This window comes from Treponema sp. B152, assembly GCF_024181665.1.
GTDB classification, from domain to species: Bacteria; Spirochaetota; Spirochaetia; order Treponematales; family Treponemataceae; genus Treponema_B; species Treponema_B denticola.
On sequence record NZ_CP058668.1, the window covers coordinates 2306608 to 2421950 of the forward strand.

The following is a 115343-nucleotide window of genomic DNA, read 5'->3' on the forward strand; positions in this document are numbered from 1 at the left end:
AATATTAATATTTTTTTATTCATAATATCTTCTATTATTTTTTATTCCCTGAAAACGATACTGTATTTGGCCCCTTTACCATCACCTTACCCGTTACCGTATTATCACTTGCTATCTTTCCTGTAATGGTAAACGGTGTTTCAGTCAATTTCGTTTTGCCGGAACCTGTAAAACTCCCATCAGCTTTTATACTACCGCTGCATTCCGATTTTGCGCTAGATAATATTTCAAACCATCCTGTAAAATTTCCTGAAGCACTGACTGTGAATTCCCAATATCTAACACCGGAATGATTTTCACCCTCACCGCCATAGGTTCCGGCATAAGCTATACCTGCTAACTTATTGTTCACACCTGAACATCCGCTCATCACCACCATTGCACCAATTATCAAAACTAATGCAACAGCCATTGAAACCGATCTTTTTTGTTTCATCTTAACCCTTCCTTCTTGAGATATAATTTTATAAATAGAATTATTTTTATGAGAAAAACAATGATGTAAAAAGTTATTTGTTAGAGATATTATAGTTAATAGAGAAAATGGGGGGGGGTAACCCAAGGCTAACATCTTCCTCTACTTTTTTAGTAAGCAAATTTGAGTTTTGAGAAAAATAAAGTTGAAAACAATCTAAAAATTGCTCAAGCATATATTTATATTAAGCCAAAACCTAGAATCTGTCAAGTCTAAGTAAAACGGGTTTCCTGTATCAATCACCTAAAATTTATTCCATATCATATACTAGTAAATTTATTAAAAATAATATAGACTTATAGGATAATTTAATGAAACAACAGCTTAAAAAAAATTATAACGGCCTCATTGACTATATCCTCATACTAAGCTTAATTTTAAGTATTTTTATATTTATAGCTATGCCTTTTTTTTATGTATTTAAAGAAAGCCTTGTTATAAACGGAAGCCTTAGCTTTGAGCTTTTTGAAGATGTGTTTAAAAATCATCTTAACCTTTTAAAAAATTCCTTATCGGTAGGATTTTATACGACGGTTTTAACGGCAATCGCAGGGATAACCACGGCCTTGTTTTCTTATCTGATGCCTAACAAAATAAAACGCCTGATTTTTTTAATTTTAGCTGTAACGATGATAAGCCCGCCCTTTGTAACAGCCCTCAGTTATATAAACCTCTTTGGAAGGAGGGGCCTTGTTTCTTATTATCTTTTAGGTATTTCAAAAAGTCCGTACGGAATTACCGGCATTGTGCTGATGCAGTCTTTAAGTAATTTTTCTTTAGCGGCTTTAATTTTAATTGGTTTTTTAAATAATTTGGATAGGTCTCAATTGGACAGTGCCCGCAATCTCGGAGCAAAGACGAACCGTCTGATTATCGATATAATTCTTCCTTTTCTTTTTCCTGCAATCAAATCGGTTATGCTCTTAACTTTTTTGCGAAGTTTGTCGGATTTCGGAACTCCCGCAATCATAGGAGGCTCTTTTAATGTGCTTGCAACAGAAAGCTATTTTGCGGTAATAGCTCAAGGCAACTTAGGTAAGGCTTCCGCAATAAATGTGCTTCTTTTAATTCCTGCAATTATTATTTTTATTCTTTATCAAAAAAGTTTTAAAAATATTTCCATCTCTTCACACGGTACGGCCTCCTCGGAGATTGAAATAAAAAGACAGGGAATTCTTTTTTATCTTATAAGCATAATTGCCGTTTTCTTTTTATTATGGATAAGCATTCAATATTCTTCTATTATATTGTCTGCATTTACAAAAATGAAAAAGGGAAAAATGATTTTCACCTTTGCAAATATTTTAGAAACAAGAGACCATATTACAAGCACGGTTATAAGGAGCATAGTCTACAGTCTTATCGCTGCAGGCGGAGGCAGCATAATCGGTTTGCTTATCGCTTATTATAAACAAATAAGAAAAATAAAGATAATGCAGGCCGTAGATTTTGCTGCGACTCTTCCCTATATAATTCCGGGAACTTTTTTCGGGCTCGGTTATTTATTGGCCTTTAATTCAAAACCATTAATGCTTACAGGAACGGCAGCAATAGTTGTTTTAAATATACTATTTAAACAGCTGCCATTTTCTACAAAGATAGGGAATGCGGCAATGGAAGAAATCAATATCGACACTTTAAATTCAATCAGAGATTTAGGCGGTAAAAGAATAAATGAAATCACCGATGCAGTTATTCCTTTAAGTAAAAATGCTTTGGGCGTTTCTTTTATCAACGGATTTACAACGACGATGACTACAATAGGTTCAATTATTTTCTTAGTATACCCGAGTCAAAAAGTTTTAACCCTTGTTATGTTCGATGTAATTCAAAGCGGTTATTATGAAATAGGTTCCGTAATTGCCTTGCTTATAATTATAATTTGTTTAATTGTAAATTTAATTTACTTTTTAGTTTTAAAGAAAAAATAATTTTTAAAAGGCCGGAGGTTTTATGTATTTGGAATTAACAAACCTAACAAAAACATATAAAGAAAAAAATGCGGTAAAAAATATAAGCTTTAACCTTGAAAAAGGAAAGCTCCTCTGTCTTTTAGGACCGTCCGGCTGCGGAAAAAGCACGGTATTAAAATCGATAGGAGGATTTTTAAAACCGGACAGCGGGAAAATAATTCTTGACAGCAAAGAAATTACAAATGATTCGCCTGAAAATAGAAATGTTTCTACCGTTTTTCAATCCTATGGACTTTTTCCTCACATGAATGTTTTATCGAATATTATTTACGGTTTAAAATTTAAAAAGATGCCTAAGGCTGAACGAGTTGAAGCCGGAATGAAGATGATAAAAACTATGGGCTTATCGGGTTATGAAAAAAAACATATAAGCGAACTTTCAGGCGGAGAACAGCAGAGAGTTGCTCTTGCACGCAGTTTGATTATAAGGCCCAAACTTCTTTTGTTGGACGAACCTTTAAGCAACTTGGATGCAAAACTTAGAATCAATATGCGTAAAGAAATAAAACAAATTCAAAAAGAATTTAATATCACTACAATTTTTGTTACCCATGATCAAAGTGAAGCATTTGAAATTGCCGACAAAATTATTTTGATGAATAATGGAGAAATTATTCAGGAAGGAACGGCCGAATCTCTTTATAATCAACCTGCAAACGAATTTGCTCTTGACTTTATCGGTGCAAACAATAAAATAGAAAATTCATATATAAGACCGGAAAAGATAAAAGTATTTAAATCTTTACCGGAAGAAGATACGGAAGATTTTGAAGAAGCCCAAATTAACAATATTATTTTTAAGGGTGAAATAATAGAACTATTTCTTAAAACTAAAGAAAAAGAATTAAAAGCTATTGTTTTAAACAATGACTGCAATTACAAAAAAGATGAAAGAGTTTACATCAAATACAATAGGGAGAGTTTAAATTGAAGATACTTCACTGCCTTGCACAATTACCGATGAAAACAGGAAGCGGGGTTTATTTTAGCACCCTCGTCGAAGGAATGATAAAAAAAGGATATGAAAACGCTGTTCTTTACGGCACACAGCTTCCCTTTGCCGAAAAAATTTTTAATGAATCTTTACCCGATAAATTACAGGGAAGCGTAAAAGAATATCCCATCAAATTTTTATCCGATTATGAGCAGGAAGAAAAAACTGTTTTTAATGCAGACATCCCTTTCCCGATTGCAGGCATGAGCGACATAATGCCCTATACCTCAACCGTCTATTCCGAAATGAACGATGAGATGTATCAAAAATGGATTTCGGTTTTTGAAAAAACTCTTCTCCGTGCAAAAGAAGAATTCAATCCCGATGTCATTATAAGTCATCATCTTTTTATTTTAACCTCTTTGGTAAAAAAAATATTTTCCGGCAAAAAAATAATAGGTATAAGTCACGGTACGGATATAAGGCAGATTAAAAAAAATCCTTGGATAAAAACACAATACATACAAAACTTGGACAAGCTCGATTTATATTTTACCGTAAGCCCTAAGGATATTGCCGAAGTGCAAACTATTTTTTCGGCAAACCTTGAAAAAATTAAATTGGCAGGAGGAGGCTTTAACCCGGATATTTTTAACGATAAGGATAGACATATCTTTGACGGAACATTCAGGCTTTGCTATGCAGGAAAGATATCCGATTCAAAGGGGGTATTTGAACTTTCAAAAACCCTTCCGCTTATTTTAAAAAAATATCCTAATACGGAATTGACTCTCATAGGAAATACAACCGAAGAACAAAAAAATATTCTTTTAAAAAATGCCGGCTTCAGCGAAAATTTAAAAATAGTAAATGCTTCATCTCAAATATGTATGTGCAAAATCTTAAAGCAAAACGATATTTTTATTTTGCCCTCATACTATGAAGCATTAGGCCTTGTCGCCGTTGAAGCCTTAGCCTGCGGCCTTTTTACAGTTACGACAGAAATTGAAGGACTTATAAACCTCCTCGGCGAAAAAATCAACACAAGCGGCATTATCGAATTTGTCAAACTTCCTCGCATTTACGATGTGGACAAGGCATACGAAGAAGATAAGCCGGCCTTTGTCGAAGCCCTTGCCGAAAAAATCATGCTTCAAATGGAAAGACTTAAATCCCAAAAAGATTTTTATTCCCCTGTCGCCGCAGAAATAAAAAAACATTCTTGGGACAGCATTATCGATAGGGTTGAAGAGGAGATTAAATGTACTTCATATTAATTTTTATTCTTAAAACCATCCAGACGGCAGCCTCAACAGGTATTTTGTATTTTTTTGGGTTCGCTATCGATAAATTTACAAACGATCCTTCTCCGGAAAAAATTAAACTCATTATATTCTATGCTCTGCTTGAAATCCTTTTTGTAGTCATTCATCACCTATGTCAACGAGGTGTATTTTTTATACGCAAGAAATTTGCCCTTCTTTATAGCCAAAATCTTTCAGACGCTATTTTTGACATTCCTCCTGAAGATTTTTTAGAACATGAAACGGATTATTATTTTACCGCATTTAAAGATCAAATACCTAAAATACAAACCTCATATTTACTTGGACGCATTAATATCGCTTCAAGTTTTGTAGGAATTTTGTTGACGGTCTTTGTTTTGGTATCATTCCATTTTAGTTTACCGATTATTATGCTCTCGTCTTTTATAATCGGTAAATTAGTTACAAAAATCATTGAGCCTCACATTGACAAAATCTCTTCTCAAGAAATTACTCTGCAAGAAGAATATAACGCCAAAACAAGCGAAAATCAAAGAGGGCTGCCTTTTTATATTCTAAACGGAAAAAGGAATCTGCTTTTTACCCGTCAAGTAAGCGCAAATAATAAATTCGAAAATCAAAGCTGCAAAATAGAAATTAAAAAAACGGGTTTTGAATGGATAATGATTTTAACTTCAATGTGTTTAGCGGTAGCCGGTTTAGCATTTGCAATTTTTTTGTTTACAAAAAACAAAATAACAATCGGTATGTTGAGCTCTACAATCTTATATATGAACATTTTCTCTCAAAAACTTGAAGAACTGCTTAATCTTTTTATTGAAGTCCGTTACGGGAAAACAAGTAAAGAAAAAATAGACGGAATTATAAAAAGTAAAAGAAATAAAATTTTATCGGCAGAGGAGTTTCAAACACTTAATTTGAGCGATGTTTCTTTTTCGTATAATACAAAAAACAGAGAGAGCATCCCCGTTTTAAAAAATATAAATTTACAAATCAACAAGGGCGATAAAATATTATTAACGGGAAAAAGCGGCAGTGGAAAGTCTACCTTGATAAAACTTATATTGAATTTACTAAAACCCGATACCGGTAAAGTATATTTTAACGATAAACTAATTTCAGATAACGAATATCCGCCGTTTTATTTTATTAATCAAAACTTTCATCTTTTTAAAACATCGATTGAGGATAATATTTTCTTTGGAGATAAAAAACAAAAAGAACCTTATGAATTTGCACGACTTGAAAAGTTTTACGATAACGATATAACCGCATTAGATACTGACGGAATGCAAATATCGGGAGGGGAAAAAGAACGCACCGCCTTAGCTCGTGTTTTTGCAGGTTCATATAAAAATATAATTATGGATGAAACTTTTGCAGGTCTTGACTTTGAAAATTATAAATTTATTCAAAACAAATTTTTGGATGATAAAGAGTTAACATATATTGAAATTTCTCATCGTGAAATTGACACTGCAAAATTTGATTATATATTTAATCTGGAGGGAGGAAAATTAAATGTTAAAACTGTTAAAGAAAAATAAATTTCTATTTGGTATAACCTTTGTACTTGTTGCAATAACAGCCTTTTTAAATACCTATTCATCAAAAATTTTACAAATTACTATTGATAAAACTATTGAAGGAAATGGAAAGATTGAATATGTTTTGCTATTTGCCGCATTCGGCTTTTTTGCAGCTCTGGTACTATTTATAGAAAACTTAGCCGAAACTAAACTGCGAAAAGATTGCAGATTGGCACTTAGAAACAATATCGCAAATTATATGGCTTTTGAAAATAGAATTGAACATTATCAGGACAAAACAAAATACTATGAACTTTTTATAAACTCTTGTGATTATTTTTCATCTGAAGCAATTTGTAATCTAATGGATGCTCTCTATAATATAAATGCAATTATATTCGGTCTTGTAACGATGTACTTTATTTTTCCGCCGTTTATTATTTTTTGTTTTGTTTCAATGGCTTTTTCATTTTTAATGTTTAAAAAAATTGATCCTAAACTTGATGAACTCTCAAATACATTTATAGAAAAAAGGTCGGGTTATTATAATTATATTCAAGATATTTTAACGGGACATTTTACGATTTTTATTAACCGCGCAAAAAAATATTTTGTGCAACGTACAAAAAAAGAATTTGAAAATTATGAAAACTACCGATATAAATATAGCGCAAACAGGGATCTGCTTTTGGATATCGTGAATTTCCCCAGCATTCTTATAACCGTTTTGATGATTATCTTTTTATTCTATTTTATTTTGAAAGGAAAAACAACGCTCGGCTCGCTTGCTGCTGTGCTGGGTTTAAATGCACTTATTTCAAGCAGCTTTGAAAATTTATTCTATAATGTCATTTCGATCCGTTCAGGTCTTTTAATTTTAGACAAAAAATATTTTGAAGTTAAAAATCATCTTTCAGAAACTAAAATAGCTACACAACCCCTTACTTCAATAGAGATAAAAAATCTTAATTTTTCTTATGGAGATAATCCTGTCTTTACCGATTTTAACATATCACTAAAAAACGGGTTTTACTATTTGCAGGCTGAAAGCGGAAAAGGAAAGTCTACTCTAATAAAACTTATTACAAAAGAATTACCTGCCCCTGATAATTCGATTTTTATTAACGGTAAAGATATCAATTCCTATACTGAAGATGAACTTATCGGTGAAATTTCATATATTCCGCAAGAAAATTTTATTATCAATGGATCTATCGAAGAAAACCTTTTTACTTCCGTTGAAGAAAAACAAAAAGAGCTCGACCTTGTCTGTGCATTTACCCTTGCAAATACTTTACATGAAAAAGGCAGCTTAGATGAAAAAAGTATTTCGGGCGGTGAAACCAGAAGGCTTAACCTTGCCCGAAACCTTGATTTATCAAAAAGCGTTATCATCTTGGATGAACCTTTTAAAAATGTCGAACGCGAAATTTACAAAAAAATAGAGCACAATCTTATGCAAATAACCGATAAAATTATTATTGCCGTTACACATGAAAAAATTGAAGATAAAAATGCAGCGGTGATAAGCATTTAAAATATTATAGTTTGATAGAGAGTTAAGGAAATAATGTTACTACTTATCTAATTTTCTTGTATAAACTCATATGTTTTAGGCTCTACAATACATCCTGCACAATATAGATAGCTTGTATTATCCTTTTTTAAAATTTCAAATACATTATTAATTTTCTTTATTGTTGCTATATTTTTTGACATATTAAGTAATGCTTCTGCAGCATACATACGTCCGGCAGGATTTTCACCTATTAATATATTTTCAAAAATTTTTACATCTTGTAATTCCAAAAGATGATTCATAGCTTCACGGCCATAAGGAATTTCATTTGTAATTCCAATATTATAACCATAAGCTATATCATTCTCAGAATAAAAGAGAGCAGCATAGTATTTCTGATAATCTTTGGGTAAGTTCAATTTATTCGGTTTTCCAACTAAAGTATTTTTATCATATAAATATTTTTTCTCAATATCATTATCAACAAACGTATAAGAATAAGAATTATCTATAGGATTGCGAATAAAAAAATTATTAAATTCTGCTTCAATATTTTTATCTTTTTTAAACAAAGCAGATAATCTTTCTTTTACAAAATTGTCAATCTTAATATTTATTTTATATCCTTCGTTTTTATATAAAAAATAATCAATGCGAAATCCTGTATCAGCTCCGTTTTTTGAAAACGAAGCTTTTGAAATATTAAAGCCTAAATTGACAGGTTTAATTTTTTCTTCTTTTAATAATTCCTTAATATCATTTTCTGTTAAAGATTTTTTTCGTATAAATTCAAAAACCTCGTCAAGAATTTGTTTATTTTTTTTATATCTGTTCCAATCATAATCTTTGGTAAAGGCCTTTTCTGCAGAACTCTCATCATAAAACAAAACTATTTTTTCCATTAGACCTTTATCAACTTCAAAAAATTGTTTTTTGTCCAGATGTTTTTTAAAATACTCGGCTCGTATTTCAGGTGTAATTTCTACTTGTAAAGATTTTTTAAAACTTGTAAAATCTTCGCTGAGTTTTTTACCGTAACTTCTAGCTTCGTCAGTATAATACAAATAACTATGTCCTCTATTATCATACTCGATAAAAGTGAATCGGCTATTGTTTCCGAATTTTTTATAAAACCGTTTATAATTATTTTCAAAAGAAACGGTATCATCATCAGAACTGTGAATAACCATTATTTTTGTATCGGAATTTTCGAATCCCTTTATGCAAGAATAATTTGCATATTTCCCGAATTTTATTTTTTCTATCAACGAAAAATATGGCATAAAAAAGTTAATCCATTTCCCGATAAAGTCTCCTCCATTATCTTTTATCATACCGATCGAAGAGTTAAAACCCGAAACTGTCACAACCGCCGCTATGTCCTTATGTAAATTTAAAACACTTCCAACAGAATAGCCGCCCCAACTGTGTCCGAAAAGCATAATCGGTAAATTTTTAAATTCTTCATTTTCTTTTACAAACCTGATTGCATAGTCAAGGTCGATAATCCCCTGAGGCAAGCCTCCGACTCCGCTTCCTTCACTTTCATCATTTCCTGTAGCATCATAAGAAAACACCAAATACCCGCTTCCTGCCAAATAATCTGCAACATCCATATAGGAGTTATGCCCGCCGCCCCCGAATCCGTGAGCTATTATTATAAGCCTCTTATAACCGCTGTCTTCTTTATAGTATTTATACGCAGTAAGTTTTTGTCCCTTATTTGAAGTAAAAAAATATTTTTTTAATTTCAATCCTTCAAATTCTTCTACCTGCCGCTTCATATAGGAAGAAGTTGTATATCTTAAACCGAAAGTATCACAATAGATAAAGTAAGCAATACCCATAGGCAAAATAAAAAGAACAAACACAACAGCTGTTATCCATAAAATCAATTTTCTTTTTATTTTCATAATAAAACCTTTTTTAAGCTATTAGTTTTACACCCATTTCTATAGCTATCTTTTTTAATTTCTTATCACAAGTCAGTAGTTTGGCATTATTTCTTCTTGCAGCAATGAGATAAAAAATATCATAAGCAGGGTGTTTGTATTTTACCGCTTCTGCGTATACCTCATTACATAAAGATCTCGTATCTACAAAATCATCTATTAAAGCTATACAATATTCAATTCCTTTTTCACATTTTATTAAATCCAAATTAGAAAAAACTCTATACTTCCAAAAAACATTTGTTATTTCAGAAGGGTAAATATCCGGAGCAAGTATTATATCCGCGTCCATACAAGAATTTTTAAAAACTTCTGCATTTTTCATGTTTAAAGCAATTTCAATTGCGGCACTGGCATCAAGAATTAAAATCAACGTTCTCTATCCTCACGCAGCAGTACTACAGGGTTCGGAAGTTGATCAGCTTCAATGTTAAGGTCTTCCATTTTTTTTAAAACAAGTTGTCTTTTACTTTTATTCCCTATCCTTTTATCAATACTATCTTGTAACATTAAAATCGTTTGTTGCCCTATAGTTCTATGCTCTTTTTGTGCAAGGAGATATATTTGTGAATAAATTTCATCTGGTAAATCATGTACTTGAAGTATAGGCATAATCCCTCCTGCTCTACATTATACCATATTTATATATATAGGGCAATCTATAAAAATATCAAATTCTATCAGCAAAATATTTCTTTTACCTTTTCTTTAAATTTATTTCCGCGGTCGAATTCATTTTTAAACATGCCGAAAGAGGCTGCACCCGGCGATAGAATTACGACATCGCCTTTTTCTGCATTTTCTTTTAACGAAAGCAAAAGAGAATCCAAGCTGTCAAAGGGGCCATTATATTCAATAGACTTTTCTTTAAGAAGAGGAATTAAAAGGTCTGTTCCCGTTCCTGCAAGAAGATATAGGCTTTTGGCAAGATTTGCTTTTTCGGCAAGCGGAATAAAATTTAAGTTTTTATTTGTTCCGCCGCAAATTAAGACGGGAGGCTTATCAAAGGCTTCTAAGGCGGCGGCAGATGCTTCGGGAATTGTAGCGGCCGTATCATTATAAAATTTTATTCCGTTTTTTTCATAAAAGAATTCCAATCGATGTTCAATCCCCGAATACTCGTCCATAAATTTACGGATAAATTCCGATTGCTCTTTGATGTTATTATCTTTTAAGATGTCGTTGCCTTTTAAATTTTCAGGCTTATGAATTTTTTGATAAAGCAGAAGAGCAAGACCTGCATTCAAGACATTTTGTTTAAGTTTAAGCCCGGGAACTTTTGCATCCTTTGAAAGTAAAAGCCTTTCTCCATCACTTAAATTGCAAAGGCCTTCTTGGTTCTTATTAAAAAAAACACCTCGATATTTTTTAGCCGGCTTTTTTTCACTGTACCAAAAAACATTTGCTCTTGTTTCTTCTGCAAAAATTTTCCCCCAGCCGTCATCAAAATTACAGATTAGATAATCCGCTTCATCCATATTTTCATAGATTATTTTTTTATCGGCAACATATTTTTCCATTGTGCCGTACCAGTTTAAGTGGTCGGGCATTATGGGCGTAATAATCGCAATCTTAGGCTTAAGCAGTTTTTTATTTTTCAAATCGGCAAGCTGCCAGCTGGAAAGCTCCAGAACCACAGGCGTATCGCAAGAGGTTTCTTCAAAAAAACTTAAAGGGCTTACCGTAATATTCCCGCCCAAAAAAGCATTGTATCCTAACTTTTTAAGCCCGTAATAAAGAGCGCTTACCGTAGAGGACTTGCCCTTGCTTCCCGTTACCGCCAAAATCGGAGCCTTTGAAAGAGAAAGAAAAACCGAAACATCCGACTCTATTTGTTTTGCGGCTTCTAAAAAAACATTTCCTTCAAGTTTTACGCCGGGATTTTTGATGACAAGATCGGCTTCTTTAAAATCCTCTATTCTATGTTCACCCAACACAAATCGAATATTCTTAAAAGCAGAAAGTTTTTCGATTGACGGCCTTAGCTCTTCCGAAGTTTTTAAATCCGTTACCGTAACCTCGGCTCCATATCGGGCAAAAAATTGAGCAGTTGCAAGCCCGCCCCCATTTAGACCAAGTCCCATAACGGTTACTTTTTCATTCTTTATATTTTCTAAGCTTATTTGCATATCATCATTATAACAAAAAATTTTAGGAAGTACCAGATGAGGGGGGGCAAAAAATATTCCCACTGATCCCTTGACTATATATGCAAAATAATGTATTTTTTAGGTTTATTGGAGATTATTTTATGATAAAAAAACACAAATTAATAGGATTTGCGGCTGTTGCAGCGTTTTTTTTGCTGCTATCTTGTAAAAACAATCTTTTAACAAAAACCGAAAAAGAGAAATCCGGTGAAATCCCCGTTAAAAACATTATTCTTTCACCGAATAAAAGCGAATTTTCTCTTGAAAAAAACACGGCACAGACCATAACCGTGAAAATCATACCTGAAAAGGCGACAAATAAAGCACTAATATATTCTTCAAAACATGGAGACATCGCTTCCATCGACAACACCGGTTTGATTACGGCAAAAAAAGAAGGGCGCACGATCATCACAATCGAGGCGTCAAACGGCGTAAAAAAAACGATAGACGTTATCGTAACACCGGAACCGATTCCCGTTACAAATATCGAATTTGAAGAAGAACCGCCAGCCTTTTTGTTCATCGGCGATGTCTATATATTCAAAGCAAAGGCAAAACCAGACGAAGCGACGAATAGAAAGCTCGAATACACCACGATGACATCAGATGTGATATCCGTTACCAATACGGAATTAGGTACGATGAAGGCAACAAAAGAAGGCAATGCAGCTATTACTATTCGTTCAGCCTCCACTCCCTCGGTAGCCAAAACGGTTACAATTGAAATTAAAAAGAAGCCGGAAATTAGATATGAAGGGAAAACAGCCGTTATGCCCGAAAGTGCTGCCGGTACATACACATTTGAAGTGCAAACGATAGGAGGCAAATTGGATTATGAACCGCGCTTTACATCAAGTACCTTGCCATGGGTTTCGGGATCGCCGGCAATCAGTTCACGCGAGAATCCGAATAAGGACGTAATTTCATTTACCTGCCTCAAAAATAAAACCGTATGGGACAGGCGTGCATATATAAAGTTTTGGGATAAAAAGACAAACTCCTATGTAAAAAATGCAGATGGCAAAACAGATTTGACCGTAAACATTATTCAAAAAAAGAATGAGAATCCCGTTGTGCATTACAAATGGGTCGACGGAATAGGAGCTCCTACTGAAGATCAAAAAGTAAGGATGAAAATAAAAAACAACGGTATTGAGACAGAGGAATATTTTACGGATTCGTTCGTGTTCAAATGGAAAGAAACTGCCAACACAAAATTTTACAATGTACGGAAATTAGACAAGTTGTATGTACAAGGGCAATTTCCAAGTAATTATTTCGTGATAAACGGTATAAGAAATGAACAAATACAAGGGAAAGATATTAGCCAATGCTGGGCAAAAACCGCTTCCAATATGCTGCACTGGTGGTTTGAACAAAATAAAGACTATATTGAGCAGTATAAGCAAAAAGCTGCCATTGAAGAGTGGAAACGGCCTTTATATAAGCATGATTATATCCGAGGCTTGCAGGATGAAGATGAAGGCAAAAAAAGCAATATAGCCAATATCTTTAGAGCATATTCCCATAACAATGCCCGAGGTGGTTACATAGAAGACGGGCTGACGTGGTACCTGTATAAAAGAGACGGTCAAAAAAATCTAGGTTCAATCTATCCCGGGCTATTCAATGATGTTTTCACGCATGATACAAGCCCTATTAATATTGAGCGATGTGAAACAAAAAAAGAATTTGAACAGCTTATGAATAAAGCCCTTGATAACAAACGGGCAATAGGAATTTTTTGGCAGGGTTCTAAAGGTAACAGGCCATACCAACATGCCGTAACGTGTTGGGGCGCAGCCTATGACGAAGATAATAATATTATCTGTCTCTATATTGCCGAATCAAACTTACCGGAAGCTGTCCTCTATCCATTCGGCGTTAGATACAAAGGCAATATATATGAAGAAGCTGAAAAAAACAGAACATATATGTTCAATTATGCGTTAAGCAAACCTGAAAACATCTATATTGATGGCCTTACCACCCTGGACAAGGGCGAAGCCCAGTGGAAAAAGTGGCTTGAGGCACATCAGTAAGCCGACAATAAAGGGCTTGGGGCCGGTCTTTTGTTTATAAGGTTGTTAGATACCCTCTATAACAAAAGACCGAACTGCCGGCCTAATTTTAGTCGACCAAGCCTATGGTAATACCAATTATCATTATATTGAAAAAATCAATAAATAAGGAGCCGACTATAGGAACGACAAAGAAGGCTATCTTTGAATAGCCGTATTTTTCGCATATAGAGCCCATATTAGCCATGGCGTTAGGGGTTGCGGCAAAACCGAAACCTATGTGTCCCGCTGTGATGACCGCAGCATCGTAATCTCCGCCCATAACCTTAAAGGTAACAAAGCGTGTATACAAATACAAAAGAACGATTTGAGCGCTTAAAATAATCATCAGAGGGATAGCCAAACTTACCAGCTGCCAAAGTTTTAGCGAAACAAGAGCTAAAGCCAAAAACATATTCAAAGAAATATTTCCGAGTGCATCAATTTCATCCATACTTACCTTGAATTTTTTTGAGGTATCTGCAATGTTTCTTATAATGGCGGCACAAATCATCGCCCCTATATAAATGGGGAATTTAAATTTGGGCGACAACGAATTAAGATGATTGGTAACAAAAAGACCAAAACCTGAGGCCAGAACTAAAAGCATAAATGACATTAAAAGCTTTTCACTGCTAAGATGCTTTTCAGAACTGGTTGTCGAGTTATCTACTTCACCTTTTGCCGAGGCTTCATGAATAACTTCTTCCTGAACCGTTACGACTTCTTGACCCTCTTCCCTGCCCTTTGTAGGATTAAAGAAGAGCCGCTTTATAAAGCTCGGATGAACCGCTTCTACTTTCTTAACAACTTTTTTTGTTTTTATTATGTTTCCCGATTCATCAATTCTTACGCTTTCATCGGCATTTGAAGGCTGTAAGCCGTATTTTTTTATCAGACGGTTTCCGACAGGACCGCCTAAGATGGAGCTTATCAAAGAGCCGAAGGTGGGAACGGCTACTGCGAGGGATAAGGCTCCCAGAGTGTTTTCCGGATCAACAATCGGTGCAAAGGAGGCCGCTGTACCGAACCCCCCTGTAAAGGATGTTGAACCCAGCATGACGGCGAGCATCGGACTAAAGTTTATAAGCCTTGCGGCTCCTTGAGCTACAACGTTTTGCAAAACAGCAAAAACGATAGCTACAGCCAAAAAGATAAAAACTTTTTTCCCGCCGTCTCTTAAAATCGAAAACCCTGCATTATAACCCACAGAGGTAAAAAACATCACCATCCAATAGGTTTGCAGGGTTGTGTCAAATTCGAAGTCGAGTACCCTTGTTACGTGAAGTGCTAACGAAATCAGCGCAAACAAAAAGCCGCCCACTATCGGGGCAGGTATACAATACTTTTGAAAAAACTCAAACTTCGCCTTAATGAATCGTCCGACAAGCAACCAAGCGATTGCAAAGCCGAGCGACTGGTACATATTCATATGAATTACCATAACTCCTCTCCTTTTGCGTGCGTCTAACGCAATTCGGGATGCAAGAGTGAGTATAGGCTTTTTATATGAAGATGTCAATCTATCGATACAAAATCTTTATCTTCGGCGGCTTTAGAAAAACCGATTGCTTTTCGGAATAAATAGTAGTATAATATGGTTTTATTAAAGGATAATATTTATGCTGAAAACCTTATCAAAAAGCCTTCGGGAATATAAACGGATGTCCGTGCTCGCAGTGCTGCTGACAATCACGGAGGTTGTATTTGAAATTATTATCCCTTCCTGTATGGCGTATTTAATCGATTTTGGAATTGAGCTCGGTGCAATGGGAACCGTGTTCAAGTACGGAGCTGCGCTGTTAATCTTTGCAATTATTCAATTGCTGACAGGTGTATTTTCGTCGATTACAGCGGCAAAGGCTTCGGCAGGATTTGCTGCAAACCTTAGGCAAGATATGTACTCTAATGTTCAAACATTTTCTTTTTCCAATATCGACAAATTTTCAACTTCTTCTATTATAACACGGCTTACAACCGATGTAACGAATGTTCTCAATTCTTATCAGATGCTTGTAAAGCTCGCTGTGCGCGCTCCCGGTATGATGATTTTTGCGATGATCGCATCGTTTAGAATCAGTCCTAAAATTTCCATGATATTCCTCTGCATGATTCCGCTTCTGGGACTCGGCATCTTTTTGATTATCAGCAAAGTGCATCCCATCTTTAGAGGGGTTTTTAAGACCTACGATAAGCTCAACAATGTTGTGCAGGAAAATGTGCGCGGAGTACGGGCGGTAAAGTCCTTTAACCGGCAGCAGTACGAAATTGAAAAGTTTGAAAAAATTTCGGAATCGATTTACCGAGGATTTTCAAAGGGGGAGAGGTATATCACTCTGATGATGCCGATGGCGCAGCTATGTATTTATACCTGTATGATTTTGATTTCATGGTTCGGCGCGAAGGAGATTGTTGCAAGCGGAAACAATGCGGCACAGGGCTTAACCACAGGATCGCTGATGGCTCTTTTTTCGTATGCAACACAGATTATGATGAGCTTGATGATGTTCTCCATGGTCTTTGTGATGATCACGATTTCCCGCTCATCTGCGGAGCGCATTGCCGAAATTTTAAATGAACGCTCTACCATTCAAAACCCTGAACATCCTGTGATGGAGGTAAAGGACGGAAGTATATGCTTTACCGATGCCGATTTTATGTATAGTGCCGATGCGGATAAAAAAGTTATTACCAATGCAAACATTTCAATCGATTCGGGAGAAACGGTTGGAATTATCGGAGGCACCGGTTCTTCCAAGACTTCTTTTGTGCAGCTCATTCCCCGATTGTACGATGTTACTTCCGGTTCGGTCAGCGTCGGCGGCGTAAATGTAAAAGACTATGATGTAAAAACTCTGCGGGATGCGGTTGCCATGGTTTTACAGAAAAACGAATTATTCTCAGGTACGGTGAAAGATAATTTGAAGTGGGGCAATGAACACGCAAGCGATGAAGAAATTGCCGAAGCCTGCCGCCTTGCTTGTGCTTCCGAATTTGTCGAAGCAATGCCGGATGCTTATGATTCCCATATTGAGCAGGGCGGAACAAATGTTTCGGGCGGACAAAAACAGAGGCTCTGTATTGCGCGGGCTCTTTTAAAAAGACCTAAGATTTTAATCCTCGATGATTCCACCAGTGCGGTGGACACCAAGACGGATGCTCTGATTCAAAAATCATTTAAAGAGTTCCTTCCGGAAACAACAAAGATTATTATTGCACAGCGGATTTCTTCCGTGCAGCATGCGGATAAAATTCTCGTATTCGATAAGGGTTCAATTACTGCGGTAGGCACGCATGACGAACTGCTGCAGACAAGCGCCATCTATAAAGAAGTCTTTGAAACTCAACAAAAAGGACATGAATAATATGAAACCTACTAGCACAGCAAAACCGGAAATGAAGCTTTCCATGCCGGCCGTCAAACGGCTTCTTTCCTACCTTAAACAATATAAAACCGTTCTTGCGGTTGTTACGGTCTGTATTTTATTAAGCGCAGGAGCAACCGCATCAGCAGCTTTGTTCCTGCAAGTATTGATTGACCGGTATATTATGCCGCTTCTTGCGCAAAGCACTCCGGCGTTTACCGGACTTTTACGGGCTCTCATCTTTATGGCGGCGATTTACGGCACCGGTGTTCTCTGTTCGTGGATTTATAACCGCTTGATGATTAAGGTTGCACAGCGGACTCTCAAGCAGATTCGAGATGAAATGTTCTCTAAGATGCAGCGCTTCCCTCTCCGGTATTTTGACACACATACTCACGGAGATATTATGAGCCGCTATACCAATGATACCGATACGCTACGGCAGATGATTACGCAGTCAATGCCGCAGCTGGTTTCTTCCATGTGTACGATTATCGCCGTGTTCTTTGCAATGCTGTATCAGAGCGTGTATCTTACGATTATCGTTGTCGCTTCTATCTTTTCTATTTTGAAGGTGATTAAGTTTGTCGCAAAAAAAAGCGGTTTTTATTTTGTACGGCAACAGGAAACGCTTGGGCAGCTGAACGGCTATATTGAAGAAATGATTAACGGACAAAAGGTAATTAAAGTGTTTTGCCGCGAAGAAGCGGTAAAAGCCGAGTTTCATGAAAAAAATGCCGCATGGCAGGAAAGCGCCTCAAAGGCAAACTCCTATGCGAATATCATCATGCCCTTTATGAATGCACTCGGCTATTTTCAATATGTGATTGTCGCCCTTGTCGGAGCGTGGTTCGCAATTGCAAAAATACCTAATCCGACTATCGCCGGTATCAATACGCTGACACTCGGTACTATCGCTTCGTTTTTAACATTGTCGAGGAATTTTACCAATCCTATTTCTCAGCTTTCCAATCAGCTCAATTCGGTTATCAATGCCGTTGCAGGGGCATCGCGGATTTTTGCTCTGATGGACGAAGAACCCGAAGAGGATGCCGGTACCGTTACTCTCGTAAATGCACGGGAAGAAGCAGGTACACTGACCGAAGCTGCGGAGCACACCGGGGTATGGGCTTGGAAGGAAATGCACGAGGACGGCAGCATTACATTAACAAGGCTTACCGGTAAGGTGATTTTTGAGCATGTCGATTTCGGTTACTCGCCCGATAAAAAAGTTTTAAAAGACATAAACCTCTTTGCAGAGCGGGGACAGAAGGTCGCATTTGTCGGGGCAACAGGTGCGGGCAAAACAACTATTACCAATTTGATCAACCGCTTTTATGATATTAACAAAGGAACTATCACCTATGACGGAATACCGATTACCCATATAAAGAAAGAAGACCTGCGGCGTTCTCTCGGTATCGTATTGCAAGAAGTAAATTTATTTACCGGCACCATTATGGAAAATATCCGTTTCGGCAACTTGGATGCTACCGACGAACAATGTATCGAAGCGGCGAAACTTGCCAATGCTCACAATTTTATTACAATGCTTCCACATGGTTATGACACGGTTATTGAAGGAAATAAAAACTCTCTTTCACAAGGGCAGAGGCAGCTATTGTCCATCGCCCGCGCCGCAGTCTCCGACCCGCCCGTCATGATTTTGGACGAAGCGACATCCTCAATCGACACCCGAACCGAAGCACTTATCCAAAAAGGTATGGATAGCCTGATGGAAGGCCGAACCGTTTTCGTCATCGCTCACCGTCTTTCCACTGTTATGAATTCCGACGTTATCATGGTCTTGGATCACGGTGAAATTATCGAGCGCGGCACACACGAAAGCCTCATCGCAAAGAAGGGAGTATACTACCGACTATACACGGGAGCTTTTGAACTCGAATGATCTTTTGAAAATATACGGCGCATCTGCGTTGTCGCTTAACAAAAAACAGTCCTCGACGTACAAAAAGTACGCCTGCGGGCGTTTTTTGTACGCTCCTAGCATCTGCATCGTCTATTTTCAAAAGGTTTACAGAAAAGGCGAGGCATCTACTGCGTCGTACGGCAAAAAAGTGTTCTCAACGTATCAAAGATACGCCTGCACTTTTAATTTGAACGTGGAAAAATATCAGTTTTAGCAAAACGGAGGATAAAATATGAAAAAAATCATGCTTTTATCGGCAGCTATTTTATTTATTGGAATAATCGCCGCGGCACAAACAAAGACGGCGCCCGCCTTTAAAGTCGAAGAACAAAGCTTTCAGAGAAACGGTATGAAAATATACGGAAAGCTTTTTCTTCCCGATAGTGTATCGCCAGTACCCTTAGTCATTCTTTCGCACGGATTCGGCGGAAACCATGGCGGTGTTAAAGGCTATGCAGCGGCTTTTGCGGAACATGGAATTGCTGCATACATTTTTGACTTTATCGGCGGCGGCAATCATATCAAAAGCGACGGAAAAATGACGGAAATGTCGGTGCTTACCGAGGCCGAAGATTTGACGGTCATTCTCGATAACTTAAAAGCCGACTCGCGTTTTAAGCCTGAACAAATCTTTTTATTCGGAGAAAGCCAAGGCGGATTTGTTTCAACTTATATTGCCGCACTGCGCCCCGCCGATGTAGCGGGCTTGGTTTTATTATATCCTGCTTTTGTGCTGCATGATTACGTTCGGCGGCGCACTCCCGATCCGGAGCGGATTCCCGACACAATGAAGCTGCTGGGAAAAACCATAGGGCGCATTTATAATAAGGATGTACTGTCATTTGATATTTATACGTTGATGCCCCGGTATTTAGGCAAAACGCTCATCATTCACGGAACAGCAGACTCGCTTGTACCGCTGTCATATTCGGAACGGGCGATTAAGACCTTCACCGACGCAAAGCTCATAAAGCTTGACGGAGCAAAGCACGTCTTTTACGGAGACATGATGCAGAAAGCAGCGGAAGATGCGGTAAAATTTGTACAGAGTATAATCGCCGAGAAAAGGTCTCAGGGTAGGTAAAAATTACCTTTTCAAATATAATATTTTATGTGAGAATTTATGAAAAAGATACTGCTATTAAATGCAAGCCCAAGAAAGAATTGGAATACTGCACAAATACTTAAATCGGCGATGAGAGGCGCTCAAACTGCCGGTGCGGAAGTTGAATATATCGATTTATATGATTTGAATTTTACGGGATGCAGAAGCTGCATGTTGTGCAAAAGAAAAGGAGTTGAAAGATGCCGATGTTATTGGAAAGATGACCTTTCTCCAATAATAGAAAAAGTTTTTTCGGCAGACGCACTCTTTATCGGAACTCCTATATATTTAGGAAGACCTACTAGTCACTATTTTGCATTTATGGAACGCTTGCATTTTTGTTCACTTTCTTATGATGACTATAGCAATTATTTCAAAGGAAAGGTTAATGTTGTGCTGTTTTTAACAATGAATGCGACAAAAGATTTTTACGATAAACTGTATAAGGAAAAATTTGGAAATTATGCAAATGAATTTAAATCATTGAATGGCAATGTTACCTTGTATCCATGTTATAATACACTGCAAGTAAGCGATTATTCAAAGTTCGATATGGCAAGTTTTAGTGAAGATAAAAAGAGAAAATCACGCGAAGAATGTTTTCCAATCGATTTGGAAAATGCCTTTCAGCTCGGTAAAAAATTAGGGGAATAAGTTTTTAAGCTATGATAAAAAAACTTATAAGTATGATCTTTATCGTTTTCTGTCTTATTACTGCCTGCGCACTCGATACGGACAGTGATAAAAATGAACAAGCCGCAAAAACAGATACCACAGGAGCTAAAACAATGAAAATAACCATTACAGCAAACGGCAAAACGCTGGCAGCTTCTTTGTATGATAATTCTTCCTCTCGTGCTCTGGTTGAATTGCTGCAAAAGGGTGCAATTACCATCGAAATGCATGACTACGGTAATTTCGAAAAAGTAGGCGATCTTCCGATAAGCCTTCCTCGCAACGACAAACAAACCAATACGGATGCGGGCGATCTGATTTTATATCAGGGAAAATCATTCGTTATTTACTATGACAAAAACTCATGGAACTTTACCCTACTCGGAAAACTGGAAGGCATAACCAAAGCCGAGTTAAAAAAGGTGCTAGGCACCGGAAATATTACTGTAATACTGGAAAATGCGGAATAGCTAAAGGGAACCTCAAAAAACGTAAGTTTTTTGAGGTTCCCTTACGATTGTACTTTCCACCAAATGGTTAATCTCATCAACTGCTCTCAATAAGTTTAAAAAAGTCTGTATATTCTCGCTTTCTTTCAGCTAAACATACACACCAAAATTGCACATTTACTTCCGGATCGGATAAGGGGACGGCAACTTTACCCTGCGGGACACCATCGTAAGCATTGGTAATATTGGTTCTAAATGACGGCAATTCGCTGGCGTACACAATTTCGCGGAGAGCGGAAAGCTCACTTTGTTCCAAAAATACTGCATCAGGAATTTTCCGTTTACAGACTGAATACCAAAATCCGATTTTATTGTGTATCAGTATTTTTTCTCCTCTAAGGTCTTTCAACTGCAATGTTTTTCGGTTTGCAAGCCGATGCGAAATCGGTAAGAGTACGAAAAGTTCTTCTCTAATAAACGGTTTACATATATACTTCGGAGTTCCGTCAGGCTTTATTTCTTCAATCGGATGGAGCAGAATAATCATATTATATGTTCCGTCATTAAGTCCGTGGATAAGATCTGCCTCTGTTTCCTTTAAATCGCTCAGTATCGTTTTATCGATAAAAAGTTTTGACACGGTCGGTGTCAATTTCCACATAGGCGCCGGAGCAATTGAACCTAAAGAAAAACTGCGCAATCTGCGGTCTGCTTCTCGGACGGCCTGAACCATATCATTATGAGCAGAAACCACAGCTTGAGCATACCGAGCTGCAAGCATTCCTGTCTCGGTAAGTTCGATGCGGTTTTTAGTACGGGCAAAAAGCGGCACACCAAGTTCTCTCTCCAAATTCTGCATTGAACGGCTTAATGCAGGCTGAGAGGTATGTATCATTTCCGCTGCTTTGGAAAGCGTTCCATATTCCGAAAAGGCAATAAGCTGCCGCAACTGATAAAGTTCCATATTGGTAGTATACCACAGTATGCGTTTATGATATAGCGCTTTGCAAAAGTTTTATTGTACAAATTTCCGGTTAGTTGTTATACTATAAACAGATATAATATTACAAGGAGTATGTATGGATTACACAACTTTATCAAACGGCGTAAAGATGCCGGTGTTGGGTTTCGGAGTGTATCAAATCGATGCAAAAGAAACGGAGCGCTGCGTACTCGATGCAATACGGGCAGGATACCGCTCTATCGATACGGCGCAATCGTACTTTAATGAAGAAGGTGTCGGTGCCGCGGTGAAAAAGTCGGGCGTTGCAAGGACAGACTTGTTTATTACGAGCAAGGTGTGGATTGAACACTACGGCTATGATGCCTGTCGGGCATCCGTCCTTAAATCGCTTGAAAAGATGCAGCTTGCCTATATCGATCTTATGCTGCTGCATCAACCTTTTAACGACTACTACGGTGCGTGGCGAGCATTGGAAGATTTATATGACGAAGGTAAAATAAGAGCAATCGGGGTGTCGAATTTTTATCCTGACCGTTTGGTGGATATAGCTTCGTTTTCCCGGATTCGTCCTATGGTGAATCAAGTAGAAACACATCCTCTTCATCAGCAAATTGAAGCGCATAAATGGATGGAGAAGTACAATATTGTTCATGAAGCATGGGCGCCGTTCGGTGAGGGGCGGGGCGGTCTTTTTGAAAATCCGGTACTGAAAGAAATAGGTGCAGTATATGGTAAGACGACTGCGCAGGTAATGTTGCGGTGGCTTTTGCAGCGGAATATTGTCGTACTTGCAAAATCGGCGCGGGTGGAACGTATGGCAGAAAATATTGCGGTATTCGATTTCCGTTTGAGCGATCAAGATATGCAACGAATAACCGCACTGGATAAGGCGGAAAGTTCATTCTTCTCCCACACTGACCCGAATATGGTAGAATGGTTTGTAAAGATGGTAGAAGAGCGTAAAAAGAATTAATTTATAGGAGGTGATGATAATGAATAGAACAAAGAAAACAGGTCATGCGCTTATTCTAAAATGTACCCTGTGCGGAGTGCTGTTATCGGCCGGGTTGTTACTATCATTAACAGGATGTGCAACAACAAATCACAACAATCTTGTGATTGCAAAGCAGGGGATGTTTTCCTCAGGCGGAATCGTGGTGCGTTCAGCAGGAGTGTTCAACCCTGAAAATCAATGGGAGGCAAGCGGATCTGGACAAACAACACATGCGGATCACGCAAATGTATTGTATCAAATTCCGGCGGTGGAAACAGAACTTCCGATGGTGTTCTTACACGGTTATGGACAGTCCCGTATGGGTTGGATGACAACACCGGACGGGCGTGAAGGCTGGAGCAATCTTTTTTTGAAAAAAGGACACAGTATTTTTTTAATTGATGAACCGCGCCGGGGTGAAGCGGGACAGAGTTCGGTCGGCGGAACCATCAGCACAAAGACATTGGATCAGAGGTGGTATACACAGTTTAGAATCGGTCGATGGGAAAACGGACGCTCTGTAGTCAATACAGGGTCTCAATTTCCGAACGATGATGCATCGGTGGATCAGTTTTTCCGGCAGATGACACCCGATACCGGTATGAAATCGGATATGGGGGCTGACTTTGATAACGAAATGGTTGCAAAAGCTGTAGCCGCAACGATTGACAGGGTCTTTGCAATGACAGATAAAAAATCAATTTTAGTAACACATTCCCAAGGTGGCGGACCGGGATGGACGGCAGCAAAATACACCGATCATATTGCTGCAATTGTCGCAGTTGAACCGGGTGGAGCACCAGGAACAGACAGCGAAGATTTTAAAGCAGTGCTTTCTAAAAAAATATCGGTAGCATTCTATTTCGGCGACTATATTGATAACGGTGATTCTAAGATTCAAGCGACCGGAATGTGGCAGATGATGCGTAGGATGTGCTATTCATTTGCGGAAAGCTATCGAGCACAAGGCGGAGACGCAACAGTTATCGACCTTCCGAAAGTAGGTATCACCGGTAATAGTCACTTTCTGTTCCAAGAATTGAATAACAAAGAAATTGCAGATCATGTTGAAACATGGTTGAAAACAAGGAATGTTAAATAAAAGCCGTACATTTTTATCGGAGGTTATAATGATGAAAAGATTTACTATAGCGATATTAGTTTTTGTACTTTGCACGGCAACTTTTGCAAAGAATGCTCCTAAGACACTCATTGCGTATTTTTCGTTCCCAATTACCGGCGGTAAAGAGGCGTTGGATGCAACCTCCGGCGCAAGCGTAGTACCCAACTCAAACGGTATGGGAAATGCCGAGTTTATTGCATTGACGATTGCAAAAGTAATAAATGCTGATGTGTTCAAAATCGATACAGGGGATCACTATCCGCACGATTACAACAAGATTTTCGACATAACAAATGCGGAGCAGCGCAAAAAAGTAAAACCGAAGCTTGTCTCACATGTTGCAGACATGAAAAAATACAATACAGTTATCATCTGCTGTCCCGTATGGTGGTACAAAATGCCGCTCGCCGTACAGGCTTTTCTTGACGAATACGATTTAAGCGGAAAGACAATTTATCTTTCAGTTACGCACGGAGGAAGCCGAAGCGGAGGCATTGAACGCGAAATCGCCGCTGCAGAACCTAAAGCAACTATTAGCAAAAATATGTTAATCTTGAACCGCAGTGAAATCGGACAAAGTGAAAAAAAGATTATAGATTGGGCAAAAGGTTTGGGTCTATAATGAAAAGCGCGGCTTGGATATTCTTCTGTATATTTTTCATAAATATCAAATGTTACTCGCAAACCTATGGTTATATAACGGCAGGTACGGAAATGCGGCGAGGCTATCTAGTCGACAATGTGTTGCACTCCGCACAATTCGGTGACATTCATTTTTCAAGTTATGTGCCGAAAGAATACGATGGAAGCAGGCCGTACGCTTTGTTTATAACACTGCCGGGATGGGGAGGCCTATACTTTCAAGGCATCGGCATAAACATTATTCAAGAAGATTTTGGTCTTACCGCACGTGAGTATAATAACGAGATGATTATCATCGCTCCCCAGCTGAATGACTGGGGAGAAACAAGTGCTAATCAAACAATTGCTTTAACAGAATATCTGCTCAGGTATTACACTATCGACCCAAAAAAGGTATATCTCGAAGGGTATTCCGGAGGAGGTGAAACCGGATCTATCATGATCGGCAAACGTCCTGAATTGTATGCGGCTTTTTTACATGTCAGTTCCAAATGGAGCGGAAAAATAGATACCATTGTAAATGCAAAAACGGCTATCTATATGGTTACAGGACGTAACGATAGCTATTACGGCTCCCAATCGGTGTCTGAAACTTATCGAAAGTTGTACGAGCTGTACCGCAAAAAAGGCTTGCAGAAAAAAGAAATTGATAGTGTTCTTGTACTGGACTTAAAAGAAAATGAATACTTTAGGCAACGCGGATATGCCGACCCCCACGCGGGTGGTGTAAGTTTTGCAAAGGATTCTGCCATTATGGGCTGGCTCTTTAAAAGAAATTAATTTTGCCCGTTGAAACGGTGCAAAATGTATACTTATTAAATAATTTATCGGAGGAAATCGATATGAAAATGACAAAGAAAATAACATCGTTTATTATCATTATGGTAGTATTTTTGGCAGCGGCTGCTCCCATTTTTGCAGCAGGGAACGATACGCAAAAGGCTAAAAAAATACTGGTGGTTTATTATTCGGCAACCGGAACAACCGAACGGTTGGCAAATATTATCGCAAAAGAAATGAAAGCGGATATGTTTGTATTAAAACCGAAACAGCCCTACACATCGGAAGACTTAAATTGGAACAACAAAAACAGCCGTGTTGTTAAGGAACACGAACTGGGTGTTGACAAAGTGTCCGTTGAGATTGAAACCACAAGAGTTCCGAAATTTGATGCCTACGACACCGTCTTTATCGGTTATCCGATTTGGTGGGGTGAAGCAGCATGGGTCGTGGATGAATTTATCAAGAAAAACGATTTTACAGGCAAAAATGTGATAGCTTTTTGCACTTCAATGTCTACAGGTACGGGAGAAAGCAGAAAGAGACTTGAAAAACTTGCGAAAACAGGTAATTGGGTAACAGGTGAACGGTTTCCGAGAAATTTTAAAGAAGCAAATGTGAAAAAGTGGCTAAAAGAGCTAGGTCTGTAATATAAGGGAGAGAACTTAATGAAGTATTTACTTTCAGCCTTGTGCTGCCTGTTCCTTTCGTTATCCTGTACGGCAGAAACAACAAAACAAGGGGTACATATGAAAACTGAAGATATTACCGCGCAAACTGCGATTGAACTTGTTATCGCCGACACCGATTTTTCCCCATGGGGAAGACTGATCTTCCCTGTAGATTCAGGATATTGGAACGGAAAGACACTCGGCAGTTTGAGCCTGACATGGTACAGTCATATCGATACCGCAAAAACGGTAGAGGTCGTACGCTATTTTAAAACACAAACTCTCCGAGGTGAGCCTGTCTTTTTCGATATCTATACTGAAGAAGAAAAGCGGCTCGATCCGAGGAAACGGAACACCGGCCTCTTTTTCTTCAGGGGTAAGAAAGGTGCAAAAAGCGCAATCTGTAGTGCCGGCGGAGGCGTTGCATATGTCGGAGCAATGCATGACAGTTTCCCGCATGCACTGGAACTTTCCAAACGCGGATACAATGCGTTTGCTCTCATCTACCGCTCCGGCTCGCAAGCTGCCTGCGAAGATTTAGCACGCGCTATTGCTTTTATGCATGAACACGCTGCGGAATTACAGCTTGATACAACAAACTATTCCTTGTGGGGAGGTTCGGCCGGGGCACGAATGGCAGCATGGCTCGGAAGTTTGGGAACGGAAAGATTTGGCGAAAAAGCGTACCCGTACCCCTCTGCCGTCATCATGCAGTATACGGGGCTTTCAGAAGTTTACGGTAATGAGCCGCCGACATACGCCTGTGTCGGAACGGCTGACAGAATCTCAAGTCCACAGGTGATGGAACACCGCATTCGGCACATTAAAGCGAATGGAACCGACGCAGAAATAGAAATCTTTGAAGGTTTGCCGCACGGCTTCGGCTTGGGAACGGGCACTGTTGCCGAGGGCTGGATTAACAATGCAATACGATTTTGGGAACGGAATATGTAGGAGAATATTATGAAAAAATCAATCTTTTTTATACTGTCGGTTTTTGCCTGTGTGCTATCTTGCACATCAGAGGAGACAAATATGAATACAATATTACAAAATTATACATTGACTGAAAGTGTTCCCAAAACCTATTTTTCTGCTGCAGAAAAAAAGGGAACAGTACAGTTGATTGAATATGCTACCCGTGATTATACTCAAGCTTCTCGCCAGGCAATCACCAAAAAAGCATATGTCTATCTTCCATATGGATATAACGCAAAAGACTCAACAGCAAGATATGACACACTTTTTTATATGCACGGATGGACAGGAGTAGCCGGTGAACTTTTTACGGTGGGAAAAGGTTTTATAAAAAATATGTTCGATGTTATGATTGAAAAAGGCGATATCCAGCCGCTGATCATTGTAGCTGCAACATTTGACAACGAAAATGCCTCGCAAGATTTTACCCGCAGTGTTGAAGAATTGAGCGTGTTCCATAACGATTTTCGCGATGCATTACTGCCTTTTATTGATTCTCACTTTAATACAAACGCATCACGGAATAGCCGGGCATTCAGTGGTTTTTCCCTGGGAGCTGTTACCACATAGTACGAATTTTGTTACAACAACGATCTTATCAAGTATTTTCTTCCATTAAGCGGCGACTGCTGGATTATGGGTACTTATGGCGGACGGTACCGGCCCAAGGAAACAACTGACTATCTTGAACAAATTGTGCGGGAAAAAAGATATACCGCTTCGGATTATGAAATCTATGCTGCAGTCGGTACACGCGATCCTATCTGGGATCAGGTAAACAACCAGCTGACCGAAATGTTGACCCGCCGCACATTCAGCGGCAGCAATGTACGCTACGCCGTCAAACAGGGAGGACGCCACGACTACGAAGCAATCGCCGAATACCTGTACAACGCACTACCCTTGTATTTTGGAAATTAGCTCATATGGAAAAAGGCTATACCATGTTCTTTATCGATTATATCACAATTATCGTACTGTTTGCAGCTTTTGCACATTACAGTGCAAAACTAATGGTAATAAAAAATAAAACATAAATTGCACATTCACTTCCCGATCCAACAAATGAACTGCGGCTTTATATCGAAAGTAAAGTATCACTCGTTTTCGCTGATATATACTTCCAACTCGACATCGTCTTCGGGGAGGTCGTCAACAAAGCCCGGATCCATGTGCATTAAAAAACGGTACTGACCGGTTGCATCCCGATATGTAACCGCTTCGCCGTCTTCGGACCCGTAATACTCGCGAAAGACGGAAAAGCCTTGTTTTTCCAACACGGCTTTCACACGCAAAAAGTTTCTCTCGCGCTTTTCGATATAAGTTTTAATTTCGTTGTTTCCGATTAAGTAGGCATCGACGAGTGTGCACCCTTCAACGGTGTTTGCTTGCCCGTCATCAAAGGCTTCAACCTCAATCGCAATAGCTTCGGCTTCGTCATCGGCAAACGAAAACTTCGATAATGGAATTTTTTTCTTTCCATAAGCTATTTCAACGAGGTCGCCTAAGGCTGCAACATGCAATTTGCCTAAAACGCCATACTCATCGTCGGAATACACTTCAAAGCCCGGAATTTTTTTCAAAAAAGCTTTTATGTTGGCTTCGGAATCAAAAGCTCCGATGAGGTGTTCCCTGCCGCTTTCCATCAATTTTAATAAAAACATTTTTTCTCCTACGCCGATAATTTAGAGCTTCTGCATCATACTTTTCTTTATCACTATGAGGAATGCTTTATGTCGATTATGCCTCATGTTTGTTGCAGCGCATCCAACCAAGCTAAATAGTCCCTTGCGCTCCGCTCTACCTCTTGCCGTGCAGCTTCGCTATATCCCGCGTTGCTGTCTATTGTATGGAAAGTGAACGGCGGGCGGTAGTCTGCATTGCAGTATTTCGCTGTCAGTTCAAACGGACGCAGTACTTCGGCAACGCTGCACCCGACAGCACCGTCCGCGCAGTAGTCTGCGGCCGGCGCACCGAGCGAGACGGCAAGCGCAATTTTTCTGCCCTTAAGCGCCTTGCCTTTCGAGCCATAAGCCCAGCCATGAGTCAGCACTTCATCTAACCACTGCTTCAGTAACGGCGGACAATTAAACCAGTATATGGGATATTGCCACACAAGTGAATCATGCGTTTCTATCAATTTTTGTTCAGCCGCTACATCAATCTTGCCTTGAGGATAGACAGCGTACAGTTCGTGAACAGTAAAGCTATCGCTATGTTGCCGCACTGCATCCGACCAGTGTTTATGAACGGTAGATTGAGAAATATTAGGGTGAGCAAGAATAATCAGGGTTTTCGGCATTGTAAATTCCTTGAATGAGTTATATCGAGAGTATACCATAAAAGATAAAAATGTTCTATACTGAGGGACAGGTAGTAAAATGAAACTTTTAATTTACGGTGCGGGCGTAATCGGCAGTTTGTATGCCGCTGCGTTCGCCGAAACGGGCTATGACACAACCGTGTACGCAAGAGGGAAAAAACTTGAAACATTGAAAACCCGCGGTTTGCTGTATGAAAAAAACGGCAAACAGTATAAAGCAAAGGTTAAAGTTATCGATGCATTGCAAAACGATGATATCTATGATTTTATCTTTTTGACGGTAAAAGAAAATCAAGTGCATACGGCGCTTGAAGAACTCCGGCCGAACGGCAGCCCGAACATCGTTACAATGGTCAATACGCTTGAACCTTACGCCGACTGGGAGAACCTGTACGGCGAAGGGCGTATTATCCCCGCGTTTCCGGGGGCGGGCGGCAGCTATGAAGACGGCGTGCTGAAAGCGGACTTTACGCCGCCTCTTATTCAGGCGACGACATTTGCCGAAATCGGCGGGAACACATCGGAGCGGCTGAAAAAACTCGCGGCTCTTTTTAAGACGGCGGGCATGCCGTACCGAATCGTAAAAGACATGCACGGCTGGCAGTTGTATCACTTGGCTCTGGTTGTTCCGATTGCCGATGCGTATTATAAAGCCGAAAATCCGGAAGATGTTTGGAAAGAAGCGGGCATTATGAACGATACGGCACGGCAAATAAAAAACAATTTTCAAAAATTGTACCGTTCGGGAGTAAAACTTTCGCCGCCGAAAATGCACCTTTTGAGACTGCTGCCGGCTCCGGTTCTGCAAGCCATTTTTACTCAGGTTTTTAAAAGCCGCTTCGGAAATTTATTTATGTACCGGCACTCGATGAAAGCTCCCGACGAAATGAGAGCCCAGCACTCGCAGTTGTATCAATACCTTGCCGGAATCCCGACGAACATAGTCAGCGTGGAATGAGACTCATCTGTATCGGCATCGGCAAAAATTTTGGCTGCGGAAATAGAAAAAGCCGCAACAACCGGCCAGCCATCGTAAAAAAAATCGGCTGAGATCCGTTTTTAAGTTATATTTTAGTATTCAATTATTTCAGGAAAAATTATTTTCCCTGAAATATTTATGCAAATTCTTAGAATATCTTTTGTTTTTTTTACTTGATAATTACGTGCCGCAATATATCCCGTCTTGGAATCTTTTATATCTTCCGTAACATCAAATATTAATAAATTTGACATCGCATATTTATACGGTTGATTTAAAACTTTATTTGTTGTTACGGGAGAATGTACAATATAGTAGTTTACGTCTTTAAAAGGAGATTCATTTTTAAAAAGCATATCAAAATTAGATACATACGGTGTAACCGTTGCTTTAAATTTAGTAAAACCGATAAAACTGTTTATTTTATAAATAACATATGTCTCTGCAACTTCAGAATATGTCTTTGCTTTGTAACCGACTGTTGATATATATATCTTTTCATCGGTAAGAGAAAACGAAGGATTTACATTAATTATTATTTGTTTCAGTTCATCGCTTTCGATTATCCGGTTTTTATTCAAATCACAAAAACCGTAGCAAAACAGTTTGTCGAACGATTTACTGTTATCTGTCTCCGCGAAACCTTTTATTTTGAGAGAAAAACTTGTACTTTCGGTATTTTCCTTTGGAAATAAATAATTATTTACTAAATCCGAATTAAAATACAAAATCTTCGGTTCCGTTTTATCCATAATTATCATATTTCCGACCGAAAAAGGAGTTTCATCTATTTCTTTTCCAATATATTGCCGGGGGTCTAATTTCTCTTTTGAAAGAATTATATGAATGCCTTTGATGGGTTCTTTTGCTTCTACAATAAAATTAAAGTTTTCTCCTACGGAATATTCATTTTCTGAAACCGAAAACTCCTCATCTAATTTCATTAAATACGAATTTTTAACATCGGCATTTTCAACACGCCCCAAGCTCATGCAAGAACATAATAAGGCGCAAAATACATTGAATAAAATTAACGACCTTTTCATTCTTTTTCTCCAATCGGCGGCCGCGTTTATTTACCGTATTTTCTTTCTATAGCGGAAAGGGTGTCGACCCGTTCCGTGTAAACGCCGCCTTCAAAGCGGGCATCGAGAAAGGCGTCGACAATCATTTTTGCTTCTTCGGGTCCGACGATGCATACGCCCATGGCGACCGCATTTATGTCGCTGTGTTCGACGGCGAGCTTTGCCGTACACGGTTCGCTGCACGCCGCAGCCCTCACTCCCGGAACCTTGTTTGCGGCAAGAGAAATGCCGACGCCCGATCCGCACACCATCACACCCTTTTCAACTTCGCGCGATTTAATCGCTTCGGCAACCTTTAAGCCGAATTCGGCATAGTTTGCCGGAACCTTCGAATCCGCCGCACCATAATCAACGCATTCGTATCCTTTATTGCGAACGTGTTCCATTAAAATATGTTTTAATGCGACTCCCGAATGATCGCTTCCAAATCCGATTTTCATATGCGCACTCCCTTTATATAAAAATATAGGGCACTTATAAAAAACTATTTTTTTAGCACCCATAATTATTTTAGTAGTTTTTTTATAAATTGTCTAGTGTAAAAGCCGGGTTACTTTCTCCGCCTTGCATAACAATCTTTTTGTGATAATTTTGCCTTATTTTTTTCTTTTTGCCATTGTTAAGGTTCGTGAATTCTTTTGTACAATCCCCTTGCCTAAACGTATGCATTTCAGTATTTTTTAAAAGGAGGTAATCCTATGGATGAAAAGAAACGCAAAGTTACCGTTGTGGGAGCAGGTGCGGTCGGTTCAACCTTTGCCTACGCATTGGCTCAAAGCGGTTATGCGGACGAAATAGCAATAACCGATATGAATAAAAATTTTGCCGAAGGACAAGCGCTCGACCTTGTACAGGGTCTGCCTTTTTTACCGCAAGTCGACATACACGCAGGCGATAAAGCCGATTATGCCGACAGCGACATCGTTGTGGTTACGGCGGGAGCAAAACAACAGAGCGGAGAAACGCGCATAGATTTGCTGAAACGCAATGCATCCATTATCACCGGCATTGCAAAGGACATCGCGGAAAGCGGCTGCAGCGGCGTTATGCTGATTGTGAGCAATCCCGTCGATATTTTAACGCGGGCGGCGCTCAAGGCTTCCGGATGGGAGCGCGGAAGAGTTATCGGTTCCGGTACCGTTTTAGACACTGCACGTTTCCGATACACTCTTAGCAAAGAGTGCGGTGTCGATGCGCGCAACATTCACGGTTATATTTTGGGAGAACACGGCGACAGCGAATTTGCGGCTTGGTCGATGACATCCGTTGCAGGACGGCGCATCGACGAATATTGTTCCGGAGGTGTGTGCAGCTCAGGCCTGCACTTCGATAAAGCAAAAATTCTGGAAGAAGTACGGAATTCCGCTTACCACATTATCGACTACAAAGGTTCTACTTATTTTGCCGTCGGCTTAGCCCTGACGAGAATAGCCGGTGCTATTTTGCGCAACGAGCACAGCATTTTGTCCGTTTCGATGACTCTGGACGGAGAGTTCGGACTTAAAGACGTATGCCTGAGCGTTCCCTGCATTGTCGGGCGCAGCGGTGCGGAACGGGTTATAGAAAGCGATCTTCCCGCTGATGAGCAGGCAGCGTTGGAAGCAAGCGCAAAACGGCTTAAAGAAGCTTTTACCGAGGTGAATTAACCCAAACTGCTTTTTACCGAGAATTTCGTTTATTACGATTACTCTGCATTTAAAGGTTTCGTTTGTCCTGCATTTAAAGCTGAACTGAACGCCCCGGACGAGTACCGCTTATACACTACCGCAACGGCAAACAAAAACGACAAAACATCGGAAAGCGGCTGCAGCAAATAAATTCCGGTCTTTCCGTATAGGGCGGACAGAATATATAAAAGAGGTAAGTAAAAAAAGCCTTGCCGTGAAATCGATATAAGGAGGGATGAAAAATAATGACCGATGTTCTGCATGAACATACTGCTCACGGCAAAAAAGCTTAAAAGCGGAAGCGAAAAACATTGCATTCTCAGTATCTTAATTCCGGCAAAAATTACCTCATTATCGCCAGACATAACTCCGATACATTTTTCGGCAAAGAGAAATAAGATTATTGAGGCGGCCGTTAAAAAAATTGTTCCGACGGAAACAGTAATAATAAAAGCTTTTTTTACTCTTGAGTATTGCTTGGCACCGTAATTCATTGCACAAATCGGTTGAAAGCCTTGTCCCCACCCGATCATAATCATATAAGCCAAAGCGGCAACTCTTGAACTTACCGTTAAAGCCGCTATCAAGCTTTCTCCGTATTGTGCCGCTTTAACATTAAGTAAAACCAATGCGGCGGAGGTAATTGCCTGGCGCGAAAAATTGGGCATACCGCCCGCAAGAATATGATACATACGCTCTTTGCTGTATTGAACTTTTTTTAGATTGAAAGAAATACTCTCGTGCCTTTTTGCTAAGAGCGTCAATACAATACACCCGATAATCTGACCGATAAGCGTTGCATATCCTGCGCCGATAAATCCCTGCTTAAAAACAAACATCAATACGGGATCAAGCACCATATTGCTTAGCATTCCCGAAAGAAGCCCGATCATTCCGTCGCGTACATTTCCGCAAAGACGCAGCTGATTATAAACCGTCAGTGAATATAAACTGAACGGAATGCTGATGATAATAATCTTTAAATACTGAACGGTAAAGCTGAGTACATCTTGAGATGCACTTCCTCCGATGAGTTTTGAAAGCGGTACAATAAAAATACTTGCTCCGATTGCGATCACAATACCGGTTATAATTGCAAGAACAATTCCTATCGAGGACATAATTTCCGCTTCCGCATAATCTTGTTCTCCGATTTTCTTTGACATTGCATTACCGCTGCCGTAGCCGAACCAAAAACCGATTGCTTGAATAATGCTGACAAAACTAAACACAATACCGATTGCCGCAATCATCGCTCTGTTATTTAAGCGGCCGACAAAAAAAGTATCGGTCAAATTATATATAACGTTGATCAACATTCCGATTATTGTCGGAATTGAAGTTTTAACTAACAGCGGAAAAATCGGTTTTGTTAAAATGTTAAACCGTCTCAACTCTTTTGAATCCATCTTAACAGCTCCGCACTTCGCCTTTGTTTCCGTCAACTTTTATAAAATCGCCGTCCTTAAATTTTGCGGTGGCAAAACCTACACCCAATACTGCCGGTATATTAAATTCCCGAGCGACAATCGCAGCATGACTTAACGCGGAACCGGTATCTGCAACGACAGCACTTGCAAGTTTAAAAAGCGGAGTCCATTCGGGATCGGTAAGGTGACAAACAAGTACATCGCCTTTTTGCATTTTATAAAATTCTTCAGGCTTGCAGATAATACGAACCTTTCCTACAACAGTCCCCGGACTTCCGCTTACTCCTTTCAGCACATCGCCTCTTGAATCAAACACAAGTAATTTTGATGCTTCCCAAACTTTTTCCGCAAGCGGAAATTTTTCATTTCGTCTTTTTATTTTTTCTTTATAGACATCGGTTAGTCGGCCGGCTTTAAGCACTTCCATTAATTCACGATGAAAAAGATTTACAATTCCGTGTTTATAATCTTCGCTGTTTAATAAAAGAATATTTATCCGTCTTACACACTGCCTGACATAATAAAAGACAGATTCCCACAAATATTGTGATTCTTCGCGGACAACATGCAAATATCGAAAGTTCCGTATATCTTTTTCTATACGAGGATATTTGTTTCCGTAAATACATTTTAATTGCTGTATTAAATCCGTATAGTTTCTATTCTCGTTATTATGAAAATTTTGATCGGATGTATCAGGGGTATTTAAAAGCGGTCGTATAATATTAACCAATCTATCAGGCTCTTCGATAAATGTTTTTGCTTCAATACAGTAGCAATTGTAATCCGACTTAAAACCGTTGCATTTTATAAAATCATCTGCGAGCCGTTTAAATGCAGGAAAATCGGCACATAGTGTTTTAAATTTTTCTCCGGATAGTACGGCTTCCGTTAAGCCGGCGTTTTTCTTTATCTCATCGGCTATGTGCGAAATATCGTTTGCAACGACGGCTGTTTTATTATTGAGCTCCCAATAAAAATCAAATGCGGAATAGTTTTTATCTACACGTTTAATTATTTTTGTGAATTTTTTACTCATAAAAAAAGACGGAAACAAGGCGTATTTAAATCTGTCATAAGCAAGCTGTTGAACGAGCTCATAACTTTGCTCCATGAATTTACTGCATTCCGCCAAACTCATATTTTGAAAGTCTAAAGTTTTAATACGCTCTATCTCTTTTTCATAATGTACCATAAATTTTTTACACATTTCAGAACAATAGTCGAAGTTTTTAAGCATGTGTATTATTTTAAAGATATGAACAATATTCAACGATAACCTTTTTTTGACATTAAAAATCGTTTGAATACCGTCGTCATCAATTGCAGGATTTGAATTAAAAACAAGACCGCCTTCTGCAAATATCCTTGCTTTTTGGTCGTTAATCGCCATCATATAATCAAAGTCCAGCGCACGGTATGCAAAGGGCATCTTTTCAAGCAGGAATGCCATATTTTCTTTTGTGCTTTTTGTTAATGGCTTGCTTTGAATATATTTTTGAATAAGTTTTTTATCATCATCGTTTTTTAAGGTTGTTATTGCGCGTGCCTGTAAAATATATATTTCGTTCTTTTGTATTGCCCATTCAATATCCATCGGCATACCGTAGTGCTTTTCTATTTTTAATCCGGCTTTTACAAGACCGGCAATCTCGGTATCATTCAATGCCCGCGCTATTCTTTTTGCTTCGCTTACCGCTTCTTCCTTTGTATTCTTATCGCCATAAACGATTTGCGTTTCTTTGCTCCCGATATTTATTTCAATAATATCACCTGATTTGTTTACAATATAATTATCCGCCGTTACGCGTCCGCTTACAACGCTCTCACCCAATCCGTAACTTGCATTGATTTGCATTTCATCTTTGTTTTGCGTTACCGGATTAAGCGTAAACAAAACACCGGCTTTTTCACTTTCTACCATTTCTTGAATGACAACTGCAATCGCAACAGTACTTTGATTATATCCCTGATTAAAACGATAACTTACCGCCCTGTCACCCCACAGTGAGGCGTAGCAATGATGTATGTAAATCAATACATCCTCTATGCCTTGCACATTTAAATAAGTTTCCTGCTGACCTGCAAAACTCGCATCGGGTAAATCTTCCGCCGTTGCCGATGAGCGCACCGCAACTCTCGCCGATTCTCCGAGTTCAGCATATTTCTCTCTTATCTCTTTTTCCAATTGAACGGGAAAATGTCCTGCTATAATTCTTTTCCGAAACTCTCCGGCTGCGGATAATAAAGCCTGTTCATCCGTTTGTTTTTCTACGAGAGTGCGTGAGATGATTTCGTCTATTTTGTTCTGTTTTAAAAATTCCCGATACGCCTCTGCGGTAATGACAAATCCTTTCGGCACATTTATTCCCGCAGCAGTCATCTCTCCAAGGTTAGCACCCTTGCCGCCGGCCCTTAATATGTCATCTTTATGTATTTGTGCAAAATCAAGTATCATTTTTGCTCCTCCATGCTTAAACTTTTCAAAACTATGCCGTTATTTTTCTATATACTTATTTACTATTCCGGATATAAATGTCATCAGCATTTCATTAAAATACTCTTTATCAAACTGATAATAATGAGAACATAATAAAAAACTTCCGCTAAACGCATTCAATAAGCCTTTTTTATCTGCCCTCTTAATCGAACCGTTTTGCTCCCAATATTCTATGAGCCTCGTTAAAAAGCCATCATACAGAATTTCAATTCTATGAACTTCATTCAGTTTTTTTGCTTCAAGTATTTTAAAAGCATCTTCATACATGGGCTGCTTTTGAATTTTTTCCATAAGATCAACCGAATATCGGTATATTATGTCAGTAAGAAATTCCGCCGGATCGGAGAGAGAATTTGAAAACTTCTTTTCAATATAATTTAATTTTTGGCTTGATCGATATGCAATGAGTTCCATAATCAAGGCCTCTTTATCTTTCCAAAAATTATAAAAACTCCCCTGCGCAATACCTGCCCGCTTCGTCAATTCAGCTATACTCAGCGCCTTCGTCCCCTTATCGTGAAATAGCTCCAGTGCCGCTTCCAATATCTTTTCTTTTATTTTGATTCTTTCTTGTTCGGTAAATGCTTTTGCCATCATCCGCTCCCCAGTCTTCATTTTATATTACAATGAATATTCTATCTTTTATTCATTGCCAGTATAGCAAAATATTTATTTTATGTCAATGAATATTTTATAATTTATTCATAGAATAATTGCAGCGGCTGATATTATCATAATAATTCTTTTCCTCCCCCTATTGACTTAAATTCAATATCAACTCGCTTTAAGAGGCTTGCTGAAAAATAAAAATCTTGATATAATTAATGTATTCTATATAATAGAAAAAAGGATTTGATAAAATGAAAGAAAAAGTTACATTACCCGCCACCCAAAAAACTAAGGACGGCGCTATTAGAAAAAAATCGACATCTATTACTGTACGCCTTTTACGGGCAATTACAATAACAATTATTTCAATCGTAGCCGTTATTTGTGCAGTTGTGGGCTTCCAACTATATAAAAAGAACATCGCCCAGTTCGATGAATTTACTGCACAGCAATTTTCCAATATTGAGAGGTCCATAAACCTTTTTATCCGGAACGGAAAAAATACCGTTACTATGCTTGCGGAAAACCCTACCGTTAAAAATGCCGACGAAACGCTGTATAACTATACGGGAGAAAGAAAAGACATTGTGTACACACATAACAGCAAAACGGAACAGGCTATTGTTTCCGAATTTAACCGTATAAAAGCGAATTATACGGACTTTACAGAAATATATATGGGCACAAAATGGGGCGGCTTCATAGGGCTGAAAGATGAACAAGTTTTGGAGGGGGTTGACCCGCGTGAACGGGGTTGGTACAAAAACGCCGCAGCCACAAACGGAAAACCTGTAATAACGGAAGCGTATACATCTATAGACGGCAACCTCGTCTTTACAATTGCACAAAGCGTAAAAAATGATACGGGAGAATTTATCGGGGTTATAGGTATAGATATAAACCTTGCGGACTTGACTTCGTTTATAGACAGCATCCGTATCGGTAACTCCGGCTATTGTATGCTTATGCAAAACGATGGGTTGATTTTAGCGGACCCAAAACATACAGACACCAATCTAAAAATATTAAAAGAAACAAGCATTTCTGCCTTTAACGAAATAGACAAAATGAAAGAGGGTTCGGCTTTTATTATGCTTGACGGAAAGAAATGGAAGGTTTCAGTATTTTCACTTTCCGGCCTTGATTGGAAAGTTGCTCTTTTTATTGAACAAAACGAAATACTTTCACTTTTTTATACCCTTTTAAAAAATATGATTCTTATCGGCCTTTTTATGTTCTTCCTGTATTTTACATTGGCCTTTATTTTTGCAGGCGCTCTTAAACGCTATTTTAAGCGGCTCGAAACCGTTTTCGGCAAAATTGCCGAAGGCGATCTTACCGACAGGATGGCTATAAAAAGTAATAACGAAATCGGACGTATTATGATAAACCTCAATACTGCAATCGAACACAGTCATACTATGATATGCCTTTTAAAAGATGAAGCCGATAAAATGAGCTCAATAGGGTCTCAGCTATCAAGCAGTATGGAAGAAACGGCAGCTGCAATTAAACAGATAGGCGAGAACGTTAAAGGCGTAAAAGGAAAAGCCATGTCTCAGGCTGCCGGCGTTACCGAAACCGTTGCAACGGTGGAACAAATCAACGGACGGCTTAGCAGGCTCGTTTCAAGTATCGAAATGCAGGCCGAAAGTATCAACGAATCTTCTGCAGTCATTACGCACATGGCAGAAAATACCGTTAAAATAGCTAAAACGCTTAATGAAAATAACGAGCTTATCAAAACAGTCTACGGACAAACCAAAGTAGGTAAAGACGGGGCAAGAACTGCAAATGATATTGTAAAGCAAATCGCCGAAAAATCGGCATCCCTTCTTGAAGCCAGCCAAATCATTCAAAATATTGCGAGTCAAACCAACCTTTTGGCAATGAATGCCGCAATAGAGGCAGCCCATGCAGGCGAATCAGGTAAGGGTTTTGCAGTTGTCGCCGGCGAGATTAGAAAACTTGCAGAAGGCTCTAATTTGCAAGGAAAGCAAATTGCTGCGGTTATAAAAGAGACAACGGAAATTATACGCAACATTACAGAGGCCGGTTCTCAAGCGGAAAAGACCTTTATCGATGTTTACAATTTGGTCAGTCAAATCTCCGAAAAAGAAGATTCTATTTTGGAAGTAATGAGCGAACAGGAAGAAAACGGAAGGCAGGTACTTGATGCTATTAAGAGAATAAACGGTGTAACAAGCGAAATTGACTCAGCCTCAGCTGAAATGCTTGAAGGCGGCACTCAAATAGAACAGGAAATGCACAAACTCGCCGAGATAACGCTCGAAACAACCGACAGTATGAATGAAATAGCTTCAGGAGCCGATCAAATTACTGCTGCCATTGCAGAAGTAAGCGATATTACGCAAAAAAATAAAGCAAGTATTGAAAATTTATCCAATGAGGTTTCTAAATTTAAAGTATAAGGAGAATCATAAAAAAACACTGGACTAAATGCGTTAAAATAAGTATATTAAAAACGGCTGAAATGTAAATCTAAAAAACGTCGTAAATAAATTTAAGGGAAACCTCGAAAAACTTTTCGTTTTTCGAGGTTTCCTATAACAAAGGAGTCTTAAAATGACAAAGAACGGCGGAATTTCCTATAAGGAAAATAATGAAAAAAATCAGATTGCAAAAACAGGTAAAAAGCGGTTTTCGTTGCGAAAAAAACTGGTTTTAATTTTCGGCTTTTTAATTGCGGCTGCGCTCACAATTGCAGCTCTAATTACGATAAGAAATGCACGTAAAGCCGTGCTTGAAAAAGTGGAAGCACATCTAACCGATAAAGCGACCGACATAGCGGAAGTCATCGATGGAAGAATATCTTCCGTTGTTCAATTTATCGAAGGTTTGGCCCGCATGCCGTTTTTACGCGACAATTCGATGACTTTAACCGAAAAAGCAGAACTTCTTATAAAAGAAGCCGAACGCAACAAAAAGATAGACTATTTCGGCATCTGTGATATGCAGGGCAACCGATATGATGGAACCGGGCACCGTACGTCCGTAAGAGACAGAGAATGGTTTAAATCCGCATCGCAGGGCAAAAACTTTATTACCGAGCCTGCAATTTCACACATAACAAACAATATGCAAATCATCTTTGCAGTTCCGATTTATGATGATAATAATGATATAATCGGTGTGCTTAATGCGGCCGTTCCGGCTAAGCTCCTCTCTGAGGAAATCGATGACATCGTAGTCGGTAAAACAGGTGAATGCTATATAATCGGCTTAAAGGGTACCACCATAGCACATAAAAATTTTGATGCGGTAACCAAACAAAGGAATATGATTGAAGAAGGTAAGAACAATAAAAACCTTGCTTCCCTGGCGGAATTTTTGCAGCATGCCCTTGATACCGATGATAGTGAGGTCGGCTACTATGAGTATGACGATATTTCAAATATCGCTTCATATGCGACGATCAAAATTACCGGATGGACGGTCATTATTAAAGCACCGGTTAACGAATTCATAAAAACGGTAGACGATTTAAGGATGAGTATAAGAATTTTAGGTATTATCATTTTGATTATTACACTTGCCGTCATATATGCCGTCGCACATTATATGCTCCAACCTATTAGAAAAACGGTTACGGCGTTAAAAGATATTGCACATGGAGAAGGAGACTTAACTGTTCGCCTTCCTGTTGCCGGAAATGATGAAATCACTGATTTATCCGAATACTTCAATCAAACAATTGAAAAAATAGGCGCCGCAATCAAAAATGTCGGTGAAAATTCGATTTCAATGGAAGCCATAGGAGAAGAACTTGCTTCCAATATGACTCAAACGGCAAGTGCTATAAATGAAATCAGTGCAAACATTGAAGGGGTTAAAAGCCAAACCCTTACGCAAGCTGCAAGCGTAACAGAAACTGCAGCTACAATTGAACAAATTGTACGCACTATAAAACAGCTGAATAACAGTATAGAAAATCAGGCAGCAAGCGTAGCCCGGTCTACAGCTTCAATCGAAGAAATGGTTGCAAACATCGCATCCATTACTCAAACACTTGAAAAAACCTATGATGTCGTAAAAAATCTTGCATCGGCAACTAAAGACGGAAAAGAAACGATTATAACCTCAAACAGCGTAACACAGAAAATTGCAGAAGAGTCCGGCTCGCTCATGGAAGCTTCAAGCGTTATTCAGCATATTGCAAGCCAAACCAATTTGCTTGCAATGAATGCCGCTATTGAAGCTGCCCACGCAGGCGAAGCAGGCAAAGGTTTTGCTGTCGTCGCCGATGAAATCAGAAAGCTCGCTGAAGACTCGGCAACTCAAGGCAAGACAATAACGTCTACGCTTAAAACCCTATCAAGCGAAATAGAATCTCTTTCGGTTTCTTCTAAAACCGTCGAAGACAAATTCAGCACGATTTTTAATTTATCCGAACAGGTAAAATCAATGAGTGACCGCCTTACCGAAGCGATGCACGAACAGGAGAACGGCAGCAAAGAAGTACTCGGAGCAATTAAAAATATCAATACGGTAACGGTAGAAGTGCAAGCCGGTTCCGAAGAGATGCTGAAAGGCGGTGAGGGGGTCGCAGAAGAAATGCTGAAACTTGATAATTTAACCCGTATGATAACCGACAGTATGAACGAGATGGCAGCAGGTGCCGTTCAGATAAACAATGCAGTTCAGGAAGTAAATGCAATAACTCAAAAAAATAAGACGAGTATTGAAAATCTGGCTGCTGAAGTCGGCAAGTTTAAGGTCTGATGAAAAAGAAATAGCATCTTTTTCCTATAAGATTATGGGCGGGGAATATCCAAAAATTGATTTCCGCGCCCCACTTGGGTACTTGCATTATAAGCCTCAATGTAGTATAATAAGTATGATTTTACATACTTATTATACTATTCTGGGAGGTATAAAATGCGAAGTAAAAAAGATGGAAAACTACATGCGTGGACTGCAAAAGTAGGTACTAAGGGACAAATTGTTATTCCAAAAGAAGCTAGAAAAATTTTTTCTATCGAAACGGGGGATGACCTCCTCATACTTGGAGATGAAAGAAGGGGGTTGGCGATTATGAAGGGTGATGCGGCAACAAAGATTTTGATGAGTATCCAAGGAGAACTGATAGATGAAAATTAAAATGCTGAAATTTATTGCTATCTTGTTTTGTGTTCTTATTGTTTTGGCTGTATTCTATGTACTCCGAAATTTAAACTACGATTATTCCGGGGAGAAGTTTGTAAAGAATAAGTCTTTGAGCTTAGGTCTGGAAGAAAAACAGTTTTATTTAAAGGATGGAAGCGTCATAAACTATGCAGAAGGTCCGAACAATGGGCCGGATATGGTATTGTTGCATGGGCAAATGGTGGACTGGAAAGATTACCGCACGGTCTTGCCTGAACTGGTAAAAAAGTTTCACGTCTTTGCACTTGATTATTACGGACATGGAAAATCAAGCAAAAATCCCGATTTATACAATATTGAGCGAATCGGATCCGATATCGCCTTGTTTATACAAGAAAAGGTGGGCTCAAGAGCTATTATTTCGGGACATTCATCCGGGGCATTGATTGTTGCTTATATTGCAGCAACATATCCGGAAAATGTAAAAGCAATTGTGCTGGAGGATGGACCGTTTTTTGCAACGGAAAAGGGACGTGCAGAAAATACATTCTCTTATAAAACGTTTCAAAATATCCACAACTATTTAACCGAAAAACCCAACATCACTTACTTTGAACACTACTTAAAGAATGACCCTATGCGTACATTGTTTAACCAGGCCGGAAAAGATAATTGGACTAAAATTGTGGCGGAACCTGCAATGAAACGATTTCGAAAGGATTTGACAAAAATACCGATTATATGGTACTATCCTCCGGAGTTGGGTGTGAATACCTTACTTCAACTGACAGCGAATTTACAAGATGGAACGGGGGATTATGATTTAAGGTTTGCGGATGCCTTCTATGATTTCAGTTTTTTTAACGGGATAAAACAGGAGGACATGTTGAAACAAATTAGTGTCCCAACTTGTATCCTTCATGTAAACCCACCAAAAAATACCGCCCCTTCTTATTATACGGAAGAAGGGATGCTGATTTCTGCAATGGATGAAAAAGATGCAAAACATGTTAAAGAATTAATTCGCGGCAGCATTTTAGTTGAGGGATTTGATTCTATGCATAATATTCATGAAGATAAGCCAAAGGAATTTTTGAAAAAAGTAGCGGAATTTTTAGATAAAATAGAAAAATAAAATGACCGGCTTATCAGACCTAAGAAGACAGAAAACAAATAAACAGAATATGTAAAGCTCTTGCATTATAAACGCTAAGCCTGTATAATCCTTGCTTGTTATGGGTAAGCTTGAAAATAAAAATAAATCTCTTGTAAAAAGCGGGTCAAAACTTTCTCTTTTGGTTTTAGGGTCAAGGATTTTAGGACTTGTCCGCCAGATGACTATGTCTCATTTTTTGGGGACGGGGCCATTGGCGGATGCCTTTGCCACAGCCTTTATGCTTCCCAATCTTTTTAGAAGGCTCTTTGCCGAAAACAGCATAACCGTTGCCTTTATTCCGACCTTTAATGCCTATCTGCAAAAGCACAAAGATTCGCAAGAATCCGAAAAGACAAAAAAAGAAATAAACGAATTTTTAAATTCTATTTTTACTCTTGTAAGCTTTTCTACTGCCATTGTAGTTACATTGGGCATAATACTTTCTCCGCTGATAGTAAAACTTTTTTTTAAAAACATTGCAGACTATGATTCTACCGTTTTTTTAACGCGGATAATGTTTCCGTATTTATTTTTAATTTCGGTTGCCGCCTTTTTTCAAGGCATCTTAAACGGAGTAAAGATTTTTACCCCCTCAGGCTTTACACCTATTTTATTCAACATATTCGTCATTTCTTTTACATACATTTTTGCAAAACCCTTCGGAGATCCTGCCGCCGCAATGTCTTACGGTGTTGTTGCAGGAGGCCTTGTGCAGGCGGTTTTTCAACTTCCCTTTGTTCTAAAGACGGGATTTAGTTTTAAGTTTACAAGCCTTGCAAAAACTTTTTCAAACCCCGGAACAAAAAAAGTCCTTGCCCTTATTGGGCCTACCATAATAGGAATGGCAGCCTATCAGATAAACGATTTGGTTTCTACCTCGCTTGCAACTTCGGCAGGTCTTGGAATAGCTTCGAGCTTACAATATTCTTTACGCTTACAAGAACTTTTATTAGGTATCTTTGCCGTTTCGGTAGGAACCGTAATTCTCCCCGAAATGTCGGCTCTTGCCTTGCGTAAAGATTGGGAGTCCTTTCAAAAGGTACTGTTACAAGCTATAAAGGTGATAGCTTTAATTACAATACCCGCAACCTTTTTCTCTCTTTTGTCGGGAGAAAATTTAATCATTCTCATTTACAAGAGCAATAAATTCGATTCCGCTTCGGTAAAATTAACATTGGGAATTTTTAACTTTCATATAATCGGACTTTTTGCAATCGCCGTAAACAGGATTATAGCTCCTGCCTTTTATGCACAAAGCGATTCAAAGTCCCCGACAATCGCAGGAATAATCTGCTTTGCAGTTAATATCCTCCTAGCCTTAATTTTGGTAGGCCCCATGGGAGGAAAGGGCATCGCTCTTGCTTTGACAATAGCTTCAGTTATAAACACAATCATTCTCTTAATATTTTTAAAAAGGAACAAGGCTCTGGATGTAAAAAACCTCATTTTCCCCGCTCTTTTATTTATTGCAAAAATATTCGTTTTTTCGATTGCAGCCTCAATTCCCCTTTATTTTTTAAAGGATAAGATTTATTCTCCATTTGCTTCATTCGGAAAACTTATAGGACAAGGAGTTCCGCTCTTTATTTCTTTTATTATTTTTGCAGGACTAGGTGCAGGCCTTTTACTTATAACTAAGGATAGAACAGCAAACATAATTTTAAACCGCTTAAAGGAAAAATAAAATGCAAATCATAAAACGAAACGGTGAAACTAAAAATTACGAACCGGAAAAAATTGAAGGAGCTATCCGCTCCGCTTTTAAAAGTGTGGAAAACTCTCCGCATACCGATTTAGATACAATCATTCCGCCCTTGGTAAAGGAAATAGAAGAAGACATCTTGGAGCTTACCAAAAACGGAAGCCTTGTTCAGGTTGAAACAATTCAGGACTTGGTAGAAAAAACTTTAATAGAACATAACTATTATGCAGAAGTAAAAAACTTTATACTCTACCGTGTCGGCCGCACAAAGAGGCGGGATTCCCGTCAAATGATAAGCCGCTTTTTTGATACAATAGAAATCCAGCCGATTCTTACCGAGATTCAAAACGACTTTGCTTCGGACGAGTACAGCCTAAACTTGCTTGCACATAAATTCCTTTCTTTTAGAAAAGAAAATATGAGCGAGTCCGAATCCCTCGCTATGCTTATTAAGGCCTCAGTAGAGCTTACCGCCCAAGATGCCCCGGACTGGGAATTTATTGCGGCTCGCCTTTTAATGCTTCAATTTAAATTAAAACTAAAAACCGAGCTTGAAAAAAGGCAGATTCATTCTTTTTATGAAAAAATCAAATACCTCGAAAACGAAGGTCTCTACGGAACATATATTTGCGAGGCCTATAGCCGTGATGAGTTGGAAGAGGCTGCTTCATTTATAAACGAAGAAAGAAACAAGCTTTTTACCTACAGCGCCCTCGACCTTCTTTTACGCCGCTATGTTATTCATACTCATTCAAACATTGTACTTGAATCGCCTCAGGAAATGTTTTTAGGTATCGCTCTTCACTTGGCAATGAAAGAAAAATCGAATCGGCTTGAATGGGTAAGGCGTTTTTACGATATGACAAGTACCTTAAAAGTTACGATGGCTACCCCCACCCTTTCAAATGCCCGAAAACCTTATCATCAGCTTTCTTCATGTTTTATAGACACGGTCCCCGATTCTCTTGACGGCATTTACCGCAGCATAGATAACTTTGCCAAGGTTTCCAAATTCGGAGGAGGTATGGGGCTCTACTTCGGAAAGGTCAGAGCAGTGGGTTCGCCCATACGCGGGTTTATGGGAGCGGCAGGCGGAATTATCCGCTGGATAAAACTTGCAAACGATACGGCTGTTGCCGTTGACCAACTTGGAGTAAGGCAGGGCTCGGTCGCCGTCTACCTCGATGTTTGGCACAAGGACATTCCCGAATTTTTACAGCTCCGCACCAATAACGGAGATGACAGAATGAAGGCCCACGATGTTTTTCCGGCAGTCTGCTATCCCGATCTTTTTTGGAAAACCGTCCGCGATGATATAAATTCTTCTTGGCACCTAATGTGTCCCCATGAAATTTTAAAAACCAAGGGTTATGCCCTCGAAGATTTTTACGGAGAAGAATGGGAAAAGAGGTATAAAGACTGCGTTGCCGATTCCCGCATCAATAAAAGAGAAATTCCTATAAAAGAGTTGGTTCGTTTAATCTTAAAATCGGCCGTCGAAACGGGTACCCCCTTTGCTTTTAACCGCGACCATGCAAACAAAACAAATCCTAACCCCCACAAGGGAATGATTTACTGCTCAAACCTATGTACCGAAATTTCTCAAAATATGAGCGAAATAAAACATAAAAGCATCGAAATAAAAACTGAAGACGGAGATACCCTTGTTGTAACAACTACTATCCCCGGAGACTTTGTAGTATGTAATCTGGCTTCCCTTGTTCTCGGAAACATAGATGTAAACAATGAAAAAGAAATTGACACAATCGTTTCTTCGGCAGTGCGTGCCTTGGACAATGTTATAGACTTGAATTTTTATCCTATTCCCTATGCACAAATTACCAATAGCCGATACAGGTCAATAGGCTTGGGAGCTTCGGGCTATCATCATGTCCTTGCAAAAAACGGCATTGCATGGGAAAGCGAAGAGCACCTTAACTTTGCAGATAAAGTTTTTGAAAGAATAAATTATGCAGCAATCAAAGCTTCTTCACAAATTGCAAAAGAAAAAGGCTCCTATTCTTACTTTGAAGGAAGCGATTGGCAGACAGGAGAGTATTTTAAAAAGCGGAATTATGTTGACGAAAAATGGAAGACTCTCGCAGAGGAAGTAAAATCAAACGGAATGAGGAATGCCTATCTTTTGGCTGTAGCACCTACAAGCTCAACCTCGATTATAGCAGGCACAACTGCCGGCGTAGATCCGATTATGAATAAGTATTTTTTAGAAGAGAAAAAAGGTTCATTAATGCCCAGGGTTGCACCCTCTCTTTCACCGGAAACCTATTGGCTTTATAAAAACGCTCATAATATTGAACAAGGCTGGAGTATAAGAGCCGCAGGCCTACGGCAGCGCCATATCGACCAAGCTCAATCCGTAAACCTTTACATTACAAACGAATTTACCTTCAGCAAGGTGCTTTCGCTCTATGTAAAGGCTTGGGAAGAAGGCCTTAAGTCAATCTATTATGTGCGAAGCCGCTCCCTCGAAGTCGAGGAATGCGAAAGCTGCAGCTCTTAATAAGGACTATGTTATCGAAGCTTCGTAAACGCCCTTGATTGTTTTTTCCAAGGTTGCATTAAACTCGGCATCGCTTTGACTTGCAAAAAGACCTTCGGCAAGAGCTCTGGAGAAACTTGCAATCATACCTCTGTTTTTAGCCAAGAGCTTATTTGCTTCATCTCTGGAATAACCGCCTGATAAGGCAACAACTCTAACTACCTGAGGATGTTTTGTAAATTCCTCATAAAGATTTTCTTTTGTCGGAATTGAGAGTTTAAACATTACAAGCAAGTCTTTCGGCAAGGTTTTAAGGTGTTCTTCCAATTCTTTTTTGAGGATTTCTTCACACTTGGCCTTGTCGGGAGATTTAATATCTACTTCAGGTTCAATAATAGGAACAAGACCGGCCTTTGCAATTTGAATACCCAATTCAAACTGCTGATCTACGACAGCCTTTATTCCTTTAGGATTTGCTTCTTTTATAACGGAGCGCATCTTTGTTCCAAAAATGTGTTTTTCTACAGCGTGCTTTAACATAGCGTCCAAATTGGGTATCGGCTTCATAAGCTGAACACCGTCCTTTAAGTCGGCAAGCCCCTTATCGACCTTTAAAAAGGGAAGAATCTTCTTTTTTTCCCATAAGAAGTCGGCTGTGGGCATTCCTTCAATTTCCCTTTCCATCGTTTGTTCAAATAAAATTGCACCCAAAATATTACTGGAATTAAAAGCCTTTCCGGTGATTATTCTTGTACGCATAGCATGAACAAGATCAAACATTTCTTTTTCATTGGAATATGCCGTTTCAGGAACTCCATAAGCTGCCAAAGCCTTAGGCGTACTTCCGCCGCTTTGATCCAATGCCGCAATAAAACCCTTGTCATTTTTCATTCTTTCAAGTTTTACTTTATCCATAATTTACCTCTCTAAAAATATTTACCGCAAGAAACCCTGCATACTTTTTTATTATAACATATAAACTTTACTTCACTCAAGGGCTTGATTTAATAAAAAACCGTTCAAAATATCGGAAGTCCATATATTTTGAACGGTTTTAACACATCTTTATATCAGCTTTAAAAGCCCATCCCATCCCGAATTAAAGAAAACGGCGATTTCTTCTACATATCCCATCGCCTGTTCTCTTGGCATGTCATGTACGACGGTTTCAAATACTGCGGTAAAATAGGCACTTGTAATCATGTGATGAAGTTCATGGCTGATGCTCCCTTTGATTTTTCCCTTTTCCCGCAAGAGCCGGTAATATGTTTCGGTGCGTGCCACATCAAGTTCTACCAGATCATGGATATAGTTTGCGTATTTCGTGCCTTCCGCGCCGCAAAGTACCAGCTTGAATTCGTCAAAACGGTCATATACGTAGTTTACAAAGTGCCGTAAATATTCTGTCGATAAATCTCGGCTTTCCGCCGTACGCTCTTGAGGAATCAATTCAAAGTGTGCCTCTTGGGCCGCCTTAAATTGCTCGACCAAGCCGTCTGCCGCTTCGGAAACAAGGGCTTCAAACAAAGCCGCCTTATCCGCGTAATACCGAAAAATTGCACCGGTCGTTAAGCCCGCCTTCTTTGCAATCGTGCGGACAGAGGCAGCGTTATAGCCTTTTTCCAAAAACTCACGCTTAGCCGTATCCAAAATCAATTGTTTGGTATCTTCACTTTTGCTCATAAGCGAACCGCCTTCCACTAAAAAATAGCAACGTTATTTTATTCAGTATACATAATTTCTTTTTGGCTGTCAAGGATTCGTTTTTTTTAATTCTCCATTGTTTCAGTGACGCTTTCTGTTTGTGCAAGAGTCTGTATCCGATTGATTGTGCTTGCTGTTTCAGTAATGTTGGAAGCAAGCTTGTTACCCATTTGCTGCATCATGGCGATGTTTGTATCGAATAGCTGTACAGAATCACCTATTTTGAGGATGGTGCTATTAAAATGAGTAGAAAGATAAGATAGTTCTTTTTTCCTTTTTATCGGCCTCACTATTGTAAGAGATAGTACAATAGTAATAAGGATTGACATTACAACCATCAAAACCCATAAAATTCTCATAGCATTTTTTAATGTCTGTATGCTGCCTGTTAATTCATGGACGGATGCTTTTGCAATATAGAATGCTTCAGCTCCCAGTATAAAACCTGCAATCAAAACCAATATACCGAAAAAAATAACAAGTTTATTCAAAATAGAAAAAAACGCCTCGCTTCGGTGATTTTTTAAGTTTACCATAATAGGCTCCCTGTCTTATTTAGAGTATTCTGATTACGATTTATAAATAGTATGCTTATAAAATATACAGTTAAGATATGATTTTGCAGAGTATCATATTTCTGATTTTTTTTCAAGCGGTTAGGATAAAAAAATAAAATTTTATCAATAATACATGATTGCTAATACATGATTGCTTCAGGTAAAAAGCCTATGGTTATAATCTCTGAAAAAGGTATTTGCCTAAAATACGGAAGCAAAGCTAATCCCAAACAAGCCGCTGAGCTTGTAAATAAGAGACTTAACTTTTGATTTTATTCGTGCGGAGAGTTTAATACCCCGACGCTTGCGTCTGGGTATGTTGATTTTTACTTCTGTGGGGAATCCTGAATGACGCTCCTAGTACTACATCAAAAATATTAAGAAAATAAATATTTCTTGTGTTAAAAAATACATCGGGGATAATGATAAATTTATTGCTTACTGCAAAATAAAGCCCGCAGACTTCTGTAAAAAATTTTGACAGGCTAAATTGGGTAATAATTTGAGGCATAATCATCATAACGCCTCCAAAGCCTCCTGCAAGCGTCATTTCCAAATCGTTTTTTAAAGCAAAGGTGTAACCGGCTAAGAAACCGAAATTCCATAGAGGTCCTGTAGGAGGTTCTATTTTCTTTTTTGCGTTATCATACAGGAAGGGAAAATTCAGCTCATTTGTAATTAAAAAAGAGAATCCGGATTTAAATAAAAACTGTGTATCAAATTTTAAGCTAGGACCGAAAAAGACTGTATAATCGGCTTTATTTGAGGGGGAAAGATCTACACCTATGCCCATACCCCCTGCAGCAGCAAAGACAAAGCGGTCAAAGCCCCATTTTGTTTCATTAAGACTTGTTTTTTCTTGAACGAAATATTCTTCCTTACACGGATCTTCTTCTGAAAAAAGTAAAAAAGGCTTTATAAAATATATAACCAATATTAATATAAAATATTTTTTTCTTTTCATGTATTGGATTGTGTCATATTATATATATAAATTCAAGATATAAATAAAATCCGGTTTTATGTTTTTTTTCAATAATCTATTTGAAGTAAGAATTTATCTTCATTTATTTACTAAATTTCGCTTTTTTTGTATTATATAGTTCTTAGGTCATAGACCTAATAGGGAGACTCTATGAGACTTATTATAAAAAACAATTATGAAGATTGTTCAAAATGGACTGCCGATTATATCTGCAATAAAATTATCGAATTTAAACCTACAAAAGAAAAGCCCTTTGTTCTAGGGCTGCCGACGGGTTCTACTCCCTTAGGGGTTTATAAGGAACTTATAAAAAAGTACAAAGAAGGTCTTTTATCTTTTAAGCATGTAGTTACCTTTAATATGGATGAATATGTAGGCTTGGAAGCTTCTCATCCTCAAAGCTATCATTATTTTATGATGGAGAATTTTTTTAATCACATCGACATTGAGCCTAAAAATATTCACATTTTGGATGGAATGGCCAAAGATAAAAAAAAGGAATGCGAGGACTATGAAAAAGCTATCCGCTCTTACGGAAAAATTCATTTGTTTTTAGGCGGAATAGGGGCAGACGGACACATAGCTTTTAATGAGCCCTACTCTTCGTTGACTTCCCGCACAAGAGAAAAAACCTTAACGCGGGATACCATCATAATGAATTCACGATTTTTTGAGGGAAATGAAGACCTTGTTCCAAAGACAGCCTTGACTGTAGGCATCGGCACGATTATGGATGCCGAAGAAGTTCTTATAATGGCAACCGGACATGCTAAGGCTGAAGCAGTTCATCAAGCTGTCGAAGGAGGGGTAAGCCATGTTTGGACTGTAAGCGCTTTACAACTTCATCCTAAATCCATTATAATCTGCGATGATGCTGCAACAGATGAACTTAAAGTAAAAACCGTAAAATATTTTTTGGATATAGAAAAAGGAAAATAGAAACTAATGTATCAAGAAAACAAACACAGGCTTCAAACTATTTCATTCTTCGTATTACTTGCAGGAATGTTGATTCTTGTGGGTAAATTATTTTTGCCCTATGCAAGCGTTTTATTATGGTCGGCAGTAATTTATGTTTTGGTAAGGCCCTTATATAATAAGATACTATCTAGGATGAATAAAGAGAAAAAAACTTTCCCGATAAAGAAAAGATTGCTTGCAGGCAGTTTTGCAATAATAACGGTTCTTGTTGTGGCCGGTGTTTTGTTTTTTGTGGTGATAAAAATATTCGGTCAAGGGAAAATTCTTGTTCAAAATATTCAGAGCTTTTTAGAAAACATAAATAATTCTGAATCGGGCTTTTCAAAAACCGATATAGCCGCAATTGTAAACCGCTTATCTATGGGGACGGTGGATATTTCCAATCTTGATTTGCAAAAAGAATTTTTAAACCTTTTATCTTCTTCTTCTGATAAAATATTGCGGTATGCAACAAGCCTTGTAAAAAATGCCGGTTCGTTTTTTTTGTCTCTTGTTTTCTTTGCCTTTGCCCTTTACTTTTTTTATGTAGACGGAGCTTATCTTTTCAGTTTGTTAAAACATGCCATTCCTATAGATAATGAAACATCAAATAAACTTTTTTCTAAAATAGGCGAAATTACAACCAATCTTTTTAAGGGACTTTTTTTGGTTTCGTTTTATCAAGGTCTTGCATCTTTTATAGTTTATCTTATATTCGGTGTGCAAAGCGCACTCTTACTTGCAATTCTGACCTTTTTTAGCACATTTTTACCCCTTGTCGGCTGCGGTTTAATTTGGTTTCCTGTAGGAGTCGGGCTATGCTTTACGGACGGCCTTGCAAAGGGTCTTATCTTTTTGGTTGTTGCAGGTTCGATAATCAGTTTTATGGATAACTTTCTACGCCCATTCTTTTTAAAAGACAGAATAAAGATACATCCTCTTTTAATCTTTTTTTCAATGCTGGGCGGAGTCAGTATGTTTTCATTTGATGGCATTATTTTGGGGCCGATGATTGTAATCTTATTCTTTACCATTTTAGATATGGCTTTGGATATAGAAGAAAAAAAAGAAAATGATGAAGACAGTTTTGAGCATTTAATATAAGGAGAAAATTTATGATAACGGAAAAAACTATTTTGCCTCATAAGGCCTTGTTTAATGAAAACGGAGATATAGAAACTCATAAACGTAAGATGATTGGCGGAAACACCACTAACCTAAACGATTTTAACAATATGAAGTATTCATGGGCCAGTGATTGGTACCGTCAGGCTATGAATAATTTTTGGATACCCGAAGAAATAAATATGACTACCGACGTACAGGACTACCGAAAATTATCGGCTCCCGAAAAGACGGCCTACGATAAAATTCTTTCTTTTTTAATTTTCTTGGACAGTATTCAAACTGCAAATCTTCCCAATGTCGGCCAATATGTAACGGCTAATGAGGTAAACTTATGCCTTACCATTCAAGCCTTTCAAGAAGCAGTTCACTCGCAAAGCTACAGTTATATGCTAGACACAATTTGTTCTCCCGAAGAACGAACTGAAATCTTATACCAATGGAAAGATGATGAACATCTTTTACGCAGAAATAAATTTATCGGCGATTTATACAACGAATTTCAAAGCGATAAGAGTGCTCTTGCCTTTTTAAAGGTCTGCGTTGCAAACTATATTTTGGAAGGTGTCTATTTTTATTCCGGTTTTATGTTCTTTTATAATTTGGGGAGAAACAATAAGATGCCCGGTTCGGTGCAGGAAATCCGTTATATCAACCGAGATGAAAATACGCATCTCTGGCTTTTCCGCTCGATGATACAGGAACTTCAAAAAGAAGAGCCGCAACTATTTACTCCGCAAAATGTAGAACTTTTTAGAGGAATGATAAGGGAAGGCTGTGAACAAGAAATAGCTTGGGGAAATTATGTTATAGGAAACGATATTCCCGGGCTTAACAGTCAGATGATAACCGACTATATTCAATATTTGGGAAACCTCAGATGCGAAAACCTCGGCTTTGCACCCATTTATGACGGGCACAAGGAAGAACCCCAATCTATGAGCTGGGTCAGCCAGTACAGCAATGCGAACCTGATTAAGACCGACTTCTTTGAAGCCAAGTCCACCGCCTACGCAAAATCATCGGCGATGGTAGATGACTTATAAATTAAAATAAGGTTTGAACCTTTTGCTTTTTTGCGACGATATTAATGTGAGGTCTTTTTTATGGAGGGAAAAATGTTTTTTGTTTCACTTGTTACTGTTATTATTACAGTATCTACTTTTGCGCTTGTTGCCCGCATCCTTATTGCATATTGGATTTATAAAGATGCACAAGAAAGAGATGACGAACCACTGATTTGGGTTTTAATTGTATTTTTTCTATCGGCTGTGCTTGGGCTTGTTCTTTATCTTGTAGCGGCCCGAAAAAGCAAGAGGATAAAATGCACCTCATGCGGATTTATTCAAGCTGCCGGAATACCGTTTTGCGGCAGCTGCGGTAAACAGATGCCTCATCTTTCGGATGCTGTAAATAAAAGAAACAAAGCAAATCTATGGCCTCTTATTGCTGCCGCCGTTTTAACTCTTTTGAATTTGATCTTTTCGATTATCTTATCTATTTATATTTTTAAATCGACCATAGACGGTGAAATCGAAAATTTCTTTCCTAATACAAATATAGCCATTATGCAGACCCAAACTAATTTTAATAATCTATGGAAGGCTAAATTTAAATATAAAACTTCCGAGAATATCACTACCTTTACAATAAAGGAAGGTAAAAACTTAAAATGTTTATGGAATATAGATTCAGGTAATATTTCGGTAGAAATAAGTTTAGGCGATAAGTTAATCACATTTTTTGATAATAATAAAGACGGAAATATATTAAATACCGAAATTGATATGTCCGATTATGCAGGTGAAAGAATTGACCTCAAAATCAAATGCAGCAAAGCATCCGGTTCTTTTGAATTTAATGCGCGCTAGATTGATATTAAAAATATAATTTAATAACAGTAAAAGCTTCTCCCGCTTGCAAAATATAAATCTCACAAGACAGCCGAAATCAACAACCCCGACGCAAGCATCGGGGTACAGAGCTCAATGTTTCGCACTGTATGTTCTCATAAGGTGGTTGCAGTCGGCTTTAATACCCTTCGTTACGACGCAAGCGTCGGGTATTAAACCCTCTGCACGAATAAAGGCAACCTTGTGAGATGGAAACAACTTATGCACTCAATGGTTTATTTTTAGTGCTTAAATCTTTTTTAAAAAGTTTAATCACTATAAATGCAGATAAAACTGTAACCAGCGTGTCTACTATCGGGCTTGAAATCCAAATTCCACGTGTTCCAAAAAATACGGGGAGAATTAATACGGCCGGAATATAAAGTAAAAATTGACGGGCAATTACCAGCAGACCTGCGTACTTCGCTTTACCCAAAGCTTGAAAGAGGGTTAAATTGATAATCATAATAGCCGACAAAGGAAATAAAGAAATAGCAAGCATTGCATTCGTTCTTCCTAAAGATACAAGCTCCTTATTTTTCAAAAATAGCCCCAAAACCTGTTCAGGCATCATTAAAAATGCCAGCCAAAATATCAGTGATAAAAATAATCCGAAGCCGTAAAAAAGAAAGGTTCCTTTTTTTACCCTGTCGAGTTTTTGTGCTCCGAAATTGGTTCCTGCAAAGGGCTGATAGCCCTGACTTATTCCCCAAAGAGGAATAAAGGATAACATTAGATATCTAAAAAAAGCACCCATTAAAATTACCTGATCTTCTCCGCCGTATCTTTTTAATGTAGAATACATAACTGCCTGCTGTAAAAGAGCAAAGACTTGCATCAACATTGCAGAAAAACCTATTGAAAGGGTTTCTTTTACGATACTTTTTTGAAGATTAAAGTGTTTGAATTTAACGTTTTTGCTGAAGAATGCGAAGTAACAAAAATTACAAATTGCAAGAACCACTTGAGATATTACGGTTGCTATAGCGGCGCCTTCAAGTCCCTTTTTTAAAACAATTACAAAGACTGCATCCAAAATAATATTTAATACGGCACTTATACCCATCAAAAGCATAGCAAGACCCATTCGGCCTTCTCCTCTCATAACCATATTGGCTGCTTGACCGAAGTTTACAAAGACTGAACCAATATATACAATCCGCAGATAGCTTACTCCCAATCGGAGCATTTCTCCTTCCGCTCCTATAAGAATCAAAAGTTGAGGCGCAAAAATTAATCCGATTGTCATAGTTCCCAATGAAAAAAGAAGCGTCAACAAAAGGACGTTTCCCATAATGGAATCAACGGTTTCTTGGTCGCTTCTTCCTACCGCCCGTGAAAGAACCGAAGCGGATCCTATACCGACTAAAACGGCAATGCCGTTATTTATCAGTGTAAATGTATAGGCTAAACTGACTGCTCCTAAAGCTACGCTGCTTACATATCTTCCTACGAATATTGCATCCACAAAGCTGTATAAGCTGATTACAAACATTCCGATAATGCCCGGAATGCTGAGCTCAAGCATCAACTTGAACATATTACCTGAAATCAAATGTTCTCTTTTATCCGTCATAAGAACCTCCATAACTGACGAAGTCGTCAGTTATATTATATAAAAAGAGAAAATAAAGTCAATAGCGGCTAACTAATTTTTTTATTCGATTGTAAAGCTTTTTTTTACACAAGAATAGAGAAAGTCGTGGAGCTCTCTTTTTCCCTCATCAAAAACAGTTTTGTCTTCAAAGAGTTCATAGATTATAAGGATTCCGTTAAAAAGACGGGAGTAGAGCCGTCCTGTTTTGTTTGTTTTATACTTTATTTTTTTACCTTCAAAAGTCCCTTCTTTAAACAAATGTTCCAGATTTTCGTTTATAAACTTATGAGCTTGATTTTCAAGTTTCCAAAAAAGAGTCTCATATTCTTTGTCATATAGAATTTCGGCAAGAAACATTAGATAAAGCCGTTTTTCGGGAACATTATCAAATAGTTTTGCTTCTAAGGCTTGGGTTACAATTTCGTAAGGGTCATCAATTTTTTTTGCAGAACTAAAGATTTCTTCGTTGCGTCTATATCGAAAATAGTTTCCTTCCTGCATTATGGCAAACATTATAGCCTTCGTACCTTTAAAGTACTGATAAACCCCTCCTTTTGAAAGGCTTGTAGCGGCAACAATATCTTCCATCGTAGTATTATGAAAGCCCTTTTTTAAAAACACCTTTTTTGCAGCTTCTATTATCTCATACGTCCGTTCTTCTTTTGTTTTCCGTTTAAATTTAGCCATATCTATATTATAAAGAAAAATCAAAAAAAAGGAAAGCCTATTATAAATGAATATTCTATATTTTATACATGATGAAAATCAAGAGGAACCTCAAAAACTGAAATTTTTCGAGGTTCCATTAAGCATTGTGTTTGCTCGTCATCTTAAATTACACAACTCTCAAACGAATGTAAACCAGATAAAGCCAGAATAGTGTTTGAGATCCATCTTAAATTACACAACTCTCAAACTTTCATCAACACTTTTACTTTCTCAATTCTGTTTGAGATCCATCTTAAATTACACAACTCTCAAACGTGCTTTAACCATTTAGGCAAGATGATATAGTTTGAGATCCATCTTAAATTACACAACTCTCAAACACTGTTCAATCATAAGACCTCCCAAGAAGCGTTTGAGATCCATCTTAAATTACACAACTCTCAAACCAGATGTCTTGCCACTTCATTTAACTCGTTGTTTGAGATCCATCTTAAATTACACAACTCTCAAACAGCTTAATTCTCCTGTGTTGATGTCTACTAGTTTGAGATCCATCTTAAATTACACAACTCTCAAACTAAACGGCGTGTCAACGCTTGTTCGTATCAGTTTGAGATCCATCTTAAATTACACAACTCTCAAACCACCAAACAAACATTAACCAACGGAAAAGGAGTTTGAGATCCATCTTAAATTACACAACTCTCAAACACATGGATAAATTACAAATGTATTCCGTTTGTTTGAGATCCATCTTAAATTACACAACTCTCAAACACATGTTTGGTCAAATGCAAAATCAGCTTAGTTTGAGATCCATCTTAAATTACACAACTCTCAAACACATGTTTGGTCAAATGCAAAATCAGCTTAGTTTGAGATCCATCTTAAATTACACAACTCTCAAACGGGATACTAAGGGTGATAAGGCTTCGCCTTGTTTGAGATCCATCTTAAATTACACAACTCTCAAACGAACCTTCTAAACTTTTTGAAAAAAATATCGTTTGAGATCCATCTTAAATTACACAACTCTCAAACGTTTGCTTCAACGGCGATGTCTGCTGTCAAGTTTGAGATCCATCTTAAATTACACAACTCTCAAACGCCGCCTTTTCTGCAACATTACCAAGCCAGGTTTGAGATCCATCTTAAATTACACAACTCTCAAACAAAAACATGAATAAAACTTTTTCCGGTAATGTTTGAGATCCATCTTAAATTACACAACTCTCAAACATTTTTTTCTCGTAAGCAAACTTTAAAGGCGTTTGAGATCCATCTTAAATTACACAACTCTCAAACAAAACCACTTGATTCATTGCCAGGTTCATAGGTTTGAGATCCATCTTAAATTACACAACTCTCAAACACTGCGGTGCGCTTTTCTTTTTTGACAATCGTTTGAGATCCATCTTAAATTACACAACTCTCAAACAAAGCGGCTCTCGGCTCGACAACTCTAGCGGTTTGAGATCCATCTTAAATTACACAACTCTCAAACGATGGTATGAATGTATGGTATTCTAAAATCGTTTGAGATCCATCTTAAATTACACAACTCTCAAACGTGGGCAGTTTGGTCGCCCACACTTTCATTGTTTGAGATCCATCTTAAATTACACAACTCTCAAACGTTTGGTCATGGCATTACTTACAATTCGTCGTTTGAGATCCATCTTAAATTACACAACTCTCAAACCGCTGCCAGTGATAGTCGGCAGGGCTGTCGGTTTGAGATCCATCTTAAATTACACAACTCTCAAACTTACCATTCTGTTTAATACATAAATCCTGTGTTTGAGATCCATCTTAAATTACACAACTCTCAAACACAGTATTTAGAGTTAAATACTCGCTCTGCGTTTGAGATCCATCTTAAATTACACAACTCTCAAACGTTCGAGCTGCGATGTGTTTGCTGAAAATAGTTTGAGATCCATCTTAAATTACACAACTCTCAAACAAAAGGAGCAAGCTTTAGTATAACGGAAGAGTTTGAGATCCATCTTAAATTACACAACTCTCAAACATATCGTCAACAATCTGCACCAAACCGGCAGTTTGAGATCCATCTTAAATTACACAACTCTCAAACCCTCAAGCTTATTTATTAAAGAGTTCTAAAGTTTGAGATCCATCTTAAATTACACAACTCTCAAACTTAAAAGAATTATAAAGTTACAGTACTTAGTTTGAGATCCATCTTAAATTACACAACTCTCAAACTCAAAACGTCCTTGATAACCAAAGACTATAGTTTGAGATCCATCTTAAATTACACAACTCTCAAACCTATTGATACTGCTGTATCTTCTAAATGGGGTTTGAGATCCATCTTAAATTACACAACTCTCAAACAACATTAAGATTATTAATATCATTATTAAGGTTTGAGATCCATCTTAAATTACACAACTCTCAAACCTCAAAACTATTCTTCTGAGTTTATAAAGCGTTTGAGATCCATCTTAAATTACACAACTCTCAAACTTTTGCGGAGTTAAGTATTGCATTGGCGTAGTTTGAGATCCATCTTAAATTACACAACTCTCAAACAACCTCACACCGAACAAAATCTTTTCCAAGGTTTGAGATCCATCTTAAATTACACAACTCTCAAACAAATTATATTTAGCAACATATCCAAAAGATGTTTGAGATCCATCTTAAATTACACAACTCTCAAACATAAAGAAATAATAACAAACACGGCATTTAGTTTGAGATCCATCTTAAATTACACAACTCTCAAACATCCATTATCAAGTTTAAGACCATTTAGTTGTTTGAGATCCATCTTAAATTACACAACTCTCAAACTAGGCAAATAACCTTGCTCATCCATAAGCGGTTTGAGATCCATCTTAAATTACACAACTCTCAAACCTAAGGTCGATAGCGCTTTACTTGTTCACCGTTTGAGATCCATCTTAAATTACACAACTCTCAAACGGTGTTAGATTTCCTTATAGGAATTACACTGTTTGAGATCCATCTTAAATTACACAACTCTCAAACCAGAATGACGTTGATAATTTAAACGTTAAAGTTTGAGATCCATCTTAAATTACACAACTCTCAAACAGAGCCTCTCGAAGTAAGTCAGTTCTAACAGTTTGAGATCCATCTTAAATTACACAACTCTCAAACACGACGTGTTGTTGATTTGCAAAAAGCTGGGTTTGAGATCCATCTTAAATTACACAACTCTCAAACGTCAGATATGGTGTAGGTGAGAGTCTATCACACTAGAGATAGCGGTGGTCTAAGATGGTTACTTTTTAATACTAACATGCGAATCGTTTATTGTCAATATATCTCGCAGAGGTCTTTATCAATAATATATGATTTTTCACAATCTTCTTTTGTAGATGTGTATGCCCCCTCGATTAAAAATAGATTTGTTTTTATATAGCGGGCAAATTTGTATAACTCGGATAAGTCTTTGAAATTTAAGAACTGTTTTAGGTTTATAAAAATAAAGCATTTTATTTGATTTAATTCCACAGAAGCGCTTATATAATCTATAATTTTTTCAAGTAAATTTGTATATTCTGTTTCAAAAGAGATATTAACAGCTTTAAATATGCTGATCAAATCCAGTTCTTCACTCCGTTTTAGAGGTATATCCAAAGAAAGAAGTACATCGTCTATATGTTTTAATATCGCACTTTTTATGGTGCATGTTTTTAGGTAATTATATTCATCGGAAATACTTTGTTTTAAGATCGAATAAATTTTATTTAGATTTTGTTTATTATTTATATCGAGATTTATAGGATTTAGTATCAGCTCACATGTTTTTGGAATGGAAAGCTCTTTATCATCTTCTGATAATATGAATTTGCCCTCATTACCTGAATATTGACTAAAAAACTCCGATACAATTTCGGTAAAAAAAGTTTTATTTTCTATAGTTAAAACATTAACTTTATTTTCTGAAAATATTATTTGATTTTTAATGTCAGGATGTACCAGTTTCATAGAACAACAAGCCTTTCATCGGTATTTAAGTATTCTGTTTTAGATTCTCCAATAATAATTTCCATCTTTGCATATTGTTTTTCGGTAACGGTTAATATTTCAACCAAGCCTTCGGGAGGTTTATTCTTCTCTATACTTTTTACAATAGAGTCTCTATTTGTAAGATTTAAAACCAATTTTGAATAAACCGACTTTTGCTGCATAATAAAGCCTGATTTAATTAGATACTTCCTAAAAACCGAATAATTATGCCTGTTTTCAGGTGTTATTACGGGTAAATCAAAAAAAACGATAACTCTCATAAATCTATAACTCATTTCGGTAAAATTTAATTTGTGAAATATCCTTTTCATTTAGAGCATCAAAAATACTGTGTACAAAAATTTCGATGGCTTTATTTATATAATGCTCTTTATTGTTTATAAATACCTTTTTATTTATAACACTAACTATTTTTAGCTTTTCTTCATGTTCAAATTTTTGAGGATTAAGTTTAAAAACTTCTGCATCAACAATGGGCCTAAAAGGTTCCATAAGGTCTGATCCGAGGTTAAAAGGATTAAACATATTGTCATGAAAAATTCCAAGTTGTGTAATATAACCGTTTGCTGTTATTTCACGATTGAATGCAGAAAGTAAGATGCTATATCCGTAATTTAAAGCGGCATTTATAGGAATATCCAAACTTCTGGAAAATCCTGCTCCAAATAACGCTGCAAAATATGCTTTTGCAGCATGGGCTTCCTTATTTGTTTTATCGTTAATATCTATATCTGTAATATACTCAGCTAGTAAATCTGCTTGCGGAAGATTCAGTTTTTCTAAGAGGTATTTTTGCTGTCTTATTTTTTCTGTTACGACCTCAGTCCATACAAGCTGTTTGATATTCTTATCCCATTTTATTTGAAGCCTGATTTTTTCGCTGGTATCGTGGCTGCCGTAATATCCTATCAATTCAGAAGCCGGATTTCGTTTTTCGTCACAAAAAATTACCTTAACCTTTTGTTTTATAAGCTCATTTAATAAGGCTGCGGTTATAGATACCGCTGTCGTTTCAATGATTAAAACTGAAATTTCTTCGATAAAAACTTTTTGAGTTTTTTCACCCCGAACTACTAGATGATTTAAGTGTAAATCCAGCTTTGCCCTATTTGAAATAACAACGGTTCTCCAACTCATACCTTTAACAAATCAATCCTTTTTTCAAAAATACCTGTTATTGATTGGTAAATTAAAATACAGTTATCAAGACTAGATATTTTATTTCCTATCTTTGCAACTCCTGAATATTTGCTTCCGCCTATATGTTGTAAGTCTGATACATTTCTAGTGGCAGAAAACAGTTTTAAAATCTCTAAAATAACTTCAAACTGATTTTCGATTATTAAAGATTTAAACTTTTCTTTTCCTTTGACTAAGATATCAATAGTTGCAGAGTTAGGTCTTTTTTTATAAATAGTATCCTTATGTTTTGTTAAAAGCATATCATAGATTTCCAAATTCTTCTTTTGAAGAAGGTCATAAAACTCCTTTTCTCCTATTTCATCATTTTTTGTCTTTTTGCATAAATTTTCTTTGATATAAGATCTAAAGGATAAGTCTTCATAAGGAGAAATTGTTTTTCCTATCTTTTCTCTTTGACTTCTTATTTCACTGAATCTTATAATTTTTTTAAAATAAAGAACTTCATCATTTGAACAGCAAAACTGAACAGCCGGACGCAGTAAGAAAGAATCATTGGTTTTCCCTGTTATATGACAAGGGAAACCGTTAATTTTTAAGAGGGAGTTGATTTTTATTTTAGGAACCAAAATCTTAAATTCTTTTTTTCCTAGCAGATCTGTTAAGTAACTCTTTAATACATCTTGATCTTTTTGAATATCTTTTACCAAATATAGAGGGATGGTTTCTAAGCTCCGTATTTTATTCCCTTTTTCTTCGTATTCTATAAGAGTATAATATGCAGCAGAGACTTTATTATAGCCCCCATATTTTGAAATATTAGAAAAAGGACCTTCTTTTTTTAGAGGATGCTGGCCCAATCCTTTTTTCATAATGGTTTGATCAAAAAGGCCTCCTTTTTTGCAAGCGGCTTGGCGTGTATAAATAGGGGTATTTCTTTTAAGCATATCCTTCACAGTGATAATTGTTTTTCCTTTTTCCCATGCCGTAATATTATTTCTTTTTACATCATAATCAAAAACTTTATAATAATTGTAAGTATCGGCAATCTTTGGATTATCCCGTTTCTCCTTTATAAAGTTCCAAAGATTATTTGTAAATTTTGTATTATATACATTTCCGACAACAATATTTAAATATGCATCATGAGCATGATGAAAATCGTTTATTTCTCTGCATTTTACAATATCGAATTTATTTCTAAACATTGATACGGTTTCAGCTTTAGAATAAACAATCTTAGTTTCGGGAAACATTTTTTCTAATACTCTTGCGGCTACTTTTGTCGCCTGTCTTGTTTCTACAAGCTGTCTGGCAATGAATTTTGCCGTTTCGTCATCCGAGATTGGAGTGGCCCTTGTTAACCTATTGAATTTTTCAAGGCTTATAAAGTTATTTCTTTGTAAAAAATTCCAAAAGCCCCTTTGCTTTGATTGAATTTCAGCCTTCAAGGGATATTTATCTTCCTTATTTTTATTGCAGCTGCTGCATACTAAAACCCGATTACTTATACTGTCATCTTTAATCTTGGATTGGGGATAAATATGATCTATATCATAGTTGCTTGTATCAAATACATGACCTATTTCAATCGGTTTACCGCAATACATGCACTTTCCAAGCTGCGTGTAATAAAGATAAAGTTTGTCGCTTCGAAGCCTTAAATTATCTTCATTTTCTATTTTACCTGAAAGGTCTTTTATCTCGGAACTAAAAGCATCCGCATCATTTTTACAGTTATTGTATAAGTCCTGTAAAATTTTTAATCTTGTCTTAGTCCTCACAGGATCAAGCTCTGCTCCCTTTGCCATTTCGATAAATATTTTTTTAGGAGGGGCTTGGGTAATATGCGATATTTCTTTTACAAGTTTTAAAGTCTGCCACAACATTTTTTTTACCGATGGTGATAAAAACAAAGGCTTAACCAAACCGTCATATGAAAATTGTTTTTCAACATCTTCAAATCCCGAATTTATCTTTTTAATATTTTCAGTAAATTTAAATTCACTGCTAAGCAACTCCATTAAATTATTTTGAGTTTCCCGCATTGCAGTTATTATATTTACCGGTTCGCTAAAACCCGGCATTTCTGATGTGACGGTTTCAAGGAATTTGCGTGATAATCGGCCCCAACCTGAAAATTTAAGATTTAGAATTTTTTTGATCTGTTCATCAGAACAATATTTTCCATATTCGGCTTTTATTTTTGTTTTAAGTATTGTTTTGCCTTCTCCTTCATCATAGATAGTAGCCCATCGTATAATTTCTTCAAGCATATTCTTTGTAGAAATTTCATCTACTTGCTTTCCGAATATGTTTTTAAGTTCTATATATGATTTTAACGAAGATGTACATTCTTTATCGATACCTAGAATAATTACTTCATCAGTTTTATTGCAAATACCTTCGTGTTTGATAAAAGTTGAAATCTGTTTTTGTGTGATTTTTTTATATTTTTTAAATAACTCTTCGTATATTTTTTGTTTTAGTTTAGTATCGCAGATATTTTTTCCATCAATGATAATCTGTAAATTATTGATTTCATTTAAAACGGTATACTCGGAATATAAAAGAGAGTTTTTGGGTAAAACAGATTCTCCTATTAAATATGTGCAAAAATTGGTTCTGCTTGTAATAAATTCTTCAGCTGTTTTTTCTTTATCGATATGATCAAAAAAGTTCCACGGAGTAGTTTTACCGGAAGGCGACTTTTCTTTTTTTACTACCCAGCATCTATCGGGAAAAGATTTTTTATGGTTATCGTTTATAGGCCCAATATAATAAGGAATCTTAAATGTTAAAAGCATTATAATCTTTTCACTGTGAGATAAACCTTTTTCATCTTTTTGTTTTAAAAAGGAAAAATGTTTTTCTGCGTTTGATAATATTTTTTCCAGCTCCATCTTGCGTAATTGATAAGGAATCTCCGCATTGCTTTTAGATATCTGTTTAGGTAAAAAAGTCCCTGTTTCAATTTCGGTCAATATATCATTTACTTCCTTTATCTCGGATTTTGCTGAAAGGATAGTTTTTAAAAATTTGTAAAAATCTTCTTGATTTACAGAATTGTTTATAATTAGTTTTTTACTCTTGGTTTTACATACGCCTACATATCCGGAGTAATTGTTGTTATTTTTTTCGTTTTTATTGTATCCGAATACTTTTTTATAATCTTTTGGGAAATGCTTTTTTATAACATTTTTTAATTTAGTCAAATCGGTTTTATGCTTTTCATATATTTTTACCTTTGCAAAAGAAAGATACTGTTCATCGCCTATTACCTTGGAAAGAACCGAGCAGTTATATACAGCCTTTGCTTTTAATAAAAGCTCAAAAGAATCTCCTAGAATGGAAGCAAGATCATCACTCAAAGCATCAAAATCATCTTTCGAAAAAGATATACTATTTTTCTCCGCATCCTTTAAATCCGGATTATCATAAAGATCGGCAAAGTTTATTTTGTTGCCTGATATTAAATTAGTAATAGCTTTTTTTTGTTTGTCGGAGGGCTTCAGTCCTAGCATCTTATTAAGACGGCTTTGTTTTTCGGAATTTTTTAAAGAGCTATCCTTTAAAATCTCTTTTACTTTTTGACTGTCGGCATCAATATCGACTTCCATATCTTCGCGCAGATATTCAAAAAGAGCTTGTATAGAAGTATCAAACTGATTTTCTGAATCGAAATCGCCCTCGAATAAAAAATGACCTCTTTTTTTTATAATATTATGACAGGCTAAGTATAATAGCCTTGGATCCGGCTTTACCTTGTTTTCAATCCAAGCCTTTATCAGATGGTTTATGGTAGGATAGGCTTTATGGTAGGTCTTATCGGTAAAATCTTTATCATTAAAAAGAGTGTTTTCCTGTAATATAGTCTTGTCTTCTGCATAGAGGGGGCTTTCTTTCATTCTTTGGAAAAAGCCCTCATCTATTTTTGCAATTTCTTGGGAAAAAAGCTCTTGAAGCAGCTTTATTCTTTTTTTTCTTCTCTCAATACGGCGCCTAGCACCTCTGTGAAGCCTTCTCACTTCCGCAGTTTCCGCCGTCTCAAAACACCTCATTCCCCAAAGGTCTTTACGATTAGCCTTTAAGAGTTTATAGTCAGTATCAGTAACTGCCCAACCAACCGATCCGGTTCCTACATCCAATCCGAGAAAATAATCCTTAATTTCCTTTTTCATACCTTGACCATTCCTTTAAAAAGTATTATAATAATGGCATACACAATTTAAGATCCATCTTAAATTACACAACGAGTTCAAATAAGAATTTATCAAAATCGTCCCTTTTGGGACCGCTCATTGTGGAGCATCAAGGCTTAACATGGTTAAGCCTTTTTTTTGTTAATTACTCAAAATTATAACTTATTTTTTTCTACCTGTCCACAATTTATATTGAATTATTTGAGTTATCTACTGCTCTCTATAACTTTTCACAAAATGCTTGCCTAATTTGCCGTTTTAGGGTATAATATCATCCATATATGACGCGCGGATCAAAAGGTTCTGACAGTAAAAAAAAGCTCGCCTCCCCTGAAGACATTTTAAAACAGGTCTTCGGATATGACGAATTTAGGCCCTTCCAAAAAGAAATTATAGACAGCCTTCTCCAAAAAAAAGATGTCCTTGCGGTAATGCCCACAGGAGGCGGAAAATCTTTATGCTATCAGGTTCCGGCCCTCATTTTTGAAGGGGTAACTATAGTAGTTTCTCCCCTTATCTCTCTTATGCATGACCAAATTTGCGGTTTGGAAACTATCGGTGTTGAAGCGGTTACCTTAAACAGCTCCTTGGATTGGGAAAAATATGCCGATAATATACGCCGTATTAAAAACGGAGAAGTAAAAATTCTTTATGTTGCTCCTGAAACGCTGGCCAGTGACCGATGTAAAGAGCTGCTATCTTCAATAAAAGTGGATTGTCTTACAATAGATGAAGCTCACTGCATTTCAGAGTGGGGTCATGATTTTAGGCCGGAGTACAGGCAGTTGGCTGAAATACGCAAACTCTTAAAAGAATCGGCTTGCCTTGCCATAACGGCAACAGCAACCGAAAAGGTTCGCTCAGATATAAAGAAAATACTAAAGCTCAAAACGCCAAAGGAGTTTGTTGCCGGTTTTAACCGCAAAAACATTTTTTTGGAAGTTAAAGAAAAGCAAAAGCCTTTTGAACAGGCTTCGGACTTTCTAAAAGAACATAAGGGCGAAAGCGGAATTATTTACTGTTTTTCCCGCAAACAGGCAGATACCTTGGCCGTTCAATTATCGGTTTTAGGCTATAATGCAAAACCCTACCATGCGGGACTATCCGATGAGCTTAGACAAAAAACTCAAAACGATTTTATCAATGACGATATAGAAATAATTGTAGCAACCGTGGCCTTCGGGATGGGAATAAATAAGCCCAACGTAAGATTCGTTATTCATTTTGATTTACCCAAGAGTATTGAACAATACTATCAGGAAATAGGCAGAGCAGGCCGAGATGGAAATCCGGCTCATGCTCTTTTACTTTTTTCGGCTGCCGATATTTTTAAGCTTAAATTCTTGATGCAGGATAAATCTCCCGATGAGGTAAAAAAAGCCGAAGCAATGCTTTCCGCCATAAGTAATTATGCTCAAGCCAATAGCTGCCGCCGACGGGCGATTTTAAAATATTTCGGAGAAAATATTTCCGAAGGAAAATTAAAAGAAATACAGGGCGATGCTCCGTGCTGCGATTTTTGTTCCAGAGAAAAAATAGAAAAAACCGATTTGACTGTTCCTGTGCAGAAATTTTTATCCTGCGTTGTCAGAACCGGATGCCGATTTGGAGCAAGCTATATAATCGATGTTCTTTTAGGCTCAAAGCAAAAACGAATACTTGAAAACAAGCATAATGATCTTTCCGTCTGGGGTATAGGTACGGAATTCAATAGGGAAGGATGGTTTAATCTTGTCCGTATTCTATTAGCGGAAGACTATCTTGTAAAAGATGAGGATTACTCGGTATTATCGCTTACCCAAAAAGCAAAAGAAGAGCTCCAAGCCCGAACAAGTATCATGCTTCCTTTTAATTATGAAAAAGACAATTCCGTTAAAAAAGAAGTAAAAGAAAAATCAAAACCTCAAACATCTGAAAATACTTTAGATGCTTGCAGTAAGGCAATAGTGGATGCACTAAAACAAAAGCGCAGGGAGCTTGCCGATGAGGCAAGGGTTCCGGCCTATATTATTTTTTCGGATAAGACCATCTTTGATTTGGGCTTAAAAAAACCTGCAACAACTACCGATTTAGATAATATCTTTGGAATAGGAAAAGCAAAGAAAGACAAATACGGGGATATTATTTTAAAGACAATCTCATCTGCCCGTAAAAATAAATAAGCAATAAAAAAGGGATTTCAATATTTTTGAAACCCCTTTTTATTTTATTTCTTTAGCGGAACAAGAGGAATCCGTTCAAGCTCAGCACTTTTTCCGTACGCCTTCTTCACTGCAAGAGCAGCAGCATCAAAATTATCAATCCTTTTTATTTCACTAATATCATAAAACGGCATTGAACATTTAATGGTAAAATCTCCAAGGTATACAAATTTCACATCTTCCGGTATCGTTAGCTCTGATTGGATTGGTAAGGTCAATTGTGCACAATATGCGTTACCAAAGAAATAAACTAATTTATACAAGTTAATAATTCGCTTATTTGATTGTAAGGTAATTTTCTTCATAACAAAATCGGTTTTTTGCGGATCTTCATCACATTTAGCCGACAAAAAATATTTATGAACGAGATAATTTACATATATTTGATCGGTAGCAACACTTCCATCATCAAAATCAAAATTGCCGAATTTTATATTGCGATAGTTTGAAAAAAAAGCACTATCAGGAGTTGGTAAAACTTTTAAACTAAAAACCAAAACAACCTCTCCTTTTGAAGGCAGTTTTTTTTTCTCTTCATCAGCGAATACAAATCCTGTGACTATAAATAATAATAAACACAAGATTTTAAATAATTTATTTTTTTTCATTTTCCAACTCCTTTATTCTTGCTTCAATAAGCGGTAACCATGCTGTATGTTGTAGCAACTTTTTTATTTTTAAAAGACATTTTAATTCGTACTGAGCACTATCTTTACGTGCCAAAGGTACAATCATTCCTGCCTTTCCTTCCGTAACAAAATCATAAGCACCGATAAACATTAAGCCTTTTTTATGTGTTACAAATGCTATTTTACCTTCCGCACCTAACTGAGGCGAAAAAGTAGTTATTACATTAAAATTTACATTACGTAAAGACGCTAACTGAAAAGCCAGGTCGGTTTTAAACGGTGGAAAACAAAAGATACTTCCATCTGAATAGGCCCCCGGGAATACAAAAGGTGTTGTATAAATAGGTTCTTTTGAGGGATCGGATTGAATGTACAATTGTTCTGTTGGTATTTTTAAATATCCAAACGCAAGGCAATCTTTTTCGGGATCACCCATTGTTTTAAGATTGACCTTTTTCCCATTAATACTGGCATGACCTGTTTCAGATAATTTTTTAAATCCGCTTAACATAGTACATGAAGCAGCCAAACATACAGTCAAAATTAAGATTGTAAGGAGGTAAAATTTTTTAAGTAGTTTTTGCATAAAAATTTCTTCCTATTGACCAAAATCAAAATTTAGTCAATAATATTATTCAGTTATGAATATTCTAATTGATAAATTTAAAGAAGTCTTAATGTCGGTTTTACCCATCGTCATTTTGACTACTATCTTGAATTTTGCATTTATTCATATCGATTACAGTGTCTTTATTAGATTTTTAATCGGGAGTGTATGCATAATATTAGGGCTGGCTTTCTTTCTGTTTGGAATCGAAATGAGTGTTACAAAAATCGGTTTGCAAATGGGAAAAGAAATCACAAAAAGGAATAATATTCTGATTTTGATTTTAGGAGGTTTTGCCCTTGGTTTTTTAATTTCAATTGCAGAACCCGATTTACAGATTTTGGCAAGTCAGGTAAATACAGTAACAAAAAGTGGAATTCCGGCATTAAGGCTCATAGTAGTTGTTTCTATCGGTGTTGCAGCCTTTGTGGTTTTCGGTATTTTGAGAACCGTATTTAATATTTCTCAAAAAATCATTTTTGCTCTTTCTTACGGCGTAATATTTTTGCTCTCTCTTTTTTCGTCTTCCGAATTTATTTCGATATCCTTTGATTCTTCGGGAACAACTACGGGAGCAATAACCGTACCCTTTATTTTGGCCTTAGCGGCCGGTGTTTCCGAGATGAAAAAAGACTCGGCCGCATCCGAAAGAGACGCATTCGGACTTGTCGGTATGGCATCGGCAGGTGCAATCGTCGCAGTTCTGGCTTTGAGTGTATTCGGGAAAACAAAGGAAATATCCGCCGACGATTTTGTCTTCAATTTGGATATACACTCACAAATCTTCTATCCCTTTGCGAAACATTTTTTGCCGGTACTTTATGAGTGCCTTTTGTCCCTTTTACCCTTAACGTTAATATTTTTAATTACAAATTTTGTAAGTATAAAGTTGAGGGCCAAGGATTTAATTCCCATTATTAAAGGGCTTATAATTACATTGATAGGTTTATTTCTATTTATGTGGGGAGCAAAATCCGGCTTCTTGGATGTAGGAATAGCTATGGGAAGCCGCTTAGGAGAAATAGGCACGCGGTCCTTAATTCTTTTTATCGGAGCTCTGATAGGCATTGTTTCTATTTTGGCTGAACCGGCCGTTTATGTTTTAACTGTACAAATAGAAAACGTAACTAGCGGCCATATTCCGCGTAAGATAGTTTTGACCTTTTTATGTATAGGCGTCAGCTTTGCAGTAATGCTTTCGTTATTAAGAATTATAGAACCGTCCTTTCAGTTATGGCATATGCTTCTACCCGGATATATAGTTTCTCTTTTATTATCAATCATTGTTCCGGATCTTTTTGTAAGTATAGCCTTTGATGCCGGAGGTGTTGCTTCAGGCCCCATGACAGCGACCTTTGTTTTATCCCTTGCTCAGGGCCTTGCTAATTCCACTCCGACAGCAAATGTATTGATAGACGGATTCGGTATTATAGCTGCCGTCGCATTGGCTCCTATTATTTCGTTACAAATTTTAGGATTAATATTTAAGATTAAAAGCGCAGGAGAACAAAAATGAAAGATTTTTCCCTTCTGATTATTTTAGTACCTTTTGGGCGTGCACGTAAAATCGTAAGATACGCTAAAGATAAGGGCCTTACCGGAGCTACAATAATGATTGCCTTCGGTACGGTAAAAAGTAAAGTTCTTGATTTTTTGGGTATTCAAGAAACAAGAAAAGAGTTGATTTTAACGGCCGGACATGGAGATTTTTTAGACGGTCTTATGGATGAGCTAAATAAAAAGTTCAATCTTACTCGTAAAAATTTCGGCATAGCATTCCGTATGCCTTTAAGTTTTATTAATATTAAAAATACCCTGGATGATGAAAAGCCCGTATTTAAACGGGAGGAGGTAAAAACTATGAAGTCTGCAATATTTACTGTTGTTAATAGAGGAAAAGCAAGTGAAGTCGTTGATGCTTCTTTAGAAGCAGGAGCAAGAGGGGGAACAATAATCCATGCAAGAGGATCGGGGCTTAACCAAACAAAGCTTATCTTTGACATGGAGATTGAACCCGAAAAAGAAATCGTTTTAACCATCGTTGATGACGATCAACTTGAAAATGTTGTTGAAGCAATCAGAAAAAAATCCGATGTAGAAAAAGAAGGGCATGGAATTCTTTTTGTTATTCCTGTAAGCAAGGCTTACGGTATAAAATAGGTGTTTATAAAATGAACGAACCTCCTCCGCAATGGTTTTATGTTTTACTTTTAATTATTCTACTTTTTTTATCGATGATGTTTTCATCGGGAGAAACAGCCTTTTTATCCGTAAATAAATTGAAAATAAAATATTTACGCGAAAAGAAAAATAAAAAGGCCGCAAGAGTTGAAAAAATTTTAAAAGATAAACAAAAGTTTTTAACAACTTCTTTAATTGGAAACAGTCTGGTAAATATTTTAATATCGGTACTATTAACAGCTTTAATGGTAGAGCTTGTGGGGGCTAAGGGATTAAGCATTGCAGTCACGGCTACAACTATTGCAATTTTAATTTTCGGAGAGATACTTCCTAAATCGGTTGCTTTAGTTTTTTCCGAACCGATAGCCTTAAAATTTTCAGGCTTTATTTTGTTTTTAATTAAAGTACTTGCACCTCTTGAATGGCTCTTTTCGGGTTTTACAAAATTCTTTTTAAAATTTTTAGGTGTGAAAAATCTGCAATCGAATGAGGCCTTAACCGATGCAGACTTAAAAGATTTCTTTGATGTGAGTCAAGAGCATGGAGATCTTCGCTCGGAAGAAAAAGCCGTCCTCGAAAAAATATTAAGCTACGGCGATATAACCGTAAAAAATATTATGACGCCAAGACCGGATATAATAGGCCTTACAGCTGATGTAAACCCTGAAGAAATTATAGAGCTTTCCCATTCTTCAAGATTTTCAAGATTTCCGGTTTATGAAGAAGACATAGATGAAATTATCGGTATTTTTTATATTAAAGATTTTTTGTTTTCGGAAGCGGCTGCAAAAGATTTCTTACAAGAATCAAAAGAAAAATTCGATATAAAAAAATATTTACGTAAGCCTGTTCTTGTTTTTGAAAATACCGAGCTTTCAAAGTTACAGGAAATATTTAGAAAAGAAAAACAGAACATGGTTGTGATTATCGACGAGTACGGCGGAACTTTAGGTATTGCAACTCTTGAAGATTTAAATGAAGAAATATTCGGGAACATAGCCGATGAATACGATACGGATGATGCCGCAGCAGAGGATCCAAATCTTGATAATATAAATGATGAAGCAACTCAAAATCTTAGTCAAACCATTTTAGGCAGCATGAGGCTGAGCGATTTAAATGAGAATCTAGGAACTTCATTTTCTTCCGAGTATTATGACACAATAGGCGGCCTTATTATGGAAAAATGCGGAGAGGTTCCGCAAATAGGTTCCACCATAAAAATAGAAAACTATAATTTCACGGTTATGAAAACCGAGGGAAACAGAATAAGCGAACTGCAAGTAAATATTGCGGGAGATGAAGAATGAAATTTGAATTAGCTTTAATGATAATAGAATTTATAGCTCTTCTTTTTTGCGCATTTTTCTTTTCTGCAACCGAAACGGCAATTACTGCAATTACAAGAACCGAATATAAGGCAATAAAAAAAAGCCGGACAAAAAAAAGCCGAAGACTTGCTTTTCTTATTGAAAGGAAAGACGAGATTGTAAGTGCAACTCTTATAGGTACCAATTTTGTAAACACCCTTTCTTCGGCTTTGATAACAGCCTTTGTGATAGATATGTATGGCCAGCAGCATATTCCGGCAGCTACTGCGATTACAACGGTTCTTATAATTATCTTTGCTGAAATTTTACCCAAGGCTGTAGCTGCTTATAATGCCGTAGAAATTACAAAAACATTTTTAGTACCTCTGTCGGTTGTAAGGTTTCTTTTAAAACCGTTTATTTTTATTTTTTCCCTCATGTCTAATTTTATTATTAAACTTGTTTCAAAAAAACAAAACAATCAAAACTCCGAACTTTCCGAAGATTATTTGGAAACTCTTATAAATATAAGTTTGGCAGACGGGACTTTTCAAACGGGCGAGCATGAATTAATTAAAAGAGCTGTAAGGCTCCATGAATTAAAGCTGCAAAGCATAATGACAAAAAAGGAGGACATTGTCAGCCTCGATATAAATTCATCACTCGAAAATATGGTAAGCATTTTTCGTAAAACTATGTTTTCCCGTCTTCCCGTTTACAAGGGTGAAAAAGATAAAATAATAGGAAGCGTGCATTATAAGGATATTTTATTTTATAGAAGCCATAATACGGAAATGGATATAAATAAAATTATAAGACGGGCTCTGTTTATTCCGAAAACAGCAAATATTTTTTCGGCTATAAAAACGATGAGCAAAAATAAAAGAAATATGGCCTTTGTTATAGATGAATACGGTTCCACTGCGGGACTTATCACAATTGATGATATAAGCACGGCTATCTTCGGTTCCATTCAAGATGAGTATTCTAAAACAAAAACCAATCCATTAAGCGGAATGAAAATTGTTGACGGTACGCATATTTTGATTCCAGGGGCTGTCCCTATAATTCAGCTTAATAGTATTTTAAATACCGATTTTCATTCGGATTATAATGATACTATAGGAGGCCTCATTCTTGAAACGGCAGAATATCTTCCCAAGGAAGGAGAACTAATTACTATAGGAGAAGTCGAGTTTAAAGTAGAAAAGGTTGAAACAAGTAAAATTATTTCTCTTATTGCAGATGTGTCTAAACTTACGGCTGGGGCACAATTCCCAAAAGCTTTTCAATAATATCGTCAGCGGTTAAGTTATCGGCTGCAGCTTCATAAGAAAGTTTAAGTCTATGCCTAAGAGCCGCATATGAGACGGCTTTTACATCTTCAGGAATCACATAATCTCTTCCGTTAAATAGAGCCTTTATCTTTGCACATTTTTGAATAGCTATTCCGGCTCTTGGAGATGCCCCGTAAAGAATGTAGCTTAGGTAGTTCCCGTGAATATAGTCATCCTGCTTTACATTTTTTACAGGCCGTGTTGCTGCAATTATTGAAACTATATAGCTTGTAATTTCGGGGGAACACTTGACTTGTTCTACAGCATTGCGGAGAGTTTCTAAGTTTTCCGGCGTCAAAACGGCTTCGGCCGGACTGCTATTTGAGCTTTGACCTAGGTTTTGTCCCATGTTTTGACTCGGCCTTAAGCTTGAAAATTTATTCACTATATTTATTTCTTCTTCAATTGAAGGATAGGGAACGAATAACTTTAACAAAAAGCGGTCAAGTTCGGCTTCGGGCAGGGGATAGGTACCTTCCTGCTCGATAGGGTTTTGTGTTGCGAGTACAAAAAAAGGCGCTGGTAAAGAAAAAGAATTTTCTCCGATTGTAACCTGTCCTTCGGCCATGGCCTCCAAAAGTGCAGACTGAACCTTTGCAGGAGCTCTGTTTATTTCATCGGCCAAAACGATATTTGCAAAAACAGGCCCCCTCCTTACGGAAAACTTACCGATACTTTGCTGATAAATCAGGGTTCCTATCAAATCGGCAGGAAGAAGGTCCGGCGTAAATTGAATACGCTTAAAACTTACATTGGACAGCTCTGCAAAGGTTTTTACTATGAGAGTTTTTGCAAGGCCAGGCACACCTTCAAGGAGCACATGGCCGCCTGCGATATACGCAGTTAAAATTCCTTCTATGAGTTCTTGCTGGCCCACAATCCGTTCTGCCATCTTTGCTTTAAAATTTTCTACTATCGTTTTATAGCTTGTATCGATCATAGTATCATTTTACGCCTTATGTTAAAATTTTGCAAGAGGTTGAAAGAATTGAGCCTTTTTAAGTTTCCGTATAATACTTAGCCTGCAAGCTATAAAGCTCCTTGTACTTGCCTTCTTGGTTTATAAGAGTGTCATGGTTCCCGTCTTGGACAATCCGTGCATTGTCGAATACAAGAGTCCTATCCGAAAATTTTGTAACCGCCATTCTATGCGAAATATAAAGAGAACACTTATCCGCAAAAAAAGAATCGAACTGCTCATAGATTTTATTTTCGGCTTTTGGGTCGAGAGCGGCTGTCGGTTCGTCTAAAATAACTATCGGAGCGTTTTTATATGCGGCTCTGGCTATTGCAATTTTTTGGCCTTCTCCTCCTGATGGAGTAAAACCTGCATCGTCAAAATCACGGTATACCAAGGTTTCCAAGCCCTTATCCAATTTATCGGTAACTTCTTTTAAGCCCGATGCCGAAACGATATTTTCCAGACGCTTTTTGTCTTCTTCGGTTTTATCATTCCCGAAGGTAATATTTTCTTTTATGCTAAAAGAAAAAAGTTTAAAATCTTGGAAGACGGCGGCAAACCAAGTTTGATAATAGTTATAGTCTATTTCTTTTATGTCGATACCGTTAATCAAAATTTTTCCTTCGGTAGGCTCGTATAGGCGCATTAAAAGTTTTACAAAGGTTGATTTACCTGCACCGTTTTCTCCTATTATGGCTATACGCTCTTTGGAATTAAATTTAACGTTTACATTTTGTAAGGCAAACTTTTCGCTTGTGCCGTACTTAAAAGAGATGTTTTGAAATTCAATGTCAAAGTTTTCAGGTAAAATAGGCTTTCCGCCTTTTGTATTTTCCATAGACGGCATATTAATGTATTCTTTAAAAGCTTCAAAATAAGTGTTGAACTGCGAAAGCTGAACTACGGTTTTTATAATTTCGGATAGTATTGAAGCGAACGAACTTACTGCTGCAAGATACATTGTAAAATTTCCTACCGAAAGAGTAGAGTCTAATGTTTGCTTAATTACAAAAAAATAGCTTATGATTAATTGAACGGCAAAGGTAAAAGAATTAAAGGCGCCGCTTATAAAACGGGTATTGGCTATGTTATTATAAAATTTTCCGAGCACTTTAATTTGCTGATTGTATTTTTCTAAAAACCACGGAGCTAAATTATAAGTACGGATTTCTTTTCCGTATTGAAAATCTTCCATTTTTTTAGAATAGTAGCCGATACGCCTTTCCTGCACGGATTGTTCCATGCGGTATTTTATCCCATGTTTATTTGTTTTTGCAAAGACCAAAGAATTAAGAGCGACAATTATAATGACTGCAAGTACAAGCCATGGGCTTAAAATTGCGATAACGGAGATAAGACCTGCAAAAGTGAGCAGTTTACCGAATAAACCGACGGAGTCTTCTAAGATTACGGCAAATCCGTAACCGCCTGAATATGCATATTGATCCGCCTTTTGTTTTAAGTTTAAGAATTCGGGAGTTTCAAGCCGTTCATAATCTATCTGCATTAATTTTTTTCCTATATCGGCTTGGAATCGCTGAAAGGAGATGCTTTTTAAAATAATTGTAGAGCGGTTTAAAACTGCAGTTATAAGACTTATTGCAAATAAGGTTCCGGCATATATGAGTAAAAACCTAACAGCTTCTTCTTTATTTTGTGTTGTAAACAAAGCATCGATAATGAACTTAGGCAGCACCACCGCCATTACAGTTTTTACGGCATTTAAAATTTCTTTTAATAAAATGACAACAGGAAAACGTTTGTCAAGCCGCCAACACATAGCAAAATAATACGAAGCACCCTTAAACATCAACACCCTCTTTTCTAAAAAATAATATATATAATATAATATTATATATGGTATAATATTGTCAAGATATATGTTCTCAAAATTAGACGGAGTTTATCGGTTGTAAACTTAAGATTTTTTAGAGGTTCCTAAAATTTTAAAAAATCCTTTTTTTGCCTGCTTAGCAGATTCTTCCTTTTGAGGCGGTATAAAGTTGTTGATAAATTTAGTTAAAGCACCATGCTTAGATGTATCAATTAAAAAATATGTTATATCGCCTAGTGTTGAAAAGACAGGTATTAAAAGATTGTCCCCTTGTTCTACAGGAAGATGACTTATTGATGCTTCCTTAAAGGCTTCTCTGATATTTACTTGAGGTATAAGGTCCGAAATATTTAAATCTTTATTATAATTTTTTTCCATTTTGATTTTTTGAGAGGCATCTATAATTTCTCCGTTAAGGTTGACTACAACAATAGGTATATCTATCATACTAATCAAGCTTCTCATCAATCCGTTAAGACTCGCGATTTTTAAACTTTTTTGTGCTGTAATTGTGCTTGAAGCTTCAAGGGCTTCTTGTAAAGCAAACCCTGCCGGACCCAGCTTTTTTATTTTTTCTTGAGATAAAATTCCTCCTGCTCTTATAGTTTCCATTAAAGTAAAAAAATCTTTTTTCTTTTTTATTGCGCCTATTATAATATTGATAGTTATGATCAGTTGCAAACCTGAAAATATAAAGCCTAAAAACAAAACAAATTCGGAATCTCCTTTGAGAGGGATTCTCATACCAACGCTATATGCCCAAAAAGCTGTTATTATCATAAAAAGAAATGAGATTACTAAACTTATAAACAATAGTTTTTTTTCAATAAAAATCATATTTGCCCCGTTACATATTTCTAAATTCTTCAAGTTTTATATTTGAGCCTATCAAAAAAAGTTTATCGCCCTCTCTCAACTCAAAATCATCTTCCGGATAGTGCATAACCTCCTGTTTGACAGGATTACCGACAGAATCTATATCCAAAGCCATTCTAACAAGAGCAATCAAAGTAATATTGAATTTTTCTTTTAGAGCAACGGAACCGACTGTTTTTCCTATAAAAAATTTCGGCACAATGATTTCTCTTATCGAAAAATCTTTTGTAACTGCAATTGAGTCCATTACATCGGGAGAAATAAGCCGCCTCGCAATTCTTGTTGCTGCCGATATTTCAATATTTAAAACTTCGTTTGCTCCTACCCTTCGTAGAACTGTTGCGTGGAGAGGTGAAACGGCACGCGCTAAAACATAGGGAATATCTCTTTGCTTTAAAAGAGTAGTTGTTAAAACGCTTGCTTCTATATTATTGCCGATGGCGACTATGGCGACTTCTACATCATCCAAAGGGGCTTTTAAAAGAGCTTCTTCATTTGTAGTTTCTACAAGCATTGCTGCCGGAACGATTTTTTTTATTCTTTCGACGGCTTGAATATCATGATCGAAGGCAACCACTGAAGCACCTCCGTCTACAAGAACTTCACAAATTCTTGAACCGAATTCTCCCAAACCTATGACTGCAAAGTTTTTATTTGTTTCCATATATTTTCCTCCCATTATCCTATTGCTATATTTCCATAAGGATATTCTATATCATCATTTTTTTGTTTTTTACCGGCCGCAGTTAAAAAAGTTAAGGGGCCTACTCTTCCGATAAACATTAAGATTATTATTACTATTTTACCGGCCGGTGAAAGCGCTGCCGTTATTCCTGTAGAAAGCCCCACGGTTGCAAAGGCCGAAACGGTTTCAAACAACAATGCTAAAAAAGGAAGGCTTTCGGTAATTGTTAATAAAAAAATTCCAACTGAAATTGCCGCAAGCCCAAAACCGAAAATTAAAAAAGCTTTTTTTATTTGTTCTTCAGGCACCGAAACATTTTTGATTACAACCGTTTTTTGATTTTTTAAAAAAGATTTAAAAAAAGCAAAGACTACTGCAATTGTATTCAGCTTTATTCCTCCGGCTGTACTTCCTGCAGCTCCTCCCATGAACATTATGAATATCATAAAAAGCAAGGTTGCATTTGTCAAATTAAGGAAGGAAACCGTAGAAAATCCTGCGGTACGCAATGTTATAGCTTGAAATAAACTTGCAAGGTATTGAGTTCCCAAAGACATCTCTTTCATAGTATTGCAATGCTCAAGTAAATAAAAAAGAGCAAAAGAAATAAAAAGAATAAAAACCGTAAGGCTTAAAATCATTTTTGTATTTACCGAAATTAAATAATCTGTCTTTTTTTTCTTTAAAAATGTATTTTTTATATCTGTCCTAACCTTAGCTAAAACATCATAAATAACTGCAAAACTTATTCCGCCTAAAATTATGGTAAAGCCTATTGTTAAACTGATAATAATATCGGAGGTAAAAGATTCCAAGTTGTTTGAAAAAAGAGCAAAGCCCGCATTACAGAATGCGGATATTGCATGAAATAATGCAAAGCCTAGGGTTTTAAGATTGAAGCCTAAAATGCGTGAAAACCCTATAAATAAAAATACAGCACTTAGGGCCTCTATAAAGAATGTAGATAAAACAATTACTCTTAATGTTTTAAAAAGGTTTGACATGTCATCTTCACTGACCATGTAAGAAATTGTGAGCTTTTCACTGACCGTCATTTTTTTTCGGAAGGCAAGCATTCCGAAAAATGAAAAAACCATTATGCCTAGTCCTCCGACTTGAATTAAAACAATCAGAATAAATTTTCCGACTATGGTAAGTTCGGAAGAAACATCTATAACACTTAAACCTGTAACGCATACGGCAGAAGCAGACGTAAAAAGTGCCGTTAAAAAATTTAAGGGAGAGCCTTTTGCAGATGCTGCAGGAAGCATAAGTAAAAAACTGCCGATGATTATTACCATAAAAAAAGAAATAATCAAAGTACGGGCAGGGTTTGAAATGATTTTCGCAGTTAATCCGGCTCTTTTGCTTATCAATCTAATTATTTTTCCGAACAAAAATATGTTTTTAAAAATATCAAAAACAATACTTAGCTCTTCAGAAATATTTTTAAAACCTATTTGTATTTTAAAGATAATAAATACCGATGCAAATATTACTATCGCTAAAAAGTTTGGAAGATTATTTTGAAAATATTTTCGTATATACTTTTCCTGCTTGACGGCAAAAAAAGTTTCTGCAAGAACAGCAATAAGAATAATAATGTCTATTGTATGGATAATAATTCCGGGTGTATTTTCGGTATAAAATTGCTGTAAAAATAAAAGTATAAGGCTTAAAGCGAAAGCCATAACGACAAAATAATCTCGCTTTCTCATTTTGCTGTTCCTTACACCTGTCTTCCGCTTTTAAGTTTTTCGTTAAAACGTTCAAGCTCTTTTCCTTTTAAGCCGCTGTCTTTTCCGGCTATCAAATTACGTATAGCTTCAAGTTCTTCTGCCGAAAAGTTTACGCCGTTTTTTTCATGCCGCTCAAAAGAAGCACAGGCAAGGGGGGTTACGGTTTTACAAATCTCGAACATCACTTCGGCATAGTCTCTGATTTCTTTTTGTGCATGAGCATCCATACGCAGCCGCAAAAAATGAAAAAGATTATGCAAGTCTATTTGCCAATACCATTCGGTATAAGTGGAAAGGGGGAGGTTTATTCTGGCAAGCTCTCTTGCAATATTTTTATCAAGTAATTTAGAATAGCCTTCATAAATTTCTTCTTGTTGTTTTTGTAAAGAAGTTATAACTTCATTTTGAAGTTCTTGAGGAACTGCCTCATTCATTCTGCCCTGCTTATTGTCGCTGCTTTGCAAAGCGATATCCTTTCCGGCGGGTACATAAAACTCGGCCTTTAAGATAGAATACCGTCCCGAAATTTCGTTTAAGCGGGCAGTCCTATGCCTGATCCACTGACGGGCTACAAAAATGGGCAGCTTTACGTGAAAGGTAAAAACCACTTGCTCAAAGGGAGATGTATGCTTGTTCCGCAAAAGATAATCTATTAAAGCAGCATCTTCACGGACGGTTTTAGTACCTTCCCCATAAGAAACACGGGCTGACTGCACTATGCGGGCATCGGTTCCCATGTAGTCTACCAATCTGATAAAGCCCTTATCAAGAACCTTAAATTCCTTATCCAAAATTTTCTCCGCTTCCGGAGTTATACAATGTGCCATAGGAGAATAATAGCATAAATTATAAAAATTGGCTAGAGATTAATTGTTTAGTTTTTTATTATATCCCAACAGTTCCTATAAATATTTGCGTTTATTTTTACATATTTTACCTTGTTTTGATGATATACTCTAAATTCAGGAAACTTTACGCCTTTTATATTTGGCGAGCTTTTTTGCATAAAAAAGATTGCGTCATTAAAAAGTTTAAACCAGCTGATTGTTTCATCATGTTCAAAAACTTTTTCGGATTTTCTTGTATTCCCATCATGGCGGAATAATGCGTTTTTTTGTGTATAAAAAACATTGCCGTCAAGATCAGTATTAAATTCTCCATCCAAACAGACTACATAAATTGTAAAATCATCTAATGACATGGAAACGACGGCTGTTTTTAATCCATCACTCAATGAAATTCTGGTTTTATAATATATACTATTATATTTTTTTGAATATGCGATGTGAACAGGTCTAGCATACGGATAAGGGTATTCCGCCGTTGAATTAGATATAAAAATATAATTGCCGCCATCTTCTTTACCGTAATCATAAGGATAATCTTTATATAGATCCTTACCGGATATTTCAAACTTATAAAGCTTTGTTTCATATAACAATATTTTATTATCCGAATCAAATTCGTATTTATATAAATTACCTCCGTCAAAAAAAAGAATATCACGGCCTCCTATATTTACCGCAACAGTATCTCTATGTTCTAATGGAAGTATTTTAATTATTTTTTTGTTTACAACATCAAGATAGCAGATACACCTATCCCCTGATATCACAACAAGACCATCATCAGTAATAGTGATCGAACCTGCGGATAAAGTCATTTCTTTACCGCCTTCATTAAATTTTCCGGCTTCAATAAATTGTTGGATAACATCTGTATCTACGTCTCCTCCATTAAACCTTACATCATACCATTTTCCATTTTTGGATACTTCAAACCATTCATTTTGTGTAGATGCAAATATATATTCCGATTTATCAAAATCATAAATATACTCGCTTGGAACTTCTTGCTGATTTTGGGCGTTAAAATGTAATTTTATTCCTGATTTAAAAAACAGCCAGTGAATCAAAATTCCTACAGGAAGAATTATCATTACTAATACAATAATATAAAGTATAATTATAACTTGTTTTTGTTTCATAGCTTACTCCCAATACTCAATCTCTCGATATGTGGTAGAAAATAAAACTCCATCAGAAAAAAACTTTTCTTCAATCCAGTTATCGTACTCATCATATTGTAAAATTTCAACTGTTCCCCCCAATGAGGTCGTATATTTTCTTATTTTACCAGAGTTGTCGTACTCACTAATTATCTCATATTCTAATTTATCATTATCATATTTTTTAAATTTTTTTATCATAGCATTTTCATAAATAAATTCATATTTATCAAAAGATCTTTCATGATAATAAATTTTAATTTCTTTATATTTGCCGTCTTCATTGAAGATAAGTTCCATATCATCGAATGTATATTTATTTTCTTTTTCATTGTATAATATCTTTTTATCTTTACGTTTTTTTTCATATTCATTTACAAACTGCCTTACTTCACTATCCGTATTTTCCATCTTATAAACATCTTTGCTAATAAAATTTTTATCATTATAATAATAAGTGTATACTTCATCATGAGAATATGAGTCTGTCGGAATGCAGCCTAATTTATATACATATTTTACTACCTGACCGTTTTTATTAAATAAAGCAAAACTCTTTAAGGTCTTTTGATTTTCAGGTAAATAAGCTTGACAGGGCATATCATATTGCATAACCAAGTCGGATAAATATGATATATATTCGTTAGTCCAACTTTCAAAAATATGTATCTGTTTGCATTTTTTTCATGGTTTCAGGCAATACATAATAATTGCTGTTAATATTAGTATATTTCAACTTTCTTATGTTTATCTCATAGATAAACGGATTATAAGATTTTAAATCGAGCTCAATAGCCTCATCACTCTTTTTAGCTGGACCTTCTTGTATTACATTTATAGGCTGAAGTTTTTCTTCCTTACTACAAGAAATACTCAAAGTTAGAATAACTAATAAAATAATTAAATTAATAAAAACAGCGCATTTTAATTTCATATTTTCTCCATAATATTTTTATAATATGATCAAACCCCCTGAATAATTCTGGATACTACGCCTAAGAAAAAGATCGGTTTAAAGTCTTGATTAAACCCGGCTTGGAATGTAAAAGGAACGTTATCAAATAATGTATAGCCTGCGCCTAAACCGCACTCGGCAATAAGGTTTATTTTTTTTACTTCGTTAGAGCCGAAGCCGGCATCTGCAAAGGCTGAAATAAAAAATCCGTTTGAATTAACAACCGTCCGGGCTGCGTACCATCTAATTTCAGTCCCCCAAATATGCATCGAAGAATATTTTTGAACATCTTTAAACGAAAAGCGCCGCGTCATAGCTTCTTGAGATTTTTCTATTTGGTAATCGGCGGCAGCATTTATATTTTTAGAATTTATCCTACCGGTATTATAAAAAGTGTAGACAAAGCCTACGTCAACATAATACAGTTTAAAGGTTACCGGCAAATCGAATTTAAGTCTGTAATTAACAAAACGGCTTTCCGGAATCCAATCGGTAAAAAAAGAAAAAGAAGTTGTTGCTTTAAGATAACCCAAATCTGCAAGATAAACATCGAACCTGATTCCCTGCGATATTTCGGTAATTGTTTTCGGCAGCAATTCCTTTTGTGAACCGGTAAATTTTATTTCATTAACAAGTCTTCTTCCCACACGGGCAGGGAGAGAAATTTTCAGTCTGTTTATAACAAAGATAAAATTATTTCTTGCATAAACAATTTGGTCGGAAACTTTTTTATGCATTGTAAACGGAACAAAATCATAAAAAGCGTTTATATCCCACTTAAAAAAATCTTTTTGAATAAACATTCCTATGGAAGAACTTATAGCGGGGCCGTTGTCTGCCGAAAAGAAGATTCCCGTATTCGGGAAAACACTGAAATTATCTTGCCTGTAAAGCCATCCGAATTTTACCGAAAGAGGAAATCCGAAATAATGCGGACGAATATTAAATTTGGAAATGTTTAAAGATTCTTCTTCATCAGTTTTTTTTAGTTCCTCTTTATTTTGAGAAAAGCCTGCCGTCATCATAAAACAAAAAAACAAACATAAAATCTTTTTCATTTTTTCTCCGTCTTTTAAACTATTAATCATAATCCGCCTAAGATTCCTTTTTTATAATTTTCATAAAGCAACGAAACAATCTGATGATTGGAAAAAAGATTTTTTGCTTTGTAAAAATATTCCCACCCTTTTTTTGTATCATATATTTTCATATAGAATATGGAATACCAAATAAATGCATTGAATTTATCAACTTCATTTAATTCTTCAATATATTTTTCCGTTGCTTTAATTTGAGAATTAAAATTAGATGTGGTTTCATCGGCTGAAGAAATCTGCCAGCATGACAGCTTTACAAAAGCAGCCTTATTGGTTTTATCTTTTAAAAGGGTCATCCTGTATAAAACCGGAAGAGCTAATTTTGTGCTAAAACGGTTTGTTTCAGGTAGCTTGAGTTTTGTATATAAGTAGTCTGCATATTTTAAATACACCTCACCTTCCAAATCGGATAGCTTTAAAAATCTTTTTAAATCCTTATCTATCTTTTTTGTTTCCTCACCTTGATGATTCATACTGCCGTAATTATAAATGGTAGAAATAATCTCGGCATGTTTAAGATATAAAATTAAGAGCTCGTTTTGTTTTTTTATATCCCTGTTTTTTTTATTCTCTAAAAGAATTTTTTCCAGAGAATCTGTGAGCGACTTTATTCCATCTATTAAGATTTTCGATTCTTCGTCGCCGATGGCGGCGGTTCTATAATACTCGGTAAAAATAGAATCACACTCACCTAAGCTAAAGATTTTTATCTTATCCGAATCTGATGATTTTACAGGTATTTCTTGGGCAAAACAAAAAAATGAAAGGTTGATAAAAAGAAAAATTCCCGCTATTAATTTACATGTCTTGGTTTGAAAAGAATATTTTTCCATTTTTATAGAGTATATTTTTTTTAATAAAAAGGGAAGTGCTGTTATCATGTTCTTTGCCATAAAGATTCTCAAAAACACCTAAAATCCTTCTTAGTTGAAAAAAACCCGGTTTTTTGCTATGATGATACCTTAAATTGTATTTTTAGGAGACAAACATGCAGGAAAACCAAGAACAAAAAAAGCGTCCGGGTTGTTTTACGGCGTTTTTTCGTGGAATAAATATTTTACGTTTGATAATAATAAACATCATTTTCTTTTTTTTCTTCTTTTCCTTTTTGGGGGTTATGGGCAGCATACCCTCTAACACAAAAACAGTAGAGCGTGTACCGAGTGAGGCTGTGCTAATGATAAATCCTTCCGGGATTCTTACAGAAAAGGAATCGGATATTTTTTCCGCAGGCATTCCCGCAATCGGGAAAAAATCGGCAGTCCTCGTTTCAGACCTTGTAAAGGCGATAAAAAATGCGGCCTTCGATAGACGGATAACAAGCCTTTATTTGGACTTCTCGGAATTGGGAGGCCTCTCGTCGGGACACTTAAGTGAACTGGGAGACGCTTTAAAAGTCTTTAAAAATTCCGGTAAGAAAATATATGCCTATGCTGTAGGATATTCCATTCCTTCTTACTTTTTAGCTTCCTATGCAGACCGTATAGGAATTGATCCGCTGGGAGAAGTCTCCTTTGCGGGCTTTGCCTCCCGTCCGGTCTTTTTTAAAGGTTTGGAAGAAAAATTCGGCATCAAGTGGAATGTGATACAGGCCGGAACCTACAAGGGTATGGCAGAAACTTATTCGCGGGATAGCCTTTCTCAAAATGTAAGAACAAACTTAAAATCCATGTTCGATGATTTATGGAATAAGTACACTTCGGATATTGCAGCAAACAGAAATATGCCGCCCGAAAAAATTAGGGCTTTCGCCGAAAACAATAATGCTCTTATAAAAAAATATGAAGGAAACGGAGCGAAGGCCGCTTTAGAAGAAGGCTTTGTTACCGATATTGCCTCAGTCGATGAATTTGCTGCAAACATAGGCTTTGCCGATAGTAAAACATTTTCGGTAACCGTAAACACAATAGGCTATGATTCATATAATGCAAACTTTGCAGAAATGCCCTCTCAAAATTCGATAGGCGTTATTCATATAAACGGAGCAATCTCTTCTACCGGTACAGGGCGTATAGATGACTCTGCCGTAAGTTACAAGATTGTAGATCTTTTTGATATTGCTCAAGGAGATCCGACTGTAAAAGCTATCGTTGTAAGAGTAAATTCAGGCGGAGGAGAGGTCTTTGCTTCGGAAGAAATAAGACGCGCAATAGACAGAGCTAAAGCCTCAGGTTTACCTGTTGTAGTTTCCATGGGGTCCGTTGCCGCCTCGGGAGCTTATTGGATTTCTTCTTCTGCAGATTATATTTTTGCAAGCCCCTACACAATTACCGGCTCAATCGGTGTATTGGCTACAGCTCCATCTTTTAAAGAAGCCGTTAAAAAATATCTGGGTATAACAAGCGATTTGGTTTATTCGGGACAAAAGCCTTCATATTCCGTTTTAGAAGAACCTTCTCCTGAAGAAAAAGAGGTAAGGCAGATGGAAGTTATGCACATATATAAGACCTTTATCGAAACCGTTGCAAGGGGAAGAAACCTTCCGGAAAAAACCGTTGAAGAATTAGCCGGCGGACGTGTCTATTCAGGTGAACAGGCCTTAAATTTAAAATTGGTTGATGCTTTAGGCTCTTTAGACGAGGCGGTAAAATATGCTGCAGAGCTTGCAAACATAAGCGGACAATATTCCGTAAAGGAAATAAAAAAGCCCCTGCCTTTTACGGAAGCTTTGATAAAAAGTATTTTAGAAGATCTTGATGCTTCGACACTTTCGCAGATGAACTTTGCAGACATCAAGGCTTTCACTGACTTTTTAAATTTAAAATCAAAAAAAGGCATCTATGTTTACAGCCCCGAATACCTTATTTGGGAAAACTAAACTTGCGGTAATGAAAAAGTTTTTATGGAGGAAGAGATATGGCTATAAATTGCGGAATTGTGGGTTTACCCAATGTAGGAAAATCGACTATATTTTCGGCTCTTACAAGTGCGCCGGCTGAGGCTGCTAATTATCCGTTTTGTACAATAAACCCCAATGTAGGAATTGTAAGTTTACCCGATGCCCGTTTAAAAAAACTGGCTGAACATTTTAATCCCAAAAAGGTAATTCCTGCAACCGTAGAATTTGTGGATATTGCAGGTCTTGTAAAAGGAGCTTCAAAGGGAGAGGGTTTAGGGAATCAGTTTTTGTCCCATATCAGAGAAGTCGGCGTTATTGCCCACGTTGTGCGCTGTTTTGATAATGATGATATTGTCCATGTTTCAGGGAAAATAGATCCGGCTTCCGATATTGAAACGATAAATATCGAGCTCGCTCTTGCCGATCTTGCAAGTTTGGATAAAAGAGCTGAGCGTGCCGAAAAGGCGAGCCGCATGGGTAAGGAAGCTCAAAAAGAAGCTGCTGTCGTAATGCGGGCTATCGAAAAAATTCGTCCTCTTCTGCAGGAAGGAAAGGGAGCACGCCTTGCCGACTTGACCGATGACGAAAGAGCCGCAATCTACGACACCCATCTAATTACAATGAAGCCTCAAATGTATGTTTGCAATGTAGATGAAACAGGTGCCCAAGACAGCAATCCCTATATAGCGGCGGTTAAAAAGATTGCAGAATCCGAGGGGGCAGATACCGTTGTAATTTGCGGAAAGTTTGAAGCCGAATTAGCCGACCTAGAAAGTGAAGAAGAACGCCTAAGCTTTTTAGCAGAGGTAGGCTTGGAAGAATCGGGCCTTTCACAGCTTGCGAGGGCAGCCTATCACTTAATCGGGCTTAGAACCTTTTTTACGGCCGGAGAAGATGAGTGCCGCGCATGGACAATCCATGCCGGGGATACGGCTCCAAAGGCTGCCGGAGTTATACATACCGACTTTGAAAAGGGTTTTATAAAGGCGGAAGTATACAGCTTTGATGACTTTGTAAAATACGGAAGTGAACAAAAGATAAAGGAAGCAGGGCGTTACCGTCAAGAAGGAAAAGCCTATGTAGTAAATGACGGTGATATTATGTTCTTTAAATTTAATGTTTAAATTTTAGATATTTTTGAATAAAAATACTTGACATTTTTATCCGTTTTAAGTATACTCAAGCCACACACAAACGATACACACTGTTTTTCACTAGACTCGCTCATTATCCTCCTTTTGAGTGAGTCTTCTTTTTTTTCTCCATTTTATTTTTTTACATAAGTTTATGTTTGTATAGTTTACCCTTACTCTGCGGTTAGGTCAAAAACCGCATCCAAATCAAGTCTATCGGTCTTTATTTGAGAAAATAAAATATTTTGGTCAAGCTTTGCATCAAAGGGAGAGTTTTTAAAAAACTTAAAAAATAATGAGCTGTGATTTTTGGTGTCTTGGTCTATTTCTACAAAGAGCTTGTAGGTTCCGGCTATGTTCCGTTTTGCAAAAATATACAACCGCTCTCCGTTTTTTTGGCCCGCTGCCGCAGCCTTTGATTCTGCTGCCATAAAAAAACTTTTATCGGCCGTTATGCCGGACACAGCAAAGGAGCCGAATTCTTCCAACATATTTTTTCCGTTAAAATTAAAATTCTTTATTAAAACGTTTTTTTTATTTTTGGAGTCTACTGTTTGAATGGGGAATCCTTGCAAATCTTCCTTTGAAAGTTCCTCAATAATTTTATTTAGAACATCAAAGCCCTGATCGTCATTTTCGATGAGGGTGCTCATCAACCGTTTTGCAAAAGCACCGCCTTGGCTTGAGTTTAAGCGTTCTATCATTTCGGCAGGGCTTATTTTTTTTCTTGTTACGATTTTTTCAGTCTTAGGCTGATTGGTTGTTTTTAAAAATTCCGGGGCAGCCGGAACCTGAGGGAGCACAGGGTTTATTGTATTCGGTTTAGGGATTTCAGGCATACCGGGGATAGGAGGAACGGGCGGAATAGGAATCGGATTAGAGTTTTGTCCAATCGTAGGCAGGGACATAAAGATAGAAAATATCACTGCAATTATAAAGGGACTGATCGGCATATTGGCAAGCCGGCTTTCGACGGTTTCAAGCCGAGCCTGAAGGCTTAAAATGGTTTTTTCCAAACGCCGTTTTTCTTTTTCTAAGGTGCGCCGCGGATCTTCTTCTTTCTTTTTAGAAATCGTGCCCCGGACTGTTGCAGGGCTTGTCTTATTTAAAAACATTTCTTCTGCCTCAGCCCTTTTTTCCGCATTGCCTATATTGGCCACAAACTTCATCGCCTCATACCCGATGGCAGGGTTTACATTGTAGGCACTGATTTTTTCAATAGCAGTTGCGGATGCCCTAGGAAGACAGAGCACCCTATCGACATAATCCTCATATCTTACGCCGGCTTTTTTACAAAGGGGCCGAGCTTTTCCAAGCAGGCGGCCTAGCTCTTTCATAAGTTTACCATCTTCTACCATTATAACTTGTCTGATTTCATCGGTTAATTCTAAAAGTTCGGGCGACTCCTCAAGAGTGATTTTATAAAAGCCTTTTTTTTCGGCCTCAGCCAAAAGGCTGTGAAAGAGTGTCCAAAACTTGGGGCTGTGTACCCGTGTTGAATAAAAACCGCCCTCTTTTTCACACTGCTTGTGATGAGTATATTCATGTACAGCCGTGTAAATAAGCTCATTATCATTTGCAAAATTCTTATTATGAAGAATAATTTCGTGCGTGTCCGGCTTATAAAGCCCGTTTACCTTTTTGCTGCTTTTTCCCGTAAAAACAACAGAAAACTCAAGCTCCGTATCCGCCGTCTCAAGCAAAATTTCTTTAACTCTATCCTGATTCATAGTTGCATTATATACTATTTGAGACAAATTTTCAAAGAGATGAGATTTATCAAGATATACATAAATTTGGAAATGCTTATTTCTTAAAAATATCGCTATGTGTTCCCGTATCAACAAGAGTCATAACTAAATTGTTTTCTTCTTTTAAATATAATAATAACCAATCAGGTTGTATGTGACACTCCCAAATACCTTTAAACTGTCCTGAAAGTTGGTGATTTTTATGTTTTACCCCAAGCGGCGTATCTGTCCTTAATTTTTCTATGATACCTTCAAGAAGATTAATATTCAAACCTCTTTTCTTTGCCAATTTGACACTTGCTTTAAACTGAGATGTTTTCTTTAATTGATATATCATACTTCACAATCCGCAAGCAATTCTTTTGCAGTTTTATACTGTTTAACCGAAGCATCACAACTGATTTGTCTTGCTTCTTTTATCGCGGCTAAAACAGATGGTGAAAATTCTTTTTGTGGAGGCAGAATTTCAAAAGGAATTTTTTGCTGATTTATAGCTTGCTTTAAAAATAATCGAATTGCAGTTGTTGTATCAATACCTAATGCATTAAAAAGATCATCAGCTTCTTTTTTTATTTGACTATCAACTCGCGTTTGTAATACTGCAGTGGACATTAGTATCTCTCCTAACATGAGATTTATACTATAAATATAGTATATTTATAGTACATTTGCAAGTATTTATGCTTAAAATTTTAAGTGAACAACCAATGTTCTGTGCAATTTATCGGCGAAATACATATATATTCGAGTTAGGAATTTTAATCCCTCACAATGTTTTAATGCTCCATCAAAAAATCCATCGACATCTATAAGCTTTGTATTAGTAATATTTGCAAATTCCTTTGGGTTATCGACACTAAAATACATCTTAGCATTAACATTACCGGTCTTTTGAACATATTTATTAGCTAATTTTAATCCGGTAGAATTTGTTGCGTCAAATACCAATTCTCCTTTAAGAATTAAAGACTTCATTTTTTTTATCATCTCTATAATTTTACCTTCATCGAAGTACTGATATACTCCCGAAACAACAATCATAGTCGGCAATGAAGTATCTATTTCTTTTACCCAATCAAGAGTAAACATATCCCCCGAGAGCAGTTTTTCATTACCTGCATTTCCTAGTACTTTTTTTCTGGTATCTATAACGTTAGGTAAGTCTATTTGATAAAAGTTAGATTTAACATTATTAATACGATTATAGGCAGTTTCCAAGCCGGCTCCTAAAAACACTACATTGCTTTGAACATTTTCTTCAAGAAATTTTATTATCTTTTTATCGATTGTTTGTTGTCTGCAAACACTGGCCATATAAAAATATTCGGTAGTATTCTTCTCTATGTTATCCGTCGGTATATATTGTTTTAATGACAATGCTTTTTCATCATAGAAAAATTTAGGGAATTTTTCGGATGCATATATTCTTGCTGCAAGCGGGATATATAATGTATCTTCTACACCATCAAGTAAATTTTTTGTACTCATACCATAATTCTCCTTATATAAAAAATAACCGCAGGAAAGATATATACTTCCCTGCGGCATGAGTAAAAGCTGTTTAAGCTTCTTTGCTTAGCATATAGTAAAGACTCTTTACGAGTGTTCCTGTGGCGTTTTCTTTTAGGTAGCCGAATTTTTCGGTAATGTAGGCAGTTCCGGCAATATCAATATGAATCCACGGGATATCTTCTTTTGCAAGGAAGGAACCGACAAAGAGACCGGCCGTCATCATTCCGCCTAATTTTCCGCCTGAATTTTTTAGATCTGCTACTTTCGATTCGTTCATTTTTTTATAATACTCGATAGTGGGCATTCTCCAGACAAGTTCGCCGGCTCTTTCATTTGCCTTGACAAGTTCTGAAAAGAACTCATCATTGTTTGTAACTGCGCCGCTGACCTGTTCTCCAAGAGCCGATACACAAGCGCCGGTGAGGGTTGCAAGGTCAATCAGCTTTGTAGCTCCCAAATTATTGGTAGCGTAATAAACGGCATCGGCTAAGGTTAATCTACCCTCGGCATCGGTGTTAATGATTTCGATGGTTTTACCGCTCATTGAACCGATAATATCGCCGTTTCTGTAGCCGTCTCCCGAAATCATGTTTTCGCAAGAAGCAACAACAGCGACAACGTTTACCTTTGCTTTGAGGTCGGCCAGTGCATACATTGCTCCGATGACCGTACCTGAGCCACCCATATCCGTGAACATATCAACCATGCTTGTAGCAGGTTTAATGGCGTATCCGCCGCTGTCATAGGTTAAGCCCTTACCTACAAGAGCGATTTTTTCATTGGAGCCGGGATTATTGTAGTATTCCATAACGATGAGTTTGGGTTCCTTGGTGCTTGCTCTGGCTACGTTGAGGAAGGCTTCCATTTTGAGGGCTTCAATTTCTTTTTTGCCGTGGACTGTAACCTTGACACCCTTAGCTTCAAGTTTTTCTTTGGCAATTTTAGCCAGAGTTTCAGGATAGATTACATTTGCCGGCTGGTTTACCAAGTCTCTGGTTAAGAAAACCGCTTCCATGAGCTTGACGGCTTCGTTTATACCTTTTTCGGCTCTGTCTTCCTTGCCTTTTTCGGGATTATAATTGACCGTAATTTCGGTTTGTTCTTTACGATCGCTTTTAAACTTATCATATTTGTAGGTGGCATGGAGCATACCTTCTGCAATAGCCTCAGCCGTCTTATAATTACATAGATTGTTAAGCTTAGGAATATTGAGCTCGACTTCTTCTACCTTGTTCTTTAAAAGCTCACTTGCTGCCTTAAAAAAGGTTTTTCTTAAAACTTCCAAGTCAATTTTTTCTTCTTTACCCAGACCGATAAAAAGCTGGGCTTTAAGATTGGAGTCGAGAGTATAATAAACCTCTTCCGCCTTTCCGGAAAATAATTCTTTTTCCTTCAAATGATTAAGATAGCTGCCTTCTAGTTTGTCTTCAAAAACCAACTGGGCAGCTAGACCGCCTTTTTTTGCAATATTAAATTTCATAGTTCCTCCGAAATTGTATTAAAGTTATGTTTACTTTACAATTAGAGTATACATCTTTTATTGATTAACGGCAAGGTACAACAGGGATACTAAATGCACTATACAATATTTATTATAAACCATTCTTATTATCTTGTCTAAGACTTTTTTTTATGTTACACTTGTGAAAGACGTTGAAGGTCTTAGGAGTTTTTTATGATGAACAAAATAATTGAATGTGTTCCCAACTTTAGTAACGGCCGCGATCCTGAAGTTTTGGAAAAGATTATAGCCCCCTTCCGCGGAAAAGAAAATGTAAAACTGCTTGATTACGAATCCGACAAGGATCATAACCGCTCTGTTGTAACCGTAATCGGTGAACCCGAAGAACTTAAAAAAACCGTAGTAGAAGCTATCGGAATAGCCGCTAGTCTCATTGACTTACGCAAGCATGAGGGAGCCCACCCCAGAATGGGAGCTACCGATGTTGTCCCCTTTATTCCGATTAAAAATTCCACAATGGAAGAATGTATCGAATTATCCAAAGAGGTTGGAAAACTTATCTGGGAGCAGCACAAGATACCCGTATTTTTATACGAAAAATCGGCATCTTCCCCTGCACGTGAAAACCTTTCCAATATCCGAAAAGGACAATTTGAAGGCATGGCTGAAAAGGTAAAGCAGCCCGAATGGAAACCCGACTTCGGCGGAACGGAAATTCATCCTTCTGCAGGTGTTACGGCTGTAGGCTGCCGAATGCCCCTCGTTGCCTTTAACGTGAACTTGGCCACAAACGATCTTTCAATCGCAGACAAGATTGCAAAAAAAGTTAGGTACATAGGCGGAGGCTTGCGCTTTGTAAAAGCAATGGGCGTAGATCTTACAGAGCGCGGGATTGTTCAAGTTTCAATGAACATGACCGACTACACAAAAACTTCTCTTTATCAATCTTATGAAATGGTAAAAATGGAAGCAAAACGCTACGGCGTAAATGTCGTCGGTACCGAAATTGTCGGCCTTACCCCGATGGCCGCCTTAATGGATGTTGCTTCTTATTATCTTCAAATCGAAAACTTTGAATTCAGCCAAATAATTGAAGCAAGATTACTCGAATAGATTTGATATAAGAATCTTTAAAAAACAGATTATCGGGAGTGCTCGGTAATCTGTTTTTTTATTTTATGCTGCTTTATTCTTGCGGCTAGTGGCGCTTTTCCGGTTTGCCAGATATTTGAATTTTCTCCATTCCTTGACCAAGCCCCTTTTTTATGCTAAAATGCCTCGAATTTAGGAGTATAATGCGTGGAAGAGATACAAACTAAGGAAGGCGGAGCCGTAATTCCGATTCCTATCGAAAATGAAGTAAAAAGAGCCTACATAGATTATTCAATGTCAGTTATCGTAAGCCGAGCCCTGCCCGATGTAAGGGACGGTCTAAAGCCCGTTCACAGGCGTATCCTTTATTCGATGGAAGAAAAGGGCTTACGCAGTTCAGGCCCTACCCGAAAGTGTGCTAAGATTGTTGGTGATGTATTAGGAAGTTACCACCCGCACGGCGACGCTTCGGTCTATGATGCCCTCGTCCGCCTTGGACAGGACTTCTCTCTCCGCTATCCGGTTATTTATCCCCAAGGAAACTTCGGAACCATAGGAGGCGACCCGCCCGCAGCTTACCGATACACGGAAGCTAAGATGGCCAAAATCGCCGAAACCATGGTCGAGGACATAAAAAAAGAAACAGTCGATTTTATTCCGAACTTTGACGATTCTACAAAGGAGCCGACTGTTCTTCCGGCTAAATTCCCCTTCTTGCTTGCAAACGGTTCAAGCGGAATTGCTGTCGGTATGGCAACCAATATGCCGCCCCATAACTTACGCGAAATAGCCGATGCGGTTTCAGCCTACATAGATAATCCCGAAATCGAAATAGACGAGCTTTGTAAATATATGAAGGGCCCCGACTTCCCGACAGGCGGAGTTATCTACGGACGAAAGGGAATAAAACAAGCCTTTAAGACAGGCCGCGGGAAAATCTTGGTGCGCGGTAAATTTACAATCGAGGTCGATAAAAAAGGAAAAGAAACAATAGTCTTTACCGAAGTACCCTATCAGGTAAACACGACCACCCTTGTATCCCGTATCGGGGAACTGGCCCGCGAAAAAATTATAGACGGAATCGCAAACGTAAACGATGAAACTTCGGATAGAACAGGCTTGCGAGTTGTTATAGAGCTAAAGAGGGGGGCTATTACAAAGGTTGTTTTAAACCAGCTTTTTGCAAAGACTGCCCTTCAATCTTCTTTCGGAGTTATAAACCTCGCTCTTGTAAACGGAAGACCTGAAACCCTCAACTTAAAACTTCTTGTAAAATACTTTGTTGAGCACAGAGTCGATGTCGTTACCCGCAGAACAAAATTCGATTTGCGTAAGGCGGAAGAAAGAGCTCATATCTTGGAAGCCCTCATCGTCGCCATCGACAATATAGATGAAGTTATCAAAATAATAAGGGCATCCCGCGATACGCAAACGGCAAAAAACAACTTGATGGAAAGGTTTGGCTTTGATGATGTTCAAGCTCAGGCCATAGTCGATATGCAGCTAAAGCGTTTAACCAGCTTGGAAATTGAAGACCTCCGAAAAGAGTTACAGGAATTACAGGTTCTAATCGCTCACTTAAAGGACCTCCTTGCCCATCCCGAAAAGATTTTAGCCTTAATAAAGGAAGAAACTAACGAGATAGCCGAAAAGTTCGGAGATGAACGCAAAACCGATATAGTAGCCGATGAGGTTGAAGAGCTGAATATCGAAGACCTTATCAAAAAAGAAGAGATGGTTATTTTAATTTCTCACCTCGGATATATTAAGCGTATTCCTGCCACAGCCTATAAGAGCCAAAATAGAGGCGGCAAGGGTTCCAATTCCGTAAACCTTGCCGAAGATGACTTTTTGGATCAGATTTTTACGGCCTCAACCCATGACTATATTATGTTTATCACAAATGCGGGAAAGGCTTACTGGTTAAAGGTGCATGAAATACAGGAAGCAAGCAGAACAAGCCGCGGCTCTCACATAAAATCCCTTCTTTCCGTTTCTTCCGATGAAGAAATTACGGCCGTTGTTTCCTTAAAAGAATTCGACGATAAGACCTATCTTTTGATGGCAACAGCAGGCGGTGTTGTAAAAAAAGTAACAACCGATAATTTTGCAAATGCAAAAACCCGCGGAATCATAGCGATAAAACTCGATGAGGGCGATAAACTTGTAAGTGCAATTCTTACAGGCGGCAAGGACGAAATCATGCTGATTACCCGCCGAGGTCAGGCCCTCCGCACAAGCGAAGAGGACATCCGCTCTCAAGGGCGTTCGTCGCGAGGTGTTACCGGAATAAAGCTTTCTTCCGAGGATGAGCTTACAGGCGCACTCCGAGTAACGGAAAATCAAAAAATGCTTGTTATGACCGAAAACGGCTACGGTAAGCGCGTGGAGTTTTCCGAATTTTCAGCTCATGGAAGGGGAACCGGAGGACAGCGTATCTATACCCTCTCTGAAAAAACGGGAGAGGTTGTAGGGCTTCTTACCGTCTTTGATGACGATGAAGTTGTCTGCATAACGGGCCAAGGAAAAACAATCCGCATAAGCGTAGACTCTGTCGGCACTATGGGAAGGTCTGCACAGGGTGTAAGAATATTAGATATTGAAAGCCCCGATATGCTTATAGGGCTTGATGTTGTTGCCCGCGATGAAGAATAGGTAAAGTTTATGAAAAAATTTGCGATTATGGGATTGGGTACCTTCGGGGTACGAATGCTGGATGAGCTTATAAAAATCGGGGCTGAGGTTATAATCATTGAGCAAAATAAAGACCTTATTGAAATGTATAAATCTAAAGCTTCTTCTGCAATTGTACTTGAAGAAATAAGCGAGCTTTCAGTACGCAAAATTCTTCCCTCCAAGGTGGATACGGTAATCGTAGACTTCGGCCGCAAGGTAGAGCTTTCAGTAATCAGCACGACCATCTTAAAAAATTTAGGCATTGCAAACATTGTTGTACGAGCCCAATCCGATGAACACGGAAGACTTTTAAAAACCGTCGGAGCCACCAGAATAATTTATCCCGACAGTGAAGCAGCCAAAAGAACAACCCCTATTTTAGCTGCCGACCTCCTTCTTAAATTTATGCCTATTTCAAAAAACCTTGCCCTTGCCGAAGTCGGAATAGAAGCAAGATATGTCGGTAAAAGCCTCGCCGAATCCAATATCCGAAAAGATATGAGCGTAAACATCATAGCCCGCCGAAAAAAAGAAAGCGAAGACTTTATCTTTATGGATGACCCTGAGTATAAATTTGAAGATGATGATGTTCTTTTAGTTGTTGCCTCTGAAGAACACATCTATAATTTTTCCGGCGGTAAGATAAGCCTAAAAAATAATTTAAAAAAAGATGGAGATATAAAACCGTCAATCTTTAAAAATCTTTTTTCTTCAAAAAAAGTATAATTGATAATTGGGAGATTGCCGATTTAAAAGCCTAAAGGAGAGTGTGCTATTATGGAGAATCTATCCTGCTCAAAGTGTGTTTGTGATGAAACCGGTCTTCAATTAAAACCTAAAAAAATATCAAAAAATTTATGGAAGCTGGCTTATCCTACGATGATTTCTGCAGGCTTGCAAAACTTTTATGACATTGTCGATATGGTTTGGGTAGGACAGATATCTAAGACGGCTCTTTCAGGTGTTACCCTCTTTTCTTCCATATACATGCTTTTTACCATTTTAAATGAAGTCGCAGGGGCCAGTTCCGTGTCGATGATTTCGCAAAACTACGGCCGAGGCGATATGGAAAAGACTCAGCGTATTGCCGAACAAACTATCAGCTTTAAGGTTGTGCTTGCAGTAATATCGGGCTCCCTTTTGGCTCTTTTTTTAAAACCGATTTTATGGTTTTTTCTTCCGGATCAAGAAGTTTTAAATTCCGCTTTGGAATACGGATGGCTGAGAATCTTTTTTATTCCTGTAATGTTTTCTTCATATTCGGTAAATACGATTTTTAGATGTACCGGAGATGCAAAAACTCCCTTGCATATTATGATAATATCAACCATCATAAACTTGGTTTTAGATCCTGTTTTTATGTTCGATATAATTCCCGGAACAAATATCCCGGGCTTAGGTATGGGTGTTTTTGGTGCAGCCCTTGCAACGGTAACAGCCCGAACTATAAGTTTCTTATACGGATTTTTGATTCTCTTAAGCGGAAGGCGCAAAGTAAAAATAAGCTTTAGAGGTCTTTTTAAACTCGACAAAAAAATAGATACCGACCTTTTACTCATAGGTCTTCCTTCAGGAATTAACTCACTTGTCCGCAGCTTTGCTCAAGTAACGATTATGAAATTCGTAACAGTTTACGGTGCCGATGCAGTTGCTCTTGCAGGTGTCGGCGGAAAGCTTTCACAGTTTGCCTTTATGCCTATTTTCGGTTTCAATATGGGAGGTGCAACTTTGGTGGGGCAAAGCCTTGGCCGAGATAATGTTAAGGAAGCAAAGCTTACTTCTAAGATAAATGCTTTTATGTCAGCCTCTGTAGTAGGAATTTTTGCAGTCATAATTATGGGAACGCCTCAAACTTTTTTGCGGTTTTTCTTCCCAAATGATCCGTCGATGCTTTTGCAGGGTAGTTTAATGCTGCGAATATTTTATCCGTCCTTTATAATTTTATCTATGGGATTGGGACTCGCTGTGGTTTTTTCAGGTTCAGGTCATACAAGGCCCATACTTTACTCTACCTTGGGTTCTCGCTGGTTTGTACAAATCCCGTTTTTATTTTTAGTTGTAAATATTTTACATCTTCCCTTATTTGCCGTTTGGACCTCTTATATTTTTTCGGAGGCAGCCGAATTTATGGTTATTCTATATCACTACCGCAAAGGGGCCTGGTGTAATAAGAGGGTTTAAAATTTGCTGAGTTATCGTCACGGCTTTCATGCGGGAAATCAGGCCGATGTTTTTAAGCACTCGGCTCTCTTTTCTTTTTTAAAACTCTACACCCAAAAGCAAAAACCATTTACGGCCTTTGATTTAAATGCAGGAAGTGCTTCCTATAATCTTTTAAGCGAATGGAGTTTAAAGACCGGCGAAGCGGAAGAGGGGATAATCCGCTTTTTAGATTTATATAAAAAAGAAAAACTGCCTCTTCCGATACCTGAAGGCTTTAAAGCCTATTTGGATTTTTGCCTAAAAAACTATGATGAAAATTCCTCTTATGCCGGCTCTCCAGAAATCATCCGTTCATTTTTACAAAAAGAATCCAATTTGATTTTATGCGATCTACATTCTGCCGAAGCTGAAAAATTAAAAGAACTGTATAAGCGTGTAGAAAATGTTCATGTGCATAAACGAGATTGCTATGAGGCTGTCAGAGCACTTACACCTCCTCTTCCTATCCGGGGCTTTGCCTTGTTTGATCCCAGCTACGAAGTCGATTCTGATTATACAGCGATTGCAGAGTCTGTCGAAAAGGTCTGTAAAAAATGGCCTATAGGCATCTTTATAATTTGGTACCCTATATTGAATCACAAAACCGAAGAGTGCCGAAATTTAAAAGACCGAATCAGCAAGGCCATGAACAATAAAGTATTAAACATTGAAGTCAAGCATTTTTCAAACAAGATAGACTCTGAAAATGAATACGGCTTACAAGGCTCAGGCCTTTTAATCACAAATCCGCCATGGGGTTTGGAAGAAAAACTGAAAGAAATTTGTGAGTATGTTGAGAAAGTAAGTGCCGGGTTAGATTGAAGAACCATAAGGTTTAGGTTTTTGCCTATGATTATGTGAAAATTCATAGTGAAATAAAAAAGTATTTACTATAGGCATAAAGGTATCATTATGGTATAATGATACCTTTAGGAGGTGTTTATACCGCAAATAGTACCAATTCGCGACTTAAAAAATACGAGTGCGATTTCAAATCTTTGTCATAAAACAAATGAGCCGATTTTTATAACAAAAAATGGCTATGGTGATATGGTTATTATGAGTATGGAAACATATGAAGGAAATGCTTTTTTTAATAATCTTTATGGTAATTTGGAAGAAGCAGAAATGGATTTACAAAACGGCAGGGTTTCCGGTATTGATGAGGCTATAGAGGAAATAAAAAGTCGATATGATTTATAATGTTCAAATCACTGATAAGGCAAGATGATAATAAAAAAATAGTTACTATAATGCATATATTTTATGCAAAACGTGATTATGGAAAATTATTATAACCGTTAATGCATACAGTTACACAATAATTACTGCACATAAGCAAAAGATTCTATGACAATAAAAGAATTTGAGAATAAATATTGGTATATGAGTGAACTCAAAGCACTAGCAAAGTCGCTTGAAATTCCTTTTGATTCAAGAACACGAAAGGATCAGCTTGAAGACATGATTATTCAATTTTTGGAAATCGGAACGGTAAATAAAAAGAATAGTTTTCGGATTAAAAACCGGAATATAGACATATTGAATAATCATAGTTATGTTAAAAATTTTAGAAACAAAAAAGAAACATGGGAATTCATCAATAGTGAAATGGATAAACGAGTTCTGGGATTAAAACCGAAATCAGGCGCAAAATATTGGCTTAATCGTTGGATTGAAAATAAGCTTTCTAATGGCGAAAAAATAACTTATAATGATGTCGTTTGCGAATATATTCGATTAAATAAAACTGAAGAAAAGCTTCCGCAAATTCCATCCTGTAAATTTAATAACTTTATAAGCGATTATCTGGCAAATGAAAAAAATGCAACAAGAAAAGACGCTTTGGAAGCATGGACTATGCTAAAAGATATGAAGGTAAAAAAAGATTATATAACATGGAAAAAAATAAACATCCATAAATAAATTTGTCAGATACGATGGAGGACATTATGAGCGTATCATTTTATATTAACAACAAAAAAACTTTTTTTAAAAGTAAAACACCCATGACCGTAAAAGAATGTTTAGGGTTTTCTTCACAAAAGATAGAGCAATTTGCTTTTGATGAAACACAAAATAATTTCGATTTAGAAAAATTCTATAACTCGTCTGTTGCCGATTATGAATGTTTGCTATGCGGGGTATATGGGGAAAGCTCTCGCGGGTTTGAGCTCTCTTTTGCAAAGGAGTTTAATCAGTATGTTGTGAGAGTTTTCACGCCAAGCACAAATGAAGATTGGCAAATTGCTCTCACCTATATTAAAGATTTAGCCCGGAAGTTAGGGAGTGATATTGTCAGTGAAAGAGGGGAACATTTTACAGTCGAGGATATTGATCAATTTAATTATACCGAGGATATCTTATTCGGAATAAAATCTTATTTTGAAAATAAAGATACGGATGAATACATCAGTTTTGGAATTTTCCGCGAAGTAGTTATTAACCATACGATTGTCGAAGGATTTTTAAATTCTGAAAATCCAATAGAAGCATTTAGTAAATTCTTTAAAGATATTCAGTATTTAGATGCTTTTTCAGCAAATCAGATGTTTTTTGAGGATAATGCTACAAAAAAAATTATTGGGCTTTATACTTTAACCCAAGAAGTAGAAACCATTTTGCCCTATAAGCCGAGTGTAGAATACAGGAATATAAACATAGTAAAAGATGAAGATATAAGTTCTTGGAAATTATCCCTAGTTATTATTAACGGCGATCCGGATGATGAAGAATCTTATCAAGGCGCAGGAGATATTGAATATCAGGATTTTATAGCACGCCTGTCAAAAGACAAATATCGATTTATAGATGCTAAGTATATTTTAGTTGATGCTTTAACACAAGAAGAAATTTTGAGTATACTAAAATAAATATAACTTGACAATATATATAATAGAATAATAAGTGTAGTAATTATATAAGGAGGTTTTAATGTCAAATAAACCAAAGTTAAAAGTCTTCTCTTTTTATATGTGTTTTGTTTTTCTTGTTTTACTCGGGGCTCAATATATTCTTTTAGATTTATATTCTTCCTGCTTATTTGCATTTCAAGAAAATTTATTAAGCCTTAAAACTATTCAAGCAAGACCTCTTGTAGAAACTCTTGTTTTAATTGCAGGTCTTTTATTTATCAATATACTTGCGCGTTTTGCAATTATCCGTTTTGGGCGTAGAAAATTGCAGATAAAAAAGATATGGTCGAAAAATATTTAAACCCTAAGGCCTTTTTTAATTTCTACCGCTTAATTTCAAAATGGCTGAAGCTCATGGTAAAGGATGCTCTTCCCTGTGTGGCTGAACGGAGGTCGGTGGAAAAACCGAACATCTTTGCCATGGGGGCTTGAGCGTGTACAATGTCGGTACTTGCCTTTGAATCCATGCTTGAGATTAAGCCTCCCCTCTGAGTGATTTGGCTCATGGCATCTCCGACGAATTCTTTGGGGCTCATAATGTCCACAGCCATCACGGGCTCCAAGAGCACGGGGTCTGCTGCACTGCAAGCATCATCAAAGCATTTTGCAGCGGCAGCTTCGTAGGCGAAGGGGGTTGCTGTAAGTTCATTGTATTTTACCGAAACAAGTTCTACCTCAATATCGGTACAAGGATAACCGACCTTGATACCGGAACTAAAGCAGCCTTCAATAGAACGCTTAACGGCTTCTAAAAGTTCTTCGGGGAGAGCATTGGTGCCGCCCGAACCGGACTTTTGGAAGGTCTTAACTTTTGAAATAAATCGGTTTCCGCTTCCTCTTTCAAGGGGTCGGACAGTAAGGGTAAGTTCAGCTTCATTGTCTTTTCCGCCCAGCTGCTTGCTGTATTTTTCGGTTTGAGTTTTTTCGGTAGTGATAGATTCCCTGTAAGTAACCTGCGGATTTCCGACTCTGGCTTCTACCTTAAAGTCATCCAACATTCGGCGGGTTAAAACATCTATATGAAGCTCTCCCATGCCGGAAATTATAAGCTGTCCCGTTTCGCTGTCTTCGCGGCTTGTAAAGGTCGGATCCTCCTTTGAAAGAATTTCCAAGACTTCTTTTAAGCGGTCGCTTTCCGATAAGCTTTTCGGTTCTACCGAAACGGAAATAACAGGTTCGGGGAATTGCATGGATTCAAGCAAGAGAGGCTGTCCCTCGGAGCCAAGGGTATCTCCTGTCTGAGAGACTTTTAAACCGATAAAAACGGCAATATCCCCGGCTTGAACGGAATCCATTTGTTCCGACTTATTTGAATGCATACGCAGGATTCTGTTTACGCGTTCTCTTTTCTTTTTTCCCGTATTAAAAACTTGATCACCGGATTTGATTTTACCCGAGTACATTCGGACATAGCAAAGGCTTCCTGCATCCTTATCATATTGAATTTTAAATACGAGGCCTAAGGGCGCTCCTTCTACCTTGCAGGGAACAGAAAGCTTTTCTTCCTTTTTTGGATTAAAGGCCTCTGCCGGAAGAACCTCATCGGGGGCGGGCAAAAAGTCTACGACTGCATCGATTAAGGGTTGAACTCCGATATTTTTTCGTGCAGATCCGCACAAAAACGGAATATAGCTTTGATTTAAAACCGCCTTTCTTATTTCTTTTTTGATAAGCTCTTCGGGGACATCTTTTCCTTCAAGGATGAGCTCGGTGATTTCGTCCGAGGCTGAAGAAATAGTATCGAGCATTTTTTCGCGCCATTCTTCCGCCAAGGCAAGGCGGTCTTGGGCTATTTCGGCATACTCGTATTTTTCACCCTCGGTTGCAGCATCCCAGTGAATTTCTTTCATTGCAATAAGATCGATGACGCCTTCAAAGCTCTCGCTTGCTCCGATAGGAATTTGAACGGGCATTACTTCAACGCCGAATTTTTCGTGTACGTCTTTTAAAACTGCAAAGAAGTCGGCTCCGATTCTGTCCATCTTGTTTACAAAGCAAATGCGGGGAACCTTGTACCGGTCTGCCTGATGCCAAACAGTTTCGGTCTGGGGCTGAACTCCTCCGACTGCACAGAGGACTGCAACGGCTCCGTCCAAGACACGCAAGGAGCGTTCTACCTCGGCCGTAAAGTCCACATGCCCGGGAGTGTCGATTATATTTATCTGAAAGTTTTTCCAATAAGTAGTGGTGGCTGCACTTTGGATAGTGATTCCCCTGTCCTGTTCTTGTGCCATCCAGTCCATGGTTGCTTGACCGTCATCTATTTCGCCTATCTTATGAATTTTTCCCGTATAAAACAAAATACGCTCGGTTGTGGTGGTTTTTCCCGCGTCTATATGAGCCATTATTCCTATGTTCCGCATCTTATCAAGCATTTTCACATTCTCCAAAATCTGATTTAAGCAAAAATAATAGCAAAAAATTCAAAAAAAAACAATCGGGGAACTGTTAGAAATTCAGCGGTATTAAATTTGCAAATATTTATTTCTCAAAAAGATTAATATGCGCCCCAACAGTTTTTTATTACCTTGACAATCAAAAAGAAATTGTATATACTAAAGAAAATAGCATTGCTATTTTTTAATGGGAGGGGCTTTTAAAGCTGATATGAGAAGAATATGAAAAACAAAAAAACTAACACATTACAGACCAAGGATTTTATTTCTATCGGCGTTTTCTCGCTTGTTTATTTTGCGGCTGCTTTTATCATCGGCGGTGTTGCGCAGATGACACCGGTTACGTTTCCGTTTATGCCGATGATTGTCGCATTGTTTGCGGGCAGTATTTTTATGCTATATACCGCAAAAATTCCAAAACGGGGTGCAATTTCGATTTTGGGGATTTTAGCAGGATTGTTGCTCTTTATTACCGGAATGTTTTGGATGATGTCGGTCTTTTTTATCATCTTCGGTTTTATTGCAGACAGTATTGCATCTTTCGGCGAGTTTAAATCTTTTAAGAAAAACCTTACGGCGTATTGTATTTTTGCGCTTGCACCGATGGGGGCGTATATACCGATGGCAGTAATGCCCGCTCAGTTTGATGCGTTTATGCGCAAAAAAGGAGACTTTTCATCTTTTGCCGAAGTCATTAACGCAATCGGTGCTAACCGATGGGTGGTTCCGGCAATGATAGCGGGAACGGTTGTGTGTGCAATAATCGGCGGAATGATTGGAAAAAAATTGCTGAAAAAACATTTTGAAAAAGCGGGAATTGTGTAAATGTTTTTGGATCCCCGCACCAAATTACTCATTCTTGCAATTACGAGTGTATCGGTTTTTTTGAATGAGAGTACGCTGATAGAAGGTGCTTTTACATTTATCCCCTTTTTGCTGCTCTTACAGGCAAAACATATTCGGCTTGCATTTAAAAGCGGCGCGGCCTTTATCATTTTGCTGGCACTGCCGATGATGCTAGTGCCGCACCTCCCGGTAACGGCAGGCGGCATTCTCTATATGTTTGCCGTATACATACGCAAACTCATTCCGTGTTTTATGCTCGGCAGCCTTCTCATCCGGACAACAAAGGTAAGTACCTTCTTGGCGGCAATCAGCCGTTTGCACCTGCCGAAAGGTTTTACGATAGCCTTATCGATTACGCTACGCTACTTTCCAACTATGTCGGAAGAATGGGGCTTTATCAAAGATGCGATGTCCTTGCGGGGCATATCGGCGTCTCCTGCAGGATTGCTTTTTCATCCGGTACGGACAATGGAATATGTGTATGTACCGATGCTTGTGTCAGCGTCAAAAATATCCGACGAGATAACACAGGCTGCTATTACTCGGGGAATAGATCATCTTGAACGGAGGAGCTGTCTTGAAAACATACGGTTCCGGATGAGGGATGCACTGCTCCTCCTTCTTTACTCGAGTCTTGTTGTGCTTATCATTTTTAATACTGTAAAAGGAGCGGTTCTTCCTTGATTACTTTACGGAATATTTCTTTTTCTTATAAGGGAACAAAAGAAAATAATTTGTATGATATATCTCTGCATATCCCGAAAGGGCAATGCGTGCTGCTCTGCGGCGGTTCAGGTTGCGGTAAAACAACATTGACTCGGTTAATTAACGGTTTAATTCCCCATTTTTTTGAAGGTGAATTTTCCGGAGAAGCAATTATAAATGGAATGAACAGTGCGGAAGCGGATATTGCGCAGCTTTCCGACAGCGTCGGTACGGTCTTTCAAAATCCAAGAACACAGTTTTTTAATACCGATACTGATAGTGAAATCGTATTCGGTTTGGAAAACCGAGGCCTTCCTCCGGAGCAATTACTGAGCCGCCTTGAAAAAGTTACCGAGGATTTACAGATACAAAACTTGCGCGAACGCAACATCTTTGAACTTTCCGGAGGAGAAAAACAAAAGATCGCGTTTGCTTCAGTGTATGCTGCAGCACCTGACATATTTGTATTGGATGAACCTTCGTCTAATATGGATTATCATTCTATCAAAGAACTGAGCGAACTGATTAAAAAAATCAAATTACAGGGAAAGACTATTGTCATTGCCGAACATCGGATATGGTATTTGATGGATATAGCTGACCGGGTGATTTTTATGGAAAATGGAAAGATTGCTCATGATATGGATATTAAAACATTTGTTGATCTTCCTGAAGTACAGATAAAAAGTATGAAATTGCGCTGTAGAAATCTTGCTGATATTAAAGCTGAGACTGTAAATGTATCTCCCGATGTAAGCGTATCTTTCGGCAGGCATACCTTTGCAGTAAAAGATCTTACCGTCAAATTGGGGCATACATCCGTCCTGCAAGATATTTCGTTTTCTACAACAGGAGGAGAGATTATTGCAATAACGGGAGAAAATGGAGCGGGGAAAACGACATTGGCGCGTACGCTATGCGGTCTTACACAAGAAGCAGTGGGAAGCATATCTTTTGACGGCAACCCCCTATCGAGAAAAATGCGGAAAGAGCGTTCATATATGGTGATGCAGGATGTCGGTCATCAGCTTTTTACGGACAGCGTATATGCTGAATGCCGATTAGGTATCAAAGATTTGCCGGATCCCGCTATCGATGAAGTGTTAACGGAACTCTCGCTTAACCGGCTAAAAGAGAGGCATCCGCTTTCCCTTTCCGGCGGGCAAAAGCAGCGGCTTGCAGTAGCGGTCAGTGTACTGTGCGGAAAGGACATCCTTATCTTTGATGAACCCACCAGCGGGCTTGATCTTAAAAGCATGCAAGAGGCAGGACGCATAATCAAGCGGCTGGCTGACGATAAAAAGACTGTTATCGTTATCACCCATGATATTGAGTTTATCAAAACAATCTGTTCGCGTGTACTGATTTTATCCGGCGGAAAGATTGTCAAAGAACTGTGCGGTGAAAAAAAGAATGAACTTGAAATGCAGCTGGAGACATTTTAACAACACGGAAATAATGGATTGAAATACAGTATATGCATTTGTAAGGGCGAGATAAAATGTTTTTTATTGCTTGAAAAACTTGATATCTTGGTATATCATATTAGTAGGTCTAATATGCGTTATGCTCACACGCTATTGGCGTGTTTTTTATAAGGAGGTTTTTGATGGTAGAAACGGCTCTTAAAAAAAAAGCGATGGATTATTTTGCAATGCTTGATAATGAACAGGCACGAATGGTTATTTCATACATGGAAACAATTGAATTTCCGGCTGAAAAAAGACAGCATAGTATTGCCGATCTAAAAGGTAAAATTCAGTTTGCCGATGGATATGATTATAAAGCAATGCGGAGTTCTCAATGATTTTAGTAGATACTTCTGTGTTGATCAATTTTTTTCGCGGCAGGAAAACTGTCGGTACCACATATTTTGAAAAATTGATTGAGGAAGAAAAACATTTTTGTATCAATGAATTTATTTATCAAGAAATTCTGCAAGGTGCAAAGGACGAAAAAGAATTTGCTATTTTGAAATCTTATTTAATTGATGTACCATTGTATTCGTTAAGATTAGGTATTCAATAATTTGAAAATGCAGCTTTGTTGAATTTCCGTTGCCGTAGAAAAGGTTTTACAATTCGTAGTACGGTAGATTTGCTGATTGCAGAAACAGCGATTGAAAATAATATTCCGCTTCTACACGATGATGATGATTTTGTAAAAATAGCTAAAATTATTACGGAGTTAAAGCTGGCCGTGTAGATAAATCCGCCTAACATCCGCTTCAACGCCGACAAACAGGACAAGCCGCAAATGCAGGTTAAGCGGATGTTAGAGCGACAACCCAGAGGCTTGATAAATAAAGATAAAACAAATGAATAAAACCAGAAAAACAGTCATAAAAAATAATAAAATTTCACATATTTCAGAATTTAATCTAGGCGGATTCTCGCAAAAGGTTTTAGTTGAAGGCAAACGTGATGATTTGCCGATATTAATAACGTTGCATGGAGGCCCGGGAACGCCGATTCCGCTTTGTGTGGGTTGTAGAGGAATGTTTCCTGAATTTACCGATAATTTTATTACGGTTTGTTGGGATCAGCTCGGTTGCGGAATCAATAACTATAAAATTGACGATAATTTCACAATAAACCGGTTTGTTCAGATGACCTGCGATTTAATTGATTCTATAAAAAAAGAATTTCCGAACAATAAATTATTTATTTTCAGTGCATCATGGGGAAGCATATTAAGTTTATCGGTCACTGAAAAAAAAGCAAAAGTGATTGATGGAGTTTTGGCGATAGGACAAATTGTAAAAAATATTTTCTACAACGAAGAAGTGTATAATGCATTAAAAGAAAGCGGCGTTTCGGAACGGATAATAAATAGGATAAAAAATACGGATATCGATAATATAAAAAGTAAAGATTTGCAATTAGTATCCTGTTTGCTGAGAAAAAAGACAAATGCGTACAATAATAAAAAATCAAAGCCCCTTGAAATCGGAAAAATTATTTTAGGTTTATTTCAATCGCCTGATTACACATTTAAAGATTTCAAAGCTATGTTTATAAACGGCTATAAAGATAATATTTCTTTGTGGAACGAAATTCTTCGTATTGATTTATCTGAGAAATTAAAGAATGTAAGCGTTCCGTATTATATTTTACAGGGAGAAACCGATATAGTTTCCCCTACAAAAATTATAAAGGAACTTTGTGAAAGTTCTGGTAATAAAAATTTACACTATAGAGTAGTAGGAAATTCAGGCCATTTGCCGAACAAAGAAATGATGGAAGAACTTTTTAAAGTTTTATTAAGTATAAAAAGGATATTCTCATTATAAAATTTTCTTAATACTGACTTAACAAATGCAACTTGACTATGTTGTACATATATGTTATTATATTTATATGAAAACATTACCGGTAGCTAAAGTAAGAATGAATTTTTCTGCACTTTTGAAAGAAGTAGAATTAGGTAACGAAATTGGTATTGCCTTTGGTCGAAAACAAGAAACGATAGCCGTGATTGTTCCAATTGAAGAGTATAAAAGAATCAAAGCGAGAAAGCTTGGCACATTAGAAGGAAAAGTAAAAGTTGAATTCAGTGAGGATTGGACAATAACAGATGAAGAGTTTATTAATGTATGAAAATCCTATTAGATACGCATTATTTATTATGGGCATTTATTGATACAAGCAAAATATCTAAATCAGTTTATAATAAATTATTAGCAGACGAAAATGAAATTTTTTATAGTCAAGCTAGTTTATGGGAAATATCAATAAAATATAATATGGGAAAATTATCCCTAAAAGGTATGAGTCCGGAAGAATTCTACAAAGAAGTAGAAAATAGTTTTCTTAAGTGTAGACCTTTTAAAAATGATGAATTAATTAGTTTTTATAACTTACCTATAGAGCACAAAGACCCATTTGATAGAATTATGATTTGGCAATCAATAAAGTCTGATTATTATTTTTTATCTGTTGATACACAGGTTATAAAGTATAAAAAATATGGCTTAAAAATATTATCCTAACACCCGCTTCAAATCTGACATTGCGGACGAGCCGCAAATGCAGGTTACGCGGATGTTAGGTGGACGCCTTTGGCGCTGGAGAGTATATCGAAAGAAAGGAGAAATACATAAATGTCTAGTCAATTCTTACGAAAACAAAAAGAAAAAAAACCAGTGCTAGCAATATGTTATGATTTTGATAAAACCTTATCACCTGATGATATGCAAGCTCAAGGCTTTATACAATCAGTAGGATATGAAGTTAAATCATTTTGGGAGAAATCAAATAAACTGGCTGGCGAAAATGAAATGGATCAAAACCTAGCCTATATGTATACAATGCTTCAAACTGCTGTTGGAAGGCAGTCAGTAACAAGAGAAGTATTAAGGGCGTATGGTGCAAAAGTAACCCTCTTTCCTGGTGTAGAAGATTGGTTTTCTAGAATACGAGAGTACGGAACTCAACGAGGCGTTATTATTGAACATTATGTAATTTCTTCTGGGTTAAAAGAAATGATTGAAGGAACATCGATTTCAAAAGAATTTGAAAAAATATATGCGAGTTCCTTTTACTTTGATGAGAGTGGGTTTGCGCGCTGGCCTGCGCAGGCAATTAATTATACAAATAAAACACAATTTCTATTTAGAATTGAAAAAGGTATTTTAGATATTAACGATCAGGGTGTGAATGATAGTTTCTCATCAGATAAAATTAGGGTACCGTTCCGAAATATAATCTACATTGGGGATAGCGATACTGATATTCCTTGTATGAAATTAGTTAATTCTTATGGAGGGCATTCAATTGGCGTATATAATGCTCAAACTATGGATAAAACTAAGGTTTATAAAATGATACAAGAAAATAGAATAAAGTATTTTACACCAGCTGATTATTCGGAAAATTCTGAATTAGATAAATTAATAAAAGCAATAATTGAACGAACTGTTTCTAATGAATTACTTGAATCTTATCATATAGATAATAAATTGGAACAAGTTGATAACTACAAAACAAATAATGAGAAAACGCTGGAACAAATAAAAGAAAAAACTAATGGTATTTTATCACTCGAAAGTAGTTTGAGTTTTGCAAATACTCATACAGTAATTAATTCCATTAAGCATATTAGCGATTGGTCAGATAAAGAGATAGAAATGTTACTAGAAATTGGAAGTAGAAACAGCCAAGTGCGTTATATACTAGGAGATCTTGATGTGAAAAACTTTTATAAACGGTTATTTGAATCGCCAAAGTGTAATAAAGAGACTGATATTGCGAAGGAAATAAACGAAATCATTAATCAGTAAGATTAAAAACAGCTAACACCCGCTTCAACGCTGACATTGCGGACAAGCCGCAAATGCAGGTTAAGCGAAAGTTACAAAAACGAAAGGAGAAAAAAAATGGAGTCGAAAAGAATAGGAGCATTTTTAATTGATTTTAATCAAAATGATAAATTAGTTAATCAACTCAATTTTATTATAGAAATAGATAAAGTTAAACATATTTTCCGGCAATCAAAATTATTTAATTCCGAAAGATTGGAAAATGATGCCGAACACTCTTGGACAATTTCAATCATGTGTATTTTGTTAAAAGAATATGCCAATTTTGAAGTTAATATTGAAAAAGTTATTTCAATGCTATTAATCCATGATATTGTTGAAATAGATGCCGGTGATACCTTTTTATATTCTTCACAAAGAGATGAATCTTATAATAATGAAAAAAAAGCTGCGGATAGAATCTTCGGTTTATTAGAACCGGATCAAAAAAAATATTTTTTAAGCTTATGGGAAGAATTTGAAGAAAGGAAAACGAATGAAGCAAAATTTGCTTCCGTATTTGATAGATTGGAACCGATAATTCAAAATTATATGTCTGAAGGTTATTCTTGGAAAAAAAATAACATAACATATGATATGGTAATAACTAAAAATATGCATATTAAAGACGGCTCGGAAAAAATATGGAATTTTGTCCTGCAATTATTGGAAAAAGCCGTCGAAAAAGGATATTTAATTAAATAACAGAAAATTTTACAGTTTTAGCGGTAGTCTGTACTTTTCAGTTCTTCCATTATTTGTTATATATGGGTAAAACTATCACACTGTACGCAATTAAATTGTATCCCATATGAGCAAGTATGCAAGAAAATATTGAGCCTGTATGAAAATAAAGTAAGCCTAAAATCACACCACAAATAAATGAAGGAACTATTTGGGCTATATTGAAATGGAGCATAGCAAAGAGTGCTGCAGATATAAGTAAGGCAACAATTTTTCCATAATTTATTGATAGACCCTCAAGCAGAAATCCTCTCATTAAGATTTCTTCAAGAATAGGTGCAAGTATGCAAAAATCAAGTAAACCGATAATTGGTGCAGCTCTTATTGATTGAATTGTTTGTTGATAATTTTCTCTGCTTGATGGAAAAAAACTTTCAAATATAGGATCTAATCCTTTATCTAAAAGGAAATAGAACAATATGGAACAGCCTATAGCTAATATTAATCCTTGAAAAGAAATATTCGTAAATAAATTAGGTCTGAAATTTGTTTTTCTCATTAGTAAAACAAGGAATATAGTCATACACAAAATAACAGTAATTATGTTCAAAACTCTGCTATGTTCAGGGGCTATCTTTCTCCATATCGAAACATCAAGAATAGTATACAAGATCATAAAGCCAAACCAAACAAGCACCCACAAAAAGCCTTTTCCTATAGATATCCCATTGTGCATAAAATAAGTTCCCTCCGTATAACTTTAACCTAAGTATTCGTTTCTTTTTATACCATAAATTCTCAATAATATCCACAGGAATACCCTATTTTTCACTATTTGCCTGCATTATATCATCCTAAATTCATTTTTTTCTACTATACATTGATAATAATACTCGATATTGATAATAATACTCGGTAAATTATTAAAAAAATAGCATTGCTATCTTGACAGTCAAAAAAGAATTATGTATACTAAATAAAATAGCAGTGCTATTTTATTTAGTAGGAGACAATAATGAAAAACTCTGAACATACAAATCAAAAAAATGCTTTGCAGTATTTATTGGAGCTTGCAAAACCGTGCAAGGGTCTTCTAATAAGTTCCGTGATTTTTTCGGTTTTGGGAGCAGCGGCTGGAATTGTTCCATATCTTGCCGTGTCCCGCCTTATCATTCGGATATGCGCACGGGATTATACCTTACAGGCAATTTTTGTAACGGCTCTTATCGCTCTTGGCGGGTATCTTGGACAGCTCTGTCTGTCTACACTTTCTACGATACGTTCTCACCGTGCGGCCTTTACCGTGCTGAAAAATATCCGTATGCAGCTGACAGCAAAGCTCTCCCGCGTTCCGATGGGCTTTATACTGGATACCCCATCCGGTAAATTCAAAACAATGCTGGTCGATACGGTCGAAAAGCTGGAATTACCACTTGCTCATATCATACCGGAACTGACGGCAAACCTGTTGATTCCTTTTTTAATGTTAGTCTATTTCTTTTATCTTGATTGGCGCTTAGCACTTACCGCTTTTGCAACCTTTCCGCTCGGTCTTATTTGTTATATGGGGATGATGAAGGACTACAAAAAACGGTATGCAAAAGTTCTTACAGCAAGTAAAAATACGGATGCCGCAACGGTTGAATACATCGGCGGCATTGAAGTGATAAAAGCCTTTAATCAAAGCACCGTATCATATCGGAAATATACTGAGGCGATAGCGGAAAGTGAGAATGCGAATGCGGAATGGTTTAAAAAGACCAATCCCTACTACGCTGCTGGAATTGCAATTGCTCCTTCCAGTTTATTAGGTGTGCTGCCGCTCGGCTGTCGGTTTTTCATACACGGGAGCATATCCGCCGGAAGTTTTATATCCTGTATCATCTTGTCGCTCGGTCTTATTGCACCGCTCATTCAGGCGCTACGTTACACGGACA

At 37.3% G+C, this 115343-nt stretch carries 102 protein-coding genes, 1 pseudogene and 1 CRISPR repeat array (2 of these 104 only partly in view); of the genes and pseudogenes, 58 read left to right on the forward strand and 45 right to left on the reverse strand.

What is annotated here, in order from left to right; all coding sequences use genetic code 11:
• Together HYB91_RS10855 and HYB91_RS10860 are read right to left on the reverse strand one after the other, a co-directional pair.
• Window positions 1–23 carry the start of a hypothetical protein gene (locus HYB91_RS10855; RefSeq protein WP_002676742.1) on the reverse strand. Its footprint begins 385 nt before the window's first position, so only the first 23 of its 408 coding nucleotides appear in the window; its start codon is at window positions 21–23; its stop codon lies beyond the left edge, outside the window.
• Between the two features lie 11 nt (window positions 24–34).
• Complete coding sequence (locus tag HYB91_RS10860; RefSeq protein WP_002676741.1) at window positions 35–436, reverse strand: hypothetical protein; 402 nt, start codon at window positions 434–436, stop codon at window positions 35–37.
• Window positions 437–786: 350 nt separating this feature from the next.
• On the opposite strand from HYB91_RS10860, the gene HYB91_RS10865 reads away from it, so the two are divergent.
• From HYB91_RS10865 to HYB91_RS10885, 5 genes are read left to right on the forward strand one after another with little or no spacing between them, the layout of a single operon-like run.
• Window positions 787–2406: an ABC transporter permease gene (locus HYB91_RS10865; protein ID WP_002676739.1), complete on the forward strand. Its 1620-nt coding sequence runs from the start codon at window positions 787–789 to the stop codon at window positions 2404–2406.
• A gap of 22 nt (window positions 2407–2428) precedes the next feature.
• Window positions 2429–3379 (forward strand): ABC transporter ATP-binding protein, encoded by a 951-nt coding sequence (locus HYB91_RS10870; RefSeq protein WP_002676737.1) that lies wholly within the window; start codon window positions 2429–2431, stop codon window positions 3377–3379.
• The gene (locus HYB91_RS10875; RefSeq protein ID WP_002676736.1) at window positions 3376–4659 is read left to right on the forward strand and encodes a glycosyltransferase family 4 protein; all 1284 of its coding nucleotides are present in this window, start codon (window positions 3376–3378) and stop codon (window positions 4657–4659) included. The genes HYB91_RS10870 and HYB91_RS10875 overlap by 4 nt, the downstream gene beginning before the upstream one ends.
• A complete protein-coding gene (locus tag HYB91_RS10880; protein WP_002676734.1) occupies window positions 4644–6215 on the forward strand; it encodes an ATP-binding cassette domain-containing protein in 1572 nt (523 codons plus the stop codon). The genes HYB91_RS10875 and HYB91_RS10880 overlap by 16 nt, the downstream gene beginning before the upstream one ends.
• Window positions 6190–7734, forward strand: a complete 1545-nt coding sequence (locus HYB91_RS10885; RefSeq protein ID WP_002676732.1) for an ATP-binding cassette domain-containing protein — start codon at window positions 6190–6192, stop codon at window positions 7732–7734. Before HYB91_RS10880 ends, HYB91_RS10885 begins: the two co-directional genes overlap by 26 nt.
• A gap of 47 nt (window positions 7735–7781) precedes the next feature.
• Here HYB91_RS10885 and HYB91_RS10890 read toward each other — a convergent pair whose 3' ends face one another.
• The 4 genes from HYB91_RS10890 to murD form a co-directional block, all read right to left on the reverse strand.
• The gene (locus HYB91_RS10890) at window positions 7782–9629 is read right to left on the reverse strand and encodes an alpha/beta hydrolase family protein (protein ID WP_253719516.1); all 1848 of its coding nucleotides are present in this window, start codon (window positions 9627–9629) and stop codon (window positions 7782–7784) included.
• 13 nt (window positions 9630–9642) lie between these two features.
• Entirely contained in the window at window positions 9643–10041 is a 399-nt protein-coding gene (locus HYB91_RS10895; protein ID WP_253719517.1) for a type II toxin-antitoxin system VapC family toxin, read from the reverse strand.
• Window positions 10038–10280, reverse strand: coding sequence for a hypothetical protein (locus HYB91_RS10900; RefSeq protein ID WP_253719518.1), 243 nt, complete (start codon window positions 10278–10280; stop codon window positions 10038–10040). Before HYB91_RS10900 ends, HYB91_RS10895 begins: the two co-directional genes overlap by 4 nt.
• Window positions 10281–10348: 68 nt before the next feature.
• A complete protein-coding gene (murD, locus tag HYB91_RS10905; RefSeq protein WP_253719519.1) occupies window positions 10349–11797 on the reverse strand; it encodes a UDP-N-acetylmuramoyl-L-alanine--D-glutamate ligase in 1449 nt (482 codons plus the stop codon).
• A 122-nt stretch (window positions 11798–11919) separates the two neighbouring features.
• Between murD and HYB91_RS10910 the strand changes: the two genes are divergently transcribed.
• Window positions 11920–13863 carry an IdeS/Mac family cysteine endopeptidase gene (locus HYB91_RS10910; protein ID WP_253719520.1) on the forward strand — a complete coding sequence of 648 codons (1944 nt, stop codon included), beginning with the start codon at window positions 11920–11922 and terminating at the stop codon, window positions 13861–13863.
• A gap of 88 nt (window positions 13864–13951) precedes the next feature.
• On the opposite strand, the gene HYB91_RS10915 is transcribed toward HYB91_RS10910, so the two are convergent.
• Complete coding sequence (locus tag HYB91_RS10915; protein ID WP_253719521.1) at window positions 13952–15325, reverse strand: sodium/glutamate symporter; 1374 nt, start codon at window positions 15323–15325, stop codon at window positions 13952–13954.
• A gap of 178 nt (window positions 15326–15503) precedes the next feature.
• Here HYB91_RS10915 and HYB91_RS10920 point away from each other — a divergent pair, with 178 nt between their 5' ends.
• The 5 genes from HYB91_RS10920 (at window position 15504) to HYB91_RS10940 (ending at window position 21426) form a co-directional block, all read left to right on the forward strand.
• Window positions 15504–17246: an ABC transporter ATP-binding protein gene (locus tag HYB91_RS10920; RefSeq protein WP_253719522.1), complete on the forward strand. Its 1743-nt coding sequence runs from the start codon at window positions 15504–15506 to the stop codon at window positions 17244–17246.
• 1 nt (window position 17247) lies between these two features.
• Window positions 17248–19155 carry an ABC transporter ATP-binding protein gene (locus tag HYB91_RS10925; RefSeq protein WP_002676721.1) on the forward strand — a complete coding sequence of 636 codons (1908 nt, stop codon included), beginning with the start codon at window positions 17248–17250 and terminating at the stop codon, window positions 19153–19155.
• Between the two features lie 253 nt (window positions 19156–19408).
• Complete coding sequence (locus HYB91_RS10930) at window positions 19409–20260, forward strand: alpha/beta hydrolase (RefSeq protein WP_002676720.1); 852 nt, start codon at window positions 19409–19411, stop codon at window positions 20258–20260.
• Window positions 20261–20299: 39 nt separating this feature from the next.
• Entirely contained in the window at window positions 20300–20935 is a 636-nt protein-coding gene (locus HYB91_RS10935; RefSeq protein WP_002666240.1) for a flavodoxin family protein, read from the forward strand.
• A gap of 11 nt (window positions 20936–20946) precedes the next feature.
• Window positions 20947–21426: a cyclophilin-like fold protein gene (locus HYB91_RS10940; protein ID WP_002676719.1), complete on the forward strand. Its 480-nt coding sequence runs from the start codon at window positions 20947–20949 to the stop codon at window positions 21424–21426.
• Window positions 21427–21502: 76 nt separating this feature from the next.
• Here the strand turns inward: HYB91_RS10940 and HYB91_RS10945 are convergent, their stop codons facing one another.
• A complete protein-coding gene (locus tag HYB91_RS10945) occupies window positions 21503–22369 on the reverse strand; it encodes a LysR family transcriptional regulator (RefSeq protein WP_002676718.1) in 867 nt (288 codons plus the stop codon).
• Window positions 22370–22484: 115 nt separating this feature from the next.
• On the opposite strand from HYB91_RS10945, the gene HYB91_RS10950 reads away from it, so the two are divergent.
• From HYB91_RS10950 to HYB91_RS10985, 8 genes are all read left to right on the forward strand, one after another.
• A complete protein-coding gene (locus HYB91_RS10950) occupies window positions 22485–23342 on the forward strand; it encodes an aldo/keto reductase (RefSeq protein WP_002676716.1) in 858 nt (285 codons plus the stop codon).
• 19 nt (window positions 23343–23361) lie between these two features.
• Entirely contained in the window at window positions 23362–24465 is a 1104-nt protein-coding gene (locus tag HYB91_RS10955; RefSeq protein WP_002676715.1) for an alpha/beta hydrolase, read from the forward strand.
• Between the two features lie 28 nt (window positions 24466–24493).
• Complete coding sequence (locus tag HYB91_RS10960; protein WP_002676713.1) at window positions 24494–25108, forward strand: flavodoxin; 615 nt, start codon at window positions 24494–24496, stop codon at window positions 25106–25108.
• Entirely contained in the window at window positions 25108–25908 is an 801-nt protein-coding gene (locus HYB91_RS10965) for a prolyl oligopeptidase family serine peptidase (RefSeq protein ID WP_002676712.1), read from the forward strand. Before HYB91_RS10960 ends, HYB91_RS10965 begins: the two co-directional genes overlap by 1 nt.
• 62 nt (window positions 25909–25970) lie before the next feature.
• Complete coding sequence (locus HYB91_RS10970) at window positions 25971–26558, forward strand: flavodoxin (RefSeq protein WP_002676711.1); 588 nt, start codon at window positions 25971–25973, stop codon at window positions 26556–26558.
• 18 nt (window positions 26559–26576) lie between these two features.
• Window positions 26577–27533 carry an alpha/beta hydrolase gene (locus tag HYB91_RS10975; protein ID WP_002676710.1) on the forward strand — a complete coding sequence of 319 codons (957 nt, stop codon included), beginning with the start codon at window positions 26577–26579 and terminating at the stop codon, window positions 27531–27533.
• Between the two features lie 81 nt (window positions 27534–27614).
• The gene (locus HYB91_RS10980; RefSeq protein WP_252508178.1) at window positions 27615–28127 is read left to right on the forward strand and encodes an alpha/beta hydrolase; all 513 of its coding nucleotides are present in this window, start codon (window positions 27615–27617) and stop codon (window positions 28125–28127) included.
• Between the two features lie 66 nt (window positions 28128–28193).
• Entirely contained in the window at window positions 28194–28478 is a 285-nt protein-coding gene (locus tag HYB91_RS10985) for a hypothetical protein (RefSeq protein WP_002676707.1), read from the forward strand.
• A gap of 176 nt (window positions 28479–28654) precedes the next feature.
• On the opposite strand, the gene HYB91_RS10990 is transcribed toward HYB91_RS10985, so the two are convergent.
• Window positions 28655–29221 (reverse strand): hypothetical protein, encoded by a 567-nt coding sequence (locus HYB91_RS10990; protein ID WP_002676705.1) that lies wholly within the window; start codon window positions 29219–29221, stop codon window positions 28655–28657.
• 83 nt (window positions 29222–29304) lie between these two features.
• Window positions 29305–29859: an NAD(P)H-dependent oxidoreductase gene (locus HYB91_RS10995; protein WP_002676703.1), complete on the reverse strand. Its 555-nt coding sequence runs from the start codon at window positions 29857–29859 to the stop codon at window positions 29305–29307.
• A 79-nt stretch (window positions 29860–29938) separates the two neighbouring features.
• Between HYB91_RS10995 and HYB91_RS11000 the strand changes: the two genes are divergently transcribed.
• Window positions 29939–30838 carry a ketopantoate reductase family protein gene (locus HYB91_RS11000; protein ID WP_002676702.1) on the forward strand — a complete coding sequence of 300 codons (900 nt, stop codon included), beginning with the start codon at window positions 29939–29941 and terminating at the stop codon, window positions 30836–30838.
• A gap of 113 nt (window positions 30839–30951) precedes the next feature.
• Here HYB91_RS11000 and HYB91_RS11005 read toward each other — a convergent pair whose 3' ends face one another.
• Complete coding sequence (locus tag HYB91_RS11005; RefSeq protein WP_002676700.1) at window positions 30952–31905, reverse strand: hypothetical protein; 954 nt, start codon at window positions 31903–31905, stop codon at window positions 30952–30954.
• Between the two features lie 26 nt (window positions 31906–31931).
• On the reverse strand, window positions 31932–32384 hold the full coding sequence (locus HYB91_RS11010) for an RpiB/LacA/LacB family sugar-phosphate isomerase (protein ID WP_002676697.1): 453 nt from the start codon (window positions 32382–32384) through the stop codon (window positions 31932–31934).
• A gap of 258 nt (window positions 32385–32642) precedes the next feature.
• Here HYB91_RS11010 and HYB91_RS11015 point away from each other — a divergent pair, with 258 nt between their 5' ends.
• Window positions 32643–33590, forward strand: coding sequence for an L-lactate dehydrogenase (locus tag HYB91_RS11015; protein ID WP_002676696.1), 948 nt, complete (start codon window positions 32643–32645; stop codon window positions 33588–33590).
• A gap of 38 nt (window positions 33591–33628) precedes the next feature.
• Here HYB91_RS11015 and HYB91_RS11020 read toward each other — a convergent pair whose 3' ends face one another.
• From HYB91_RS11020 to HYB91_RS11030, 3 genes are read right to left on the reverse strand one after another with little or no spacing between them, the layout of a single operon-like run.
• On the reverse strand, window positions 33629–35020 hold the full coding sequence (locus tag HYB91_RS11020; protein ID WP_002676695.1) for an MATE family efflux transporter: 1392 nt from the start codon (window positions 35018–35020) through the stop codon (window positions 33629–33631).
• A 1-nt stretch (window position 35021) separates the two neighbouring features.
• Window positions 35022–37499, reverse strand: coding sequence for a PEP/pyruvate-binding domain-containing protein (locus tag HYB91_RS11025; protein WP_002676694.1), 2478 nt, complete (start codon window positions 37497–37499; stop codon window positions 35022–35024).
• Between the two features lie 39 nt (window positions 37500–37538).
• Entirely contained in the window at window positions 37539–38135 is a 597-nt protein-coding gene (locus HYB91_RS11030; RefSeq protein WP_371922098.1) for a TetR/AcrR family transcriptional regulator, read from the reverse strand.
• A 266-nt stretch (window positions 38136–38401) separates the two neighbouring features.
• Here HYB91_RS11030 and HYB91_RS11035 point away from each other — a divergent pair, with 266 nt between their 5' ends.
• The 6 genes from HYB91_RS11035 (at window position 38402) to HYB91_RS11060 (ending at window position 48635) form a co-directional block, all read left to right on the forward strand.
• Window positions 38402–40582, forward strand: coding sequence for a methyl-accepting chemotaxis protein (locus tag HYB91_RS11035; RefSeq protein WP_253719524.1), 2181 nt, complete (start codon window positions 38402–38404; stop codon window positions 40580–40582).
• 154 nt (window positions 40583–40736) lie between these two features.
• The gene (locus HYB91_RS11040; protein ID WP_253719525.1) at window positions 40737–42893 is read left to right on the forward strand and encodes a methyl-accepting chemotaxis protein; all 2157 of its coding nucleotides are present in this window, start codon (window positions 40737–40739) and stop codon (window positions 42891–42893) included.
• A 156-nt stretch (window positions 42894–43049) separates the two neighbouring features.
• Window positions 43050–43271, forward strand: a complete 222-nt coding sequence (locus HYB91_RS11045; RefSeq protein ID WP_002666267.1) for an AbrB/MazE/SpoVT family DNA-binding domain-containing protein — start codon at window positions 43050–43052, stop codon at window positions 43269–43271.
• A complete protein-coding gene (locus HYB91_RS11050; protein ID WP_253719526.1) occupies window positions 43261–44391 on the forward strand; it encodes an alpha/beta fold hydrolase in 1131 nt (376 codons plus the stop codon). Before HYB91_RS11045 ends, HYB91_RS11050 begins: the two co-directional genes overlap by 11 nt.
• A gap of 100 nt (window positions 44392–44491) precedes the next feature.
• The gene (gene murJ / locus HYB91_RS11055; protein WP_253719527.1) at window positions 44492–46096 is read left to right on the forward strand and encodes a murein biosynthesis integral membrane protein MurJ; all 1605 of its coding nucleotides are present in this window, start codon (window positions 44492–44494) and stop codon (window positions 46094–46096) included.
• Window position 46097: 1 nt separating this feature from the next.
• Complete coding sequence (locus HYB91_RS11060; RefSeq protein ID WP_253719528.1) at window positions 46098–48635, forward strand: ribonucleoside-diphosphate reductase subunit alpha; 2538 nt, start codon at window positions 46098–46100, stop codon at window positions 48633–48635.
• 6 nt (window positions 48636–48641) lie between these two features.
• Here the strand turns inward: HYB91_RS11060 and HYB91_RS11065 are convergent, their stop codons facing one another.
• The 4 genes from HYB91_RS11065 to HYB91_RS11080 all read right to left on the reverse strand — a co-directional run bounded on the left by HYB91_RS11065 (window position 48642) and on the right by HYB91_RS11080 (window position 51839).
• Window positions 48642–49529, reverse strand: a complete 888-nt coding sequence (locus tag HYB91_RS11065) for a fructose bisphosphate aldolase (protein WP_002676685.1) — start codon at window positions 49527–49529, stop codon at window positions 48642–48644.
• A 150-nt stretch (window positions 49530–49679) separates the two neighbouring features.
• Complete coding sequence (locus HYB91_RS11070; RefSeq protein ID WP_002676684.1) at window positions 49680–50297, reverse strand: TetR/AcrR family transcriptional regulator; 618 nt, start codon at window positions 50295–50297, stop codon at window positions 49680–49682.
• 86 nt (window positions 50298–50383) lie between these two features.
• The gene (locus HYB91_RS11075; RefSeq protein WP_002676683.1) at window positions 50384–50854 is read right to left on the reverse strand and encodes a hypothetical protein; all 471 of its coding nucleotides are present in this window, start codon (window positions 50852–50854) and stop codon (window positions 50384–50386) included.
• A 310-nt stretch (window positions 50855–51164) separates the two neighbouring features.
• Window positions 51165–51839 (reverse strand): DUF2715 domain-containing protein, encoded by a 675-nt coding sequence (locus tag HYB91_RS11080; protein ID WP_002676682.1) that lies wholly within the window; start codon window positions 51837–51839, stop codon window positions 51165–51167.
• 171 nt (window positions 51840–52010) lie between these two features.
• On the opposite strand from HYB91_RS11080, the gene nagB reads away from it, so the two are divergent.
• From nagB to HYB91_RS11100, 4 genes are all read left to right on the forward strand, one after another.
• Entirely contained in the window at window positions 52011–52799 is a 789-nt protein-coding gene (nagB, locus tag HYB91_RS11085) for a glucosamine-6-phosphate deaminase (protein WP_002676681.1), read from the forward strand.
• Window positions 52800–52805: 6 nt separating this feature from the next.
• Complete coding sequence (locus HYB91_RS11090) at window positions 52806–53924, forward strand: AI-2E family transporter (protein ID WP_002676680.1); 1119 nt, start codon at window positions 52806–52808, stop codon at window positions 53922–53924.
• A gap of 11 nt (window positions 53925–53935) precedes the next feature.
• Window positions 53936–54991: a ribonucleotide-diphosphate reductase subunit beta gene (locus tag HYB91_RS11095; protein ID WP_253719529.1), complete on the forward strand. Its 1056-nt coding sequence runs from the start codon at window positions 53936–53938 to the stop codon at window positions 54989–54991.
• Between the two features lie 72 nt (window positions 54992–55063).
• Window positions 55064–55816, forward strand: coding sequence for a hypothetical protein (locus HYB91_RS11100; protein ID WP_253719530.1), 753 nt, complete (start codon window positions 55064–55066; stop codon window positions 55814–55816).
• A 241-nt stretch (window positions 55817–56057) separates the two neighbouring features.
• Here HYB91_RS11100 and HYB91_RS11105 read toward each other — a convergent pair whose 3' ends face one another.
• From HYB91_RS11105 to cas9, 6 genes are all read right to left on the reverse strand, one after another.
• Window positions 56058–57413 carry an MATE family efflux transporter gene (locus HYB91_RS11105; RefSeq protein WP_253719531.1) on the reverse strand — a complete coding sequence of 452 codons (1356 nt, stop codon included), beginning with the start codon at window positions 57411–57413 and terminating at the stop codon, window positions 56058–56060.
• 81 nt (window positions 57414–57494) lie between these two features.
• A complete protein-coding gene (locus HYB91_RS11110) occupies window positions 57495–58145 on the reverse strand; it encodes a TetR/AcrR family transcriptional regulator (protein ID WP_002676675.1) in 651 nt (216 codons plus the stop codon).
• Window positions 58146–58250: 105 nt separating this feature from the next.
• Window positions 58251–61322: direct repeats of the CRISPR family, unit length 36 nt; unit sequence GTTTGAGATCCATCTTAAATTACACAACTCTCAAAC.
• A gap of 93 nt (window positions 61323–61415) precedes the next feature.
• A complete protein-coding gene (gene csn2 / locus HYB91_RS11115; RefSeq protein WP_002676673.1) occupies window positions 61416–62090 on the reverse strand; it encodes a type II-A CRISPR-associated protein Csn2 in 675 nt (224 codons plus the stop codon).
• Window positions 62087–62392 carry a CRISPR-associated endonuclease Cas2 gene (gene cas2, locus HYB91_RS11120; RefSeq protein WP_002676672.1) on the reverse strand — a complete coding sequence of 102 codons (306 nt, stop codon included), beginning with the start codon at window positions 62390–62392 and terminating at the stop codon, window positions 62087–62089. Before cas2 ends, csn2 begins: the two co-directional genes overlap by 4 nt.
• Window positions 62393–62396: 4 nt before the next feature.
• Entirely contained in the window at window positions 62397–63269 is an 873-nt protein-coding gene (gene cas1 / locus HYB91_RS11125) for a type II CRISPR-associated endonuclease Cas1 (protein WP_002672886.1), read from the reverse strand.
• On the reverse strand, window positions 63266–67453 hold the full coding sequence (gene cas9 / locus HYB91_RS11130) for a type II CRISPR RNA-guided endonuclease Cas9 (RefSeq protein WP_002676671.1): 4188 nt from the start codon (window positions 67451–67453) through the stop codon (window positions 63266–63268). The genes cas1 and cas9 overlap by 4 nt, the downstream gene beginning before the upstream one ends.
• A 302-nt stretch (window positions 67454–67755) precedes the next feature.
• On the opposite strand from cas9, the gene recQ reads away from it, so the two are divergent.
• On the forward strand, window positions 67756–69636 hold the full coding sequence (recQ, locus tag HYB91_RS11135; protein ID WP_002676670.1) for a DNA helicase RecQ: 1881 nt from the start codon (window positions 67756–67758) through the stop codon (window positions 69634–69636).
• A 44-nt stretch (window positions 69637–69680) separates the two neighbouring features.
• Here the strand turns inward: recQ and HYB91_RS11140 are convergent, their stop codons facing one another.
• Together HYB91_RS11140 and HYB91_RS11145 are read right to left on the reverse strand one after the other, a co-directional pair.
• Window positions 69681–70283: a hypothetical protein gene (locus HYB91_RS11140; protein WP_002676669.1), complete on the reverse strand. Its 603-nt coding sequence runs from the start codon at window positions 70281–70283 to the stop codon at window positions 69681–69683.
• The gene (locus HYB91_RS11145) at window positions 70270–70890 is read right to left on the reverse strand and encodes a hypothetical protein (protein ID WP_002676668.1); all 621 of its coding nucleotides are present in this window, start codon (window positions 70888–70890) and stop codon (window positions 70270–70272) included. Before HYB91_RS11145 ends, HYB91_RS11140 begins: the two co-directional genes overlap by 14 nt.
• 55 nt (window positions 70891–70945) lie before the next feature.
• Between HYB91_RS11145 and HYB91_RS11150 the strand changes: the two genes are divergently transcribed.
• Genes HYB91_RS11150 through HYB91_RS11165 form a run of 4 tightly spaced genes read left to right on the forward strand, consistent with a single transcriptional unit; the run spans window position 70946 to window position 75697 of the window.
• Window positions 70946–72427: a DUF1538 domain-containing protein gene (locus HYB91_RS11150; RefSeq protein WP_002672894.1), complete on the forward strand. Its 1482-nt coding sequence runs from the start codon at window positions 70946–70948 to the stop codon at window positions 72425–72427.
• On the forward strand, window positions 72424–73071 hold the full coding sequence (locus tag HYB91_RS11155; RefSeq protein ID WP_002666310.1) for a P-II family nitrogen regulator: 648 nt from the start codon (window positions 72424–72426) through the stop codon (window positions 73069–73071). The genes HYB91_RS11150 and HYB91_RS11155 overlap by 4 nt, the downstream gene beginning before the upstream one ends.
• A gap of 11 nt (window positions 73072–73082) precedes the next feature.
• Entirely contained in the window at window positions 73083–74402 is a 1320-nt protein-coding gene (locus HYB91_RS11160) for a hemolysin family protein (protein WP_002676667.1), read from the forward strand.
• Window positions 74399–75697, forward strand: coding sequence for a hemolysin family protein (locus tag HYB91_RS11165; protein WP_002676666.1), 1299 nt, complete (start codon window positions 74399–74401; stop codon window positions 75695–75697). The genes HYB91_RS11160 and HYB91_RS11165 overlap by 4 nt, the downstream gene beginning before the upstream one ends.
• Here HYB91_RS11165 and HYB91_RS11170 read toward each other — a convergent pair.
• The 11 genes from HYB91_RS11170 to HYB91_RS11220 form a co-directional block, all read right to left on the reverse strand.
• Entirely contained in the window at window positions 75660–76679 is a 1020-nt protein-coding gene (locus HYB91_RS11170) for an AAA family ATPase (RefSeq protein WP_002676665.1), read from the reverse strand. The genes HYB91_RS11165 and HYB91_RS11170 overlap by 38 nt on opposite strands.
• Window positions 76680–76737: 58 nt before the next feature.
• On the reverse strand, window positions 76738–78510 hold the full coding sequence (locus HYB91_RS11175) for an ABC transporter ATP-binding protein (RefSeq protein ID WP_002676664.1): 1773 nt from the start codon (window positions 78508–78510) through the stop codon (window positions 76738–76740).
• A gap of 108 nt (window positions 78511–78618) precedes the next feature.
• A complete protein-coding gene (locus HYB91_RS11180; protein WP_002676663.1) occupies window positions 78619–79371 on the reverse strand; it encodes a hypothetical protein in 753 nt (250 codons plus the stop codon).
• Between the two features lie 10 nt (window positions 79372–79381).
• Window positions 79382–80074: a potassium channel family protein gene (locus HYB91_RS11185; protein WP_002666331.1), complete on the reverse strand. Its 693-nt coding sequence runs from the start codon at window positions 80072–80074 to the stop codon at window positions 79382–79384.
• Between the two features lie 14 nt (window positions 80075–80088).
• A complete protein-coding gene (locus tag HYB91_RS11190) occupies window positions 80089–81813 on the reverse strand; it encodes a TrkH family potassium uptake protein (protein ID WP_002676662.1) in 1725 nt (574 codons plus the stop codon).
• Window positions 81814–81824: 11 nt separating this feature from the next.
• Window positions 81825–82661, reverse strand: a complete 837-nt coding sequence (gene thyX / locus HYB91_RS11195) for an FAD-dependent thymidylate synthase (RefSeq protein ID WP_002676661.1) — start codon at window positions 82659–82661, stop codon at window positions 81825–81827.
• A 47-nt stretch (window positions 82662–82708) separates the two neighbouring features.
• Window positions 82709–83821: a hypothetical protein gene (locus HYB91_RS11200; protein ID WP_002676659.1), complete on the reverse strand. Its 1113-nt coding sequence runs from the start codon at window positions 83819–83821 to the stop codon at window positions 82709–82711.
• 3 nt (window positions 83822–83824) lie between these two features.
• Window positions 83825–84442 (reverse strand): hypothetical protein, encoded by a 618-nt coding sequence (locus HYB91_RS11205; protein ID WP_252508177.1) that lies wholly within the window; start codon window positions 84440–84442, stop codon window positions 83825–83827.
• Between the two features lie 55 nt (window positions 84443–84497).
• On the reverse strand, window positions 84498–84776 hold the full coding sequence (locus HYB91_RS11210) for a hypothetical protein (protein ID WP_002676657.1): 279 nt from the start codon (window positions 84774–84776) through the stop codon (window positions 84498–84500).
• 29 nt (window positions 84777–84805) lie between these two features.
• On the reverse strand, window positions 84806–85885 hold the full coding sequence (locus HYB91_RS11215; protein ID WP_002676656.1) for a hypothetical protein: 1080 nt from the start codon (window positions 85883–85885) through the stop codon (window positions 84806–84808).
• Window positions 85882–86787, reverse strand: a complete 906-nt coding sequence (locus HYB91_RS11220) for a hypothetical protein (RefSeq protein WP_002676654.1) — start codon at window positions 86785–86787, stop codon at window positions 85882–85884. The genes HYB91_RS11215 and HYB91_RS11220 overlap by 4 nt, the downstream gene beginning before the upstream one ends.
• Before the next feature lie 95 nt (window positions 86788–86882).
• Between HYB91_RS11220 and sppA the strand changes: the two genes are divergently transcribed.
• Together sppA and ychF are read left to right on the forward strand one after the other, a co-directional pair.
• On the forward strand, window positions 86883–88712 hold the full coding sequence (gene sppA, locus HYB91_RS11225) for a signal peptide peptidase SppA (RefSeq protein WP_002676653.1): 1830 nt from the start codon (window positions 86883–86885) through the stop codon (window positions 88710–88712).
• A 38-nt stretch (window positions 88713–88750) separates the two neighbouring features.
• The gene (gene ychF, locus HYB91_RS11230; RefSeq protein ID WP_002666350.1) at window positions 88751–89857 is read left to right on the forward strand and encodes a redox-regulated ATPase YchF; all 1107 of its coding nucleotides are present in this window, start codon (window positions 88751–88753) and stop codon (window positions 89855–89857) included.
• Window positions 89858–90039: 182 nt separating this feature from the next.
• Here the strand turns inward: ychF and HYB91_RS11235 are convergent, their stop codons facing one another.
• The 5 genes from HYB91_RS11235 to HYB91_RS11255 form a co-directional block, all read right to left on the reverse strand.
• Window positions 90040–91596, reverse strand: a complete 1557-nt coding sequence (locus HYB91_RS11235) for a hypothetical protein (protein ID WP_044909998.1) — start codon at window positions 91594–91596, stop codon at window positions 90040–90042.
• A 76-nt stretch (window positions 91597–91672) separates the two neighbouring features.
• Window positions 91673–91954 (reverse strand): type II toxin-antitoxin system YafQ family toxin, encoded by a 282-nt coding sequence (locus tag HYB91_RS11240; RefSeq protein ID WP_002676650.1) that lies wholly within the window; start codon window positions 91952–91954, stop codon window positions 91673–91675.
• Complete coding sequence (locus tag HYB91_RS11245; protein WP_002676649.1) at window positions 91951–92229, reverse strand: type II toxin-antitoxin system RelB/DinJ family antitoxin; 279 nt, start codon at window positions 92227–92229, stop codon at window positions 91951–91953. Before HYB91_RS11245 ends, HYB91_RS11240 begins: the two co-directional genes overlap by 4 nt.
• A gap of 72 nt (window positions 92230–92301) precedes the next feature.
• Window positions 92302–93105: a class I SAM-dependent methyltransferase gene (locus HYB91_RS11250; RefSeq protein WP_002676647.1), complete on the reverse strand. Its 804-nt coding sequence runs from the start codon at window positions 93103–93105 to the stop codon at window positions 92302–92304.
• A gap of 73 nt (window positions 93106–93178) precedes the next feature.
• Window positions 93179–94609 (reverse strand): cysteinylglycinase, encoded by a 1431-nt coding sequence (locus HYB91_RS11255; RefSeq protein WP_002676645.1) that lies wholly within the window; start codon window positions 94607–94609, stop codon window positions 93179–93181.
• A 195-nt stretch (window positions 94610–94804) separates the two neighbouring features.
• On the opposite strand from HYB91_RS11255, the gene ftcD reads away from it, so the two are divergent.
• The 9 genes from ftcD (at window position 94805) to HYB91_RS11300 (ending at window position 103777) form a co-directional block, all read left to right on the forward strand.
• Window positions 94805–95704 carry a glutamate formimidoyltransferase gene (ftcD, locus tag HYB91_RS11260; protein WP_002666354.1) on the forward strand — a complete coding sequence of 300 codons (900 nt, stop codon included), beginning with the start codon at window positions 94805–94807 and terminating at the stop codon, window positions 95702–95704.
• A 186-nt stretch (window positions 95705–95890) separates the two neighbouring features.
• Entirely contained in the window at window positions 95891–98338 is a 2448-nt protein-coding gene (gene gyrA, locus HYB91_RS11265; RefSeq protein ID WP_002666355.1) for a DNA topoisomerase (ATP-hydrolyzing) subunit A, read from the forward strand.
• Between the two features lie 9 nt (window positions 98339–98347).
• A complete protein-coding gene (locus HYB91_RS11270; RefSeq protein WP_002676643.1) occupies window positions 98348–99085 on the forward strand; it encodes a potassium channel family protein in 738 nt (245 codons plus the stop codon).
• Between the two features lie 51 nt (window positions 99086–99136).
• Window positions 99137–100540: an MATE family efflux transporter gene (locus tag HYB91_RS11275; protein WP_002676642.1), complete on the forward strand. Its 1404-nt coding sequence runs from the start codon at window positions 99137–99139 to the stop codon at window positions 100538–100540.
• Window positions 100541–100543: 3 nt separating this feature from the next.
• Complete coding sequence (gene rlmJ / locus HYB91_RS11280) at window positions 100544–101383, forward strand: 23S rRNA (adenine(2030)-N(6))-methyltransferase RlmJ (RefSeq protein ID WP_253688805.1); 840 nt, start codon at window positions 100544–100546, stop codon at window positions 101381–101383.
• Between the two features lie 114 nt (window positions 101384–101497).
• Window positions 101498–101764: a type II toxin-antitoxin system Phd/YefM family antitoxin gene (locus tag HYB91_RS13035; RefSeq protein ID WP_002681231.1), complete on the forward strand. Its 267-nt coding sequence runs from the start codon at window positions 101498–101500 to the stop codon at window positions 101762–101764.
• A gap of 147 nt (window positions 101765–101911) precedes the next feature.
• The gene (locus HYB91_RS11290) at window positions 101912–102487 is read left to right on the forward strand and encodes an SAP domain-containing protein (RefSeq protein ID WP_253719532.1); all 576 of its coding nucleotides are present in this window, start codon (window positions 101912–101914) and stop codon (window positions 102485–102487) included.
• A 26-nt stretch (window positions 102488–102513) separates the two neighbouring features.
• Window positions 102514–103434 (forward strand): DUF4299 domain-containing protein, encoded by a 921-nt coding sequence (locus tag HYB91_RS11295; RefSeq protein WP_002676635.1) that lies wholly within the window; start codon window positions 102514–102516, stop codon window positions 103432–103434.
• 61 nt (window positions 103435–103495) lie between these two features.
• The gene (locus tag HYB91_RS11300; protein WP_002676633.1) at window positions 103496–103777 is read left to right on the forward strand and encodes a hypothetical protein; all 282 of its coding nucleotides are present in this window, start codon (window positions 103496–103498) and stop codon (window positions 103775–103777) included.
• Window positions 103778–103799: 22 nt separating this feature from the next.
• Here the strand turns inward: HYB91_RS11300 and fusA are convergent, their stop codons facing one another.
• The gene (gene fusA / locus HYB91_RS11305) at window positions 103800–105851 is read right to left on the reverse strand and encodes an elongation factor G (protein WP_002676632.1); all 2052 of its coding nucleotides are present in this window, start codon (window positions 105849–105851) and stop codon (window positions 103800–103802) included.
• A 243-nt stretch (window positions 105852–106094) separates the two neighbouring features.
• Between fusA and HYB91_RS11310 the strand changes: the two genes are divergently transcribed.
• The 10 genes and pseudogenes from HYB91_RS11310 (at window position 106095) to HYB91_RS11355 (ending at window position 113427) form a co-directional block, all read left to right on the forward strand.
• Window positions 106095–106697: an MptD family putative ECF transporter S component gene (locus HYB91_RS11310; RefSeq protein ID WP_002676631.1), complete on the forward strand. Its 603-nt coding sequence runs from the start codon at window positions 106095–106097 to the stop codon at window positions 106695–106697.
• Window positions 106698–107402, forward strand: coding sequence for an energy-coupling factor transporter transmembrane component T family protein (locus HYB91_RS11315; RefSeq protein WP_002676629.1), 705 nt, complete (start codon window positions 106698–106700; stop codon window positions 107400–107402). It begins immediately after the preceding gene.
• Entirely contained in the window at window positions 107399–108868 is a 1470-nt protein-coding gene (locus tag HYB91_RS11320) for an ABC transporter ATP-binding protein (protein WP_002676628.1), read from the forward strand. The genes HYB91_RS11315 and HYB91_RS11320 overlap by 4 nt, the downstream gene beginning before the upstream one ends.
• A gap of 164 nt (window positions 108869–109032) precedes the next feature.
• Window positions 109033–109230, forward strand: a complete 198-nt coding sequence (locus HYB91_RS11325; protein WP_002676626.1) for a hypothetical protein — start codon at window positions 109033–109035, stop codon at window positions 109228–109230.
• A pseudogene (locus tag HYB91_RS11330) lies at window positions 109227–109628 on the forward strand (PIN domain nuclease). Before HYB91_RS11325 ends, HYB91_RS11330 begins: the two are co-directional and overlap by 4 nt.
• Window positions 109629–109740: 112 nt before the next feature.
• The gene (locus HYB91_RS11335) at window positions 109741–110715 is read left to right on the forward strand and encodes an alpha/beta fold hydrolase (protein ID WP_002676624.1); all 975 of its coding nucleotides are present in this window, start codon (window positions 109741–109743) and stop codon (window positions 110713–110715) included.
• Between the two features lie 67 nt (window positions 110716–110782).
• Window positions 110783–111022, forward strand: a complete 240-nt coding sequence (locus HYB91_RS11340) for a type II toxin-antitoxin system Phd/YefM family antitoxin (protein ID WP_038125541.1) — start codon at window positions 110783–110785, stop codon at window positions 111020–111022.
• Window positions 111019–111414, forward strand: a complete 396-nt coding sequence (locus HYB91_RS11345; RefSeq protein ID WP_002672691.1) for a type II toxin-antitoxin system VapC family toxin — start codon at window positions 111019–111021, stop codon at window positions 111412–111414. Before HYB91_RS11340 ends, HYB91_RS11345 begins: the two co-directional genes overlap by 4 nt.
• A gap of 111 nt (window positions 111415–111525) precedes the next feature.
• Window positions 111526–112704, forward strand: a complete 1179-nt coding sequence (locus tag HYB91_RS11350; RefSeq protein ID WP_002676622.1) for an HAD family hydrolase — start codon at window positions 111526–111528, stop codon at window positions 112702–112704.
• A 96-nt stretch (window positions 112705–112800) separates the two neighbouring features.
• The gene (locus tag HYB91_RS11355) at window positions 112801–113427 is read left to right on the forward strand and encodes an HD domain-containing protein (RefSeq protein WP_002676621.1); all 627 of its coding nucleotides are present in this window, start codon (window positions 112801–112803) and stop codon (window positions 113425–113427) included.
• 49 nt (window positions 113428–113476) lie between these two features.
• Here HYB91_RS11355 and HYB91_RS11360 read toward each other — a convergent pair whose 3' ends face one another.
• On the reverse strand, window positions 113477–114142 hold the full coding sequence (locus HYB91_RS11360; protein WP_002676620.1) for a CPBP family intramembrane glutamic endopeptidase: 666 nt from the start codon (window positions 114140–114142) through the stop codon (window positions 113477–113479).
• A gap of 279 nt (window positions 114143–114421) precedes the next feature.
• Here HYB91_RS11360 and HYB91_RS11365 point away from each other — a divergent pair, with 279 nt between their 5' ends.
• Window positions 114422–115343, forward strand: the 5' portion of a protein-coding gene (locus HYB91_RS11365) for an ABC transporter ATP-binding protein (RefSeq protein ID WP_253719533.1). 842 nt of this gene lie beyond the right edge of the window; only the first 922 of its 1764 coding nucleotides appear in the window; it begins with the start codon at window positions 114422–114424; its stop codon lies off the right edge, out of view.

Bases quoted from the DNA above. Each gene is read 5' to 3' on its own strand.
- HYB91_RS11325 (WP_002676626.1), top strand. From the start codon at position 109,033: ATGGTAGAAACGGCTCTTAAAAAAAAAGCGATGGATTATTTTGCAATG.
- HYB91_RS11020 (WP_002676695.1), bottom strand. From the start codon at position 35,020: ATGGATTCAAAAGAGTTGAGACGGTTTAACATTTTAACAAAACCGATT.
- HYB91_RS11080 (WP_002676682.1), bottom strand. From the start codon at position 51,839: ATGAAAAGAAAAAAATATTTTATATTAATATTGGTTATATATTTTATA.
- HYB91_RS11040 (WP_253719525.1), top strand. From the start codon at position 40,737: ATGACAAAGAACGGCGGAATTTCCTATAAGGAAAATAATGAAAAAAAT.
- ftcD (WP_002666354.1), top strand. From the start codon at position 94,805: ATGATGAACAAAATAATTGAATGTGTTCCCAACTTTAGTAACGGCCGC.
- HYB91_RS11005 (WP_002676700.1), bottom strand. From the start codon at position 31,905: ATGAAAAGGTCGTTAATTTTATTCAATGTATTTTGCGCCTTATTATGT.
- HYB91_RS11235 (WP_044909998.1), bottom strand. From the start codon at position 91,596: ATGAATCAGGATAGAGTTAAAGAAATTTTGCTTGAGACGGCGGATACG.
- HYB91_RS10940 (WP_002676719.1), top strand. From the start codon at position 20,947: ATGATAAAAAAACTTATAAGTATGATCTTTATCGTTTTCTGTCTTATT.
- HYB91_RS10930 (WP_002676720.1), top strand. From the start codon at position 19,409: ATGAAAAAAATCATGCTTTTATCGGCAGCTATTTTATTTATTGGAATA.
- HYB91_RS11105 (WP_253719531.1), bottom strand. From the start codon at position 57,413: ATGACGGATAAAAGAGAACATTTGATTTCAGGTAATATGTTCAAGTTG.
- HYB91_RS11100 (WP_253719530.1), top strand. From the start codon at position 55,064: ATGTTTTTTGTTTCACTTGTTACTGTTATTATTACAGTATCTACTTTT.
- HYB91_RS11310 (WP_002676631.1), top strand. From the start codon at position 106,095: ATGAAAAACAAAAAAACTAACACATTACAGACCAAGGATTTTATTTCT.
- HYB91_RS10935 (WP_002666240.1), top strand. From the start codon at position 20,300: ATGAAAAAGATACTGCTATTAAATGCAAGCCCAAGAAAGAATTGGAAT.
- HYB91_RS11165 (WP_002676666.1), top strand. From the start codon at position 74,399: ATGAAATTTGAATTAGCTTTAATGATAATAGAATTTATAGCTCTTCTT.
- HYB91_RS11275 (WP_002676642.1), top strand. From the start codon at position 99,137: ATGGAGAATCTATCCTGCTCAAAGTGTGTTTGTGATGAAACCGGTCTT.
- murD (WP_253719519.1), bottom strand. From the start codon at position 11,797: ATGCAAATAAGCTTAGAAAATATAAAGAATGAAAAAGTAACCGTTATG.
- HYB91_RS11345 (WP_002672691.1), top strand. From the start codon at position 111,019: ATGAAAATCCTATTAGATACGCATTATTTATTATGGGCATTTATTGAT.
- cas1 (WP_002672886.1), bottom strand. From the start codon at position 63,269: ATGAGTTGGAGAACCGTTGTTATTTCAAATAGGGCAAAGCTGGATTTA.
- HYB91_RS11210 (WP_002676657.1), bottom strand. From the start codon at position 84,776: ATGAAATTAAAATGCGCTGTTTTTATTAATTTAATTATTTTATTAGTT.
- HYB91_RS10970 (WP_002676711.1), top strand. From the start codon at position 25,971: ATGAAAATGACAAAGAAAATAACATCGTTTATTATCATTATGGTAGTA.
- HYB91_RS11145 (WP_002676668.1), bottom strand. From the start codon at position 70,890: ATGCAAAAACTACTTAAAAAATTTTACCTCCTTACAATCTTAATTTTG.
- HYB91_RS10865 (WP_002676739.1), top strand. From the start codon at position 787: ATGAAACAACAGCTTAAAAAAAATTATAACGGCCTCATTGACTATATC.
- HYB91_RS10955 (WP_002676715.1), top strand. From the start codon at position 23,362: ATGAATAGAACAAAGAAAACAGGTCATGCGCTTATTCTAAAATGTACC.
- HYB91_RS10925 (WP_002676721.1), top strand. From the start codon at position 17,248: ATGAAACCTACTAGCACAGCAAAACCGGAAATGAAGCTTTCCATGCCG.
- HYB91_RS11200 (WP_002676659.1), bottom strand. From the start codon at position 83,821: ATGAAACAAAAACAAGTTATAATTATACTTTATATTATTGTATTAGTA.
- HYB91_RS11290 (WP_253719532.1), top strand. From the start codon at position 101,912: ATGACAATAAAAGAATTTGAGAATAAATATTGGTATATGAGTGAACTC.
- HYB91_RS10990 (WP_002676705.1), bottom strand. From the start codon at position 29,221: ATGTTTTTATTAAAATTGATGGAAAGCGGCAGGGAACACCTCATCGGA.
- HYB91_RS11000 (WP_002676702.1), top strand. From the start codon at position 29,939: ATGAAACTTTTAATTTACGGTGCGGGCGTAATCGGCAGTTTGTATGCC.
- HYB91_RS10890 (WP_253719516.1), bottom strand. From the start codon at position 9,629: ATGAAAATAAAAAGAAAATTGATTTTATGGATAACAGCTGTTGTGTTT.
- recQ (WP_002676670.1), top strand. From the start codon at position 67,756: ATGACGCGCGGATCAAAAGGTTCTGACAGTAAAAAAAAGCTCGCCTCC.
- csn2 (WP_002676673.1), bottom strand. From the start codon at position 62,090: ATGAAACTGGTACATCCTGACATTAAAAATCAAATAATATTTTCAGAA.
- HYB91_RS11335 (WP_002676624.1), top strand. From the start codon at position 109,741: ATGAATAAAACCAGAAAAACAGTCATAAAAAATAATAAAATTTCACAT.
- HYB91_RS11315 (WP_002676629.1), top strand. From the start codon at position 106,698: ATGTTTTTGGATCCCCGCACCAAATTACTCATTCTTGCAATTACGAGT.
- HYB91_RS11095 (WP_253719529.1), top strand. From the start codon at position 53,936: ATGATAACGGAAAAAACTATTTTGCCTCATAAGGCCTTGTTTAATGAA.
- HYB91_RS11175 (WP_002676664.1), bottom strand. From the start codon at position 78,510: ATGTTTAAGGGTGCTTCGTATTATTTTGCTATGTGTTGGCGGCTTGAC.
- HYB91_RS11035 (WP_253719524.1), top strand. From the start codon at position 38,402: ATGAAAGAAAAAGTTACATTACCCGCCACCCAAAAAACTAAGGACGGC.
- HYB91_RS10995 (WP_002676703.1), bottom strand. From the start codon at position 29,859: ATGCCGAAAACCCTGATTATTCTTGCTCACCCTAATATTTCTCAATCT.
- HYB91_RS11160 (WP_002676667.1), top strand. From the start codon at position 73,083: ATGAACGAACCTCCTCCGCAATGGTTTTATGTTTTACTTTTAATTATT.
- HYB91_RS11360 (WP_002676620.1), bottom strand. From the start codon at position 114,142: ATGCACAATGGGATATCTATAGGAAAAGGCTTTTTGTGGGTGCTTGTT.
- HYB91_RS11270 (WP_002676643.1), top strand. From the start codon at position 98,348: ATGAAAAAATTTGCGATTATGGGATTGGGTACCTTCGGGGTACGAATG.
- HYB91_RS11340 (WP_038125541.1), top strand. From the start codon at position 110,783: ATGAAAACATTACCGGTAGCTAAAGTAAGAATGAATTTTTCTGCACTT.
- HYB91_RS11090 (WP_002676680.1), top strand. From the start codon at position 52,806: ATGTATCAAGAAAACAAACACAGGCTTCAAACTATTTCATTCTTCGTA.
- HYB91_RS11065 (WP_002676685.1), bottom strand. From the start codon at position 49,529: ATGGATAAAGTAAAACTTGAAAGAATGAAAAATGACAAGGGTTTTATT.
- HYB91_RS10915 (WP_253719521.1), bottom strand. From the start codon at position 15,325: ATGGTAATTCATATGAATATGTACCAGTCGCTCGGCTTTGCAATCGCT.
- HYB91_RS11190 (WP_002676662.1), bottom strand. From the start codon at position 81,813: ATGAGAAAGCGAGATTATTTTGTCGTTATGGCTTTCGCTTTAAGCCTT.
- cas2 (WP_002676672.1), bottom strand. From the start codon at position 62,392: ATGAGAGTTATCGTTTTTTTTGATTTACCCGTAATAACACCTGAAAAC.
- HYB91_RS11245 (WP_002676649.1), bottom strand. From the start codon at position 92,229: ATGTCCACTGCAGTATTACAAACGCGAGTTGATAGTCAAATAAAAAAA.
- HYB91_RS10860 (WP_002676741.1), bottom strand. From the start codon at position 436: ATGAAACAAAAAAGATCGGTTTCAATGGCTGTTGCATTAGTTTTGATA.
- HYB91_RS11180 (WP_002676663.1), bottom strand. From the start codon at position 79,371: ATGATTTTTATTGAAAAAAAACTATTGTTTATAAGTTTAGTAATCTCA.
- HYB91_RS10900 (WP_253719518.1), bottom strand. From the start codon at position 10,280: ATGCCTATACTTCAAGTACATGATTTACCAGATGAAATTTATTCACAA.
- HYB91_RS10885 (WP_002676732.1), top strand. From the start codon at position 6,190: ATGTTAAAACTGTTAAAGAAAAATAAATTTCTATTTGGTATAACCTTT.
- HYB91_RS11215 (WP_002676656.1), bottom strand. From the start codon at position 85,885: ATGATTAATAGTTTAAAAGACGGAGAAAAAATGAAAAAGATTTTATGT.
- HYB91_RS10950 (WP_002676716.1), top strand. From the start codon at position 22,485: ATGGATTACACAACTTTATCAAACGGCGTAAAGATGCCGGTGTTGGGT.
- murJ (WP_253719527.1), top strand. From the start codon at position 44,492: ATGGGTAAGCTTGAAAATAAAAATAAATCTCTTGTAAAAAGCGGGTCA.
- HYB91_RS10920 (WP_253719522.1), top strand. From the start codon at position 15,504: ATGCTGAAAACCTTATCAAAAAGCCTTCGGGAATATAAACGGATGTCC.
- HYB91_RS11150 (WP_002672894.1), top strand. From the start codon at position 70,946: ATGAATATTCTAATTGATAAATTTAAAGAAGTCTTAATGTCGGTTTTA.
- HYB91_RS11030 (WP_371922098.1), bottom strand. From the start codon at position 38,135: ATGGCAAAAGCATTTACCGAACAAGAAAGAATCAAAATAAAAGAAAAG.
- HYB91_RS10880 (WP_002676734.1), top strand. From the start codon at position 4,644: ATGTACTTCATATTAATTTTTATTCTTAAAACCATCCAGACGGCAGCC.
- HYB91_RS11075 (WP_002676683.1), bottom strand. From the start codon at position 50,854: ATGGTAAACTTAAAAAATCACCGAAGCGAGGCGTTTTTTTCTATTTTG.
- HYB91_RS11015 (WP_002676696.1), top strand. From the start codon at position 32,643: ATGGATGAAAAGAAACGCAAAGTTACCGTTGTGGGAGCAGGTGCGGTC.
- thyX (WP_002676661.1), bottom strand. From the start codon at position 82,661: ATGGCACATTGTATAACTCCGGAAGCGGAGAAAATTTTGGATAAGGAA.
- nagB (WP_002676681.1), top strand. From the start codon at position 52,011: ATGAGACTTATTATAAAAAACAATTATGAAGATTGTTCAAAATGGACT.
- HYB91_RS11050 (WP_253719526.1), top strand. From the start codon at position 43,261: ATGAAAATTAAAATGCTGAAATTTATTGCTATCTTGTTTTGTGTTCTT.
- HYB91_RS11355 (WP_002676621.1), top strand. From the start codon at position 112,801: ATGGAGTCGAAAAGAATAGGAGCATTTTTAATTGATTTTAATCAAAAT.
- fusA (WP_002676632.1), bottom strand. From the start codon at position 105,851: ATGCTTGATAAGATGCGGAACATAGGAATAATGGCTCATATAGACGCG.
- HYB91_RS11300 (WP_002676633.1), top strand. From the start codon at position 103,496: ATGTCAAATAAACCAAAGTTAAAAGTCTTCTCTTTTTATATGTGTTTT.
- HYB91_RS11060 (WP_253719528.1), top strand. From the start codon at position 46,098: ATGCAAATCATAAAACGAAACGGTGAAACTAAAAATTACGAACCGGAA.
- ychF (WP_002666350.1), top strand. From the start codon at position 88,751: ATGGCTATAAATTGCGGAATTGTGGGTTTACCCAATGTAGGAAAATCG.
- cas9 (WP_002676671.1), bottom strand. From the start codon at position 67,453: ATGAAAAAGGAAATTAAGGATTATTTTCTCGGATTGGATGTAGGAACC.
- HYB91_RS11045 (WP_002666267.1), top strand. From the start codon at position 43,050: ATGCGAAGTAAAAAAGATGGAAAACTACATGCGTGGACTGCAAAAGTA.
- HYB91_RS11025 (WP_002676694.1), bottom strand. From the start codon at position 37,499: ATGATACTTGATTTTGCACAAATACATAAAGATGACATATTAAGGGCC.
- HYB91_RS11350 (WP_002676622.1), top strand. From the start codon at position 111,526: ATGTCTAGTCAATTCTTACGAAAACAAAAAGAAAAAAAACCAGTGCTA.
- HYB91_RS10910 (WP_253719520.1), top strand. From the start codon at position 11,920: ATGATAAAAAAACACAAATTAATAGGATTTGCGGCTGTTGCAGCGTTT.
- HYB91_RS11010 (WP_002676697.1), bottom strand. From the start codon at position 32,384: ATGAAAATCGGATTTGGAAGCGATCATTCGGGAGTCGCATTAAAACAT.
- HYB91_RS11240 (WP_002676650.1), bottom strand. From the start codon at position 91,954: ATGATATATCAATTAAAGAAAACATCTCAGTTTAAAGCAAGTGTCAAA.
- HYB91_RS11220 (WP_002676654.1), bottom strand. From the start codon at position 86,787: ATGGCAAAGAACATGATAACAGCACTTCCCTTTTTATTAAAAAAAATA.
- HYB91_RS10870 (WP_002676737.1), top strand. From the start codon at position 2,429: ATGTATTTGGAATTAACAAACCTAACAAAAACATATAAAGAAAAAAAT.
- HYB91_RS11155 (WP_002666310.1), top strand. From the start codon at position 72,424: ATGAAAGATTTTTCCCTTCTGATTATTTTAGTACCTTTTGGGCGTGCA.
- HYB91_RS11255 (WP_002676645.1), bottom strand. From the start codon at position 94,609: ATGAAATTTAATATTGCAAAAAAAGGCGGTCTAGCTGCCCAGTTGGTT.
- HYB91_RS11140 (WP_002676669.1), bottom strand. From the start codon at position 70,283: ATGAAAAAAAATAAATTATTTAAAATCTTGTGTTTATTATTATTTATA.
- HYB91_RS11170 (WP_002676665.1), bottom strand. From the start codon at position 76,679: ATGATCGATACAAGCTATAAAACGATAGTAGAAAATTTTAAAGCAAAG.
- sppA (WP_002676653.1), top strand. From the start codon at position 86,883: ATGCAGGAAAACCAAGAACAAAAAAAGCGTCCGGGTTGTTTTACGGCG.
- HYB91_RS10975 (WP_002676710.1), top strand. From the start codon at position 26,577: ATGAAGTATTTACTTTCAGCCTTGTGCTGCCTGTTCCTTTCGTTATCC.
- HYB91_RS10945 (WP_002676718.1), bottom strand. From the start codon at position 22,369: ATGGAACTTTATCAGTTGCGGCAGCTTATTGCCTTTTCGGAATATGGA.
- HYB91_RS11205 (WP_252508177.1), bottom strand. From the start codon at position 84,442: ATGCCCTGTCAAGCTTATTTACCTGAAAATCAAAAGACCTTAAAGAGT.
- HYB91_RS11250 (WP_002676647.1), bottom strand. From the start codon at position 93,105: ATGAGTACAAAAAATTTACTTGATGGTGTAGAAGATACATTATATATC.
- HYB91_RS11295 (WP_002676635.1), top strand. From the start codon at position 102,514: ATGAGCGTATCATTTTATATTAACAACAAAAAAACTTTTTTTAAAAGT.
- HYB91_RS10985 (WP_002676707.1), top strand. From the start codon at position 28,194: ATGGGTACTTATGGCGGACGGTACCGGCCCAAGGAAACAACTGACTAT.
- HYB91_RS10965 (WP_002676712.1), top strand. From the start codon at position 25,108: ATGAAAAGCGCGGCTTGGATATTCTTCTGTATATTTTTCATAAATATC.
- HYB91_RS11070 (WP_002676684.1), bottom strand. From the start codon at position 50,297: ATGAGCAAAAGTGAAGATACCAAACAATTGATTTTGGATACGGCTAAG.
- HYB91_RS11185 (WP_002666331.1), bottom strand. From the start codon at position 80,074: ATGGAAACAAATAAAAACTTTGCAGTCATAGGTTTGGGAGAATTCGGT.
- HYB91_RS10960 (WP_002676713.1), top strand. From the start codon at position 24,494: ATGATGAAAAGATTTACTATAGCGATATTAGTTTTTGTACTTTGCACG.
- HYB91_RS10980 (WP_252508178.1), top strand. From the start codon at position 27,615: ATGAATACAATATTACAAAATTATACATTGACTGAAAGTGTTCCCAAA.